Source organism: Acidobacteriota bacterium (assembly GCA_039683095.1).
Classification (GTDB): domain Bacteria; phylum Acidobacteriota; class Aminicenantia; order Aminicenantales; family Saccharicenantaceae; genus RBG-16-66-30.
Genome location: JBDKSB010000012.1, coordinates 397,603 through 511,541, shown reverse-complemented (window position 1 = coordinate 511,541; position 113,939 = coordinate 397,603). Strand labels below are relative to the sequence as shown.

At 66.8% G+C, this 113,939-nt stretch carries 95 protein-coding genes, 2 tRNA genes and 1 pseudogene (2 of these 98 only partly in view); 50 read left to right on the top strand and 48 right to left on the bottom strand.

The annotated features are described in order from the left end of the window. Positions 1–459, bottom strand: partial view of a nitroreductase family protein gene (locus ABFD52_10155; protein MEN6561124.1) — the 5' portion only. It extends 57 nt beyond the left edge of the window; only the first 459 of its 516 coding nucleotides appear in the window; its start codon is at positions 457–459; its stop codon lies beyond the left edge, outside the window. A gap of 208 nt (positions 460–667) precedes the next feature. Then, positions 668–3,361 carry a family 78 glycoside hydrolase catalytic domain gene (locus ABFD52_10150; protein ID MEN6561123.1) on the bottom strand — a complete coding sequence of 898 codons (2,694 nt, stop codon included), beginning with the start codon at positions 3,359–3,361 and terminating at the stop codon, positions 668–670. Between the two features lie 238 nt (positions 3,362–3,599). Between ABFD52_10150 and ABFD52_10145 the strand changes: the two genes are divergently transcribed. Then, on the top strand, positions 3,600–4,442 hold the full coding sequence (locus ABFD52_10145; protein ID MEN6561122.1) for a hypothetical protein: 843 nt from the start codon (positions 3,600–3,602) through the stop codon (positions 4,440–4,442). Here ABFD52_10145 and ABFD52_10140 read toward each other — a convergent pair. Further along, positions 4,439–5,428 carry a 6-bladed beta-propeller gene (locus tag ABFD52_10140; protein MEN6561121.1) on the bottom strand — a complete coding sequence of 330 codons (990 nt, stop codon included), beginning with the start codon at positions 5,426–5,428 and terminating at the stop codon, positions 4,439–4,441. The two genes, ABFD52_10145 and ABFD52_10140, sit on opposite strands and share 4 nt — an antisense overlap. Positions 5,429–5,580: 152 nt before the next feature. Between ABFD52_10140 and ABFD52_10135 the strand changes: the two genes are divergently transcribed. The 4 genes from ABFD52_10135 (at position 5,581) to ABFD52_10120 (ending at position 8,152) form a co-directional block, all read left to right on the top strand. Then, positions 5,581–5,656 (top strand) — tRNA-Ala (locus tag ABFD52_10135). Positions 5,657–6,058: 402 nt separating this feature from the next. Continuing rightward, on the top strand, positions 6,059–6,745 hold the full coding sequence (locus ABFD52_10130; protein MEN6561120.1) for a hypothetical protein: 687 nt from the start codon (positions 6,059–6,061) through the stop codon (positions 6,743–6,745). Between the two features lie 11 nt (positions 6,746–6,756). Then, complete coding sequence (locus ABFD52_10125; GenBank protein ID MEN6561119.1) at positions 6,757–7,368, top strand: hypothetical protein; 612 nt, start codon at positions 6,757–6,759, stop codon at positions 7,366–7,368. Continuing rightward, entirely contained in the window at positions 7,337–8,152 is an 816-nt protein-coding gene (locus ABFD52_10120; GenBank protein MEN6561118.1) for a hypothetical protein, read from the top strand. The genes ABFD52_10125 and ABFD52_10120 overlap by 32 nt, the downstream gene beginning before the upstream one ends. Positions 8,153–8,178: 26 nt before the next feature. On the opposite strand, the gene ABFD52_10115 is transcribed toward ABFD52_10120, so the two are convergent. From ABFD52_10115 to ABFD52_10105, 3 genes and pseudogenes are all read right to left on the bottom strand, one after another. Beyond that, a complete protein-coding gene (locus tag ABFD52_10115; protein ID MEN6561117.1) occupies positions 8,179–10,917 on the bottom strand; it encodes a DNA methyltransferase in 2,739 nt (912 codons plus the stop codon). Between the two features lie 138 nt (positions 10,918–11,055). Next, positions 11,056–12,114 (bottom strand): annotated as a pseudogene (locus tag ABFD52_10110) (IS3 family transposase). A gap of 263 nt (positions 12,115–12,377) precedes the next feature. After that, positions 12,378–12,854, bottom strand: a complete 477-nt coding sequence (locus tag ABFD52_10105) for a methylglyoxal synthase (GenBank protein ID MEN6561116.1) — start codon at positions 12,852–12,854, stop codon at positions 12,378–12,380. Between the two features lie 286 nt (positions 12,855–13,140). On the opposite strand from ABFD52_10105, the gene ABFD52_10100 reads away from it, so the two are divergent. After that, positions 13,141–13,521 carry an SHOCT domain-containing protein gene (locus tag ABFD52_10100; GenBank protein MEN6561115.1) on the top strand — a complete coding sequence of 127 codons (381 nt, stop codon included), beginning with the start codon at positions 13,141–13,143 and terminating at the stop codon, positions 13,519–13,521. An 11-nt stretch (positions 13,522–13,532) separates the two neighbouring features. Here ABFD52_10100 and ABFD52_10095 read toward each other — a convergent pair whose 3' ends face one another. Then, positions 13,533–13,793, bottom strand: a complete 261-nt coding sequence (locus ABFD52_10095) for a hypothetical protein (GenBank protein MEN6561114.1) — start codon at positions 13,791–13,793, stop codon at positions 13,533–13,535. Between the two features lie 271 nt (positions 13,794–14,064). Here ABFD52_10095 and ABFD52_10090 point away from each other — a divergent pair, with 271 nt between their 5' ends. The 5 genes from ABFD52_10090 to ABFD52_10070 are packed head-to-tail and all read left to right on the top strand — an operon-like array spanning position 14,065 to position 17,257. Next, positions 14,065–14,400: a Cys-Xaa-Xaa-Xaa repeat radical SAM target protein gene (locus tag ABFD52_10090; protein ID MEN6561113.1), complete on the top strand. Its 336-nt coding sequence runs from the start codon at positions 14,065–14,067 to the stop codon at positions 14,398–14,400. 5 nt (positions 14,401–14,405) lie between these two features. Then, positions 14,406–14,759, top strand: a complete 354-nt coding sequence (locus tag ABFD52_10085; GenBank protein ID MEN6561112.1) for a hypothetical protein — start codon at positions 14,406–14,408, stop codon at positions 14,757–14,759. Then, complete coding sequence (locus ABFD52_10080; protein MEN6561111.1) at positions 14,759–15,967, top strand: radical SAM peptide maturase, CXXX-repeat target family; 1,209 nt, start codon at positions 14,759–14,761, stop codon at positions 15,965–15,967. The genes ABFD52_10085 and ABFD52_10080 overlap by 1 nt, the downstream gene beginning before the upstream one ends. After that, positions 15,961–16,953, top strand: a complete 993-nt coding sequence (locus ABFD52_10075; GenBank protein MEN6561110.1) for a CXXX repeat peptide maturase — start codon at positions 15,961–15,963, stop codon at positions 16,951–16,953. The genes ABFD52_10080 and ABFD52_10075 overlap by 7 nt, the downstream gene beginning before the upstream one ends. Positions 16,954–16,969: 16 nt before the next feature. After that, a complete protein-coding gene (locus tag ABFD52_10070; GenBank protein MEN6561109.1) occupies positions 16,970–17,257 on the top strand; it encodes a CXXX repeat peptide modification system protein in 288 nt (95 codons plus the stop codon). 24 nt (positions 17,258–17,281) lie between these two features. Here ABFD52_10070 and ABFD52_10065 read toward each other — a convergent pair whose 3' ends face one another. Together ABFD52_10065 and ABFD52_10060 are read right to left on the bottom strand one after the other, a co-directional pair. Continuing rightward, complete coding sequence (locus ABFD52_10065; GenBank protein ID MEN6561108.1) at positions 17,282–17,887, bottom strand: hypothetical protein; 606 nt, start codon at positions 17,885–17,887, stop codon at positions 17,282–17,284. 73 nt (positions 17,888–17,960) lie between these two features. Then, positions 17,961–19,076, bottom strand: a complete 1,116-nt coding sequence (locus ABFD52_10060) for a hypothetical protein (protein ID MEN6561107.1) — start codon at positions 19,074–19,076, stop codon at positions 17,961–17,963. A 167-nt stretch (positions 19,077–19,243) separates the two neighbouring features. On the opposite strand from ABFD52_10060, the gene ABFD52_10055 reads away from it, so the two are divergent. The 3 genes from ABFD52_10055 (at position 19,244) to ABFD52_10045 (ending at position 22,936) form a co-directional block, all read left to right on the top strand. Further along, positions 19,244–21,160, top strand: coding sequence for a mucoidy inhibitor MuiA family protein (locus tag ABFD52_10055; GenBank protein MEN6561106.1), 1,917 nt, complete (start codon positions 19,244–19,246; stop codon positions 21,158–21,160). A 26-nt stretch (positions 21,161–21,186) separates the two neighbouring features. Next, the gene (locus ABFD52_10050; protein ID MEN6561105.1) at positions 21,187–22,404 is read left to right on the top strand and encodes a serpin family protein; all 1,218 of its coding nucleotides are present in this window, start codon (positions 21,187–21,189) and stop codon (positions 22,402–22,404) included. Between the two features lie 91 nt (positions 22,405–22,495). Further along, positions 22,496–22,936: a hypothetical protein gene (locus ABFD52_10045; protein MEN6561104.1), complete on the top strand. Its 441-nt coding sequence runs from the start codon at positions 22,496–22,498 to the stop codon at positions 22,934–22,936. A 160-nt stretch (positions 22,937–23,096) separates the two neighbouring features. On the opposite strand, the gene ABFD52_10040 is transcribed toward ABFD52_10045, so the two are convergent. Further along, on the bottom strand, positions 23,097–23,483 hold the full coding sequence (locus tag ABFD52_10040; protein MEN6561103.1) for a hypothetical protein: 387 nt from the start codon (positions 23,481–23,483) through the stop codon (positions 23,097–23,099). A gap of 72 nt (positions 23,484–23,555) precedes the next feature. Continuing rightward, positions 23,556–24,581, bottom strand: coding sequence for a class II fructose-bisphosphate aldolase (locus tag ABFD52_10035; protein ID MEN6561102.1), 1,026 nt, complete (start codon positions 24,579–24,581; stop codon positions 23,556–23,558). A gap of 150 nt (positions 24,582–24,731) precedes the next feature. Between ABFD52_10035 and ABFD52_10030 the strand changes: the two genes are divergently transcribed. The 3 genes from ABFD52_10030 to ABFD52_10020 all read left to right on the top strand — a co-directional run bounded on the left by ABFD52_10030 (position 24,732) and on the right by ABFD52_10020 (position 29,804). Further along, the gene (locus ABFD52_10030; GenBank protein ID MEN6561101.1) at positions 24,732–26,699 is read left to right on the top strand and encodes a hypothetical protein; all 1,968 of its coding nucleotides are present in this window, start codon (positions 24,732–24,734) and stop codon (positions 26,697–26,699) included. A gap of 49 nt (positions 26,700–26,748) precedes the next feature. Next, positions 26,749–28,017, top strand: coding sequence for a nickel-dependent lactate racemase (gene larA, locus ABFD52_10025; protein ID MEN6561100.1), 1,269 nt, complete (start codon positions 26,749–26,751; stop codon positions 28,015–28,017). Positions 28,018–28,127: 110 nt separating this feature from the next. Continuing rightward, positions 28,128–29,804 (top strand): L,D-transpeptidase family protein, encoded by a 1,677-nt coding sequence (locus ABFD52_10020; protein MEN6561099.1) that lies wholly within the window; start codon positions 28,128–28,130, stop codon positions 29,802–29,804. 6 nt (positions 29,805–29,810) lie between these two features. Here the strand turns inward: ABFD52_10020 and ABFD52_10015 are convergent, their stop codons facing one another. The 3 genes from ABFD52_10015 to ABFD52_10005 all read right to left on the bottom strand — a co-directional run bounded on the left by ABFD52_10015 (position 29,811) and on the right by ABFD52_10005 (position 32,399). Further along, on the bottom strand, positions 29,811–30,395 hold the full coding sequence (locus tag ABFD52_10015) for a DUF882 domain-containing protein (protein ID MEN6561098.1): 585 nt from the start codon (positions 30,393–30,395) through the stop codon (positions 29,811–29,813). Between the two features lie 80 nt (positions 30,396–30,475). Beyond that, positions 30,476–31,216, bottom strand: coding sequence for a hypothetical protein (locus tag ABFD52_10010; GenBank protein MEN6561097.1), 741 nt, complete (start codon positions 31,214–31,216; stop codon positions 30,476–30,478). 1 nt (position 31,217) lies between these two features. After that, positions 31,218–32,399 (bottom strand): Xaa-Pro peptidase family protein, encoded by a 1,182-nt coding sequence (locus tag ABFD52_10005; GenBank protein ID MEN6561096.1) that lies wholly within the window; start codon positions 32,397–32,399, stop codon positions 31,218–31,220. Between the two features lie 147 nt (positions 32,400–32,546). Here ABFD52_10005 and ABFD52_10000 point away from each other — a divergent pair, with 147 nt between their 5' ends. The 4 genes from ABFD52_10000 to asd all read left to right on the top strand — a co-directional run bounded on the left by ABFD52_10000 (position 32,547) and on the right by asd (position 37,725). Then, positions 32,547–34,394, top strand: a complete 1,848-nt coding sequence (locus ABFD52_10000) for a bifunctional homocysteine S-methyltransferase/methylenetetrahydrofolate reductase (GenBank protein ID MEN6561095.1) — start codon at positions 32,547–32,549, stop codon at positions 34,392–34,394. A 244-nt stretch (positions 34,395–34,638) separates the two neighbouring features. Then, positions 34,639–35,853, top strand: coding sequence for a cystathionine gamma-synthase (locus ABFD52_09995; GenBank protein ID MEN6561094.1), 1,215 nt, complete (start codon positions 34,639–34,641; stop codon positions 35,851–35,853). Between the two features lie 13 nt (positions 35,854–35,866). After that, positions 35,867–36,679: a hypothetical protein gene (locus ABFD52_09990; protein ID MEN6561093.1), complete on the top strand. Its 813-nt coding sequence runs from the start codon at positions 35,867–35,869 to the stop codon at positions 36,677–36,679. A gap of 14 nt (positions 36,680–36,693) precedes the next feature. Continuing rightward, positions 36,694–37,725: an aspartate-semialdehyde dehydrogenase gene (gene asd, locus ABFD52_09985; GenBank protein ID MEN6561092.1), complete on the top strand. Its 1,032-nt coding sequence runs from the start codon at positions 36,694–36,696 to the stop codon at positions 37,723–37,725. Between the two features lie 16 nt (positions 37,726–37,741). On the opposite strand, the gene ABFD52_09980 is transcribed toward asd, so the two are convergent. Then, on the bottom strand, positions 37,742–39,061 hold the full coding sequence (locus tag ABFD52_09980) for a peptide MFS transporter (protein MEN6561091.1): 1,320 nt from the start codon (positions 39,059–39,061) through the stop codon (positions 37,742–37,744). Between the two features lie 107 nt (positions 39,062–39,168). On the opposite strand from ABFD52_09980, the gene rhaT reads away from it, so the two are divergent. Together rhaT and ABFD52_09970 are read left to right on the top strand one after the other, a co-directional pair. Next, positions 39,169–40,278, top strand: a complete 1,110-nt coding sequence (gene rhaT / locus ABFD52_09975) for an L-rhamnose/proton symporter RhaT (protein MEN6561090.1) — start codon at positions 39,169–39,171, stop codon at positions 40,276–40,278. Further along, the gene (locus ABFD52_09970) at positions 40,262–41,800 is read left to right on the top strand and encodes an exo-alpha-sialidase (GenBank protein MEN6561089.1); all 1,539 of its coding nucleotides are present in this window, start codon (positions 40,262–40,264) and stop codon (positions 41,798–41,800) included. Before rhaT ends, ABFD52_09970 begins: the two co-directional genes overlap by 17 nt. A gap of 60 nt (positions 41,801–41,860) precedes the next feature. On the opposite strand, the gene ABFD52_09965 is transcribed toward ABFD52_09970, so the two are convergent. The 5 genes from ABFD52_09965 to ABFD52_09945 all read right to left on the bottom strand — a co-directional run bounded on the left by ABFD52_09965 (position 41,861) and on the right by ABFD52_09945 (position 48,253). Then, entirely contained in the window at positions 41,861–42,916 is a 1,056-nt protein-coding gene (locus tag ABFD52_09965) for a spermidine/putrescine ABC transporter substrate-binding protein (protein MEN6561088.1), read from the bottom strand. A 67-nt stretch (positions 42,917–42,983) separates the two neighbouring features. Then, on the bottom strand, positions 42,984–43,757 hold the full coding sequence (locus tag ABFD52_09960; GenBank protein ID MEN6561087.1) for an ABC transporter permease subunit: 774 nt from the start codon (positions 43,755–43,757) through the stop codon (positions 42,984–42,986). Then, positions 43,754–44,617 (bottom strand): ABC transporter permease, encoded by an 864-nt coding sequence (locus ABFD52_09955; protein MEN6561086.1) that lies wholly within the window; start codon positions 44,615–44,617, stop codon positions 43,754–43,756. The genes ABFD52_09960 and ABFD52_09955 overlap by 4 nt, the downstream gene beginning before the upstream one ends. A 4-nt stretch (positions 44,618–44,621) precedes the next feature. Further along, positions 44,622–45,770, bottom strand: a complete 1,149-nt coding sequence (locus tag ABFD52_09950) for an ABC transporter ATP-binding protein (protein MEN6561085.1) — start codon at positions 45,768–45,770, stop codon at positions 44,622–44,624. A gap of 317 nt (positions 45,771–46,087) precedes the next feature. Continuing rightward, positions 46,088–48,253 (bottom strand): VWA domain-containing protein, encoded by a 2,166-nt coding sequence (locus tag ABFD52_09945; protein ID MEN6561084.1) that lies wholly within the window; start codon positions 48,251–48,253, stop codon positions 46,088–46,090. A gap of 106 nt (positions 48,254–48,359) precedes the next feature. On the opposite strand from ABFD52_09945, the gene ABFD52_09940 reads away from it, so the two are divergent. The 6 genes from ABFD52_09940 (at position 48,360) to ABFD52_09915 (ending at position 56,612) form a co-directional block, all read left to right on the top strand. After that, a complete protein-coding gene (locus ABFD52_09940; GenBank protein MEN6561083.1) occupies positions 48,360–48,545 on the top strand; it encodes a hypothetical protein in 186 nt (61 codons plus the stop codon). Positions 48,546–48,605: 60 nt separating this feature from the next. Further along, positions 48,606–51,146: an accessory Sec system translocase SecA2 gene (secA2, locus tag ABFD52_09935; protein ID MEN6561082.1), complete on the top strand. Its 2,541-nt coding sequence runs from the start codon at positions 48,606–48,608 to the stop codon at positions 51,144–51,146. A gap of 97 nt (positions 51,147–51,243) precedes the next feature. Further along, positions 51,244–52,638, top strand: coding sequence for an amino acid permease (locus ABFD52_09930; protein MEN6561081.1), 1,395 nt, complete (start codon positions 51,244–51,246; stop codon positions 52,636–52,638). Positions 52,639–52,772: 134 nt separating this feature from the next. Then, entirely contained in the window at positions 52,773–53,744 is a 972-nt protein-coding gene (locus ABFD52_09925; protein ID MEN6561080.1) for a TRAP transporter TatT component family protein, read from the top strand. Next, positions 53,741–54,775, top strand: coding sequence for a TRAP transporter substrate-binding protein DctP (dctP, locus tag ABFD52_09920; GenBank protein ID MEN6561079.1), 1,035 nt, complete (start codon positions 53,741–53,743; stop codon positions 54,773–54,775). Before ABFD52_09925 ends, dctP begins: the two co-directional genes overlap by 4 nt. Beyond that, positions 54,765–56,612, top strand: coding sequence for a TRAP transporter large permease subunit (locus tag ABFD52_09915; GenBank protein ID MEN6561078.1), 1,848 nt, complete (start codon positions 54,765–54,767; stop codon positions 56,610–56,612). Before dctP ends, ABFD52_09915 begins: the two co-directional genes overlap by 11 nt. Before the next feature lie 14 nt (positions 56,613–56,626). Here ABFD52_09915 and ABFD52_09910 read toward each other — a convergent pair whose 3' ends face one another. After that, the gene (locus ABFD52_09910) at positions 56,627–56,980 is read right to left on the bottom strand and encodes a PAS domain-containing protein (GenBank protein MEN6561077.1); all 354 of its coding nucleotides are present in this window, start codon (positions 56,978–56,980) and stop codon (positions 56,627–56,629) included. 77 nt (positions 56,981–57,057) lie between these two features. Between ABFD52_09910 and ABFD52_09905 the strand changes: the two genes are divergently transcribed. The 3 genes from ABFD52_09905 to ABFD52_09895 all read left to right on the top strand — a co-directional run bounded on the left by ABFD52_09905 (position 57,058) and on the right by ABFD52_09895 (position 60,573). Next, on the top strand, positions 57,058–57,753 hold the full coding sequence (locus tag ABFD52_09905; protein MEN6561076.1) for a DUF2461 domain-containing protein: 696 nt from the start codon (positions 57,058–57,060) through the stop codon (positions 57,751–57,753). A gap of 13 nt (positions 57,754–57,766) precedes the next feature. Further along, positions 57,767–58,942 carry a sialidase family protein gene (locus ABFD52_09900; GenBank protein MEN6561075.1) on the top strand — a complete coding sequence of 392 codons (1,176 nt, stop codon included), beginning with the start codon at positions 57,767–57,769 and terminating at the stop codon, positions 58,940–58,942. A gap of 113 nt (positions 58,943–59,055) precedes the next feature. After that, the gene (locus tag ABFD52_09895) at positions 59,056–60,573 is read left to right on the top strand and encodes a hypothetical protein (GenBank protein ID MEN6561074.1); all 1,518 of its coding nucleotides are present in this window, start codon (positions 59,056–59,058) and stop codon (positions 60,571–60,573) included. Here the strand turns inward: ABFD52_09895 and ABFD52_09890 are convergent. Then, positions 60,560–63,778 (bottom strand): glycoside hydrolase domain-containing protein, encoded by a 3,219-nt coding sequence (locus ABFD52_09890; protein MEN6561073.1) that lies wholly within the window; start codon positions 63,776–63,778, stop codon positions 60,560–60,562. The genes ABFD52_09895 and ABFD52_09890 overlap by 14 nt on opposite strands. 182 nt (positions 63,779–63,960) lie before the next feature. Further along, on the bottom strand, positions 63,961–66,294 hold the full coding sequence (locus ABFD52_09885; protein MEN6561072.1) for a sodium-translocating pyrophosphatase: 2,334 nt from the start codon (positions 66,292–66,294) through the stop codon (positions 63,961–63,963). Positions 66,295–66,458: 164 nt separating this feature from the next. Between ABFD52_09885 and gatE the strand changes: the two genes are divergently transcribed. Further along, complete coding sequence (gene gatE, locus ABFD52_09880; GenBank protein MEN6561071.1) at positions 66,459–68,387, top strand: Glu-tRNA(Gln) amidotransferase subunit GatE; 1,929 nt, start codon at positions 66,459–66,461, stop codon at positions 68,385–68,387. Continuing rightward, positions 68,387–69,775, top strand: a complete 1,389-nt coding sequence (gatD, locus tag ABFD52_09875; GenBank protein ID MEN6561070.1) for a Glu-tRNA(Gln) amidotransferase subunit GatD — start codon at positions 68,387–68,389, stop codon at positions 69,773–69,775. Before gatE ends, gatD begins: the two co-directional genes overlap by 1 nt. 3 nt (positions 69,776–69,778) lie before the next feature. On the opposite strand, the gene ABFD52_09870 is transcribed toward gatD, so the two are convergent. From ABFD52_09870 to ABFD52_09840, 7 genes are all read right to left on the bottom strand, one after another. Next, entirely contained in the window at positions 69,779–72,982 is a 3,204-nt protein-coding gene (locus ABFD52_09870; GenBank protein MEN6561069.1) for a carboxypeptidase regulatory-like domain-containing protein, read from the bottom strand. A gap of 89 nt (positions 72,983–73,071) precedes the next feature. Continuing rightward, complete coding sequence (gene recO / locus ABFD52_09865) at positions 73,072–73,806, bottom strand: DNA repair protein RecO (GenBank protein MEN6561068.1); 735 nt, start codon at positions 73,804–73,806, stop codon at positions 73,072–73,074. 35 nt (positions 73,807–73,841) lie between these two features. Continuing rightward, positions 73,842–74,864 (bottom strand): RodZ domain-containing protein, encoded by a 1,023-nt coding sequence (locus ABFD52_09860; GenBank protein ID MEN6561067.1) that lies wholly within the window; start codon positions 74,862–74,864, stop codon positions 73,842–73,844. An 83-nt stretch (positions 74,865–74,947) separates the two neighbouring features. Beyond that, a complete protein-coding gene (locus ABFD52_09855; protein MEN6561066.1) occupies positions 74,948–75,844 on the bottom strand; it encodes a permease-like cell division protein FtsX in 897 nt (298 codons plus the stop codon). Continuing rightward, a complete protein-coding gene (gene ftsE, locus ABFD52_09850; GenBank protein MEN6561065.1) occupies positions 75,841–76,509 on the bottom strand; it encodes a cell division ATP-binding protein FtsE in 669 nt (222 codons plus the stop codon). Before ftsE ends, ABFD52_09855 begins: the two co-directional genes overlap by 4 nt. A 40-nt stretch (positions 76,510–76,549) precedes the next feature. Next, on the bottom strand, positions 76,550–76,732 hold the full coding sequence (locus ABFD52_09845) for a hypothetical protein (protein MEN6561064.1): 183 nt from the start codon (positions 76,730–76,732) through the stop codon (positions 76,550–76,552). After that, complete coding sequence (locus ABFD52_09840) at positions 76,729–77,097, bottom strand: DUF6677 family protein (GenBank protein MEN6561063.1); 369 nt, start codon at positions 77,095–77,097, stop codon at positions 76,729–76,731. The genes ABFD52_09845 and ABFD52_09840 overlap by 4 nt, the downstream gene beginning before the upstream one ends. Before the next feature lie 67 nt (positions 77,098–77,164). On the opposite strand from ABFD52_09840, the gene mutM reads away from it, so the two are divergent. Further along, on the top strand, positions 77,165–78,004 hold the full coding sequence (gene mutM / locus ABFD52_09835; protein ID MEN6561062.1) for a bifunctional DNA-formamidopyrimidine glycosylase/DNA-(apurinic or apyrimidinic site) lyase: 840 nt from the start codon (positions 77,165–77,167) through the stop codon (positions 78,002–78,004). Positions 78,005–78,119: 115 nt separating this feature from the next. Further along, a tRNA-Arg gene (locus ABFD52_09830) sits at positions 78,120–78,194 on the top strand. Between the two features lie 38 nt (positions 78,195–78,232). Here ABFD52_09830 and ABFD52_09825 read toward each other — a convergent pair. Both ABFD52_09825 and ABFD52_09820 read right to left on the bottom strand, forming a co-directional pair. Beyond that, on the bottom strand, positions 78,233–79,255 hold the full coding sequence (locus ABFD52_09825; GenBank protein MEN6561061.1) for an HD domain-containing phosphohydrolase: 1,023 nt from the start codon (positions 79,253–79,255) through the stop codon (positions 78,233–78,235). Positions 79,256–79,443: 188 nt separating this feature from the next. Next, entirely contained in the window at positions 79,444–81,204 is a 1,761-nt protein-coding gene (locus ABFD52_09820; protein MEN6561060.1) for a winged helix-turn-helix domain-containing protein, read from the bottom strand. 241 nt (positions 81,205–81,445) lie between these two features. On the opposite strand from ABFD52_09820, the gene ABFD52_09815 reads away from it, so the two are divergent. Both ABFD52_09815 and ABFD52_09810 read left to right on the top strand, forming a co-directional pair. Continuing rightward, positions 81,446–83,116: a bifunctional UDP-sugar hydrolase/5'-nucleotidase gene (locus ABFD52_09815; GenBank protein MEN6561059.1), complete on the top strand. Its 1,671-nt coding sequence runs from the start codon at positions 81,446–81,448 to the stop codon at positions 83,114–83,116. Positions 83,117–83,335: 219 nt separating this feature from the next. Beyond that, positions 83,336–86,170, top strand: a complete 2,835-nt coding sequence (locus tag ABFD52_09810; protein ID MEN6561058.1) for a TonB-dependent receptor — start codon at positions 83,336–83,338, stop codon at positions 86,168–86,170. Here ABFD52_09810 and ABFD52_09805 read toward each other — a convergent pair. After that, positions 86,148–86,360, bottom strand: a complete 213-nt coding sequence (locus ABFD52_09805) for a hypothetical protein (protein MEN6561057.1) — start codon at positions 86,358–86,360, stop codon at positions 86,148–86,150. The genes ABFD52_09810 and ABFD52_09805 overlap by 23 nt on opposite strands. A 141-nt stretch (positions 86,361–86,501) precedes the next feature. Between ABFD52_09805 and ABFD52_09800 the strand changes: the two genes are divergently transcribed. Then, complete coding sequence (locus tag ABFD52_09800; GenBank protein ID MEN6561056.1) at positions 86,502–87,434, top strand: phospholipase A; 933 nt, start codon at positions 86,502–86,504, stop codon at positions 87,432–87,434. 10 nt (positions 87,435–87,444) lie between these two features. Here the strand turns inward: ABFD52_09800 and ABFD52_09795 are convergent, their stop codons facing one another. Continuing rightward, positions 87,445–88,302 (bottom strand): patatin-like phospholipase family protein, encoded by an 858-nt coding sequence (locus ABFD52_09795; protein ID MEN6561055.1) that lies wholly within the window; start codon positions 88,300–88,302, stop codon positions 87,445–87,447. A 147-nt stretch (positions 88,303–88,449) separates the two neighbouring features. Here ABFD52_09795 and ABFD52_09790 point away from each other — a divergent pair, with 147 nt between their 5' ends. Beyond that, positions 88,450–88,812, top strand: coding sequence for a PilZ domain-containing protein (locus ABFD52_09790; GenBank protein MEN6561054.1), 363 nt, complete (start codon positions 88,450–88,452; stop codon positions 88,810–88,812). A 27-nt stretch (positions 88,813–88,839) separates the two neighbouring features. Here the strand turns inward: ABFD52_09790 and ABFD52_09785 are convergent, their stop codons facing one another. The 3 genes from ABFD52_09785 to ABFD52_09775 all read right to left on the bottom strand — a co-directional run bounded on the left by ABFD52_09785 (position 88,840) and on the right by ABFD52_09775 (position 94,626). Next, positions 88,840–89,955, bottom strand: a complete 1,116-nt coding sequence (locus ABFD52_09785; protein ID MEN6561053.1) for a serine hydrolase domain-containing protein — start codon at positions 89,953–89,955, stop codon at positions 88,840–88,842. A 58-nt stretch (positions 89,956–90,013) separates the two neighbouring features. After that, positions 90,014–92,380 carry a PAS domain S-box protein gene (locus tag ABFD52_09780; GenBank protein MEN6561052.1) on the bottom strand — a complete coding sequence of 789 codons (2,367 nt, stop codon included), beginning with the start codon at positions 92,378–92,380 and terminating at the stop codon, positions 90,014–90,016. 110 nt (positions 92,381–92,490) lie between these two features. Further along, the gene (locus ABFD52_09775; GenBank protein MEN6561051.1) at positions 92,491–94,626 is read right to left on the bottom strand and encodes a DUF5916 domain-containing protein; all 2,136 of its coding nucleotides are present in this window, start codon (positions 94,624–94,626) and stop codon (positions 92,491–92,493) included. A gap of 151 nt (positions 94,627–94,777) precedes the next feature. On the opposite strand from ABFD52_09775, the gene ABFD52_09770 reads away from it, so the two are divergent. From ABFD52_09770 to ABFD52_09745, 6 genes are all read left to right on the top strand, one after another. After that, a complete protein-coding gene (locus ABFD52_09770; GenBank protein MEN6561050.1) occupies positions 94,778–95,428 on the top strand; it encodes a hypothetical protein in 651 nt (216 codons plus the stop codon). An 86-nt stretch (positions 95,429–95,514) separates the two neighbouring features. Next, a complete protein-coding gene (locus tag ABFD52_09765) occupies positions 95,515–96,813 on the top strand; it encodes a hypothetical protein (GenBank protein ID MEN6561049.1) in 1,299 nt (432 codons plus the stop codon). 79 nt (positions 96,814–96,892) lie between these two features. Then, positions 96,893–97,549 (top strand): tetratricopeptide repeat protein, encoded by a 657-nt coding sequence (locus tag ABFD52_09760; GenBank protein ID MEN6561048.1) that lies wholly within the window; start codon positions 96,893–96,895, stop codon positions 97,547–97,549. A 67-nt stretch (positions 97,550–97,616) separates the two neighbouring features. Further along, complete coding sequence (locus tag ABFD52_09755) at positions 97,617–97,865, top strand: YfhL family 4Fe-4S dicluster ferredoxin (protein MEN6561047.1); 249 nt, start codon at positions 97,617–97,619, stop codon at positions 97,863–97,865. A 70-nt stretch (positions 97,866–97,935) separates the two neighbouring features. Continuing rightward, positions 97,936–98,874, top strand: a complete 939-nt coding sequence (locus ABFD52_09750) for a site-2 protease family protein (protein ID MEN6561046.1) — start codon at positions 97,936–97,938, stop codon at positions 98,872–98,874. 223 nt (positions 98,875–99,097) lie between these two features. Next, on the top strand, positions 99,098–99,781 hold the full coding sequence (locus tag ABFD52_09745; GenBank protein ID MEN6561045.1) for a zinc ribbon domain-containing protein: 684 nt from the start codon (positions 99,098–99,100) through the stop codon (positions 99,779–99,781). Here ABFD52_09745 and hypF read toward each other — a convergent pair. Genes hypF through ABFD52_09705 form a run of 8 tightly spaced genes read right to left on the bottom strand, consistent with a single transcriptional unit; the run spans position 99,762 to position 107,179 of the window. Continuing rightward, a complete protein-coding gene (gene hypF / locus ABFD52_09740) occupies positions 99,762–102,059 on the bottom strand; it encodes a carbamoyltransferase HypF (protein ID MEN6561044.1) in 2,298 nt (765 codons plus the stop codon). The genes ABFD52_09745 and hypF overlap by 20 nt on opposite strands. Next, on the bottom strand, positions 102,056–102,640 hold the full coding sequence (locus ABFD52_09735; GenBank protein MEN6561043.1) for an epoxyqueuosine reductase QueH: 585 nt from the start codon (positions 102,638–102,640) through the stop codon (positions 102,056–102,058). The genes hypF and ABFD52_09735 overlap by 4 nt, the downstream gene beginning before the upstream one ends. A gap of 10 nt (positions 102,641–102,650) precedes the next feature. Then, entirely contained in the window at positions 102,651–103,682 is a 1,032-nt protein-coding gene (locus ABFD52_09730) for a hypothetical protein (GenBank protein MEN6561042.1), read from the bottom strand. A 38-nt stretch (positions 103,683–103,720) separates the two neighbouring features. Next, entirely contained in the window at positions 103,721–104,230 is a 510-nt protein-coding gene (locus tag ABFD52_09725) for a TlpA disulfide reductase family protein (protein ID MEN6561041.1), read from the bottom strand. A gap of 40 nt (positions 104,231–104,270) precedes the next feature. After that, the gene (locus tag ABFD52_09720; GenBank protein ID MEN6561040.1) at positions 104,271–105,179 is read right to left on the bottom strand and encodes a 3-methyl-2-oxobutanoate dehydrogenase subunit beta; all 909 of its coding nucleotides are present in this window, start codon (positions 105,177–105,179) and stop codon (positions 104,271–104,273) included. Next, positions 105,176–106,330: a pyruvate ferredoxin oxidoreductase gene (gene porA / locus ABFD52_09715; GenBank protein MEN6561039.1), complete on the bottom strand. Its 1,155-nt coding sequence runs from the start codon at positions 106,328–106,330 to the stop codon at positions 105,176–105,178. The genes ABFD52_09720 and porA overlap by 4 nt, the downstream gene beginning before the upstream one ends. Continuing rightward, positions 106,327–106,623 (bottom strand): 4Fe-4S binding protein, encoded by a 297-nt coding sequence (locus tag ABFD52_09710; protein MEN6561038.1) that lies wholly within the window; start codon positions 106,621–106,623, stop codon positions 106,327–106,329. The genes porA and ABFD52_09710 overlap by 4 nt, the downstream gene beginning before the upstream one ends. A gap of 13 nt (positions 106,624–106,636) precedes the next feature. After that, a complete protein-coding gene (locus ABFD52_09705) occupies positions 106,637–107,179 on the bottom strand; it encodes a 2-oxoacid:acceptor oxidoreductase family protein (protein ID MEN6561037.1) in 543 nt (180 codons plus the stop codon). Between the two features lie 183 nt (positions 107,180–107,362). Between ABFD52_09705 and ABFD52_09700 the strand changes: the two genes are divergently transcribed. The 3 genes from ABFD52_09700 (at position 107,363) to ABFD52_09690 (ending at position 108,959) form a co-directional block, all read left to right on the top strand. Continuing rightward, positions 107,363–107,521: a hypothetical protein gene (locus ABFD52_09700; GenBank protein ID MEN6561036.1), complete on the top strand. Its 159-nt coding sequence runs from the start codon at positions 107,363–107,365 to the stop codon at positions 107,519–107,521. 104 nt (positions 107,522–107,625) lie between these two features. Next, positions 107,626–107,892: a PqqD family protein gene (locus ABFD52_09695; protein MEN6561035.1), complete on the top strand. Its 267-nt coding sequence runs from the start codon at positions 107,626–107,628 to the stop codon at positions 107,890–107,892. After that, complete coding sequence (locus ABFD52_09690; GenBank protein MEN6561034.1) at positions 107,889–108,959, top strand: radical SAM protein; 1,071 nt, start codon at positions 107,889–107,891, stop codon at positions 108,957–108,959. The genes ABFD52_09695 and ABFD52_09690 overlap by 4 nt, the downstream gene beginning before the upstream one ends. Here the strand turns inward: ABFD52_09690 and ABFD52_09685 are convergent. The 3 genes from ABFD52_09685 to thiC all read right to left on the bottom strand — a co-directional run bounded on the left by ABFD52_09685 (position 108,956) and on the right by thiC (position 113,109). Continuing rightward, positions 108,956–110,848 (bottom strand): PDZ domain-containing protein, encoded by a 1,893-nt coding sequence (locus ABFD52_09685; protein ID MEN6561033.1) that lies wholly within the window; start codon positions 110,846–110,848, stop codon positions 108,956–108,958. The genes ABFD52_09690 and ABFD52_09685 overlap by 4 nt on opposite strands. Before the next feature lie 121 nt (positions 110,849–110,969). Further along, positions 110,970–111,818 carry a TIM barrel protein gene (locus ABFD52_09680; protein ID MEN6561032.1) on the bottom strand — a complete coding sequence of 283 codons (849 nt, stop codon included), beginning with the start codon at positions 111,816–111,818 and terminating at the stop codon, positions 110,970–110,972. Beyond that, entirely contained in the window at positions 111,802–113,109 is a 1,308-nt protein-coding gene (gene thiC, locus ABFD52_09675; GenBank protein ID MEN6561031.1) for a phosphomethylpyrimidine synthase ThiC, read from the bottom strand. The genes ABFD52_09680 and thiC overlap by 17 nt, the downstream gene beginning before the upstream one ends. 366 nt (positions 113,110–113,475) lie before the next feature. Between thiC and ABFD52_09670 the strand changes: the two genes are divergently transcribed. Beyond that, positions 113,476–113,939: the beginning of a flippase gene (locus ABFD52_09670; GenBank protein ID MEN6561030.1), read on the top strand. The gene runs 1,072 nt beyond the window's last position; 464 of the gene's 1,536 nt are visible here — the first part of the coding sequence; its start codon is at positions 113,476–113,478; the stop codon falls past the right edge of the window.

Here is a 113,939-nt window from a genome sequence, read left to right as displayed (position 1 = left end):
GGGCGCGTCGGCCGCGTAGCCGAGCGGCGTGAAGGACAACGGGACGAGGTCCGGGGGAAGCCCGAGGACCTCGCGGGCCGCGGCCGGATCGAAGGCGGCGATCCAGCACGTGCCCAGGCCCTCATCGGCCGCGGCGAGGACGACGTGGGTCATGGCTATCGTGGCGTCGACCTCGGCGGCGTTCCAGCCGTCGGCCTTGCGGACCCAGGCCTCGGACGGCACGGCGCAGACGCAGAGGACGAGCGGCGCCTGGACGAACCAGTCGCGGCCGTAGATGCGCCGCAGGCCCTCCTTCTCGTCGGCGGTGCGGACGGCCACGATCCGGAAGGCCTGGCGGTTGGCGGCGGTCGGGGCGAGGCGGGCCGCCTCGAGCACCCGGGCCAGCTTATCCTCCTCGACCGGGTCCGGCCTGTAGGCCCGGACGCTGTACCGCGATCGGACCAGATCCTGGAAGCTCATCGCTCACCTCCCAACAAAAATGGGGGACACAATACCTATTTCCCTATTATCAGGATCATACCACCACCAGCGAATCCTCGCCCTCTTAGTTGGGGACACATGCGTATGGAAATCCAATTTTGCTCCCCAAGGCAAAAAGCGGAAATAGGTATCATGTCCCCATTTTTCTACAGGGGGGAAAATAGGAAATAGGTATTGTGTCCCCCATTTAATCTCCTTCGAGGACGAAGGCGTAGCGGCCGCCGCCGAGCTTGAAACGGATCGCGCCGTCCTTGTCCTCGGCCCCGTCGATCCCGGGCGTGCCGGCCACATACTGCCCGGCCGCCCAGACCGTCCGGCCGCCCTCGCTGACCTTGATGTTGCGGATGCCGAGCTTGGGGATGACGACCTCGGCCTCGGAACCGAACGGGATCGTCACCTCGACCCGGACGGTCCGCTCCGTCCGCGACCAGGCGCAGGCGATCGCGCCGCGGACGGTCATCGTCGAGCCCGAGGCGTGGGTCAGGTCCCGGACCATCTGCGGCTGGATGAGGACCTTGTCGAAGCCGGTCGTGCCCGGCGCCAGGTTGATCCCGGCCAGGGTCTTGTAGAACCAGGCCCCGACGCTGCCGAACATCGGGTGGTTGTGCGAGTTCATGGCCGAGCCCTCGCGGTTCTGCCACAGCTCCCAGAGGGTCGTCGCGCCGCTGGCGATCATGTAGCCCCAGCTCGGGAAATCGGTCTTGCAGGCGATGTCGTAGGCCAGGTCGGCGGCCCCGGTCCGGCTCAGGACCTCCATGACGTACTTCGTGCCGACGATGCCCGTGGTCAGGTGGGCGTTGCGCCCGTAGACGAGGTTGTCGAAGAGCCGGCCCCAGGTGCCCCACTGCTTCTCCGTCGGGATGTCGAGGAAGAGCGGCAGGGCGTTGGCCGTCTGCGTGCCCTCGGCGTAATCGCCGGTCTTCGGGTTGTAGTATTCCCGGTTGAAGGCCGCCCGGATCTCGGCCGCCAGCTTGTCGTAGAGCGCCGCGTCGGCCGTCTTCCCGAGGACGCGGGCGGCGTCGGCCATGATGCGGACGTCATAGAGATAATAGAAGGACGAGACGATCGCGTTGGAGCACTTCTCGATGGCCACCCAGTCGCCGTACGAGCTGAACTTGACCAGGCCGTTCTCGGCCTTGCTCCGGAGGAACTCGACGTACTTCTTCAGCGCGTCGTAGTGGTCCTCGAGGATGCGCGTGTCGCCGTAGTACTGGTACATGTACCAGCAGATCAGGGGATAGGCGGTGGCCCAGGCCGGGTCGGCGTTCTCCCCGCCCCAGATGTGGGGGATCGTGTCGGCTAGGCGCCCCTTGGCGTCCTGGACGTCGCGGATGTCGCGCATGAAGTTCGTGTAGAAGGCGGCCATGTCGAAGTTCATGATCGCTTCCTCGGCCGTGACCTGGGCGTCGCCCAGCCAGCCCATGCGCTCGTCGCGCTGGTCGCAGTCGGTCGGGATGCTGTGGAGATTGGTCTTCTGGCCCCAGGTGACGAGACGCTGGATGCCGTTGAGGACGTCCTTGGACGCGGCGAAGCTGCCGACGGGCTCGACCGCCGAATGGACGACCCGGCCGCGGATCGATTCGAGCGTGGGCGTCCCGGGGAACCCGGTGACCTCGACATAGCGGAAGCCGTGGTAGGTGAAGCGCGGCTCCCAGACCTCCTCGCCGTCGCCCCTGAGGATGTAGTGGTCCTCGGCCTGGGCCGTGCGCAGGTTGTCCTGGTTCAGCGTCCCGTCGTCGAAGAGGAGCTCGGCGAAGCGGAGCCGGACGTCGGTGCCGCGCGGCCCCCGGACGCGGAGGCGGGCCCAGCCGCTGAAGTTCTGGCCCATGTCGAAGATGTAGGCGCCGGGGAGGGGGCTGGTCATCTTGAAGGGCACGATCGTGTCGACGACCTGGATGGCAGGCATCAGCTGGGCCGAGAGGACGCCGGCCGGGCCCTTGACGGCCTCGGCCGCGGCCCAGCCCTTGTCGTCGAAGCCGGGCCTTTCCCAGCCCGGCGTCTCGCGGCGGGCGTCGTAGGATTCTCCGTTGTAGACGCTGTCCTCGAGGATCGGGCCGTCGGCGGCCTTCCAGGACGCGTCGCTGACGACGCTCACGGCGGTCCCGTCCTCGAGCTCGACGTTGAGCTGGAAGAGGAGGGCCCGCGACTTGTACCAGCCGTTGCCCAGCATGACGGCGACCGCGTTGGGGCCTTCGCGCAGGAAGCCCGTCACGTCGTAGGCGACGTAGAGGACGCGCTTGTCGTAGGTCGTCCAGGCCGGGTCGAGGACGTGGTTGCCGGCCTTGCGGCCGTTGAGACGAAGCTCGTAATAGCCGAGGCCGGCGATATAGGCCCGGGCCCTCTTGACCCGTCCCTTCAGGGTGAACTCCCTGCGGAACTGGCTCTTGGCGCCGATCCAGACGCCCTTCCAATCGCCCTTGTCGAGGAGCCCCATGTCGAAGCGGGCCGTCTCGCTCCAGGGGCTCTCGCGGCCGTCGCGGTCCCAGGCCCGGACCTTCCAGAAATAGGACTGCCCGCTGGCCAGGGGCTTGCCGGCGAAGGCGACCTGGGTGGACTTGGGCGACGCGACCTTGCCGCTGTCCCAGACGTCGCCGGCCGCGGCCTTGGGGTCCGTCGACACGATGACCTGGTAGGCCGACTGGGCCTGGCCGCGCTCGGCGTGATCGACGATCCAGAAGAAGCGCGGGTTAACCGTATCGACGCCCACGGGGTTGACGAGGTATTCGCAGCGGAGCGACGCCGGGGCCGACGGCCCGGCGGTTTCAGCGGCCGGCGCGGCGCCGGCGGCCGCGGGGACGGCGGCCGGCATGGCGAGAAGCACGATGGCCATGAGCGCGAGGCCCAGGCGTATTCTCGATCCAAAGCGACGGGACGGAGTCATGGGGTACCTCCTGAAGATTCGGCCCTTTCTAATTATCACAGCGGCCGCGGAAGGGTCAAACGGGCCGGCGCGGTAAACGATCGCCGGCGTCTTGACACCCTCTCGAGCCCGCGCCTATCATGAGTCCGCAGGCCGGGGCCGGCTCGACGGCGCCTTGCCGTAATGTCCGCCGGACGGAACGAGAGAAATGGATAGAAAGTCTCGGGATATGCCGGTTCGCCCGCGGCGGGTTCCCTTTGTGGGCGCGCTGCTGGTCCTCCTCGTCCTTCCCGCGCCCGCCGCCCGTCCGTCCCAAGCCGCCGCGGCAGGAAGCGAAGCCGGGACCTTGACCCGGGCCTTGGCGCAGGCCGGGGACTATTGCGCCCGGCTCGCCCGCGCGTCGATCGATTTCGTTTGCCTGGAAGAGGTCACGGAACGGATCCAGGAACGGAATCCCGTCTATCCCGCTTCCGCGTTCGGCCGGCCCGGCTGGCGGAATGACGTCGTCGAGCACCAATATCTTTATGATTATCAATTTGTTACCGAGGATGGGCAAAGAACGGAGAAGAGGCGCGTCCTCAAGATCGACGGGATCAAGCGGAAGGACGAGGCCGCCGACCTCGACACCCTGACCTTTTTGTACAAGAACGTCCTGTTCGGCGCGGTGGATCTTCTGGACGAGACAAGGCAAGGGTTCTACCGCTACGCTCTCAAGGGCCGGGAGATGATGGATGGGCAGCCGGCGCTGGTCATCGAGGCGACCGCCGCGCCCGGTCTGGCGGTGGACGTCCATCGGGGGACGGTTTGGCTGCGGGAGAGCGACGCCGCCATCCTGAAGATCGTCTGGAACGGCGCGTCACTGGAACGTAACGCGGCCATCCGGATGACGGCCAAGGAGTTCAAGGGCGCGCCGCAGATCCTCCAGGTCACGGAGTTCGGCCTGGAGAAGAACGGCGTCCGCTTCCCGACGCGCTTCGCCGTCGAGGAGGCCTACATCACCAAGAGGGGCCGGAAGGTCGTTCGTTCGACGATGGACGCCGTCTACCGGGACTACAAGTTCTTCACCGTCGAGGTCGCGACCACGGGGATCAAGGGACCCTAGGGGCGCAGCTCGTACCGGACGATCCTGGGGTTCGAGCCCTTCCCCTGCTCGTCCGCCTCGTCCCAGGCTTCCAGGTAGATCGCGTTCCCCCGGGCCAGGAGGATCCTGCGATCGCAGGGGATGCCGCTCGCGGCGAGGGTCCCATCGTTGTCGAAAATATCGAGGACGTTCTCCCTCTGGACGATGACGAGGCCGCTCGCCAGGCAGAAGGGGCCGTTCAGATCGAGCGGGGCCTCGCCGGCGGCCGCCGTTTGCCGGGCCTCGGGATTCCCGAAAGACTTGATGAGCTTCCCTTCGGGAGTGAACTCGCGGATTCGATAGACAAGGTGGTTCATCTCGTAGATCCGACCGCTCCTGCCGATGTCCATGCCGTCCGCCAGCCGGCTAAAGCGTGACTCGAGGGCGGCTTCGGGGATAGGGGCGAACGAAAAAAGGAGCTCTCCAGCTCGATCCAACGCCTTGACCGTATCGAACAAGCCCTGGGCCCTCGGCGGGACCATCCCGTCGTAGAGGTAGATCCGGCCCCCGTGTTCGACATGAAGGTAGTGGCCGCGGACCGGTCCGATCTCCCGCCGGTACCGGTATTCCCGGTCATAGACGATGATCTTCATCCGAAAATAGTCGTTGACGAGAATCTGGCCTTCGCCGTCGACGGCGACGCTTAACGGCGAAGAATATTCGCCAGGGCCTTGTCCGGACGCGCCCAGGATCCCCAGGAGCTTCCCCTCGGGAGAGAAAAGCCAAACGCGGTTCAAACGAACGCCATCAGCGACGATGAAATTCCCGCGGATGTCCACGGCCAAGTCGGTGATCTCTGCGAGGGCGCCATCGTCGGTCAATTCCAGCTGGACCTCGGACTTCGATCCGAAGACGTCGTCGAGCGTCTTCGCCACGGACAGGGCTCCCGCCGGTGTCGGGCCGCCGCGGCCGCAATTCCCTGAAGCCAGGACGATCAGGGACCAGATCACGAAAGACAGTCTCCTCATGGAGCCCTCCGCCGTCATATTGCGGCCAAGATATCATCCCGGTGGCGAGTTCTTCAAGCGCGGCCGGTTGATGCTCTCCCGGGCCCGGTCAGCTCCAGCGTGTCAACTTGACCCGGGGACCATCTTCCTGTAATATTATCGGGCTTCCCGGTGGGGCTGTAGCTCAGTTGGGAGAGCGCTTGAATGGCATTCAAGAGGTCGCCAGTTCGATCCTGGTCAGCTCCACCACCGAAAGAACCCCGTTTCCCCTGATTTTCCAGCGTCTTCCGTGATTTAGTTTTTTCTACTACAGTCCCGTAGTGTCAGCGGTTTTCTGCAGGTTTTGTCTTACTGCCGTCAAATGGGGAGTAGTCTGCCTTAGATATTCTCGGTGCCAAAATCACGGTTAAGCCCCCCCAAAAAACCGGAAACACCCGGAGACCCCTTGACGGGCTATCCCGGGAATAAGCGTTTTGACCGCTATGCCTGCAATATGGGTTCTATAGCTTTTGCTGAACGAGCATCGACTCTGCCATTTGTTCGGCCTCTTCGCTACATTCCTTAGATGGGGAAGCCCTCTGATCACGACTAAACATTGTATTTACCGGGGATTGCTAAATGTTATAAAATGTTAAAAAAGGATAAAGTCAAATGATATTCTCAGATTTTGCCCTCAATCGCACGGTACTCGAACTGAGATACGAAGAAGCGTTTATTTATTGGGATACGTGCGGGTCAATTAACTCTGCCATCAAGGCGGGATTTCCCAATTGGAAGTGGGAGAAAACGACCACCGAGTTATCTGCCTTTAGGGAAGTCCAAAAGAAGATGGAGCTAAACTTCAATATAAGTAGCATCAAGTTTGTTCAGGACCAAGTGGAGAGTCTTAATCAATTCAAGCTTGCCGCAAAAGAAATTACTCCCCAAATAATTGAAAAGCTAAAACTCACGAAATTTACGAGAGTAGGAAACCGTTTCATTTACGTTCTGGGACTTGAAAGCATCGACCAAGGCACAGAAATAATCAAGAAGAGCAAGCTTATCCAAGTTCCGGAAGACAAACTAGGTATTTTCGGGGACAGTCCATATAAATCTACCTATATCATTTACATTAAGAACGGCGACAATCAGTATCGCGTTGAACTTGCGGCGATTGAGCGAGTTGATGAGGTTGGTGCCGAAAGGATCGATGAAAAGTTCTTCCCAAAGTATGGCTTGAGAGTGGACGTCGATTTTTCGATAAATAAAAAGATGCAGATCGATGAGATATCGCTAGAAGACTATATTCAAGCCAATTTTAAGTTCCTAGAGAATAATCTGGTTCAATTAGTTAGGTAATTAAGAAATAAATGAGTACACAAACCACACCATTGGGGAATGGAAACGGTAAGGAGAGATATTCTTCCGGCTACAGCGAACTAACCGGAGGCATTACGCCGATTCGGACCAGCAGAGCGATACTTCAAGATACGGTAATCTATGGCGAGAATGAGCCTAAAGGCTTTTTTCAGTCAATTATCACTACGGGAGAAGCCCTTCCCGTTTTACCTTCTTCACAAACAGATACCATAAAGGAGATTGTCGGGAATTCTATCGAGGCCGTGGAGGATATTTTGGAATTGCTCGACATCGATAGAATCGAATGCCTTAACAGATTGACAATGTTTGAGGCCGATATGAGGTCGCTCTGGAACCGCAGGGAAGATGTTAACGAATATTTCCGGGAAATATTAGTTCATATGCTCTCTGCCGCAAGGGATTTTCGCTATAATCCGATTAATGCCGCGCAATGTTCGGCAATTAGGTCGGTTCTAAAAATCCTCTATAGCCTCAATATCGACCGATCTCAAGTGAAGACCGCACTAGCGCTATTAGTTGACAACAAAATCGATATCTTTTCGCCTATTAGAAATTGGGGCGAATATACAATTGAAATACGAAAACAAGAATCACCAAAGTGAAGACTTCTTTCTAGATACATCTGTTCAGATAGAAAGAAATCTATCGCATCCTGATAAAAGGGGCGAACTCGAAAGGTTCTTGGAAGCAGCTCATTCGCTTTGCACATCAACCTACGTGAAGATGGAATATAGAAGGAGCGTCATAGGGGACCTTGTTTACCTCTATAATGCGCTCATTGAAGCCGAGAGTTTTAAGGAAGTCCTCTACCGAATCAGCAATTTACCTGCTCAGAATCATCGCAGGGTAGCGAGGATGTTGGGCGGAATAGCAGGAATGTTCGAGGATGAGTCCAGCGAAGAAGTCAAAATAAGGAACATATCTGATTATGCCAAGCTATATTTCAAGTCCATCCTAGAAAACTGGGCAGAATTATTCGATAAGGACTTCGCCTTCATTTCCGATAAAACTGAATGCTTCTTGGCAAAGGGTGGGCCGACGTTAAGGGGAGATTTGTTTAATAGTGGAATGTCCCATTGCCAGCCGAGCACTACCAGATGCAATATTGTTAAGATCTTTCTAGACAACCTGGATGCTTTTAAGAATATTGTTGATTATCTGGAAGAAGCTCCCTTTCTTGATTCTGAACAGGAAAGACTAAAAGCGGTTCTTCTAAAGGCTATCGAGCACCCACGCAATCTAGGTAACAGGAAGGAATGCTATGCCTGTGGCGATGCTGTGATTGCTGTGGAATGTCCAGACGATTGCGTAATGATTTCGAAAAACGAGAAACACTTTAATCCGATTTGCGATAAGATTGGGAAGAAATTTTCAGCCATCTCATAGTCCAAATATGTCTCGAAAATGCGGGTTTACCTTTCGGCAACCCACGTTTCTACGGTTTTAACTTCGTCGTCAGTCAAACCGTATATTTTATAAATATGGGCGTTAATTGCCCGCTCAAATACTTCCGTATCGGCGTCTATCCTTTGTTGTCTCATTTGAAGGACTTTATCTACTAGCGAGATTATCTCTTTCTTTATGGATTCAGTGATTTGCGGTATTGGAATGTCATTGATCATTTTTTTTGTAAAAGTAGTGCCTTGATTGTAGCTAGATGCAGGATATTTTTCTTTCAAATATAAAAAAAGTAGATTGCTGTTAATTATAGCGAGAAGGAGTTTTAGCGTCTCGGGATTGTCCGAAGGAATAATCAATGTCGCTTTGCCGGGAATTATATCCCCGTTAATGTCTAGGCAAGCGTCCAACAGATTTAGCCCCTTCATTATTAGCTTGGGTTTAATAGATTTTTGACCATAGGAATTTGGGAATTCTCTCAGAAACCTTTCTCTTTGGACTACTGGCTTCAAGTATCTATTCCCAAGATATACCATCCTCTCTTGGCTCCATTTTGATACATATTTCCCAATGGTGCCTGTATTAATAATCTTCAGGCTGTCCCCTTTTCTTATACTTGAGGACTTCTCTTCTATGTAACTTTTTAGTTTATAGCAATCCGACGTTGCGCAAGCGTTTTCACAGACGCCAAGATCAGACAATCTTCCTGAACGAGCCTCCATTTTCTTGAACAAGTCGATAAAACCGGAAAATAGGCCGTCATAAGCATAGGGGGGATTCAATGATGCTTTCTTGATGGTACGTTTCAGGGTTATCTCTGTGCCCTCATAAGCATATAGCTTGATTGAATCTTGATATTGTTTTGAAAATGTCGTCACTATTGCATCGACTTTTGCTCTCTTAAATACGGCCCGGCCTGCGTTAAAAATGCTATAGATTGAGTTTATGGTGTCTATCCTTAACTTGTCTCCAAACGGCTTAGAGATCCACTTATCGGGAGTTATGAAGGAAAGGAATCCCCCTGATTTCAGTAAACCAAGGCCTCTTTCAAAAAAGGCAATATAGATATCCCAATTGCCCTTTGTCATTAGATATGTATCTTGGATAGCTCTCCGCAATAAGGGGTATTCCTTTGTCATTGTCTCCGAATCAATATAAGGAGGATTGCCGATCACACAATCAAATCCTTCCGGAAAATATTTCCTCCAATCAAAAGCACTCAGTTGCTTCATTTCCTCAGGGTCGGTAAATAATCTATCAAGAAAATACTCTGGTTCTATTAAGCTATTTCCGCATCTGATATTATTTTTCATATCGGGCAGAATAAGATCGCTCAATTTGATTTCGTGTTGAATATCAGGGCAATCCTCAAGCATCTTTAGATAAAGGCTCATCTGCGCTACTTCGCAAGCTTGGGGGTCAATATCCACTCCATAGATATGCCTTACCAATATGGTTTTACGGATTCTCTTGACCAACTTGCCGTCTAATAATGCTCCATCAGAAAGTGCCTTACGAGGATGCTTAATGTAATAATTTAGATACCAGCTCAGGAGGTAAGAATAGGCTCCAACTAAAAAACTTCCACTCCCGCAAGATATATCAACAATCTTGATATTAGAAACCTTCTCAAGCGCTCGTCTTTTATTAAATATCTTGGCAACAGTACTTTTAACCACATAATCGACAATGAAATCAGGCGTGTAATAAACACCCTTTGCCCTGGCTACTTCGGGTTTTTCGACAACCTGCACCAGACGCCTATGATTTTCCGGCCTGATCTTAAGAACCTTCCCAAGAAATCTCTCATAGATACTCCCCAATATCTCGATAGGAATATGTCCAAAATTATAAAAGGACTGATGATGAGGAGTGTCATATAACCTACTTAGTATTCGGTTTAGTACGTCATCACCAACGGAAAGTCCATCTACAGTATGAGGATTGTAAATCAGCCCGTTGTAAGCTCTGCCGACCGCTGAAAACCTCAAGACCATTTTGGGATAGATATCTTTTGTTTCAATTAAATCTCGCAATACTTTTTCTTCTATTCCGCGGTCCTCTAAGAACTTACTAAAGATGATTCTGTCCAATATTCTCTGAGTGAATTCTGTTAAAAGCTGCCCGTCGGCGCCGACGATTTTCTTGTTATTGAGATAAATATCGAGGGCAAGTTCCTTTCGCCAGTCTTCGAGTTCGGTTAAGAAGTCCTCGTCTATGGTAAAAAACTTTCGCCTCTTCTTTTCTTCTTCTAACAGATCCTCCAATGACGCATTAATCAGGACTGCTTCTTTAGAAAAGGTATCCCAAATCTGATCAAACCGGGAAAGGTAGTCTCTGTAGGTAAGGTCAAAAGTCTCGACGGTTGCGAGCTGTGGTTTGCTTTTTGTCGGCCTTATTGGTTTTATTAATTTGAAGGTTTCAAAATCTGTCAGAACACAAAAACGACTCTTATTGTAAGCATAGAAGTTTGCCTGCAAAACGTTATCAACTGAATCAGCATTACTAGCCTTTGCCTCCAAATAAAAGTGTCGGTTACCGAACACATAATCGACCCTTGATTGCTTTCCGCCGGATCTTTCATAACGTACATCTTGGTCTTTAGTGAAATCCCATCCTAAAATGCTGAAGAACGGTTGAATTAGCTTTTGCTTTGTATCCTCTTCCGTAAAATTGGCTTTGATATGGCGAGAATTTCTCTCGAAATAGCCAACCAGTACGCTAAGCCTTTCCTGTGCCTCTTGCTTTGTCATATCGCACTCTCCCTTCTGGCATTTCGATTAGAGGCTACCCTTCTTCGAAACATTAGTGACCTGACCCCCTCTCAGGGATCCAGCCCTTGTGCTAAGATTTTGCTGGATTGACCCGCACCCCGTTTCTCGCCCATTCTGTCAGCAACTTTTTGGATAAGCAAGTTCTTTTTTGTCCGCTTCGATGCCCAGCGCGGGCAGCTCGTTTTGAGGCTCGGCCCGAGCCGCGTATTGCTCGGGAGTCGCGTTGCCGAGAGCGCTGTGAGGCCGTTCCTCGTTGTAGTCCCTCCGCCAAGCTTCAACCTTGTCCTGGGCGTCATCCAAGCTCAGGAACCAGTGCTCATTAAGGCATTCCTGCCGGAACCGCCCGTTGAACGACTCGATATAAGCGTTGTCCGTCGGCTTCCCCGGACGGGAGAAGTCCAACGTGACATGGTTCCAGTAAGCCCAGAGATCGACGTCCTTAGAGATAAATTCCGGACCGTTGTCCACCCGTATCGACCGCGGCCGGCCGTGTTCCCTCATGACCCGTTCCAAGACCTCGACCACCTCGCAGCCGCGGATCCTCTGGCCCACATGGATGGCCAGGCTTTCACGGGTATGATTGTCCACTATCGTTAAGAGCCGGATCCGCCGGCCGTCAAAGAGCTCGTCGGACATGAAGTCCATGCTCCAGCACTCGTTCTTTTCCGCGGCCAGAGGCCGCAAGACCCTCTTCAGACAGGCCTTGCGCCGCCTGGGAGGTCTCCGCCTCATGGCCAAGCCTTCCTCACGGTACAAGCGATAAACCCGCTTGTGATTTACATGCCAGCCTTCACGCTCGATAAGGACTTGAAGCCGCCGATATCCGTAGCCGACCCGCGACATCGCGAGATCCCTCAGCCGCATCCGAAGCGCCGTCTGAGGGTCGGCTGTGCTCCCGCTCCTCGGCGGGCTTCAGAACTTTTTTGATAAGGCATCCTGGAGCATCTGCTTGTCGAGGGTCAGATCGGCCACCAGCCGCTTCAGCCGCCGGTTCTCATCCTCGAGCTGCTTCAGACGCCGAAGCTCCGCCACGCCCATCCCCGCGTACTTTTTCTTCCAGCGATAGAACGTGACTTCCGAGATCTCCATCTTCCGCACGATCTCCGCGGTCGGCGTCCCGCTCTCTGCCTGCCGCAGGGCAAAGACGATCTGCGCCTCCGTAAACTTCTTCTTCATCCCGAACTCCTTTCCGAATGCCCGATTTTATCAAAAAAGTTGCATCCGGAATGGACCAAGATCCGGGGTTCAGGTCAAGAGCGAGTCCTTGAGGCCTGACTTGATCCTGAGCAGTCCGTCGAGATAGGCGGGGAAAGAGAGGCTCTACGCCGGCTCGGACCTCCGCATGTCCGAGGAGGTCGCACAGGCCCTTCTGCGGATCGTCGAGCCCGGATCCAAGGCCGGAGGTCCGGATACTCCCGGGTGCGCCGGGCCGCCGCGCCTCAGCCAGGCAGCTTCCTCTCCAGATAATCGGAATAGTCCCTGACCTCCGGTTGATAGGGCTCGTTCATCAACGGCGAGGAGATCATGAAATCGGCGGTCGCTCGATTGCAGGCGGTGGGCACGTTGTAAAGAACGGCTATCCTCAGCAGGGCTTTGACGTCGACATCGTGAGGGAACGGCTCCATCGGGTCCCAGAAGAAGATGATGAGGTCGATCTTTCCGTCCGCGATCATCCCGCCCAGCTGCAGATCGCCGCCCAGCGGCCCGGACTTGAGCTTCTTTATCTTGATCTCGGCTTTCTGCCGGCCGTCCTTTTCGCATTTGTTCTTGATCGTGTCTTCGACCAGGCGCCCGGTCGTGCCCGTACAGATCAGACTGTGGCCGATGAGCGTCCGGTAATTGTACTCGACCCACTCCCTGAGGTCCCGCTTCCGATTGTCGTGGGCCACGAGGGCGATCTGCTTGACCTTTTCCATTTGAGAAACCTCCGGCTGCCGGACGAGCTCGATACTTTTGTCCCTGGCCAGGCCGCCTGCGGGACTCTGCGATTGTAGGCGTTTCGCCCAGCCTCTACAAGACGAAGGACGGATTATATTCAAAACCCTCTCGCCCGTGCTATATTACGCGCGACCGGACGGGACGGAGGAACTCCGTCAAGGCGACCGTCGCCTGGACCTGGTCCTTCGGCGATTCCCGAGCGCTATCGGGTCCGGACCGTCAAGGCCGCTAAAAAGCAGCCCGGAACGCGTTGAGGAGGCAATCTTGAAGAGCAAGGTAAGCATCAGGCCGACGAAACCGGTGACGGTCATGGCCCTGGTCGTCGCCGTGGCCATGGCCCTTTTAGGGATCTTCTTCCTCGGGCTCCTCATCAAGGAAGGCGCGGGGGTCGGCATCGTTTTCATGATCTTCTGGTTCATCGTTCTCGGCGTGATCATCACCTACTACATCTACAATCTCAAGAGCCGCAAGGGCATCGCCGAGATCGAGACCGAGACCGATAGCGAGAGCGCGCCACGGGCCGGCGAGTCCGCCCCGGACTTCGACGGGAAGTTGCGCAAGCTCGAGGCCCTGAAGAGGGACGGCCTCCTCACGGACGAGGAGTATCAGGCCAAGAGGGCCGAGATCATGAAGAAAGCGTGGTAATCGAGACCTGCCTATCCGACCTTGGTTTCCCGCTTCGCCCGCTTGCGGGCGCCGTAGTTCAGGACGTTATAGATCATCATGCCGACGCAGAACGTGAACCAGACGATCCCGAAGACGATCTTGAGGGCCTTCTGGCCGCCCGAGAGGTCTTCGCCGGCTCCCAGGCTCAGCACGCCGAACCCGGCGATCATTAAAAGAACGGCGACCACCAGCCAGACGATCGAATGGAACGGGGTTTTCCGGGCTGTCTTGACCTGCGGCGCGTCGCTCATTTGGACCCTCCTGGCTTGACTTTCGGCCGAATTTTTCATTGAATATAGCACGATTCGCGACCGATGACGAGAAGAACGCGCGACGGGCTCTTCGCCCGTCACCCTTTCATATCACCCCTGGGGGTGATTGACCGGCCGCCCGGTCCGCGCCAAGATGGTCACGGAGTCATGAATTCCGGTTGAGCGAAGGAGTACGCCAAGCATGTCCAAGCGCAATGATCGCCCCTCTCCGAAGGCCGAAGCAGACGCCCAGTCCGCCGGGGAAAAGACTATGAAGCGGCGCGATTTCGTCGGCGCCGTGGCCAAGGCGGCCATCCCGACGATCGCCGTCCTGGCCCTGACACGGCCGGGCCGCCTGGCGGCCAAGCCGGCCGCGAAAGCCGGGGACTTCGACAAAGGCTACTCCAAGGGACCGAACGACTGCATCGTCACCTGCGAGAACGGCTGCCGCGGCTGCGAAGGCGAGTGCCTGGGCACCTGCAAGGACGCCTGCTTCCTGACCTGCGAGGGCTCCTGCAAGTACACCTGCGAGGGCGGCTGCAACGGCACGTGCGAAGGGACCTGCAAGGGGAGCTGCGAGAAGGGCTGCTCCGGCGGGGCCTGGTGATCCCGATGGCGAACGACGCGAAGAACGGCAAGAAGATCGGCCGCCGGGCGTTCCTGCGGACCGTGACGGGCGCCGCGCTCCCGACGATCGCCGTCATCGGCCTGGGCCGGGCCTCCCGCCTTTCGGCCCAGGGCGCCGGTCCGCGCGCTTCCCGGGCGCCCCAGGATTGCGGCCAGACCTGCATCGGCAGCTGCCGCCGGGTCTGCGCCGACACCTGCGAGGCCGACTGCACGGGCGGCTGCAAGAACGCCTGCGCCAAGGGCTGCAACAGCAATTGCTCCGGCGGCTGCAAGAACGATTGCGCCACGACGTGCAACCATAATTGCGAGGGCTTCTGCAAAGGCCAGAACCAGTACTAGTGTCCAGCGTCAAGAACGATCCGGTCAAGATCGAGACGGACAGGTCCTGGGAGGCCAGCCGCTCCAAGAACGTCACCTTCGTCGTCACCGAGGACTGCCAGCTCCGCTGCCGCTACTGCTACATGGTCGGCAAGAACAAGGCCGGCCGGCTCAAGTTCGACGTCGCCCGGCGGGCCATCGACTACCTGCTCGGGGCCCGGGACCTCGTCACCGAACCCTCCGTCGTCTGGGACTTCATCGGCGGCGAGCCCTTCCTCGAGGTCGAGCTCATCGACCGCATCTGCGATTATTTCAAGGTCCGGGCCTACGAGCTCGATCACCCCTGGTTCGAGCGCTACCGGTTCAGCTTCTCGACCAACGGCCTCCTCTACAACGACGCGCGGGTCCAGCGCTACATCGCCAAGAACTCGTCCCACCTGAGCGTCCAGATCACCGTCGACGGCACGCGGGCCAAGCACGATCTCCAGCGGGTCTATCCCGACGGCCGGGGCTCCTACGACGACGTCGCCCGGAACATCCCCCGCTGGCTGGAGCAGTTCCCCAAGTCCTCGACCAAGGTCACCGTCTCGAGCGACGACATCCCCCGCATCAAGGAGAGCGTCCTGCACCTCTGGGGCTTGGGCATCAAGGAGGTCAATATCAACGTCGTCTTCGAGGACGTCTGGAAGCCCGGCGACGACGAGCGCTTCGAAGCGCAGCTTATGGCCCTGGCCGACGAGACGATCGACCGCCGGCTCTACGAGACCCGGTCCTGCTCTTTCTTCTCCAAGACCATCGGCGCCCCGTACGTCGACAACAACAACTGGTGCGGGGCCGGCCGCATGCTGGCCGTCGATCACCGGGGGAACTTCTATCCCTGCGTCCGCTTCCTCGGCTTCTCGCTCCAGAAGCGCCCGGCCCTGACGATCGGCAATTGCCTCGACGGCCTCGACCGCAACAGGCTCAGGCCCTTCCTGACCCTGGACATGGTCAGCCAGAGCCCGGAGGAGTGCCTCGACTGCGGCGTCGCCACCGGGTGCGCCTGGTGCCAGGGCGCCAACTACGACTTCGCCGACACTCGGACGATCTTCCAGAGGTCGGTCGCCATCTGCAGGATGCACAAGGCCCGGGTCCGGGCCAACAACTATTTCTGGAACAGGCTCGGCCGCAAGCTCGGCCGGGACCTGCGGGCCGAGCCCCGGGGCGGCGAGGGGGCGGGCCCATGCTGAAGTACCTCCTGGTCGTCCTGGCCCGGGACGCGACCTCGTTCTGCCACTACGAAGCAGGCGGCCGCCGGCGGGGCGGCGCGGACATGATCCCCCTGGACCGGCTCGAGGCGGCCGTCCTCTTCGCCCTGAAGAACAACCTCAAGGTCAACTTCCTCTATCCCGGCCGCAGGCTGGGGCGGGCCTACGACAAGCTCGTCGAGAGCGTCGATCACGTCAAGATCGTGCCTTTCGCGGCCCGGTCGGGCCATCCGGGGGCCATCCTGGTCGTCGAGTCCTCCGAGATCCCCGGCGCCGCCGATCTGGCCGGCCTCCGCGGCGAGAACTTCATCCTCCGGCTGCGGCGGGCCGACCTGCCGCTCCTGGCCGCGGCCCTCAAGCGGCTCCTGCCCCGGGCCAAGCGGATCAACGTGGTCCTGGCCGACGTCGCCGGCTGCGGCGAGGCCGAATACGCCGAATACCGGCGCCAGCTCGAGAAGATCCTGCCCGAGGTCCTGAAGCTCGCGGCCCGGCCGGACCCGCCGGAGCTGAACGTCCTGACCGACCGGCTGGCGCTTGGCCGGATGAACAACTGCGAGGCCGGCCTGGCCCACCTGACCGTGGGGCCGAACGGCCGGCTCTATCTCTGCCCGGCCTTCTATTACGCCGATCCGCACGAAAGCCTGGGCGAGATCCGCGGCGAGATCGGCATCGGCAACCGCCGCCTCCTCGAGCTCAAGTGCGCCCCGATCTGCCGGATCTGCGACGCCTATCAGTGCAAGCGGTGCGTTTTCCTGAACCGGGCCCTGACCCTTGAGCTCAACACGCCCTCGGCCGAGCAGTGCCGGCTGGCCCACGTCGAACGGGAGGCCTCCCGGCTCTATCTCGGCCGGCTCCGGGAGTCCGGCTCCGGGGAGGGCCTGGCCGACATCCCGGAGATCGCCTACCAGGATCCGTTCGACGTCGCCGTGGAAAAGAAGATGTCCATCGCCGATTTCAAGAAGCTCTGACGAGGAGGGAGTCCCGATGAAGAACCCGAAAGGCCGGCCCGTTGGCAAGGTCACCGAGGCGGAGCGGGACGAGATCAAGCGCCTGTTCGAGCGCAAGAACGGCCTCGCGGAGCTCTTCAAGAGCGTCCAGAGCCCGGAGCACCCGCTCTACGACCGTCTCGTCCAGGACATGGGCGAGACGGCGACGAGGTTCCAGAGGTGGTGGGACGAGACGAGCCGGCGGTACAAGTGGAAGGGCGAGGCCGGCGCCCATTGGGAGATCGATTTCGAGACCTGCGAGATCTTCCTGAAGAAGAGCAGCTAGGCCCGGTCCGGCGCGCCCTCTCTCCTATTTTTGCCCCGGCTTCAGGCTGGCCGCCACGTGCTCGAAGACGGGGAGATACGTCTCGTAAGCGGACGCGTCGGCCGAATATTCGAGGACGTAGAACGATCCGTCCTTGATCGGCACGACGTAGAGCAATTCCTTGAGGCTGGCGCTCTCGTCGGACTTCGATTCCGGGTGGAGGAAGACCATCCGGTCGCGGCGCAGCCGGAAGGCGGGGAGGCCGGCCAGAGTGACCTTCTCGACCGGGCCGTAGTTCTCCCGGCTGTTTTTCGTCTCGCCCAGGACGTTCCTGGAGTTGCGGTCGAGGAAGTTTTGATAGCCGGCGAAGTCCTCGTTGTCCTTGAGAAGATAGCGCACGTTGATGCTTGTCCGGGGCGCGGGCGCGTGGACGTAGAACTCGAAGATCCGGTACTCCTCGTCCTCCTCGGCGTTCCGCTCGAGGTCCCAGTCCGCCGGCACCTGGCACGAGAAGTAATCGTGGTCCATCAGGTAGGGCTTGTATTCGATCGCCTGGCCGGAGGCCGGCGCGACGGCCCGGGCCAGGGCAGCGGCCAGGAGCAGGATGACCGCGGCGAGTCCCGCCGCGCGACCGAGCGTTCGTTCTCTCACGACATTCTCCTTGGATCCGCGTCCCGGGCCGCGGGAGCCGGCGGCTCCTTCCGGCCGGGCGGCGCGTCGATCATCAATGATAGAGCAGGTCCTCCATGACGACCTTGTCCAGCGTCCAGCCCGAGGCGATTTTTTTCATGAGGATGAGGTATTGCGCCCGCATGGCGCCGGGCGAGGTGTGGGCGGCGCTGAGCAGGGCCAGGGCCCCAGTCCGGTCGAACCCGACCCGGCTCAGGGACACGATCCCGCCCCGCAGGGCGATGAGAGCCTCCCTCCTCTGGTCCGGCCCCTCCAGGGACGCCGACATGCGCGACTCGAACTCCTCGGGCGAGATGACCTCGAGGTCCTTGACCATGATCCGGTCCATGAGCGCCCAGGCCTTGGCGTTCTTCGTCCGGTAGTCCTCGACCAGGGCCGCGTCGGCGGGACCGAACCCCTCCACCGGCCAGACCGGTTCATCAGGCTTCTCGAGGGCGATCGTCGTCCCGTGGACGAGACGGCCGGCCGGGACGGCCTCGAAGAATTGGGGCGAGTTCAGTCCGCCCGGCGCCCTGGCCCGGAAGAGGGCCGCGTAGACCTCGTACTCCCCGGCCGGGATCGGGTCCGAAGGGATCGGCTGGCCCTTGTCGGCCGGGCTGAAGGAGGCGACCACGGCCTCGAAGACCGGCCGGTATTTCGCGGCGGCCTTCTCGGGCGTGTCGAACTTGAGGACGAAGAAGCCGCGGCCGCCCGGTACGACGACATGACGGACGAGGCTCGGGACGATCTCTTCGCTCAGCCCGGCGAGCGGCCGGCGCTCGATCTTCTCGTCGAAGACCCGCGCCGTCCGCCCGGACACGGTGATCTCCCCGGCGCCGTCGCCGGACCGTCCCCGCACGTCGAAGACATACTTCTCCGGCGTCATCTGGGCTTCGCCGTAATGGAGGACGGCGATGGTGACATAGGACGGCCACTTTTCCCCGGGCGCGGCGATCCCGAGCTCGGAGGGCGAGCGCCAGCCCTGGGACTTCGTGAATGTCGGGTTCCAGCCCTCCGGGATGCCGACGGTGTAGGACCCGTCGGAGACGGCCAGAGGCTGCAGGCGCGGGGCTTGCGACGCCGGCCGACCGGATGCCACGTTGCATACGGCAGCCAGGGTCAGGCATCCGAGCAGCGCCAGACCGGGACGGCCCCGATATTTCTTGAGCATATGATATCTCCTGGCTCTTGAGACCGCGGCGATGATAGTCCCCCCTCCGCGGACTGTCAAGGAACCTCAAGGTCCAGGCGCCCGGCGGGACTTCGCTTGCCATACGGGACCGCCGCTTTCTATAATGGAGCCATGCGGGCGGCATCGTCTGGAGGGAAGGAGCGCACATGAAAAAGACCCTGCTGATCGTGGGCTTGGGCCTGGCGTTGGCGGCCCCGGCGGCGTCCGGAGCCGGACAGGCGGCCGCGGACGTTTCCGGCGCCTCGACGATCGAGTCCGTGACGATCTATCAGAACAGGTGCATGATAACCCGCACCATGACCGGGGACGTCGTTCCCGGCCCCCATACCTGGGAGTTCCGGGACCTCCCGGCCCAGTTGCTGGAGGAATCGGTCCGTGTGTCCGGCCGCGGCACGGCCGGGGCCCGGATCCTCGACATCCGGATCCAGCAGGCGCTCGGTTCGGAGAGCTCCCAGGCCGCGCTCAAGGACCTGAAGAAGAAAAGGGACGACCTGGCGGCCCAGCTGCTTGAGATCGCCGACCGCCTGGACGTCCTGGCCAAAGAGGCCGATCTCGTCAAGGCCGTGAGCGTCCTGAAGCCCGGCGACGACAAGTCCGCAGCCGCCGCCGGCCAGGCCGGGAACACGACCGAATGGCAGCGGCGGCTGGATTTTATCGACGTCCAGCTGCCGAAGATCCTGGAGCAGACGCGCCGGCTGAACGCCGAAAAAGACGCGCTGGAGATGAAACGGGATGCGGCCCAGCACGACCTCGACCAGCAGGCCAGCCTGCTCGTCCGGCAGCGGAAGGCCGTCCTCGTCGACGTCGAAGTGACCAGGGCCGGTTCGGAGAAACTCTCGCTTTCCTATGTCGTTCCGGGCGTCACCTGGTCACCGTCCTACGATCTCAGGATAGACTCTCAGAAGGACGAAGCGACGCTGACCTACCAGGCCCTGGTCACGCAGGCGACGGGAGAGGACTGGAACAGCGTCCAGCTCTTCCTGTCCACGGCCGAGCCGGCTCTTCAGAGCCGGCCGCAGCGGCTGGAGGCCTGGCGGGTCGATACCGAGAGCGGCGAGACGGGGGCCATCTCCTGTTTCGTCGCCGATCCGGAGGGCACGCCGCTCTCCGGCGCGACCGTGACCGTGACTGGCGGAGCTTTCCGCAGGAGCCTGACAAGCGACGCGCGCGGCCGAGTCCTCTTCGTCAATCTCAAGCCGGGGACCTACAACCTCCGGGCGGAGCTCCAGGGCTTCAACTCGGTCCTGCGCGACGGCATCGAGGTCCGGCCCGGCCGTCGCGCCAGCCTCGATCTTGCCCTCCCGCTGGCCGCGCTCGAGGAGCAGATCTCCGTGGCCGCCAAGGTCAGCTACAATGATCTCGTCGCCGCCGAGGAGGCTCCGGTGCCCGAGGAGGAGGCGGCGATCGAGACGGCCGAAGCGGCCGACCGGACCATGGCCACGGTCTTCGAGATCAAGCAACGGCAAAACGTTCCGAGCTCCCGGGAGAAGAAGAAGGTGACCATCGCCGTGGAGACCCTGCCCGTGGAGAAGGAGTTCCTGACGGTACCCAAGCTGGCCGAGACGGTCTCCCTGAATGCCCGGATCACCAACGCCGCGGAATTCCTCCTCCTGCCCGGACGGGCGAGCCTGTTCTACGACAACGATTACATCTCCACGGCCGAGGTGCCGTTCGTCGCCCCCAACGACCGCTTCGCCCTGGCCGTCGGCGACGTGCCCGGCGTCAAGGTCCGTTGGCGGCAGGTGAGCAAGACGCGGACCGAGACGGGGCTCGTCGGCAAGAAGGTCCAGCTGACCTACGAGATCGCCATCACGCTGGAGAACCTGACGCGCGCGCCCCGGGCCTTGCTGGTCAAGGACCAGGTGCCCGTGACGACGAGCAAGGACGTGACCATCGACATCCTCCAGGCCGTCCCCGAGCCGGTGAAGACGGTCCTCGACGAGGACGAGGCCCGGACCGGCATCCTGGCCTGGCCGGTCACGCTCGGGCCCCAGGAGAAGAAGGAGATCACCCTGAAATTCCGGATCACCCACCCGAAGAACCGCCCGCTCATCGAAGGGTAGCGGGCGAAACCGAAAAGGAGCGACCTATGATGAAGAAGATCCCCGGAAGGGTCGCGGCCCTCGCGGCCGCGGTCCTCGTACTTGCGGCGGCTGTCCCGGCCCGGGCCCAGGCGCCGGATGACGTCCAGGCCGTCGCCAAGGCCTCGAACGCGTTCGCCGGCCGGCTTTACGGCGAGCTGGCCAAGGAGGAGGGGAACCTGTTCTTCTCCCCCTACAGCATCTCCTCGGCCCTGGCGATGACCTACGAAGGCGCCCGCGGCCGCACGGCCGGTCAGATGGCCGCCGTCCTCGGCTTCTCCCTGCCTCCGGACAGGCTCGACCCGGCCCTGGCGAAGCTCATGGCCGGCCTCAACGCCAAGAACAAGCCTTACGAGCTCTACGTCGCCAACGCCCTCTGGGGCCAGGCCCGCTACCCCTTCGCCCCCGCTTTTCTCGGGGCCCTCGACAAGTATTTCGGCGGCGGCTTCAGGGAAGTGGACTACACCGGAGAGGGGAGCCGGGAGAAGGCCCGGCAGGAGATCAACGCCTGGACCGAGGACCACACGGCGAAGAAGATCAGGGACCTGATCAAGCCGAACATCCTGACCCCCCTGACCCGCCTCGTCCTGACGAACGCCGTCTATTTCAAGGGGAATTGGGCCCGCCAGTTCAGGGCCGCGGACACCAGGCCCATGCCCTTCACCGTCTCGGCGACCCGCACGGTCGACGTCCCGATGATGCGCCAGAAAGCGGAGTTCGGCTACCTCGAGGACGACGGCGTAAAGGCGCTGGAGATGCGCTATGCCGGCGACGACCTGTCCATGGTCGTCCTGCTGCCGGATTCCCCCGCCGGGCTCGGCGAGCTCGAAGCGGCCCTGCCGCGGAAGCTCGACGATTGGCTGGCCGGCCTGTCCAAGGAGAAAGTCGAGGTTTTCCTGCCCCGCTTCAAGCTGGAGCGGGACTTCGTCCTGAACGAGCCTCTCGCCGCCCTGGGGATGGAGGACGCCTTCTCCGAGGCGGCCGACTTCTCGGGCATGAGGTCCGACTGCGCCAAGGACCTCTATATAACCAAGGTCGTCCACAAGGCCTTTGTCGACGTCAACGAGGAGGGGACCGAGGCGGCGGCGGCCACGGCCGTGGTCGTAGGGACAAAATCGATCATGATGAACCCCGTCTTCAAGGCCGACCATCCCTTCATCTTCCTGGTCCGGGACGTCCGCACCGGCACCGTCCTGTTCATGGGGAGGATGGCCGAGCCGAAATAGCGCGCAGCGCCGGCCAGCCGGCCTCACCGGGCCGGAAGATATTTCGGTCCCGCGCCGGGCCCGGTCCGACAAACCTCTATGGGAGGATGCCATGTTGACCAGAAAAGACGCCCGGCGCGACGAATGGGACGCGCGGAGCGCGCCCGCCCCGGCGCGGCGTTCCCGCGGGACCGGACGGAGCTTGGGACTTTCCCTGATGCTCCTGGGCATCGGCGTCCCGCTCGTCGCCTTCTTCATCCAGGTGGACGGCGCGATCCGCTTCTCGACCCGGGACAAGGTCTTCGAGCGGACCCTGACCTCGGCCGAGCAGCAGGAGATCCGGGCGGCCATCGTCGCCCAGCGGGCCAAGCTCGACACCGTCCAGAGGATCGTCGAGAAGATCAAGGAAACGTACCGAGGCGAAACCGGCGCCAGCTACGAGCGGGACGTCTGGATCGTCCACGTCAAGGAAGGCCTGGCCGTTCCCTATAAATATGTCCTGGCCGTCGGGGCGCTTCTCTTTCTCGTCGGGATCGGCAAGCTCATCATCTAGGCCCGCGGGGACGGCGTCGTGGTCGCGCCCCGGGCCCTGGCCCATGCGGCGGCCCGGCCCGCCACCAGGATCATGGGCGGCGACACGGGCGGCGCAAGATCCATAAAAAGGTCGGGCTGAAATCCGGCCCGTCGGATAAGAAACAGGCCGGCGGCCGCCGTTATTTCGCGGGCGCGTCCGGCGCCGGGGCCGGGCCCTGGAACAGCCTGACCGTCGCGGGATTGAACAGGATGATCAGCGAATAGACGCCGAGCGCCGTCCCGAAGGGGACATGAAACAGGTTGAGGAAGGAAACGACCAGCATCAGGATCCTGGCCCATTCCTTGTGATTGATCAGGCCCAGCCCGCCGACGATCTGGGGCAGGGCGATAACGGCCAGGAACGAGGTGGCGACCAGGCCGATCAGGCGCAGCAGCCCCGGCTCGATGTCCAGGTTGGGGATCTGGGCGACGCCGAAGAAGACCAGGAAGGCGAACAGGGCCAGGCAGAGATAGAAAACGCCGAAAACGATCCACAGGATGCCGATGATCTTGATGTGATCTCTCATGGAACACCTCCCGTCCTGCTTATTATACGCAAGACGGGGAGCCGGGGATATCCTGCGGCCGGGACAGGGCCCTCAGAACTCTTCGCCGTAGCGGCCGGCCGATCCGAGGACCTCGCGGTTCTTCTTCTTGTACATCTCGGCCAGGGCCGACCGGGCCGGGCCGAGGTACTTGCGCGGGTCGAACTCGCCGGGCTGCTCGGCGAAGACCTGGCGGATGGCGCCGGTCATGACCATCCGGCCGTCCGTGTCGATGTTGATCTTGCAGACGGCCGAGCGGGCGGCCTGCCGCAGCTGGTCCTCGGGCACGCCGATGGCGTCCTTCAGCCGGCCGCCGTACTTGTTGATGGTGGCCACGGCCTCCTGGATGACCGAGGAGGCGCCGTGGAGGACGATGGGGAAGCCGGGGATCTGCTTCTCGATCTCGGCCAGGATGTCGAACCGCAGCGGCGGCGGGACGAGGATGCCGCGGGCGTCGCGGGTGCACTGCTCGGGCTTGAACTTGTAGGCGCCGTGGGACGTGCCGATGGAGATGGCCAGCGAATCGACGGTCGTGCGCCTGACGAAGTCGACGACCTGCCCGGGATCGGTGTAACTCGAGTGATCGGCCCGGACCTCGTCCTCGATCCCGGCCAGGCGGCCGAGCTCGCCCTCGACCGAGACGTCGAGCGGCCGGGCGTAGTCGACGACCTGCCGCGTCAGGGCGATGTTCTCATCGTAGGGGAGGTGCGAGCCGTCGATCATGACCGACGAGAAGCCGTTCTCGATGCAGGACTTGGCCAGCTCGAAGGTGTCGCCGTGGTCGAGGTGCAGCGTGATGGGGACCGGCGTGGACACGCCCTTGGCCTTCTCCATCTCGCGGGCCATGCGGACCGCGCCCTCGGCCATGTAGCGGAGGAGGGTCTGGTTGGCGTACTTGCGGGCCCCGCTCGAGACCTGGAGGATGACCGGCGAGCGCGTCTCGACGCAGGCCGTGATGATGGCCTGGAGCTGCTCCATGTCGTTGAAATTGTAGGCCGGAACCGCGTACCGCCCGGCGAAGGCCCGCCGGAACATGTCGCGGGTGTTGGACAAACCCAGATCTTTGTAGGAAACGGGCATGGTCGAACCTCCTGGGAAACGCTCGGAACCTCCTTATCATAGCCCAAGGCCGGCCTCTTTTCAAAACCGGCGGCCTTGTCTTTTCGGCGGGCCTCTGTTATAACCCGGAACGACCGTGTGCCCGAAATTCCGGATCGAGGGAAGCCCCGCATGAACAAGCGTCCGGCCGTTCTCGCCGTCTGTCTCGTGATCGCCGTCGCTGCCGCCGCCGTTCCCGGCGCCGCCCAGCAGGCCCGCGTCGAGGTCCGCAGGGACGGAGCGTCCGTTTCGTTCGCCGCCGGAGGCCGGCCCGTCGCCCGGCTCGTGCCCTTCGCCGAGAAGGACTTCGCCGTCGAGGACGCGGTCCGCGAGCTCGGTCCCGGATTCTTCGAATGGACCCGGACCTTCCGCTACGACGGCCCGGATCACGTGCGGCCGGCGCGCCTGGCCATGGCGGTCGAGGCCCTGTACGCGTCGCGCTACAGCCTCATCCCGGCCGTGATGTACGACGGCAACGCCTGGGGCACCGGGCTCGAGCCCAAGGGCTTCGTCAAGGACGGGCAGCCCTGGACCTTCGCCTATCACCGGACATCCATCCCGGGCGCGACCTACTCGGAATCGGGGGACTGGTCGGTCGGCCTCTTCAGCGCGCCCGGCCAGATCCCCGGCGGCTTCTCCTGTTCGCTCGAGCCGCTCGCCGACAGGACCGTGCACAGGCTCCTCTGGCCGGAGGAGGAGACGCCCCGGCTCTACGCCATGCGCGACGCCTACCAGGACGCCTACCGCGGCGACCTGCGCGTCTCGCGCGGCCAGACGATCGCGCTCAAGGCCTGGATCGTCGTCGGCCCCGTGGCCACGCCCCGCCACGGCTGGCACGCCCTGGTCGACGCCGCCTGGGCCCTCAACGCCCGGCCGGCGAAACCGCGTTTCGAGCCCGAGGAGCTCTGGGAGATGGGCGTCCAGTACGCCCTGGACAGCCTCTGGGCCGAAGAGAAGGGCTTCAAGGGCTTCTCGATCGGCTTGACCTGGGACCCCCAGGAGCAGGGCTGGGTCCAGCGGCAGTCATGGAAGTACGAGATCGGCTGGGCCGGGCAGAACGTCTCCCTGGCCAACTCGATGCTGCGGGACTATGTCCTGTCGAACGAGCGCCGGTCGCTCGACCGCGGCATCCAGTGCCTGGACACCTGGCTCAGGAACGCCCGGCTGCCGAACGGCCTCTTCCGCTGCCACTATGACTATCTCATCGGTCTAGAGGACCCCAAGGGCGAGGTTCAGGACGCCTGCAATCTCGGTCAGGCGGCCCAGGGCTATTTCGAGGCTTTCGACCTGGCCGCCCGGTGCGGCCTGACAAAGCCGGAGTACCGGGCCGCGGCGCTCGGCGTCTGCGACTTCGCCCTAAAGGCCATGCGGGCGGACGGCCGCATCGGCAAGGCCTGGCGGAACGACGGCAAGGCCGTCGACCCCGACGGCACGATCGGCGCGTTCCTGATCGCGCCCCTGGTCACGGCCTTCCGGGCCACGCACAAGGCCGCCTACCTCGAGGGCGCGGAGAGGTCCTACGCCTTCTACTTCGGCGAGTTCGTCAAGAACGGCTTCACCACGGCCGGGGCCCTCGACACCCATTGCATCGACAAGGAATCCGCGACGCCGCTCCTCAAGGCGGCCCTCGAGCTCTACGACGTCACCGGCAAGGCCCAGTACCTGAAGGCCGCCGAGGACGTCTCGTATTACCTGGCGACCTGGCAGTGGCACTACACCGTGCCCTACGAGGAGGGCACGGTGCTGCGCGAGCTGGGCTACGACACCTACGGCGGGACGGCCGTTTCGACCCAGCACCACCACCAGGACCCGTACGCCCTGATCATCGTCAACGATTGGCTCAAGCTGGCCCGGCTCGCGGGCAAGCCGGTCTGGCGGGAGCGGGCCGTCGCGGCCTGGGCCAACGGGACGAACGGCATCTCGGGCGGCGACCTGGTCGTCATGGGCAGGAAGCGGCCCTACGGCAGCCAGGACGAGGGCTTCCTCCATACGCGCTGGCTCCGGCCGTTCGCCGTGAGCCAGTGGCTCGTCGCCTGGCCGACCGCGTTCCGCCTGGAGACGTTGCGCCAGAACCCCAACTGGACCGTCTTCAACAAATAAGATGGGCATCACGCCCCCCATTTTGATCTTTGGGTAAAATGGCGGCGCTATGCGCATCAAGCTGGCTTATGGAAAGACCGGGCTCCCGATCGAGCTCGACGATTCGCTCGACGTCACCGTTGTCGAGCCGGCGTTCGTTCCCGCCCTGCCCGACCCGGCCGCCGCGGTCCGGGCCGCCCTCGGGTCGCCCATCGGCTCGGCGCCGCTCCGCGATCTCGTCCGCCCCGGGATGCGGGTCGGGGTCGTTTTCAGCGACATCACCCGCCCCGCGCCGAGCCCGCTCCTTCTCGGGGCCATCCTGGAGGTCCTGGACGCCGTACCCGGCGTCGAGGTGACGCTGTTCAACGCCCTGGGCACCCACCGGCCCAACACGGAGGCCGAGCTGCGGACGATGCTGGGCGACGGTATCCTCGAGCGCCGCCGGATCGTCCAGAACGACGCCTTCGATCCGGCGACGCAGATCCGGGCCGGCGCGACCTCGAAAGGCCACGAGACCTGGCTCAACGCCGAGCTCATGCGCTGCGACCTGAAGGTCCTGACCGGCTTCATCGAGCCCCACCTCTTCGCCGGTTTCTCCGGCGGCGGCAAGGCGATCCTGCCGGGCATGGCCGGCCAGCGCACGGTCCTCGGCAACCACGACGCCGGCATGGTCGGCCACCCCAAGGCGATCTGGGGGACGACCCGCGGCAACCCCGTCTGGGAGGAGATCCGCGAGGTCGCCGGGCAGGCCGGGCGCCTGTTCCTGCTCAACGTGACCCTCAACCGCGACAAGGCCGTGACGGGCGTGTTCGCCGGCGACCTCGACCGGGCCCACGCCGAGGGCTGCGCCTTCGTCAAGGGCTCGGCCATGGTCGCCGTGCCGCGGCCGTTCGACATCGTCGTCACGACGAACTCCGGCTACCCGCTCGACATCAACCTCTATCAGTCGGTCAAGGGCATGCGCGCGGCCGACCAGGTGGTCAGGCCGGGCGGGGCCATCATCATGGCCGCGAGCTGCTGGGACGGCATCCCCGATCACGGGCTCTACGGGACGCTCCTGCGCCAGTCGCGCTCGCCCCGCGAGCTGCTCGACCGGATCACGGCGCCCGGCTTCCTCGAGCAGGACCAGTGGCAGGCCCACATCCAGGCGCTCATCCAGCGGAAGGCGGAGATCTACGTCCGCTCCGACGGCCTCACCGACGACCAGATCCGCGGCGCCCTGCTCGAACCCTGCCGCCGCGTCGAGGACACCGTCGAGGCGCTCGTCGGGCGCTACGGCCGCCGCGCCTCGATCTGCGTCCTGCCCGAAGGCCCGCAAACGATCCCGTACATCGCCTGAGGCCCGCCGCCGGCGCGGCCCCCGCCCCCAGCCGGCGATCACTGGAATTTCCGCGACGCCCCCGCTAGAATGGAGGCCCGGGGGAGCATGTGAGATCTTCAAGACCGCTGATGCGCGCCGCGCTTCTGGCGGCCCTCGCGGCCGCGTCAGGCTGCGGCCGTCCGCCGGCCGTCCCGCCGGTTGAGCTCGTTCGGACCGCCCTGCGGGCCCGGGTCGGGCCGCCGGGCACGGCGGGGCCGGTGTCCTGCCGGCGCGACATGATCTGCGGCTCCGAGGCCCTTCCCGATTTTTACCGGAAGCGCGGATTACGTCCGGCCTGGATCGACGAGGGCCTCGCTCTCGCCGACGCCCGCGCCTTCGTGGCCGCCCTGCGCCGCGTGGCCGAAGACGGCCTCGACCCGGCCAATTACCACCTGGCCGCCCTCGAGTCCCTGATCGCCGAGACCGACGCGGCGCGCAAGAAGGGCCTCCGAAGCGTCCGTCCCGAAACCCTGGCCGACCTGGAGATGCTCCTGACCGACGGCTTCCTCCTTTGCGGATCGCACCTCGCCGGCGGCCAGGTCGATCCCGAGACACTCCATTCCGAATGGTCGGTCAAAAGGGACGCGGCGGCCGACCTGGCCGCCGTCCTGGAAAAAGGCCTGGCGGCCGGCGATGTCCCCGCCGCCCTCGACTCGCTGCGGCCCGGAAACGTCATCTATCTGGGGATCAGGAAAGCCTACGCCATCTGCGGGGCTCTCGTCGCCGCCGGCGGCTGGCCGGCTTTTCCGCCCGGCCCGAAGCTTGCCAGGGGGGACCGGGACGCCCGCATCGCCGCGCTCAGGCGGTCGCTGGCGATCAGGGGGGACCTCGCCGGCGCGGGCGACGCCGGCGGAGGGGACCTCTTTGACGGCGCCCTCGAGGCCGGGCTCAAGGCGTTCCAGGCCCGGCACGGTCTCGAGCCCGACGGCGTCGTCGGCGCAGCCACGGCCACGGCCCTCGACGTCTCGGCGCCGGACCGGCTGAGGCAGATCCGGGCCAACCTCGAGCGCTGGCGCTGGATCAGCCGGGACCTCGGAGAGAGATACGTCCTCGTCAACGTCGCCGGTTACCGGCTCGGGGTCTTCGCCGGGGGGCGCCTGGAGCTGTCCATGCCGGCCATCGTCGGCCGGGCCTACCGGCAGACGCCCGACTTCAGCGGCCGGATCGCGACGGTCACCATCAATCCCGCCTGGAACGTGCCTCCGAAGCTGGCCCGGGAGGACATTCTGCCCAAGGTCCGGCAGGACCCCGGCTATCTCAGGAAGAAGGCCATCCGCGTCTTCGCCGGCTGGTCGGAGGGGGCGCGGGAGATCGACCCCGCGGCCGTCGACTGGACCAGCGTCACGCCCGAGTCGCTTTCCTACAAGTTCCGGCAGGACCCCGGCCCGCAGAACGCGCTCGGCCGGATCCTGTTCCTGTTCCCGAACAAGTTCGACGTGTATATCCACGACACGCCCGAGCGCTGGCTCTTCAGCCTGCCCGTCCGGGATTTCAGCTCGGGCTGCATCCGGATCGAGAAGCCCGTCGATCTTGCCGCGCACCTTCTGAGGGGAGACCCCGCCTGGACGAGGGACAGGATCGCGGCGGCGATCGCCGCGGGGGAGACCAAGGTCATCGCCCTCCGGCCGACCGTCCCCGTCCACGTCCTTTACTGGACGACCTGGCTCGACGCCGACGGCCGGGTACAGCTGCGCCCGGACATCTATCTCCGGGACGCGGCCCTGGTCAGGGCCCTGGAAGAGCGCGCCCCGCGGCCGGCCCGGTAGCCCGGCTCACCAGGTCCGGACGCGGCCGACGTCGACGTGGATGAAGTCCGAAGCCGGATAATAGCCCACCCCTCCGCCCCGCAGGCCGACGGCCGCGCGGTAGAGGTCCCGGAGCTTGACCCCGGGGACGCGGATGTCGATGGCCTTGCCGAGGAGGTGGAGGCTGTGGACGGCGACCCCGCCGCTGCCGTGCAGGCGCAGGTATTCGTTGGTGCTGGGGGAGCGATAGCCGGAAATGACGTGGAACGGCTCGCCGGCCCCGAGCGCCCGGGCCAGCTCGTTGAGAAGGTCGAGGAGGCCGAGGTCGATGTCCTTGATCTCCCCCGTGTACGTGTCGCGGAGGATGTAGTTGATCCTGGCCAGCGACGCGGGCAGGAGCTCGCCGCCGCGGCAATACTCGACGGCCTCCGATTCGGCCGAGTGGGTGTTGTAGAAAGCCAGGCCGCGGTCGGGCGGCAGAGGCGCCGCCGGAGAGGCGAAGGCGGCCAGGCGCGTCACGAAGGGCGCGGCCGCGGCGGCCGCGCCGAGGCCGAGGAAACGGCGCCGGCCCAGCGGCCGGGCGTTCCGGGGAGCGCGCTCGTGGTCTTTCATCTATCCTTTTAGTCGCCGCAGCCCATTATACCAGACGGCTTTTTCCCGTTCATCCCCGGTTCCGGGCACCTTCCCGCCCGTCAGGCGAAGATCAGGACCCCGAGGGCCATGACGGCCAGGGCGAGCGAGAGTTTCCGGGCCGCGCGCCACTCCGTGTTGGCCTGGCGCAGGACCTCGAACTCGGTGACGTAGACGACCTCGCAGGCGCCGTTGCCGCGGTCCGTCCGGACCGTGCTCGAGCGGCGGGCATAGGGCGCCCCCTTGGCGCCGTAGGAGACGAGCCAGCCCTTGAGATGGATCTGGTCGCCCGCGCGGGCCTTGAGCACGGCCTCGGCGACGATCCCGTCGGCGGGGAGCAGGTGGTTGTTCGACAGGCCGTTCTCGCTGAAGAGCTCGCCCGTCTCCCGGTCCGGAAATCGGTAGAAGCACGTGAAATCGCGGTTCCGGAAGGTCATCCGCTTATAGACGCCGGTCTCGACGTTCCGGCCCCAGATGACGCAGATGTCCTTGGTGTTGAGATAGTCGTTCCATTTCTTGTGGGAGAGGTCGATGAACGAGGCCGAGTGATGATACGAGACGACGAGGCCCCAGAGCTCGTAGCCGAAGAGGGGGGTCACCGTGTAGGCGAAGCCCTTGCGCTCGACCTCGAACGGCCCGGGAACGCCTTCACCGGACTGGACCGGGTTCCGGAGGAGCGGCTCGAGGATCAGGCTCTTGTCCGGGAGACGGCCCCCGAGCGCCAGCGAAGCGGCCAAGACCAGCGCCGCGGCGGGCAGGACGACCCGCGCCAGCCGTCGCAGCCCGGGCGCCCTTTCCCCCATGCTAGCGGGCCAGGACCAGGTCCCTCTGCGGCCGGCCCATCCATTCGGCCCCGCTCCCGGTGACGACGACCATCTCCTCGATGGTGACGACGCCGCGGCCGGGGACGGTCAGGCGCGGCTCGATGGTGAAGACCATGCCCTCCTCGAGCCGGCGGAAGGGCTTCTGCGCGTATTTCTCCCAGGCCGGGCCGAGCAGGGCGGTGCCGTCATGGGCGAAGCGGCCGACCTGATGGCCGAGGGCGTGGGGGAATTCGGCGTAGCCGGCGTCGACGACGATCGAGCGGGCGACCGCGTCCACGGCCCGGCCCTCGACGCCCGGCTTCATGGCCCGCTTCGATTCCTCGACCGCCCGGACGATCGTCCGGAAGCCCTTCACGACGTCCTCGGGCGCGCCCGTTTCGCCCGGCGCCGGGACATAGACCGTCCGCTGCATGTCCGAGCAGTAGCCCTCGATCTTGACGCCGAAGTCCATGTTCAGGACGTGGCCCGGCTCGACGGTCCGGCCCGTGGGCGCATAGTGGGCCTGGGCCGTGTCGGGGCCGGTGAAGACGGACGGGCAGGTCGCCCGGCCCCAGGCCGGGACCAGGCGGCGCCGCTCGACCTCGGCCAGGATGAAGTCGGCGATCTCTCTCTCGGTCCGGCCGGGGGCGATGAACCGGCCGGCGAGGTCGTAGATCTCCTCGGTCTCCCGGACGGCCTGCTTCATCCAGCCGATCTCGGCCGGGGACTTCCGCTCGCGCAGGGCCGAGACGATCCTCTCGGCCGGGACGAGGCGGCCGGCCAGGCCGATCTCGCCCAGGAAGGCGTGGAGCGTCAGGTACATGCCGTGGGTCAGGCCGTCGCAGATCTCGCTGGCCTCGGAATAGTTGACGGCGATCGTCCGCGGATCGAGCTTCTTCAGGCATTCGAGGAGCGGCTCCTTGATGCCGGTGACGTAGCCGACGACCTTGTCGTAGGCGCCCGTCTCCTCGACGCCCTTCTGGTCGTAGAGGCCGACGATCGCCCGCGCCCGCCCGTCGGCCGAGACGATGAAAGCCGAATGCCAGGTGACTGGGCCCGGGGCGAGGAAGACGAGGGTCGGGTCGCCGCAGATCTCGCTCTCGCGGGTGAAGGTGATCCAGCAGTCGACGCCGAACTCGCGGAGAAGGCCGGCGGCCTGTTTGACCTTTTCCTGGATGAGCATGTTCCCCTCCTCCGCCTCATATCATATTGAATCGACCGGGGAATTCAAGCCTCCGCGCCGGCCGCGCCCCCGCGGCGGCATCATTCTTCGGCCGTTTGGGCTATAATCGTCCGGCTGCGGGTCCGCGACGGATCTCAAAGGAGAAGCATGAAGAGCACTTTCCTCGACGCGCTGGCGGAGCGAATCCTGCTGGGCGACGGCGGCATGGGGACCATGCTGTACAACAAGGGGATCTATCTCAACGCCTGCTTCGACGAGCTCAACCTCTCGAATCCCGGTCTCGTCCGGGAGATCCACCGGGAATACGTCCGGAGCGGCGCGGATATAATCGAGACGAACACCTTCGGGGCCAACCGCGTCAAGCTCAAGAAGCACGGCCTCGACGACAAGGTCCAGGAGATCAACCGCGCCGGGGCGCGGATCGCGCGCGAGGAAGCCGGTCCCGGCGTCTTCCTGGCCGGCTCGATGGGGCCGCTCGGCGCCAAGGTCGAGCCCTGGGGGAGGCTGGCCGTCCGGGAGGCCGAGGGCGCTTTCGCCGAGCAGGCCCTGAGCCTGCGGGAGGGCGGGGTGGACCTGTTCATCCTGGAGACCTTCCTTGACCTCGGGGAGATCAAGCTGGCGGCGCGGAGCGTGCGGGAAGCCTGCCCCGACGTTCCCATAGTCGCCGAGATGGCCGTCGCCGAGGACGGCGCCGGCCTTTACGGCGCGACGCCGGACGCCTTCACCCGGGAGATGGAGGCCCTCGGCGTCCAGGCCGTCGGGATCAATTGCGGGGCCGGGCCCGCGCTCATGCTCCCGTGCCTCGAGCTTCTGGCCAGGGCGACCTCGCTGCCGCTCGCGGTCATGCCCAACGCCGGCATCCCCCGGAAGGTCGAAGGCCGCAACCTCTATCTCTGCTCCCCCGATTACATGGCCGAATACGCCCGGCGGTTCATCAAGGCCGGGGCGAGGATCATCGGCGGCTGCTGCGGCACGACGCCGGCCCACATCAGGGCCATGCGGGCGGCGATCAGGGCCCTGCCGGCGCCGGCCCGGGAGCGCCTCGCCTTCGCGCGGCCGGCCGAGACCGCCGGGGCGCCGGGGATCCCCGTCCGCGAGAGATCGCCGCTCGGCAGGAAGCTCGCCGACGGCGTCTTTGTGACGAGCGTCGAGGTCGTCCCTCCCCGCGGCTTCGATCCTTCGGCCGCCGTCGAGGCGGCCCGCAAGCTCGAGAAGCACGGCATCGACGGCATCAACATCCCCGACGGACCGAGGGCGAGCGCCCGCATGAGCCCCATGGCCCTGGCCTCCATCCTGACCGCCTCGACCGGGCTCGACATCATCCTTCATTACACCTGCCGCGACCGCAACCTGCTGGGCATCCAATCGGATTTCCTGGGCCTCCAGGCGAACGGCATCCGGAACGTCCTGGTCGTCACCGGCGACCCTCCGAAGCTCGGCGATTATCCCGAGGCCACGGCGGTTTTCGACGTCGACTCGATCGGCCTCGCGGGATTCGTCGCCGGCCTCAACCGGGGGATCGATATCGGCGGCAAGAAGATGGCCGGGCAGACGAGCTTCCTCGTCGGCGTGGGCGTCAATCCGGGCGCCGTCGACCTCGACAACGAAGTGAAGCGGTTCGAACGCAAGGTGGAAGCCGGGGCCGAATTCGCCGTCACCCAGCCGGTCTTCGACATCCGGCTCCTCGAGCGGTTCCTCGAGCGCGTCCGCTCGTGCCGGGTCCCCGTCCTGGCCGGCCTCTGGCCGCTCTGGAGCCTGAGGAACGCCGAATTCCTGGACAACGAGGTCCCCGGCATGGCCGTCCCGCCGGACGTCATGGAGCGGATGAGGCGGGCCCAGGATCGGAGCCCCGAGAGCGCGCGGCGCGAGGGGGTCGAGATCGCCCGCGAGACTCTGGCCCGGATCAAGGGCCTGGTCCAGGGCGTCCAGATCTCTCCGCCGCTCGGGAACTACGACGCGGTCTTCGACGTCCTGGGGATCCCGGGGCGAAGCTGATCGAAAATCCTTGACAGGCCGCCGGAGAAGCGTATAATCGCGCGCATGTTGCGCTTCGACGAGTTCGTGATCGCCGGTCACATGGCGATGCCTTGCCCGGGCACGGGGCCGAAGAATCCGTGCCGGGCGGCTCGTTGAGCTCATCCGCTTGACCTCCTCCCGATGATTCTTCGGGCTCCGGCCCGGGCTCCCTTCACTCCGATCCGATCAATCCCCCAATCCATCCGCATGAAAGGAGAGTCCCATGAATCATCGTTTCGATACTCTGGCCATCCACGCCGGTCAACCCAACGAGGAACGGACCGGCGCCGTCACGTTCCCGATCTTCCAGACCTCCACGTTCGGCCAGCTGGAGCCGGGCCTGACCAGGGGCTTCAGCTACGGCCGGACCGACAACCCCACGCGGCGCGCCCTCGAAGAGTGCGTGGCCTCGCTCGAGGGCGGAGGGCACGGCGTCGCCTTCGGCAGCGGCCTGGCCGCCGCCAGCGCCTGCCTCCAGCTCCTGCGGAGCGGCGATCACGTCATCGCCGGCCGCGACCTGTACGGCGGGGTCTATCGCCTGTTCACGAAGGTCTACGCGAAATTCGGGCTGGACTTCACCTTCGCCGACGTCACCGATCTCGACGCGCTCGAGAGAGCCTTCCGTCCGGAGACCCGGCTCCTGTGGCTCGAGACCCCGTCCAACCCCCTCCTCCGGATCACGGACATCGCCGGGGCCGCGGCCCTGGCCCGGAAAAGGGGAGTGACGGTCGTCGCGGACAACACCTTCGCCAGTCCTTGCCTCCAGCAGCCGCTCAGCCTCGGCGCGGACATCGTCCTCCATTCCACGACGAAGTACCTCAACGGCCATTCCGACGTCATCGGCGGCCTCCTCGTCGCCCGGAGCGCCGACCTGGCCGAGAAGCTGCGCTTCCTGCAGAACGCCGTGGGCGCCGTCCCCGGGCCCCAGGATTGTTTCCTGACCCTGCGGGGGATCAAGACGCTGGGCGTGCGCATGGAAAGGCACTGCCGGAACGCGGCCCGGATCGCCGGGTTCCTGGCGGCCCATCCGAAGGTCCGGCGCGTTCATTATCCCGGCCTGCCCGATCATCCCGGCCACGAGATCGCCCGGCGGCAGCAGCGCCTTTATGGCGCCATGTTGTCCATCGAGCTCCGGGCCGGCCTCGAGGAATCCAAGCGCTTCGCCACCCTGACCAGGCTTTTCACCCTGGCCGAATCGCTGGGCTCCGTGAAGTCGCTCCTCTGTCATCCGCCGACCATGACCCATGCCAGCGTCGAGCCCGAGGTAAGGAAACGGAACGGCATCCCGGACGGGCTCATCCGGTTGAGCGTCGGGATCGAGGATGTCGAGGATCTGGTCGCCGACCTGGACCAGGCCCTGGCGCAGGTCGTCGCCTCGGAAGAAGAGCGCGCCGGCGCGCGCGGCGGCCTGGCCGAAGCGGCCGCGCCGCGGGCATGACGGGCGGACCGTCATGCCCGGAGAGCGCGTTGTCATCAAGCTGGGCGGGTCCGTCCTTGATGGCGAACCCGCCTATGAGGCCGCCGCGGGCGTACTGGACGATTATCTCCGCCGCTCGCCGGCGATCGAGCGGCTCTACGTCGTCGTTTCGGCGCGAAAGGGCGGGACCGACCGGGCCATCGAGGCCCTCTCGCCGGATCCCGGCATCCGGCAGCGCCTCCGCGGATACCTGGCCGGCGAAACGCCGGACCCGGCGGACGCCGCGGCCTGGGACAGTCCCCGGAGCGCCCTGGCCCTGCTCTGGCCGGAGATCGAGTCGGCGTTCCGCCTCGCCGAATGCCTGCGGCGGCAGGGGCGTCGGGCTGACATCGCGACCCAGCTGGGCCTTTACCCGATAGCCGCCCGGGGCTCGTACCTCCGGGCGGACCTGGACCCGGCCCTGTCCCGACGGCGCTTCGCGCGCTTCGACCGCGCCCATCGCCGCTCCCGGATCGTCGTCCTGCCGGGCTTCGGCGCGGCGAACAGGGGCGGCGAGCCGGCGCTCTTCGGCCGGAACGCTTCGGATTACGTCGCGGCCGCCCTCTCCATGTTCGATCCGGCGGTCGGGCGGGTGGTCTTCGTCAAGGACGCCGGGGCGATCTACGAGTCCTTCGAGACCGCCGGCCGGCGGAGGATCGCCGTGACCGACGCGGCGCGGCTGCGGGCGGCCGAATTCGGCCGGGTCCTGGACCGCCGCGTCCTCGAGATCATTCGCTGCGAGTTCCACGTCGTCGGGCGGGACATCCGGCAGGTCGGCACCGTCGTCCTCCCGGCGCCGGCGGCCTGAGAGGGGAATATGCCATGAAGAAGATCAAGGCCGCAGTCCTGGGAGCGACGGGGATCGTGGGCCAGCGCCTCGTCGGGATCCTGGCCGCCCATCCCTGGTTCGAGATCGAGGCCCTGTGCGCGTCGGCCGAGAGCGCGGGCCTGCGCTACGCCGAAGCCGTCCGCGGGAGATGGCGGGCGCCCGGCGACATCCCGCCGGGAGCGGCCGGGATGGTCGTCCAGCCCTGCCTGCCGGACATCGGCGTCCGGCTCGCCTTCAGCGCCCTGGAAGCCGGGCCGGCGGGCCCCATCGAGGAATCCTTCGCCCGGGCGGGCTGCCTCGTCTGCACGAACGCCAGGGACCACAGGATGTCGGCGGACGTGCCGCTTCTCGTCCCCGAGGTCAACGCCGATCATATCGAATCGGTCCGGCGCCAGGGCTACGGCTCCGGCGGCATCATCGCCAACCCCAATTGCGCCACCGCCGGCCTGGTCCTGGCCCTGGCCCCGCTCCATAAGGCCTTCGGCGTGCGACGGGTCTTCGTCGCGACCATGCAGGCCCTGTCCGGGGCCGGCTATCCCGGCGTCCCGGCGCTCGACGCCGTCGGCAACATAATCCCCCTGATCCCCGGCGAGGAGGAGAAGATCGAAAGCGAGCCGCTGAAGATCCTGGGGGACGGGACGCGTCCGGCCGGCTTCCGCGTCAGCGCCTCGTGCCATCGCGCGGCCTCGCTGGAGGGACACCTGCTCTCGGCCGCGGTCGAATTCGAGCGGGGCGCGTCGTGCCAGGCCGTCGCCGCGGCGATGTCCTCCTTCGCCCCGCTCCGGGACCTCGGTCTGCCGGGCGCGCCGGCCTTCCCTCTCTTCGTTCATCCGGACGGCGACCGGCCCCAGCCGTGCCGTGATGCCGGCCGGGGCGACGGGATGACGGTCACCGTGGGCCGCATCAGGCCCGACCGGCTTTTCGACTGCCGGTTCACCGCCCTCGTCAACAACCTCGTCCGGGGCGCGGCCGGTGCGGCCGTGCTCAACGCCGAGCTGGCGGTCCGGCGCGGATACCTGTCCTGACCTCCGGGCGCCGGGCCTAGCTTGTCCAGCGCCGGAGCTTTTTCATGAAAGCCAGGACCAGGACGGCGGCCAAGGCCAGGAGGACGGCAAGGAAAAGGAAGTACTGGTGATGGGCCAAGGCGCTGTAGGACTTGCCGAGCAGGCCGCTGCCGTAGCTCCCGACGGCCGTGGCCGCGAACCAGCCGCCCATCATCAGCCCGGCGATGCGCGGCGGGGCAACCTTGGAGACGAAGGACTGGCCCATGGGCGAGATTAGGATCTCGGCCACCGTGACGAGGAAGTAGGTTCCGACGAGCCAGGCCGGGGACATGATGTTCTTGTCGAGGTTTCCCCCGGCGAGAGAGGCCCCGGCCATGACCATCATGGCCGCGCTCATGACGGCCATGCCGATGAGGATCTTGACCGGCGTCGAGGGCTCCCGTCCGCGGCGGTTCAGGCGTCCGAAAAGCGCCAGGAGCAGCGGCGTCAGGGTCAGGATGAAGAACGGCTCGAAGAACTGGTAGGTCTCGGGCCGGAGCCACTTGATGGCTACGGTCGAGCGCTCGGCGAAGAGGGTCAGGCCGAAGAAGTTCTGGTAGAAGGCGACCCAGAAGAAGATGACGATGAGGAAGAGGGTGACGAGCGAGGCGATGCGCTGGCGCTCCTCGCGCCTGTCGACCGAGGGGCAGGAGGGGGCCGGGGCCGGCCCTGCGGCGGCCGCCGCCGATGACGCGGCCGGGGACGGGGCGCCGCCGCCTCCGAGCTTGCAGTCGAATGGCCGGAGGCGGGATTCGCCGGCGCGGAAGATGATCAGGGCGAAGACCATGCCGGCCCCGGCGACGGCGAACGACAGGTTATAGCTGTGGAAGCGCACGCTGATGAAGGTCGCCAGTAGCGGGGCGACCATGGCCCCGAGGTTGACGCCCATGTAGAAGATGTTGTACCCGGCGTCCTTGAGCTCGGGCTTCCCGGCGTAGAGGTTGCCGACCAGGACGGCCATGTTGACCTTGAACAGGCCCGTCCCGAGGCCGATGAGGAAGAGCCCGAGATAGAAGGGGATTACGCGGCCGGGACCTGAGACGGCCAGCCCGACGTAGCCGAAGGCCATGAGGACCGCGCCGGCCCGGACCGTCCGGATCTGGCCGACGATCTTGTCCCCGAGCCAGCCGCCGAGGAGCGGCACGAAGTAGCAGAGGGCCAGGAAGAGCCCGTACGAGTCGCCCTTGCGGCCGTCGGACCAGCCCAGGACCTTGTCCATGTAGAGGACGAGGATGGCCATGAGCGTGTAGAAGCCGACCCGCTCCCACATCTCGGTGAAGAAGATAAAGGCCAGGGCGCGGGGGTGTTTCTTCAGCATCAGTCTCCGCCTTTCGCGGGTATGCTACCAGAAAAATGGGGGACATGATACCCGCGTTTGACTTCGCCGCCGGGGGGGCGATATAGTCCCACACTTATGGAGGCCCGATGAATCCGAATCCTTTCCTTGGCGTTTTCCTGCATGCCCTCGGCGGTTTCGCCGCCGGGAGCTTCTATATCCCCTACAAGAAGGTCCAAGGCTGGGCCTGGGAAGTATACTGGCTCGTGGGCGGCTTCTTCAGCTGGATCATAGTGCCGTGGATCGTCGGCTTCCTGACCTGCCCGGGCGTTGTGGGGGTTATTCGGTCCGCGTCGTCCCGAACCCTCCTGTGGACCTATCTCTTCGGCGTACTGTGGGGCATCGGCGGCCTGACCTTCGGCCTGAGCATGCGTTACCTCGGCCTGTCGCTGGGCATGGCCCTGTCGCTCGGCTTCTGCGCCGTGTTCGGGACGCTCGTGCCGCCCATTTTCGAAGGGCGCATCGCCGGGCTCGTCGCCTCGACGCCCGGCCGGATCGTCCTCCTTGGCATTGCCGTCTGCCTCACGGGCATCGCCATGTGCGGCCAGGCCGGCATGAAGAAAGAGAAGGAGCTCTCTGACGCCGAAAAGAAGGCCTCGATCGCCGAGTTCAGCTTTGTCAAGGGCGCCTGGGTGGCCGCGTTCTCGGGGGTCATGAGCTCGTGCATGGCCTTCGCCTTCGCCGCCGGCAAGCCCATAGCCGAGGCCGCCATCCGGAACGGGGCGCGGCCGCTCTTCCAGAACTTCCCGGTGATGATCGTGGCCCTGCTCGGCGGCTTCACGACGAACTTCATCTGGTGCGCCGCGCTCAGCGTCAAGAACAGGTCCGGGCGCGACTATCTCCGGGTCCGGCCGGCCGAACCGGCCACAGCCGCGGCTGCGGCCGCGGCCGATCCGGCGCCGGCCCGCCGCCCCTCGCTTCTCCTGAACTACATCTTCTCCGCACTGGCCGGCACGACCTGGTACTTCCAGTTCTTCTTCTACGGCATGGGCACGACGAAGATGGGCCGCTACGACTTCTCCAGCTGGACCATCCACATGGCCTTCATCATCACCTTCAGCAGCCTGTGGGGCATCTTCTTCCATGAATGGAAGGGGACCGGGAAGCTCACGCGCCGGCTGGTCGTGGCCGGGATCGCCGTCCTCATCTTTTCGACCGTAGTGGTCGGGGCGGGGAACTACGTTGCGACGCTCAAATAGGGCGTTTCCCGCCGGGACCCTGGCGGTCCTGGCGGCCGTCCTGTTCGCCGGCTGCCGGAACGCGTCGCGGTCACCCGCGGCGGTCGTCCTCCGCGAGGATATCTTCACCCGGGCGCCGTTCGCCCAGTGCCACGCCTCGACGATCGTCGAGACCGCGTCGGGGCTCGTGGCCGCCTGGTTCGGGGGAGCGGCCGAAGGGGATCCCGGCGTCGGCATCTGGCTGGCCCGCCGCGAGGCCGGGCGATGGTCGGCCCCGGTGGAAGTCGCGCGCGGCGCCGCGGCGGACGGCACGGCCGAGCCCTGCTGGAACCCGGTCCTGTTCCGCCCGGCGGCGGGACCCCTCCTTCTTTTCTATAAGGTCGGCCCCTCTCCTTCGCGCTGGCGGGGCATGCTGATCCGGTCCGCGGACGACGGCCGGACCTGGGGCGCGCCGGCCCCTCTTCCCGGGGGGATCGTCGGGCCGGTCAAGAACCATCCGCTCGAGCTCGGGGACGGCGCGATCCTCTGCGGCAGCTCCACCGAGGACGGCGGCTGGCGCGTCCATTTCGAGACGACGCGGGACGGCGGGGCGACGTGGGCGGCGGCGCCGCCGATCAACGGCGGGGCGAAGCCGGGGCTCATCCAGCCGGCGCTGCTGCGGACCGCCCGGGGCGGCCTTGTCGCCCTGATGAGGAGCGACGCGGGGCGGATCTACGAGAGCCGGAGCGCCGACGGCGGCGCCGCCTGGTCGCCTCCGGAGCCGACGGCCTTCCCGAACCCGAACTCCGGCATCGACGCCGTGACGCTCCGCGACGGCAGGCAGGTCCTGGCCTACAATCCCGTCACCGAGGGCCGGGGCGTCCTGGCCCTCGCGGTGTCGGACGACGGGCGGAACTGGACGAGGGCCCTGAGCCTCGAGGAGGAGAAAGGCGCTGAATTCTCCTACCCGGCGGTGATCGAGACGGCCGACGGCCTCATCCATGTGACCTACACCTGGAAGCGGCAGCGGATCCGTCACGCGGCCGTCGATCCCGCCGTCATCCGGGCCCGCTACGGCCATGACACGGAGCGCCGGGCCCCCCGCGTCTGCGTCATGGAGACCTCGCTCGGGACGATGGCTTTCGAGCTCTACGCGGAGGACGCGCCCAAGACCGCGGCCCGGTTCGAGGCCCTCGTCCGGAAGGGCTTTTACGACGGCAAGGACTTCTACCGGGTCGTCCGCGGCCATGTCATCCAGGCGGGCGGCGGCGGCGCGCCGACGCTCCCGCCCGAGTTCAACGCCCGGCCCCACCTCGTCGGCACGCTGGGGCTGGGACGGACGGGCGACGAGTGGAGCGGCGACTCGGAGATCTATGTCTGCGTCGCGCCGCGGCCCCATCTCGACGGGCGGTACACCGTCTTCGGCCGGATCATCGAGGGCTTCGACGTCCTCGAGCGCATCGCCGCGGTGCCGGTCGAGGAGCGCTGGGAAGGGCCGGACCGGAAGATGGCCATGCACAAACCGCTCGAGCCGGTCCTCATCCGTCGCGCCACCATAAAATAAAATTGGGGGACATGATGCCCGTTTTAGGAAAATAGGAAATGGGTATCATGTCCCCCTTTTTCAACGGGCGGACTTGAGGCGGTCCCAGACGGCGACGTAGAGGGCGTTGGCAGCGCCGACGTCGCCGATCATCTCGCTCCTGGCCCGGATCTTCGGGTCCATGAAGATCCCGGGATTGCCGCGGATCTCCGCCGGCAGGAGGGGATAGGAATCCTTGTTCGGGCAGAGGTAGAAGACGAAGGCCGTGTTCTCGGCCGCTACGGCCGGGTCGAGAAGGAAGTTGATGAAGGCGTGGGCCAGGCGGGCCTCCCGGGCCCCGGCCGGGATGACCAGGTCGTCGCAGGAGATGACCGTGCCTTCCTCGGGGATGACGAAGCGGACGTCCGGGTTCTCGCGCCGGACCTGGAAGATGTCGCCGCTCCAGGCGTGGACGAGCAGGAACTCGCCCGAGGCCAGGCCGAGCTTGTACTGCTCGTTGTCGAACTTGGCCAGGTTCTTCTTCCATTCGACGAGGACCGTCTCGGCCTCGGCCAGATCGGCCGGGTCCGTCGTGTTGATGCTGCGGCCCCGGAGCTTGAGCGCCGCGCCGATCGTCTCGCGCATGTCGTTGAACATCGTCATGCGGCCGGCCAGGTCGGCCCGGCCGAACATCCGCCACGACGGCTCGACGCCCGGGACCCGGCCCTCGAGGTAGGCGATGCCCGTGTTGGTGATCATGTAGGGCACGGAGTGGTCCATGGCCTTGTCGATGGCCATGGCCAGGTAGTCGGGGTCGATGTGGACCAGGTTGGGGAGCAGCGAATGGTCGAGCCGGGAGACGAGCCCCTGGGCGTGCATCAGGCTGACCATGTAGCTCGAGGGCATCAGCAGGTCGTAGCCCGAGGCCCCGGCCTTGAGCTTGGCGTACATGGCCTCGTTCGACTCGAACGTGTCGATGACGACCCGGCAGCCCTGTTCGCGCTCGAAGCGGCTGACGATCTCGGGCTTGACGAAATCGGACCAGGTGTAGACGCTCAGGACGGCGCGGGCCTTGCCGCAGGCGGTGGCGCCGCTACCGAGCACCGCGGCGAGAAGCAGCGCCGCGGCGGCCCGGATGGCTCGGTTCCCGTTCCTCATCGGCTTTTCTCGAAGGCCCGTTATAGTCCCTTTCGGGCGGCTTTTCAAGACTCGACGAGGGCGCCCTTCAGGAGCGGCGGGAGGCCAGGCGCTGGCTCAGGAGAACGGCCGTCAGCGTCACCGCCAGGAGCAGCGTCGACAGGGCGTTGATCATGGGCGGCGCGCCGTACTTGATCATGCTGTAGATGCGGAGCGGCAGTGTCGTCGAGCCCGGGCCGGCGACGAAAAAGGTGACGACGAAATCGTCGACCGACAGGGTGAAAGCCAGCAGCGCCCCGGAAACGATCCCCGGCATGAGCAGCGGCAGCAGGACCCGCCGCGCGGCCTGCCAGGGGCTGGCCCCGAGGTCGCGGGCGGCCTCGATGACCGAGAAATCGAAGTCCTGGAGCCGGCCGAGCACGGTCATGGCCACGTAGCTGACGCAAAAGGTGACATGGGCCAGGAAGATCGTGAACAGGCCCAGCGGCAGGCCGACGGCGACGAAGGCCATGAGCAGGCTGATGCCCATCAGGATCTCGGGCACGACCAGGGGCTGGTAGATCAGGGTGTAATGGAGGCGCTGCAGCCGGCTCGCGGCCCAGCGGTGGAGAGCGTAGGCGGCCATCGTCCCCAGCGTGACGGAGACCGCGGTGGCCGACACCGCGATGATCAGCGTGTTCCGCACCGCCTCCCAGATCTCGGGCGAGTGGAAGAGCCGGGCGTACCAGACGAGCGAGAAACCCTCCCAGCGGCTGGAGAAGCGGGCCGGGTTGAAGGAGTTGGCGACCAGGATGAGGATCGGCAGGTAGAGGAAGGCCAGGACGAGCGCCGTGACGGCGATCGGGAAGCGGCTTCGCTTCACGGCGCCTCCCCGATGACGATGTCGGACTTCTTGCCCTTGCGCTGGAGGGCGAGGATGGCCGCGAGCGGGGCCAGCACGGCCAGGACCAGGACGGCCGAGACGGCGCTGGCCAGGGGCAGGTTGCGGTCGCTGAAGACCCGCTGGGCGATCTTGTTGCCTATCATCTCGCTGGACGGGCCGCCGACGAGGTCGGGGATGATGTACGAGCCCAGGGCCGGGACGAAGACGACGAGCACTGCGGTCACGACGCCCCGCCGGATGCCCGGCAGGAAGACCTTGCGGAAGGCCTGAAACGGCCGGGCCCCGAGATCCCGGGCGGCCTCGACCAGCCGGAAATCGAACTTCTCCGCGGCGGCGTAGATCGGCAGGATGGTGAATGGCAGGAAGGTGTAGACCATGACCAGGACGACCGCCGCCGGATGGTAGAGCAGGGTCGCCTGCGGCCCGACGAGGCCGAGCGCCGCCAGGGCCCTCTTGACCGGCCCGTCGGGGTGGAGGAGCGACCGCCAGGCGAAGACGCGGACGAGGAAGCTCGTCCAGAAGGGTACGATGACGAGAAGCAGGAGGCGGTTCCGCCAGCGGGCCGGGGCCCGGGCGATGGTGTAGCCGGCCGGCAGGGCCAGGACGAGGGAGATCGCCGTCGTCAGCAGGCTCATCCAGAGCGTCCGCCAGGCAATGACAAGCGTGCCCGGCGCGGCCAGGGCCCGTACGGTCTCCAGCGTCCAGCCGCGGCCGATGCCCCCGTAGGGATTGGACGGCCGGAAGGCGATGACGAACACGAGCAGGGTGGGGATGACGACGAACAGGCCCAGCCAGGCGACCGTCGGCAGGCTGACCAGCCATTCCGTGCGCCGCTTCATCGTCTCAATCGCCGACGCGCTGCGGCGGCACGGCCAGCAGGCCCTCGTCGTCCTTGCGGAAGTGGTCGAGCATGAAGCCGTCGTCGGCGTGCCACCAGATCCAGCATTCGTCCTTCCAGCGGATGGGCTTCTCGTCCAGGAAATAGCGGTCGTGCTGCCGCAGGACCTGGATCCGGTAGCCGTTCGCCCTGACCCAGTACTTGGTGTTCGAGCCGAGGTAGATGACGTCCTCGACGACGGCCGGGACGAAGTTGCGCCGGGGCTTGTCCTCGGGCCGGTCATGGGAGATGTGGATCTTCTCCGGCCGGATGCTGAGGAAGATGGGCTGTCCCGGCTGGATGGCCTTGTCGTTGAACGAGACGATCTCCGGCAGGCCGGCGATGGCCAGGCGGCAGTACTCGCCGTCGAGGCACTCGCGGACCCGGCCCTCGAGGAAGTTCGTGTCGCCGATGAAGGCCGCGACGAAGCTCGTCCGGGGCGACTCGTAGATCTCGGCCGGGGCGCCGGTCTGCTCGATGCGGCCGCCGTTCATGACCGCGATCCGGTCGCTCAGGCTCATGGCCTCGGCCTGGTCGTGGGTGACGTAGAGGAAGGTGATGCCGACCTCGTCGTGGATGAGATCGAGCTCGATGAGCATCTTCTGCCGGAGCTTGAGGTCGAGCGCGGCCAGCGGCTCGTCGAGGAGCAGGACGTCGGGCTTGTTGACCAGGGCCCGGGCCACGGCCACCCGCTGTTTCTGCCCGCCGGAAAGCTGGGCCGGCTTCTTCTCGGCCTGGTCGGCCATGCGGATGAGCTCGAGCATCCGGTCGACCTCGGCCCGGATCTCCTTCTTCGGCCGCCTGGCGATGGCCAGGCCGAAGCCGATGTTGTCGCGGACGGTCAGGTGGGGGAACAGGGCGTAGCTCTGGAAGATGGTGTTGACCTTGCGCTTGTCCGGAGGCAGGCCGGTGATGTCACGGCCGTCGAGAAAGACGCGGCCAGCGTCCGGCTGCTCGAAGCCGGCCGCCAGGCGCAGCATGGTCGTCTTGCCGCAGCCGCTCGGGCCGAGGAGTGAGAAGAACTCGCCCTTCCGGATCTCGAGGGAGACGCCGTCGACAGCCTGGATGGCCCCGAAGCGCTTGGCGACCCCGCGGAACTCGAGGAACTCAGCCAACGCAGACAGGCTCCCCGGCCGGCGCGGCGATCATGGTGCTTCGGAGATGCGTGTTCAATGCCGCTCCATTATGGGAAAAACCGGAAGAGATTTCAATCGAAAGAAACGCCTCCTTCCAGAGGTTCTTTTGCCGGTTCCGGGGAGTCCCTCTCTTCGGCTTGGCTCAGGGTATCGCCTCTTGCTCCCCGGCCCCCCGGGAACCAGTCGTCCGGTTCCCCCCGCTCCGCGGGTCCCCTCTCCACGGACGGGGATCTTCGAGGCGATGCCCATCGCCGCCGCGAGAGGGATGCCTGGTGATGGGAGAAGAGCCTTTTGAGCTAGCGGAGGGAGAGCGCCGTGAACGCGTGCCCGAGCGAGCCGGAGGCCTTGTCTCCCGCGTACAGATGGAGATAGTACTCGCCGGGCGCGAGGCCGGCCGTCGCCAGGCCCAGCGTCAGGACCTCGAGGGGCCCTCGCGGGGCCCGGCCGGAGATGGTGACGGGGACGGGCGTCTGCCGTCCGTTAGAGGCGTCGATCAGGGTGGCCTTCACGGCCAAGTCGGCCGGCGTCCCGCCGCCCGGCCCGGCGCAAGGGACGACGACCGTCAGGCCGGCCGCGGCCGCCGGGGCCTCGCCCGCCAGCACCGGCGCGTAGATCGAGCTGTCGTAATCGTAGAGGTCGGCCCAGGGGAACGGATCCCGGCCTTTCCCGGCCGCGGCGCAGACGAGCGGGCAGCCGGCCCGGGCCTCGAGGACGAGCGGCGTCCCGAGCTCGAGCCCGGCCGGCTGCGGCCGGCCCAGCACGGCCTTGGCCGACGCCACCGCGCTCAGGCCCGATTCCATGTCCCGTATGACCAGCCGGCAGCCGTAGTCGCCGGGCGCGAGCGCCGATCCCGCGGCGAAGGCCATCTCCCGTCCCCGCATCGGCGCCAGGTCCCTCTCCTCCCGGACGATACCAGCGAGGTCGCCGGCGGCGTCGAAGAACAGGGCCACGAACTCGACACGGCGGCCTGCGAACCTGGCCGTGACCTCGCCCGGCAGCCGGGCCAGCAGGGCCAGGCGCGAGACGCCTTCCGCGGCCGAAGCCAGCGCCGTCATCGGCACGCTGACCGGCAGGCGCGAGAAGGACCTCTCGTTCAGGGCCAGGTCGAAGAGATGGATCTGCTTCTCGAGGTCGGAGTACTGGGCATAAGGCTTGGGATCGAAGTACCCGGTCTGGGCCCGGACCTCGCAGCCCTTGCGCCTGACCTCGACCTTGACCTCGTGGAACTGGCCGTTCCACTGCTCGTTGACTGAGTACCCGAGGACGTAATAGGTCCCGGTCAAGTCTCCGACCTGGCCGATATTCTTCTCGTACATGTTGATGTTCGAATAGAACTTCCCGCCGGTCAGGTCGCTGAAGCGCTTGAGCGAGTTGAGGCCGGTCGCCTTGTCGTCCTTGAAGATGAACGTGGGGTCGATGGCCGTGGTCATGGCCCGGCTGCCCATGGCGAAGGTCTCCTCGTCGTAGGTGAAGAGGGCGGCCTCCTTGGCCGACTCCCGCGTGTCGAAGGCGTAGAAGGAGCAGCCCGAGGCGCCGAACTCCCTGTACATGGCCTCGTTCTGCCGCCGCAGGGCGTCGTCCCCGGAGGCGCGGCCGACGTCGGACCGGTTGAAGACGTTCCCCGACGCGTAACCGTAGATCAACGAGTTCGGGATGCCGGTCGAGAACAGGATGAAGCTCTTCTCCCCGTCGACCAGCCGCAGGGCCCGGGCCAGGGCGGCCATCTTCTGCATGTACTGCAGGGCCATGCCCCGCGATTCCTGGCGGTTCGCCTCGGACTCGGCCTTGAAGCCGAGGGCGAACGACCCGCCGCTCTCCTGGACGAGCCGCCAGTAGGAGTCCTCGATCTCGGTCGCCCGGCCCTTGACGTCGGCATGGCCGATCTTCTCCACGACCCGGCGGACCTTGGCGTGGTCCGGGGTCAGGTATTCGTGGAAGGCCAGGCCGCCGACGGCCGAGTAGGTCAGGACGGCCACCTCGTCCTCGGCCCGGACGGCCGTGTCCAGGAAATGAAGGGCGGCGGTCCGGGCCTTCAGGATGCCGCGGACGTTGTTGTAGGCGAAATCGAAGAACAGGAAGAACTTCCGCGCGGCCGGGCGGACGGCCGGGGAGGAGGCCGGCGCGGGTTCGACCGCGGCCCCGGGCCCGGCGTCGCCGCCGCCTGCGGCCGCGGCGGGGGAGAGGGCGTGACGCTCGAATTCCGTGATGGTCACGGGCTGACCGTTGTCGGCGACCGTGAACTCCTCCCGGGTCAGGTCGAGGATCGGGTTCCCCTTCTTGTCGGTGACGTGGACGGGAACGAGCTTGAGCACGACGGCCAGCTCGTACCGGAGGGGTTTGGCCGGCGCCTGCCGGTCTTGGGGCGACACGGGCACGATATCCTGCGGCGCGGCGAGCCCGGCGACGGCGAGGACCAGGACCGCGGCCCGAACCGCGGCGGGAGCCCTTCGGGGGAGTTTCATCGCTCAAGCATGAGGTCGGGGAGGGCGGTTGTCAAGAGGGGACTTGCCGGTTGACGTACGGGCATGGGCAAGTTAAGATATCAAAAGATAAAGAAAGGGAGAAGCGTTGGCCGCGCGGTTCGCCGTACCGTTCCTGATCCTGGCAGTCCTCTTCCTGCCTCTGCCTTTCGTTGTCGCTTTCTTCGTCTTCGGCGCCCTCCTCGCGGCCCGGCCGCGCGGCGAGCCGTGCCGCGAGTCCGCCGCCCTCCGTCGGCCCGCCGGTCCCGCCCTCCTCCGAAGCCCGCCCCGCTGACCTCCTCGTCCGTCTCCGCGTCGCGTCGAGAGACCCCCTGAACTGTCGAGGAGGACCATCATGATCGAGACCAACACGGCCGGCCCGTCCGGGCGGCCGACACGACCCGGCCGCCGGCCGCACGCTTTTTCGGCCCGGCTCGCGGCGGCCTTCAACAGGTTCCGCGGCTGTCCGGTCGAAACGGATCTGGCCGGCTACGAGCGGACCGTCCTGAGGATGCGCGGCCTGGCCGATCGCCTAGGCCTGGCCGGCATCCCCGACGCCGAGATCGCCAGGCGGGCGGCCGCCCTCCGCCCGCTCCTCTCGGAGCCGTTGGCCGCGAGGGGAAGGCCGGCCCGGGAGGCTTTCGACGGGGCCGGCGTCGAAGCTTTCGCCCTGGCCGTCGAGGCCGCCCGCCGGGCCGTCGGCCTGGCCGCCCACGACGTCCAGGTCGTCGCCGCCCTGGCCATGGCCGACGGGAACGTCGCCCAGCTGCCGACGGGCGAGGGCAAGACCCTGGCCGCCGTGTTCGCCGCCGCCTTCTTCGCTCTCTCCGGCCGGCCCGTCCATGTCCTGACCTTCAACGATTACCTGGCCCGCCGCGACGCCGCCTGGATGGGTCCGGCCTACCGGCTCCTCGGCCTGTCGGTCGGGGCCGTCCAGGAAGGCCAGGACAAGCCGGCCAAGCGGACGGCCTACGCCTGCGATGTAGCCTACGCCACGGCCAAGGAGGCCGGGTTCGATTATCTGCGCGACCGTCTGGCGCTCGAGCCGGACGAACTCGTTCATCGCCCCTTCGCGGCCGCCATCCTCGACGAGGCCGACTCCATCCTCATCGACGAGGCGCGCATCCCGCTGGTCATCTCCGGGACCGCGGCGGCGGCCGCGGCGGACGCGTCCCGGCTGGCCTCGATCGTGCGCGGCCTCGAGCGGGGCCGGGACTTCGAGACCGACGCCGCGAACGCCAGCGTCTTTCCGACGGACGCGGGACTCCGCCGGGTCGAATCCCTCCTCGGCCGCGGCGACCTGTTCGCCGCCGGGAACGAGACGCTCCTGGCCGCCGTCCATTGCGCGCTTCACGCCCAGGTCCTGCTCGAGCGCGACGTCGACTACGTCGTCCGCGGCGGCCGCGTCGAGATCGTCGACGAGTTCACCGGCCGGGTCATGGACAAGCGCCATTGGCCCGACGGCCTGCAGGCCGCGGTCGAGGCCAAGGAAGGCGTGGACCGCGGCGCCGGGAGCCGCATCCTCGGGTCGATCACCCTGCAGCACTTCTTCCGGCTCTACCCGACGCTATGCGGCATGACGGCCACGGCCGCGCCGTCGGCGCGCGAGCTCAGGGAATTCTACGGAATGGGCGTCGTCGTCGTCCCGCCCCACAGGCCGTGCGTGCGCCGCGACCTGGCCGACGTCGTTTTCAGCCACAAGGCCGCCAAGGTCGCCGCCCTCGTCCGCGAGATCGCCGGGGCCCGCGCCTCCGGCCGGCCCGTCCTGGTCGGCACGGCCAGCGTCAGGGAGTCCGAGGAGCTGGCCGCCGCCCTCGCCGCCGCCGGGCTCGCGTGCAACGTCCTCAACGCCAAGAACGACGAGGCCGAGGCGGAGATCGTCGCCCGGGCCGGCGCCCCCGGGGCCCTGACCATCTCGACCAACATGGCCGGCCGCGGCACGGACATCAGGCTCGGCGGCCCCGACGAGCGCGAACGCGACCGGGTGGCGGCCCTGGGCGGCCTCTACGTCATCGGCACGAACCGCCACGAGAGCCGGCGCATCGACGACCAGCTCCGAGGCCGGGCCGGGCGCCAGGGCGATCCCGGCTCGTCCCGGTTCTTTATCAGCCTCGAGGACGACGTCTTCGAGCGCTACGGCCTCGCCGGCCGGCTCTTCGCCCGCCACGGGCTCGAGCGGCAGAACGCGCCGGTCGAGAGCGGCCTCCTGCGCCGGGACATCCTCCACGGCCAGAGGGTCATCGAAGGCCGCAACCTGGACATCCGCCGCGCGCTCTGGGATTATTCGACGCTGGCCGAAACGCAGCGGCGCATCGTCGCCGGCTGGCGGGACGCCGCCTTCGGGCCGGCGGGGGAGGACCCGGAGGGCGCCCCCTTCCCGACGTCGCCGGAGCTCCGCGAGGCCGGGGCGGCCAGGCTGGGCGCTGAGGCGTTCGACAGGGCGGCGCGGCGGGCGGCGCTCGTCCAGATCGACGCGGTCTGGGCCGATCACCTGGCCTGGCTGGCCGATCTCCGCGAGGGCATCCATCTCGTCTCCATCGGCCGGCTGGAGCCGCTCCTGGAGTACCAGAAGGCGGCGACGGACGCCTTCCTGGGGCTCGAAGGCCGGATCCGGGACGCGATCGAAACGACGCTCCGGCCTATCATTGCCCGCGGGGGGCCCGTCGATCTCGAAGCGGCGGGCCTGAAGGGGCCGTCGTCGACCTGGACCTACCTCGTCGACGACGACCAGCTCGGCTGGGGCGTCCAGCTGCTCAGGGGCGGCAACGTCGGCTTCGCCTCGGTCGCCGCGGCGTTCTACGGGCCCTTGTTCGTCCTGGCCCTGATCGCCAGCCGGTTCGGCAGGAAACGGCGGCGGACCTCCGGCGGGAACGCGGACGGCGGCCCGGGCGCTTAGAAGAAAAGAAGGGACCTTGTCCACCTCCTATCCTCAGGTTTGACAGGGACAGGCGCCCCGGATAAAGTAAAGGCTCCGCGTCCAGAGAGGCAAAAAAGTGAACAGCGCTCCGACCCAGGCCTGCGATGCCGTGTCCGTCCCCTCCGCCAACGGCCTGGAGCGCAAGCTCGGCCTCTTCCCCCTGACCAACATCGTCATCGCCAACATGATCGGGGCCGGCATCTTCACGACCTCGGGCCTGTTGATGGGCGACCTCCACAACTCCGTCGTCATGCTGGCCCTCTGGCTCGTCGGCGGCCTGGTCGCGCTCTGCGGCGCCCTGAGCTACGGCGAGCTCGGAGCGGCCATCCCTCACGCCGGCGGCGAGTATGTCTTCCTGGCCCGCCTATATCATCCCGTCCTCGGCTTCATGGCCGGCTGGGTCTCGTTCTTCGTCGGCTTCTCCGCGCCCATCGCCGCCTCGGCCATCGGCTTCTCGGAGTATCTGACCCGGGCCTTTCCCGGCCTGCTCACGCCAGGTCTCTTTCCGGGAGCGGGCGAAGCGATGATCATGAAGAAGCTCTATGCCATCATGATCATCGCCGTTTTCACCTTCATCCACACCCGCGGCCTCGAAGCCGGGGCCCGGGTCCAGAACGGGCTGACCGGGCTGAAGATACTGCTCATCGTCGGCCTTGTCGGCGCCGGCTTCGCCTTCGGCCGGGGAAGCTTGGCCCACCTCGCCGCCGCGGCGCCCTTCCGCTTCGATTTCGCCGGGATAAAGACGCTGGGCCTGTCGCTGATGTGGATCATGTTCGCCTACAGCGGCTGGAACGCCTCGGCCTACGTCGGATCGGAGGTCCGCGACCCGTCGCGCAACCTGCCCCGCTCGCTCATCCTGGGGACGGCCGTGGTCATGGTCCTCTACGCCGCTCTCAATCTCTTTTACGTCTACGCCATCCCGCCGGCCCAGATGGAGGGCGTCATCTCGGTGGCCGGCCTGGCCGCCGGGAACCTTTTCGGCCAGTCGGCCGGGACCGTCCTCTCGCTCCTGATCTCGTTCGCCCTCTTCTCTTCGCTCAGCGCCTACCTCATCCTCGGGCCGCGCGTCTACTTCTCGATGGCCCGGGACGGCATCTTCTTCAAGTCCATCGCCTTGGTCGACCCGAAGTCCGGCGTCCCGACCCGGTCGATCCTCCTCCAGGGCGGGATCGCCGCCGTCATGGTCCTCTTCGGCACGTTCCAGCAGCTCCTGACCTACATGGGCTTTTCGCTCGGCATCTTCCCGCTGCTGGCCGTGCTCGGCGTCTTCAAGCTCAGGCGCACCGGCCGGAGCGTCGTCAAGCTGCCGGGCTATCCCGTCGCCCCGGCCGTCTATCTCGTTGTCGGCGCGGCCGTCCTCGTCTTGTCGTTCCTGCGCCAGCCGGCCGAGTCCCTGGTGGCCATCGCCACGGCCCTGGCCGGCATCCCGATCTATTGCCTGTTCCGCCGGGCCTCGCGTCCGAAGGCCTGAGCCCCGTTCCCCTTCCCAGGGCGGCGCCCGGTCCTCCGCCCCGCCCCCATTTGACTAACGACCGCCGCGGGCCTATCCTTATTTCGTTGGGAACGGGGTTGTTCCAGGAAGCATAACGGTTTCAGGAGCCGTCCATGCGAACGGGCGAGCCGGGGGCTTCGAACGCGGGGGAGCGGCCGGCGCCAGCGGCCGCCGCCGTGGCCCTGGCCCTGACCGTCCTCCTCGGCGCCTGCTCCATCGAGAAGCTGGCCCTGAGGAAAGTGGCCGGCATGCTCTCCGGCCCGTCCTCGTCCGATGTCTTCAGCTCGGACAACGATCCCGACCTCGTCGGCCAGGCCCTGCCCTTCGCCATCAAGCTCTACGAGTCGCTCCTGGCGTCCCTGCCGAACCACGCCGGGCTGCGCCTCCGCACCGGCAGCCTGTACATCATGTACGCCAGCGCCTTCGTCGAGACGCCGGCCGACACGACGCCCCGCAGCGAGATGGAGACGAAGGAATATCTCCTGGCCAGGGCCAAGAACCTCTACCTCCGCGGCCGCGACATCCTTTTCGTCTCCCTGGAGAAGAAGAACCCGGCCCTGCGGGCCCAGCTCAAGGAACGGAAATACGGGGAAGCCATGGCCCGCTTCAGCCGGGAGGACGCGACGCTCCTCTACTGGACGGCGCTCGGCTGGCTGGCCGCGTTCTCGGTTGACCCCTTCGACATGACCCTCGGCCAGACCGTGCCCCAGACGCGGGCCATGATCGAGCGGGTCGCCGAGCTCGAACCGGACTACGGCCACGGCTCCCTCGATTCCTTCTATATCAGCTATTACGGCTCTCTCCCCGATTACCTCGGCGGCGACCCGGCCAAGGCCCGCGAGCACTTCGCCAGGGCCCAGGCCCTGGCCGGCAAGACCGACACCTCGTCCCTCCTGGCCCTGGCCACGACGGTCTGCGTCAAGGAGCAGAATGCCGCCGAATTCAAGGACCTGGTCGGCCGGGTCCTGGCCTTCGACCCCGAGAGCGACCCGGCCCACCGCCTGTCCAACACGCTCAACCGGCGCAAGGCCCGCTGGCTCCTGGCCCACATCGACGATTTCTTCATCGAAATGGAGCGGCCATGATCAGGCCGATCTCAGCCGCGCTGGCGTTGGCGGCGCTGGCCCTGTCCGGAGCGCCGGCCGCCCCGGCGCCGCCCGGCTCCGCCGCTTCGGGGGCTATCGTCCTCAAGATCGCCAGCATCGCCCCCAGCCGTTCGCCGTGGGACAAGGCCCTGCAGCAGGTGGCCAACGACTGGGAGGCGCTCTCGGGCGGCGCCGTCCAGGTCAAGATCTATCCCGGCAGCATCGCCGGGAGCGAGCAGGACATGATCCGAAAGATGCGCCTGGGCGTCATCCAGGGCGGCATCTTTTCGTCGATGGGACTGGCCAAGATCGACCACTCCCTGACCGTCCTCTGCATCCCCTTCCTCTTCCACAGCCGGGAGGAGTTCAACGCCGTTTTCGACCGCCTGAAGCCGTCCTTCGAGGAAACCCTCGAGCGGGACGGCTTCAAGGTGATGCTCTGGACCCTGGCCGGCTGGGTCAACTTCTTCTCCAAGACGCCGGTCCTCGAGCCCGACGACCTGAAGAGGCTCAAGATCAACGTGACGGCCGACTTCCCGGAGATCGAGCAGGTCTGGAAAAAGATGGGTTACGAGGCCGTGGCCAGCGATAACACCGACCTCATGGTCGAGCTCCAGAGCGGCGCCGTGACGGCCCTCTACCTTCCGGCGCTCCTCGCCGGCTCCGGCCAGTTCTTCGCCCTGGCTCCGCATATGCTCTCCCCCTCCCTGGCCCCCCTCGTCGGCGGGCTGATCCTCAGCGCCAAGGCCTGGGCGTCCGTGCCGGCCGGGCTGCGCGAGCCGTTCCTGGCCGCCGTCGGCCGGGCGGCGCAGGGCCTCTACGACGAAACGATGCGGCTCGAGGCCGACGCCGTCAAGATGATGAAGGACAACGGCCTGGTCGTCCACGAGCCCTCGCCCGAGGCCATGGCCAAATGGCGGACGGCCGCCGACCGGGCGGTCCAGGGACTCGTCGGCCCGGTCTTCTCCAAAGATGCCTACGACCAGGTTGTCGGCTGCGTCAGGGACTATCGCAAGACCCATGGCCAATAGGCTCGCCCGCGCCGCCGAGGACTCGCTCGCCGTCCTGGCCGTCTTCGCCCTGGCCGGCATGCTGATCGCCGAGGCCGTGGCCCGCAAGGCCTTCAACACCGGGATCAAGAACTCCGGCGCCTATATCGAGCATCTCGTGCTCGTGGCCGCCTTCGTCGCCGCGGCCATTACCTCGCGGGAGAAGAAGCACCTGGCCCTGGCCACGGGGATGTTCCTGCCGGAGCGGGTCCGGGCGCTCGCCGACGCGGTCACCGCCGCCCTGGCCTCGGCGCTGAGCCTGGCCTTCGGACTGAGCGCCCTGTCGTTCGCCCGGAACGCCTTCACTGCGGCGGACCGGGTCGGCCTTCTGCCGAAGCGCCTGGTCGTCCTGGTCATGGCCGCCGGCTTCCTGGCCATGAGCGTCCGGTTCATCGCCGCGATCGGGAAGAAAAGCGTCCGTCCGGCCGCGGCGGCCGCGGCCGCCGTCCTGGGGCTCCTTCTCGGCTTCGAGCCGCTCGTCCAGCTGCTGACGGCCGGCGGGGCGAAGGCCGTGCCGGCGCTCGCGGCGGCGGCCGCGTTCCTGCGGCCCGCGGCAACGGGGGTCGCCGGTCCCCTGATCCTTGTCCTCATCGCCGCGGCGTTCTTCGGGCTGCCCATCTTCGTCGTCCTCGGCGGCATCGGCTTCCTCCTTTTCGTCAAGGGCGGTTCGCCGCTCGAGATCGTCCCCAACCAGGCCTACGCCGTCCTGACCGGGAGCGCCATCCCGGCCATCCCGCTTTTCGCCGCGGTCGGCTTCTTCCTGTCCGAGAGCAAGGCGGGGGAGAGGATGGTCCGGTTCTTCCAGGCCGCGTTCGGCTGGTTCCCGGGCGGGCTGACCGTCATGGCCGTCATCGTCTGCGCTTTTTTCACGACTTTCACCGGCGCTTCGGGCGTGACCATCCTGGCCCTGGGCGGCCTCCTGGCCGTCATCCTCGAGAAGGCCGGCTATCCCAAGCGCTTCACGGTCGGCCTGCTGACGGCTTCCGGCAGCATCGGTCTGCTCTTCCCGCCCAGCCTGCCTGTCATCATCTACGGCGTGATCGCCGGGACGAGCATCAAGGACATGTTCGTGGGGGGCTTTCTGCCGGGCGCGTTCCTGGTCGTGTCCGTCATCGCCGTCGGCATCTTCTATTCCTGTAAGCACGGCCTGCCGCGGCACCCGCTGAAGCTCCGGGAGGCCGCGGCGGCCCTCCGCGAGTCCTTCTGGGAGCTCCTGTTGCCGCTTCTCGTCTTCGGCCTCTATTTCGGGGGGATCGTCAGCCTGCAGGAAAGCGCCGCGGCCACGCTGCTCTATGTCTGGATCGTGGAGACGTTCATCAAGAAGGACCTGAGGATCAGGGACATGCCCCGGATCTTCCTGCGCGCCGTGCCGATCATCGGCGGCGTGCTCATCATCATGGCCCTGGCCAACGGCCTGTCCTACTACATCATCGACGCCCAGATCCCCCAGCGGCTGAGCGACTGGGTCGCGGCCACGACCTCATCGCCGATCGTCTTCCTGCTGCTGCTCAACCTGGCCCTGCTCGTCGTCGGCTGCTTCATGGACATCTACTCGGCCATCCTCGTCGTCGTGCCGCTCATCATCCCGCTGGGCAACCTCTTCCACATCCACCCGGTCCACCTGGGCATCATCTTCCTGGCCAACCTGGAGCTGGGCTACCTGACCCCGCCCGTAGGCCTGAACCTCTACCTCGCGTCCTACAGGTTCGAGGAGCCGATATCGCGCGTCTACCGGGACGTCCTGGTCTATCTGGCGATCGAGCTGGCGGCCGTCCTGCTGATAACCTACGTCCCCTTCCTGACCACCGCGCTGCTCTGAAGGACGGATCGAGCCTAAGATCGGCTCCTGTCCCGGTCGAAGTGGGGCATGTCCCAGGGGATCTCGAGCGACAGCTCGACGAATCCGGCGTAGGCGCCGTCCTTATACCAGGGCGCCTGGTAGATCAGCTTCTTCAGGCCGTTCTTCCGGATGGTGTAGGCGTTGGCCTTCCGGTCGGCCATCATCCCGGCCAGCTTCGACCGGCTGGGCTCGGGGTGGCAGTCGAGGACGTTCGCCCCGATGAGCTTCTCCCCGCCGTCGGCGGCGAAGACCTCGCGCGACCGGCCGTTCATCTCGATGATCCGTCCCTCGGCGTCGCAGACCGTGACCGCGACGGGAAATTCCCCGACCCATTCGTTCAGGCTCATGACGGCTCCTTCCCCGCTTCTATACCACAGCGGCTTCGCCCCTCGCAATCTGGTAAAATAGCCGCCTGGAGGCCGGCATGAGCGAAGAGGCCGTGTTCACGGGATTCACCCGGGAGACCGTGCGGTTCTATGCGGAGCTCCGGGAGAACAACAACAGGGCCTGGTTCGAGGAGAACCGGGCGACCTACGAGGCCCACGTCCTGGCCCCGGCCAGGCTCTTCGTCCCGGCCATGGGGGAAAGGCTGAAGGCGATCGTCCCGGGGATCGTGGCCGTCCCCGCGGTCAACAAGTCGATCTTCCGCATCAACCGCGACACGCGCTTCAGCCTGGATCCGAGGCCTTACAAGACGAACCTCGGCATCTACTTCTGGGACCGGGCCCGCTCCCGGATGGAGTCGGCGGGCTACTACGTCGGTCTCGAACCGCCCGACCTCACGCTCGGCGGCGGGATGTACATGATCCCCGACGCCCTGCTCGGCCGCTACCGGAAGGCCGTGGCCGACCCGCGGCGCGGGGCGGAGATCGCCAGGATCGTGAACGCGCTCCGGGCCATCCCGGGCTGCGCGGTCGAAGGGTCGCACTACAAGCGCGTCCCGGCCGGCCTCGACCCGGGCCACCGCAACGCCGAGCTGCTCAAGCACAAAGGGCTGTACGCGAGCTTCGAGGCCAGGGTGCCGCCGGAGTTCTTCGGGGAGGAATTCGTCGATTACTGCTTCGCGCGCTTCGCGCCGGTCGCGCCGCTCCATCGCTGGCTGATGAAGCTCTTCGATTGAGAGGAGGATGACGGTGAAGGCAAGCATGTGGAAAGTCGTCGCTCTCGCCGCCGCGGGGTTCGTCCTGGTCGCGGGTTTGCCGGCCAGCTCCGGGAAGGAGAAGCCGCGCGTCTCCGTGTCCCGCGGCTATTCCATCCCGCTCATCGATCTGGCCGGGCAGGCCGAACGGCAGGTTGTGGTCGACCGCGAGCCGGGCCAGTACCTTGGCCACCCGACGACCGTCCTGCTCGAGGACGGCAAGACCATCATTACCGTCTATCCCAAGGGCCACGGCCGGGGCGCCATCGTCATGAAGCGGAGCGCCGACGGCGGCCTGACCTGGAGCACCCGTCTGCCGGTGCCTGAGAATTGGGCCACCTCGCTCGAGACGCCGACCATCCACCGCGTCGTCGGTCCGGACGGCAAGAAGAGGCTCATCGTCTGGTCCGGCCTCTACCCGGCGCGCCTGGCGGTCTCGGAGGACGACGGCGCGACCTGGACGCCGCTCGCCCCGGCCGGGGATTGGGGCGGGGTCGTGGTCATGTCGTCCCTGGTCGAGCGGAAGCCGTTCGGCCGCGGCCGCTACATGGCCATGTTCCATGATGACGGACGGTTCTTCGCCACGGAGTCCCATCAGAAGGACCCGGTCGTCTTCACGCTCTACGCGACGTTCTCGGAGGACGGCGGGCTGACCTGGTCCTTCCCCAAGGCGGTCTGCGCGTCGTCCGAGGTCCAGCTCTGCGAGCCGGGGGTCATCCGTTCTCCCGACGGCCGGACCCTGGCCGTCCTCCTGCGCGAGGAAAGCCGCAAGCGCAATTCGTACGTCATCTTCTCGAAGGACGAGGGCGCGACCTGGAGCGCGCCGCGCGAGCTGCCCGGCGCCCTGACCGGCGACCGCCACACCGGGAAGTACGCCCCGGACGGGCGGTTGCTCGTTTCCTTCCGCGACATGACCCACGAGAGCCCGACGAGAGGCGATTGGGTGGCCTGGGTCGGCACGTTCGACGACATCGTCAAGGGCCGCGAAGGCCAGTACCGCGTCCGGCTCATGGACAACACCGAGGGCGCCGACTGCTCTTATCCCGGCGTCGAGGTCCTGCCGGACGGCACCTTCGTCGTCACGACGTACGGGCACTGGACGGCCGGCGAGCCGCCCTACATCATGAGCGTCCGGCTGAAGCTCGAGGAGCTCGACCGCCTGTCCCATTAAAAAAAATGGGGGACACAATACCTATTTCCGCTTTTTCGAGCCCGGCCGCCCGTTGCCCCGGATTGGACGCCATGGAGCGCCTGATCTAGAATGAGAGCGCCGAAAGGACCGGGATGTCGCACCCGAAGCGTCTTTCCGCTGTAGCGGCCCTCCTCGCCGCTGCTGCCTCGGCCCTGATCCCGCCTCCCGCCCGCGGCCAAGCGTCCTCCGCGGGCCGGTTCGTCGCGAAAATCGACTGCCTGGCCGATCCCGCCCGCAGCTACGCGCTCTATCTGCCGTCCTCGTTCGATCCCCGCAAGACCTGGCCCGTCCTCGTCCTCTTCGATCCCGGCGCCCGGGGCGCGGCGGCGATCGAGGCCTTCCGGGACGCCGCCGAGCGGTACGGCTGGATTTTGGCCGCGTCCAACGATTCGAGGAACGGCCCCATGGAAGCGAGCGTCCGCGCCGCCCTGGCCCTCTGGACCGATGTGCGGCAAAGGGTGCCCATCGACGAAAAGCGCGTCTACGCCTCCGGATTCTCCGGCGGGGCCCGCGTCGCGTCGGTCTTTCCCGCCGTCGTCGGCCGCCCCATCGCCGGGATCATAGGCTGCGGGGCCGGGCTCTCCGCGGGGATCGAGCCCGGGAAGCTCGGAGCCGCCGCCTATTTCGGCCTGGCGGGCCTGCGGGACTTCAACTACGGCGAGATGAAGGGGCTTGACCGGGCGCTCGACCCGTCCGGCATCCCGCACCGGTTCCATTATTTCGACGGTCCCCACGTTTGGCCGGACCCGGCGTCCTGCGCCCTGGCCGTCGGCTGGATGGAGATCACGGCGATGAAGCGGGGACTCCGGCCGCCGAACCGGGAGCGCGCGGCCGCCTTCATCCGCGGCGATCTCGAGGAAGCCGGGACGCTCGAGGCGGCGCGGCGGGTCTTCTGGGCCGCCGACAGGCTGGAGGCCGCCATGCGCCTGGCCGCGGGGATGGGCTTGGACATCGCCGGTCTCGCGGAACTCCCCGCCCGCCTCGAGAGGCTCAAGGCGAGCAGGGACTACGGGCTGTTCCTAGAGGCCGAGAGGAAGCGCGACCGGAAGGACGCCGAATTCCGGAAGGAATTCAGCCGCGCCGTCGGAGCCATCGAGGACGCCGAGACGGGCGGCCCGTCGGCCGTGCCGGAGGTGCTGCTGGAGACGGGCGTTCGCTTCTTGAAGAAAGCCGCGAAAGGGAAGGGCGCGATCGAGGACCGCGCCTCGGCTTCCCGGCGCCTTTACGATCTCTGCTCCGCCGCCCGGACCCGGGCCCTGGAGCTCTACGGCAAGGGCGACATGATCCGGTCCGGCGCCTATCTCGACCTGGCCATCGCCGCCTGCGAAGAGGGGCTGTCCATGGAGAGCGGCCTCTATTACGACCGTTCGTGCGTGGCCGCGCGGGCGGGCGATAAGGCGCTGGCCTTGCGGCACCTGGCCGCGGCGGTGGACAAGGGGTTCGCCAACCTCGGGGTCCTCGAGACCGATAAGGATCTGGATCCGATCCGGCCCACGGCCGCGTTCCAGGCGCTCCTGGAGCGGGTCCGGAGATCCCGCGGCCTTTCGGCCGGGGCCGGGGACGACCTTCTCGTCGTCAGGCTCTTCCCGGCGGCGGCTAGCGGAGGATGAGGAGCAGGCCCTTGCCGGGCTCGACGCGGATCGGGTCGCCGGGCCTGAACGCCGCTACCCCCTGGAACTTGTCGATGGCCGGGGCGATGAGCCTGGCCTTCTTCGGGTCGAGGCCGAGCGCCTTCCAGTCGATCGAGAGACGCGCGTCGACGGGCTCCTTGGCCCAGGATGCCAGAGCGACCATCGTCGCGCTCCTGGCCGGGACGGCCGTCGTCCTTGCCTGGCCGCGCCTGACGAAGCACGTCGCCAGGACGTCCTTCGTCCCGGTCTTCACAGGGCTCCCCGCGACCCACCAGCCGATCATCTCGCTCCCGGCGATCCCGAACTCGTCCCAGGCCTTCCAGAGCGGCCGCGGGTCGCCCGCCCAGGGCAGCCGCGCCGTCATGCCGAAGACCATGCCGCGCCAGGGGTTGCCGCCGTCCTGGAGCATCTCGCCCATCAGCCCGAAGGGGATGCCCGACATCTCGACCAGCCAGTAATCGGGGCCGCTGCCGTTGTAGTCGAAATACTCGCCGAACCAGAGCCGGTCGAGGAAGGGGAAGTGCTCGAGGTAGAGGTTGGCGCTCGAGGCGAAGCCGTCGCGGACGTTGTACTGGTTGGCGCTGTGGAGGTCGATGAGCGCCCCGGGCCTGTTCCGGTCGAGGACCTTGCGGACGCGCTTCATCGTCGTCCGGTCGAAGGCGACGTCGTCCAGGTAGAGCCCGTCGATGCCGACGTTGCGGGCCAGCCAGTCGAGGCCCTCGATGTAGTAGTTGTGCCAGCGCGACATGCCGCTGTTGATGACCGCCGCGTCCTTGAGCTGGGGCACGAACCAGGCGGCGATGTAGTCGCAGCCGAGGTGCTCCTGGAGCCAGGAGTAGCCGCCGCCCGGCCCCGCCGTGAAGATCTCGCGCCCCAGGCTGCGCAGGGCGAAGATCTCCGGCGCCCGGTTCGACAGCTCGCGCACGGTGTCGTAGATCTTGACCTTGAAGCCGCGCCGGTGGGCGTCGTCGATGTAGGCTTTCATCTCGGGCGCGCGGAGGAACGGGTAGTTGATGTAGGGGTTGATGTCGTTGGCGTGGTGGACGTTGACGACGTTGGCCCCGGCCGCGGCGACCTTGTCGAGCGGCTCGAAGGCGTGGAAGTAGCGCTCGCGGAAGTGCGCGGCCGGCGTGATCGGCTTGAACGGGGTGATGAGCAGGGTGAAGTCGAAGTGGAGCGTCTCGCCGACGCGGAGCCGGCGCGGCCCGGACGCGGCGGCCATGACGACCGTCCCCGGGGCGGCGCCGTCCCGGCCCCCGCTCCGGACCGTGACCGCGCCGCGGCCCTCGTTCCACCACGACGGCGGCATGTTCAGGGGCTTGGACAGGTAGAAATTCGTGTTGAGGGGCCGCGAGTAGTTCTCGGCCCGCAACCCGACCTGCATCCCGGCGTTGACCGTTCCGATCCAGAGGGCGTCCTGGTTCTTCTTCTGGTCCCAGGCCCAGTCGTAGCTCGCGGGACGAAGGCCGCCCTTGAAGCCGAGCCCCATCATGTGGGTCGCGCTCGCCTCCCGCCACGGCACCTCGAGCCGGATGTCCGACACGGCCATGTCGCGCCGGGCCGTGACCGAGACCTTGTAGTCGACGAAGCCGTCGAACTCCATCCGGGCCTGGACCTTCAGGAGAAAGTCGCCGTTGCAGTTGTCGGCTTCCCAGACTACGGCCCCGGGGCCGCGCCGGGCCAGCCGCGGGCCGATGACGCTCGGCTTCCAGTTGTGCTCCCGGCCGTCCTCGTCGAGGACGCGGAGCCGGATCGGGCCGGCCGTCACGTCGACGGGCTTCGCCTGGAGGCGGGTCATCTCCGGCGCGAAGTAGCTCCGGATCCGGGACGGGAGGCCGTCGCGGCCGATGGCCACGGCGCGCCCGAGGCAGCCGACCGTGAGGCGATCGATCGTCATGGCCGTGTAGGGCGGAACGATGCCGTCGTCCTGGGCCAGGGTCGAGTCGAGCCAGCGGAGGCGGGTCAGGCGGGAAGGATCGCCGTCGCCGCTGTCGGCGAGGGTCTCGTCCGTGACCGTCAGCTCTAAGGCCAGGACGGTCTCCGGCAGGCCGGACGGCGCGACCGTCACTGCGCCCTTGAAGACGCCCGGCCGGATCCCGGGCGGCACGGGAACGCCGCACCAGAGGGCCTGGACCCGGCCCTTGGCGACCGGCACGGCTTTCGTGAACGGAGCGCCGTCCCAGCCGGCGCCGCCCTTGTTGATGCAGGTCATGCCTTTTCCGGGAATGACGGAGGGCGCGACGGGCGAGCCGTCGGCGGCCGTGGCCGGCGTCCGGACGAGGTCCGAGAAGCGGACGTCTAGATCGGCGATGGGCTCGCGCGCGGCCCAGGCGCCGATCTGGAAGGTGAAATATTCGCCGCGGGCGGCCCGTCCCCGGATCACGCCGGCGGGACCGGACGCGGCCCAGCGCCCGGGGAGATCGCCGGTCATGCGGATCGAGAGCGACCGGTCCTCCGGGAAGAGGAGATAGGGCGCGGCGGGATGAGCGGCCAGGAGCGCCCGCGTCTCCTCGGCCGTGGCGATCCTTTCCATCGGCGTGAAGGCGCTGAACGCGTCGGCCGACTGGATCTCGACGGTCTCGGCCGGGAGCAGGCCCTCGGCGGCCGCCTCCCCGGCCGGGGGGGCGCCGCTCGCGCGCAGGGCGGCCGCCCGCGCCGCCAGGGCCGGGTCCGCGGACCAGTCGGGAGGATCATACCTGACGTTGGGATAGTTCTTGCGGCCTTCGGACTTGTAGGGCAGGAAGTAGAAATAATAATCGCCTGGCACGGTCCGGGGCTCGAAGAGGAGGTCCGCCGCCTCGCGGCCGATCCTGACCGGCAGGACCTTGACGACGCGCTCGCCGGTCGAGGCGTCGATGACGATGACGTTCTTTTTCTCCGGCTCGAGGTCGGGCCGCCGCCAGGGGATGACGACGCGGGCCAGGGCCGGCCTGGCCGGGGCGACCGCAGCCGGCGGCCGTCCGGCGCCCTTCGCCCCGGGCACGGCCGCGGGGGCGGCGACATGGATCACGGCCCGGTGATTCCCCAGCCCCGATTCGGGGTCCCATGTCCCGACGCCGTATCGCGGTTCCCCGGTCTGGCCGGCGGCGGCCAGGGCCACCGGGACAAGCGCGACGAACCCTAAGGCGATCTCCGCGGCGATCTTGGACAAGCTGAACGAAAAAAGGATCTGTCGGATCGGCATCTTCTTTCACCTCGGGTCGTCGTCCAGGGGACGATACCGGGGCGAACGGAAGTTGTCAAGCGATCCGTGCCGGCGCGGATCGAAGGAATGGGAAACGGGAACGAGACAGAAAAATGGGGGACATGATACCCTTTTTCCTGCCCTGTTGAAAATAGGAAACGGGTATCATGTCCCCCTTTTATTCACTTCTTGGCGGTCTTGGGCTGATCCTCGACGAAGAGCGAGGGGGCTTCGCGCTTGCTGCGGCCGACGGCCCAGATCGTCGCGGCGATGAGCACGGCGACGACCACGGCCAGCCCGGGCGTCATCTTGCTGTACTTGACGATGATCGGCGCGGCCAGCAGGCTGACCATGTTGGTCACCTTGATCATCGGGTTGAGCGACGGCCCGGCCGTGTCCTTGAGCGGGTCGCCGACCGTGTCGCCGACGACGCCCGCCTTGTGGCGCTCCGAGCCCTTGCCGGTGCAGGCCGCGAGGTCCCGGGGCTCGTCCTCGATGCACTTCTTGGCGTTGTCCCAGGCGCCGCCGGCGTTGGACATGAACACGGCCAGGAGCTGACCGCTCAGGATGATGCCGGCCAGGAACCCGCCCAGGGCCTCGACCTGCAGGGTCAGGCCGATGATCAGCGGCATCAAGACCGAGATCAGGGCCAGCGGCACGAGCTCCTTCTGCGCCGCGGCCGTCGAGATGCCGACGACCCGGGCGTAGTCCGGCTTGACCTTGCCCTCCATCAGGCCGGGGATCTTGAACTGGCGCCGGACCTCCTCGACGATGAGCCCGGCCGCCCGGGTGACGGCCCGGATCGACAGCGAGCTGAAGAGCCAGGGCAGGGCGCCGCCGAGCAGCAGCCCGATGAAGACCTTGGTGTCGGACACGCGGATGGCGGTCATGATGTGCTGGACGCCGATCTGCAGCTGGACCTTCCCGACATCGGTGATGTAGGAGGCGAACAGGCTGATCGCCGCGATGACCGCCGAGGCGATGGCCACGCCCTTGGTGATGGCCTTGGTCGTGTTGCCCACGGCGTCGAGGTCGGCCATGATCTGGCGGGCCTTGACCGTCTCGGCGTCGGTCTGGTCGTGCCAGGACATCTCGGCGATGCCGTTGGCGTTGTCCGAGATCGGCCCGTAGGAGTCCATGGCCACGTTGTTGCCGGTGTGGCTGAGCATGCCGATGCCGATCATGGCCACGCCGTAGAGGACATAGAGAGGACCGGCCGGGCTGTAGAGGACGAGGGCGACCATGAAGCTGATGGCGATGATGAAGACGGCCCAGACGCTCGATTCCATGCCGACGCTCAGGCCGGACAGGATGGTCGTCGCCGGCCCGGTCTTGGTCGCCCGGACGATCTCCTGGACCGGGGGCTTGCGGGTGGCCGTGAAGTACGAGGTCAGGGGGTTGAAGCTCACGGCCAGGCCGACGCCGACCGAGGTCAGCACGGCCAGCCGCCAGTCGCCGGCGTAGAAGATGGCCACGATGAACGACCACACGATGGTGTTGACGCTCGAGACCTCGTAGGACCGGAACATGGCCTCTTCGGCGTCCTTGGCCCGCAGGAACTTGAGCGGGAAGCGCTCCCAGATCGGGACCGTGAACGTGCCCAGGATCGAGGAGATGACGCCGATGGCCCGGATGATCAGGGGATAGACGATCCACTTCAGGGCGTGGCTCGGGTCGAGGGCCATCAGGGCCAGCCCCAGGATCAGCCCGGAGACGATGGTCACCTCGTAGGACTCGAAGATATCGGCGGCCATGCCGGCGCAGTCGCCGACGTTGTCGCCGACGAGGTCGGCCACGACGGCCGCGTTCCGGGGGTCGTCCTCGGGGATGTCCTTCTCGACCTTGCCGACGAGGTCGGCGCCGACGTCGGCGGCCTTGGTGTAGATGCCGCCGCCGACCCGCATGAACAGGGCCAGCAGCGTGCCGCCGAAGCCGAAGCCGAGCAGGGCGTCGGGCGCGGCCTTGCCGAAGACCATGAAGATCAGCGTGCCGCCGAACAGCCCCAGGCCGTCCGTCAGCATGCCCGTGATCGTCCCGGCGTAGTAGGCGATCGACAGGGCCTCGTTGAAGCCCCGCCGGGCCGCCGAGGCCGCCCGCACGTTGGCCTGGATGGCCATGCGCATGCCCAGCTGGCCGACCAGCAGGGAGAAGGACGCGCCCATGATGAAGGCGATCGTCCGCCCGATGGCGATGATGATCTTGGCCTTGCCGGCGCCGAACTCGGCGATCGCCTCGGCGCTCGCGGGCACGACGTAGACGCTGAGGAACAGGGCCACGGTCAGGATCCCGATGATCGGCAGGATCTTGCGCAGCTGCGTCTTCAGGTAGCTCTCGGCGCCGATGCGGATGGCGTTCCAGACCTCCTGCATCTTATCCGTGCCCTTGTCCTTCTTGATGACGGTCTTGCGCAGCATCCAGGCATACCAGAGGCTGATGAAGGCCGTCAGCATGACGCCGCAGATGGCGATCTGTTCGAACGAGTTCAGCCCGTGGCGGGCGAGCCCCAAGAGATTCATCCTCGTCTCCTCTTGATAACGAGATGGAAAGGCGCCCGGAGGGCCCGTCGGAACGGCTCCCTGGCGCCCCGGAAAACGGTAATTTGGCACAAGTCCGGGCAAAAATCAACCCTGCGTTTGTGGTATAATGCCGCTTCTGACCCGCAACGGATCGGACCGGACTCATGAGCGATTATCGATACCAGTTCAAGCCCTTCGCCGAGATGTCCGAAGCCGACTACGCCGAAATCGGCTTCCGCTCCGGCCTCGAGATCCACCAGCAGCTCCTGACGGCCAAGAAGCTGTTCTGCCGCTGCCCGGCCGGCCGCTACAGCGACCGATACGACGCCGAGATCCTGCGCCACATGCGGCCGACCCTGTCCGAGCTCGGCGAGTACGACGGCACGGCCCTGATGGAGTTCAAGACCAGGAAGGAGATCATCTACCGGATCAACCGGGAGACCGTCTGCACCTACGAGATGGACGACACGCCGCCGTTCATGATCGACGAGCAGGCCCTCGACATCGCCCTCGGCGTCGCCATGCTCTACAGCCTGAACCTGGTCGACGAGCTCCATATCGCCCGCAAGCAGTACCTCGACGGCAGCATCCCGACCGGCTTCCAGCGGACGACCATCGTCGGCGTCAACGGATGGATCCCTTACCGGGACCGCCGCATCTCCATCGTCCAGCTCGGCCTCGAGGAGGATGCCTGCCGCGAGGTCAGCGACGTCGGCCACCGCCGCGTCTACCTGACCGACCGCCTGGGCATGCCCCTCATCGAGACCGTGACCGGCCCCGACATGCGCACGCCGCAGGAGGCGGCCGAGGTAGCCCAGATCCTGCGCCGGCTCGTCCGCAGCACCGGCCAGGTCCGGACCGGCATGGGCGCCGCCCGCGAGGACGTCAACGTCAGCGTCCGGGGCGGGACCCGCATCGAGATCAAGGGCGTGCCGCGCATCCCGCGCATCCCGCTCCTGACCTATCAGGAGGCCATGCGCCAGTGGAACCTCCTCCGCCTGCGCGAGGAGCTCCGCGGCCGCGGCATCACCTCCGAGACGTTCCAGTCCGGGTCGGAGGACGTCACCCGGGTCCTGCAGAAGACGAGCTACCAGCCCATCCGCGACGCCATCGACGGCGGCGCCGCGGCCTCGGCGGTCGTCCTGCGCGGCTTCCGCGAGCTGCTCAGCTGGCAGACCCAGACGAACACCCGCTTCTCCCGCGAGATCTCCGACCGTGTCCGCGTCGTCGCCTGCCTGACCAAGCTGCCCAACATCATCCATTCCGACAGCCTCTCGGAAACGCTCTCCAGCTCCCGCTGGGAGGCCGTGCGCAAGGCCGTTCGCGCGACCGGGGACGACACCGTGGTCGTCGTCTGGGGCCCGGCCGGGGACGTCAAGACCGCGGTCCAGGAGATCGTCATCCGGGCCCGCGAGGCCGTGATCGGCGTCCCCTCCGAGACGCGCCAGGCCCTACGGGACGGCACCAACGGCTTCGAGCGCATCCTGCCCGGCCCGGACCGGATGTACCCGGACACCGACCTGCCGCCCAAGCAGGTCACGGAAGACCGCCTGGCGCGCATCCGCCGGGGCCTGCCCGTTCCCATCTGGACCCGCGAGGCCTGGTACCGGGAGCTCGGCCTGCCCGCCGACGTCGTCGAGCCCCTGGCCGTCTCCCGCGAGGCCGGCCTGTTCGAGGTCCTGGTCAGGGACTGGGGTCTCGACCCGACCGCCGCCGCGGTGGCCCTGGTCCAGTTCCCCAAGCGCCTCAGGTCGAACGGGCGCAACACGGCCCTGCTCACCGAGGACGCGCTGCGCCGGATCCTGGCCCTGTTCCGGGACCGGAGGATCTCGCGCGACGGCGTCTTCGCCCTGATGGAGCGGGTCGCCGCCGGCGGGGCCCTGCCGGAGACAGGCGAGGTCCGGCCGGCGACCGAAGAGGAGATCTACGCCCAGGTCGCGGACTCCAACGCCGTCCTGCGGTCGATGAAGGTCCACAACCCCGAAAGAAAGGCCCACATCCTCATGGGCCTGGTCATGACCGCGCTGCGCGGCCGCGTCGAAGGCGCGGCCGTCCTCGAGCGGGTCACCGACGCCGCCGAAGGGACATGCTGATGGCCGCGAACGACGACTACAAAGGCTACCGGGGCGAGGCCCTGTCCACGCTCCGGAACTTCGGGGCCCTGGTCTGGAGCGATGTCGAGATCAGGACCTCCCGCGGCACATACACCGGCATCATCCTGCCCCGCTCGGAGACGGCCGACCCGAACCACATCGTCATCAAGCTCCGCTCGGGCTACAACATCGGCCTGGCGGCCCGCTCGGTCGAGGCCATCACGATCAGCGGCCGCAAGGAGGCCCACTACAAGATCCCCGAGAAGGACTTCCCCTTCGATCCGGCCAAGCCCAGGGTCAAGCTCCTCGGCACCGGCGGCACGATCGCCAGCCGGCTCGACTACCGGACCGGCGCCGTCATCCCGGCCTTCTCGCCGGGCGAGCTCTACGGCTCGGTGCCCGAGCTGGCCGACATCTGCAACCTCGAGACCGAGAAGCTGTTCGGCGTCTTCAGCGAGAACATGGGCCCCGAGCAGTACATCGCCACGGCCCGGGCCATCGGCCGCGAGATCGAGAAGGGCGTCCAGGGCATCGTCATCGGCCACGGCACGGACACCATGCACCACACCGCGGCCATCCTGTCGTTCATGGTCCAGGATCCGCCGGTGCCCATCGTCATGGTCGGGTCCCAGCGCTCCTCGGACCGGCCCTCGTCCGACGCCGCGCTCAACCTGATGCACAGCGTCAAGACGGCGGCCGAGAGCGACATCGCCGAGGTCATGGTCTGCATGTTCGGGCCGACCTCGGACATGTACGGGCTCCTCCACCGCGGAACGCGAGTCCGCAAGATGCACTCGAGCTACCGCTCGACCTTCCGGACGATCGGCGACATCCCCATCGCCATGGTCAGCCGCGAGAAGATCACGCCCCTGCGCCACGACTACAAGCGCCGCCGGGCCGACCGGAACGTCAGGATCGACACCTCGTTCGACGATCGGGTCTCCATCGTTTATTACTACCCGAACATGAAGCCGGACATCATCGACTCGCTCGTCGACAACGGCTACCGCGGCATCGTCATCGCCGGGACCGGCCTCGGCCACGTCAACAAGCCGCTCTACCCCGCCCTCAAGCGGGCCCGGGACAAGGGCGTGGCCGTCTTCATGACCGTCCAGACGCTCTGGGGCTACGTCCAGATGTACGTCTACGACACGGGCCGCGACATGATGGAGCTCGGGGTCATCCCGGCGGCCAACATGCTGCCCGAGGTCGCCTATGTCAAGCTGGCCTGGGCCCTGGGGAAGGCGACGGACCTAGAGGAGGTCCGCAGGATCATGCTGACGCCGATCGCCGGGGAGATCACGGAGCGCGAGCCGGAGAACGGCTACCTCATCTTCCAGGGCGGCATCCCGGAGGTCGAGGAATTCATCTCGACCATCAAGAAATAGGGCTCAGAACTCGAACCGCAGGCCGAGCCGGATCGTCCGCGGGTTGAGGATCTCGTTGTAGACGCGGTTGTACGGGCTGGCCGCGTAGGTCTGCGTGTCGACGTAATAGACCCCGAAGTTCGCGTCCGTGGCCCGGTTGACCGTGGCCCGGTTGAGCAGGTTGAAGACGTCGGCCATGATCCACATCCGGCTGGAGCCGACGGCGAAGCTCTTCTCGAGGCGGAAGCTGAGCTCGACCATGGCCGGCAGGCTGTCCTTGGTCGCCGCCTGCAGGTAGATCGTGTTGGCCCGGTAGAGCCCCGGCCAGTTCTCGCTGTTCTCGTAGGCGAAGGTGATGTAGTGGGGGATCTTCCAGCCCTCCCGGGCGTAGAGCGTCGCCGAGGCGTCGATGCCCAGGGGCAGCTGGTAAAGGGCGCTGATCTTGGCGATCCAGCGGGCGAACATCTGCGCGGAGATCTTGCCGTTGTAGGAGTCGGACCAGTTGCCGTAAGGCTTGCCGTCGAGGGCCCACTGGTTGGTCGGGTCGAGGTACGATTTGCCCCAATGGACGCGCTGGTCCTGCAGGGTCAGGGACGAGTCCAGGAACCAGCGGTTGGACAGGCGCTTGGTCAGCGTCAGGTCGAGGCCGATGTAGTCCCGGTAGCTCGTGCTCTTGTCGACCATCCGGTAGGGCGTGCTGCCGGGGAACGAGGCGATCGGCAGGTACCAGGTCCGGCCGGCCGCGTCGCCCATGTCGATCGTTTCGTCGCCGGCCGTGATCGTGGCCGGGATGGTGCCGGCGGCCGCGTACCAGGTCCCCGTGTTGTCGACGACCAGGTCCGGGGTCCCGGGGTAGATGTCGGCCGGGTAGTAGAGCTTGGCCCAGTCGTAGTTGTCGTAGCGCCTGTAAGTAGCCGTGACCGAGGCGGCCAGGTTCGGGCGGAGCTCCTTCTCGAGGCCGAGCATGACCTCGCGCGTCCGGGGCGAGGTCTTGACGCTCTTGACGTTGGGATCGATGTCGCTGCGGTAGAAGGTCGTCAGGTTGTCGTAGTTGACGGCCTCCTTGTCGGACCAGTCGTAGCCCCAGTAGTTGCCGGCGAGATAGGCGTCGCTCGCGAACCCGCCCTCGAGCGCGGCCACGGCCGCGGGGGTCAGGACGCCGTTCGAGTCGAACAGGGCATAGAGCTGGTTCGGGGTCTCGGCATAGGTCGAGGAGTACTGCCAGTAAGCCTCGTCCGGATCGGCCAGCCCGTCCGCGTCCGTGTCCTTCCACCAGAAGCCCAGCCCGCCGGTCAGGCCCAGGGGCCGGGGGACGTTGGCGCCCGGGGTCAGGAGGTCGCCGTACTGGGCCAGGGATAGCCTGAGGATGGTCTTTCCGTCGCCCTTGAGGTCCCAGCTCAGCCCGAGCCGGGGCGACCAATTGCTCCACTCGTACTTCGGGTCGATGGCCTTGACCGTGAGGGACGGCAGGTAGTTGGTCAGGCCGGTGATCAGGTCCTGGTCGAAGATGTTCGTATAGCTCGAGACGACGGAGGCGATGCCGGTCGCGCCCAGGGACGGGTTCTGGTGGTCGTAGCGCAGGCCCAGCCGCAGGGTGAACCGCCCCTTGGTGACGGTGTCCTGCAGATAGACCGCGGCCTGCCCGAGCAGATCGATCTCGCGGTTCTCGCGATTGAAGACGAAGCGCTGCCAGGCCGCGGGCGGCACGACCAGGCCTTCGCCGAGGTCGATGAGCGGCTCGTTGAAGTTCCGGAAGATCTCGTAATGCTGGGGATAGCCAGAGACGCTGGTGGTCTTCTTGTCGGTAAACGCGAAGCCGGCCTTGAACTCGTGGCTCAGGCCGAGGAAGCTGTCCCTGTAGAGCCGGACGTCGAGCTGGGTGTCTTTCCGGGACCGCGTCGAAACGGCGTAGTCCCAGGACCGGCCGTATTCCGAGGAGAAGGGGACGTAGAGACCGTTGGTGACGTCCCAGACGACGGGGTTGGTCATGTCCTCGTCGATCATCGGCCTGGTCGTCGTGCCCGTGTTGGCCCAGGTGAACTTGGCGGACAGGTAGAGGTCCTGGCCGAGGACCTGCTCGTCCTGCAGCTTGAAGATGGGGTTGCCCAGGCTGTAGCGGCCCCTCCGGTGGTCGCCTTCGGGCTTGGCGGCGTCGGCGTTGATGCCGAACCGTTCTTCCTGGCTCGTGGTGAGCAGGGCCTCGAACCGGTTGCCGGTGAGGATCTCGGCGTTGAGCTTGAAGCTGTAGTCGTGGAACTGGACCCGATCCTGGGTGTTGTAGATCGTATAGGCGAACAGGTCCTGGACCCCGAAGCCGGCCCAGAGCCAGAGCCGGTTCTTGACGACGGGCCCTCCCACGCTGGCGCCGTAGTCGCGGAACTGCTGGATCTTGTTGATGTTGGAGACGCCCGCCGACTTGAGCGAGGTCGTCAGGTTGCTCGACTGGAAAGCGTCGCCGGTCAGGAAGAAGCGGACCGTGCCGGCGAGCCTGTTGCCGGGGCGGCGGCTCAGGATGTTGACGGCGACCCCGGCCGTCTGCTGGGTGACGTCGGCCGCGCCTCCGGTCGTGACCTGGATCGTGTCGATGGCGTCGAAGTCGTAGTGGATGGAAGACGCGCCCCTGTCGACGGGGTCCGTGACGTCGATGCCGTCGATCGTCCAGGTGTCGGCCCCGCCGTTCTTGTAGTCGCCCTTGGCCAGGACGCGGGCCTGCAGGCCCGATTCGCTGCCGGCGACATTCTCCCGGTCGAGGAGGGTGCCGGGGGCGAGCTTGACGACGTCCCAGGGGTCGCGGGTCGTGGGCAGGGCTTGGAGGATCTCGGGGCCGAAGGATTCGCCCCGGGCGAAACGGGCCGGATCGACGGCCGGGACGGGGGCGGTCACGTTGACCGTTTCCCCGGGCTTGCCCGGCTGGAGGACGAGATCCAAGGACAGACGGCCGCCGGCCTCGATGATGATCCCGGAGCGGACGAGGGTCTTAAAATCGTTCAGCTCGGCCTTGAGGGTGTAGTCCGAAGCGGGAAAGACCGCTGGGAAGCGGAACGCGCCCGCGGCCCCGGTGGTTAAGGTCGAGTCGGCGGCCAGGGGCCGCGAGAGGGTGACCTTGACCCCGGCCAGCGGCTTGCCGTCCTTACCGACGGTCCGGCCCTGGAGAACGCCCGTCCGGCCCTGTGCCGACAGGGAGAGCGCGAGCATGAATACAGCAAGGACTACCGCGGCTTTTTTCAATGACGCCTCCTCAGTCGCTCCGGTACCGCACTCATGAAAAACCCGATATTCGTCATTTTGGTTCCACCCATTATAACAAAACGGGTTCCCTACGTCTTGAGGAAATGCAGGCTCCGCGGCTCGCGCTCCATGTGATAGACGATCAGGGCCTGGAGGGCCCGGCGGACGGCCGCGATCCGGTCGGGCTGGAAGGGCGGAGCGCCTCCGCCCGGCGGCGGGTTCCTGCGGACCCATTGGAGGAACTCCTGGATGCCGGCCGGGACCGGGTCCTTCTGGAGCGGAGCGCAGCCGGGGCAGTACGCGCCGTCCTTCTTCGGGCCCAGCCAGCCGCCCGCGGCCAGGGCCTTGCGGCACCGCCGGCACGAGGCGAGATCGGGCAGGAGGCCGTTGGCCTGGAGGAACCAGGCTTCGAAGTAGGCCCCGGCGAAGTCGCGGTCGGCGCCCGCCTTGAGGCCGCGGAGGACGGACAGGAGCAGCCGGAAGAGAACATCCTCGCGGGCCCGGGCGGGAGCGAACTCCTCGACGAGCTCGGCGAAATAGGTCAGGAGGAAGGCCGTCGCGGGCTCGGCCTGGATCTCGAAGAAGGATTCGAGGAGGTCGCAGCCGGAGACCGTGACCAGGTCGCGGCGCTCCTTCTCGTAATAGAAGACGCGGACGGTGGACATCGGCTCGAGGCTGCTGCCGAATCGGTTGCCGAACTTGCGGGCCCCCTTGGCCACGCCGCGGAGGATGCCCTTCTCGCGGCAGAAGAAAACGACGAGTTTGTCCTGATCGCCGATGTTGGTGGTCCGCAGGACGATCGCTTCCGCCTGGTCGGTGGGCATGGCTTCAGGAGCTCGAGGGCATCGGGGCGGAGGCCTCAGCCCGCCGTCGAGCCGGGGGAGGGGGCCTCGAGGAAATCCTTGATGTTTTCCGGCGTGATCTTGACGTCCGTCAGGACCTGGCCGGAGCGGCCGAGGCGCCTGGCCGGCCGGCCGTTCAGGCGGAACGTGAATCCCCCGGCGTTGCCCGTATGGATAAGGAGGACGCGGTCGGCCCGCGCCGTGGCCGTGGCCCCGGCCGGGAAGATGCCGTCGATCTTGGGCTCGCCGTCGGTCTGGACGTGGATCCAGGTCTCGGCCTCGAAGGTGATCTCGACCGTCACGCCCTTCCAGGCGTCTTCGGAGACCGGCGGGGCCGCGGGCTTGGCCGACGGCTCCGCGGCGGGCTGGGCGGAGGGGACGGGCACGGCGGCGTTGGAACCCGGCGCGGCGACGCCGGGAGCGGCTTGGGGACCGGCCTGCGCGCCGGCCGTTTCGGCGGCGGGCGCCGGCCCGGACGTCTGCGGCGGGGGCAGGATGATCTGGGCCGGGAGGCTGGCGGACGGGGACTCGGGCCGGCGGGGGGTCCGGTTCGACCAGAGGACGATGAGGACGGCCACGGCGGCCAGGATCGCCGCCAGCCGCCAGGCGACGGCGAAGATCCGTTTGCGCGCGGCGGGCGAGAGACGGCGCCTGCGGGCGGCCTCGATGACAAGCGGCGACCCGGCCTCTTCGGCGCCCGGCAGGGAGGGCTCGGCCGGGAACAGGTCGAGCGTGGCCGGGGCGTTCCCCGGCTCGGGCCTGCCCGCCCGGCGGAGGAGCGAGGTCCGGACGTGCTCGGGCTCGGAGAGCAGTCCGGCCGCCCGGTAGCGGGCCAGGACCTCTTCCGGATCGAGCCCGACGGCCTTGGCATAGCTGCGGATGATGCCCTTGATGAAGAAGCCGCCGGGCATGGCCTTCAAGCGGTCGGCCTCGAGGGCTTCGAGGTAGCGGGGGACGATCTTGGTGGACGCGGCGATCTCCTCGAGGGAGATATTGCGCGCCTCGCGCTGTTCTCTGAGGGCCTGACCCAGCGAAATCATTTGCCCTGATTCTAAGACAAAATTCAGAGGGGGTCAAACCTGCTCTTTGCGCATTTTTGGGCAAAAAGCAGGTTTGACCCCTCCTAAACCTTCAGGAATTTCGAGACCGAGGTGGCGCTGCCGATGAAACCCGTGGCCGCGCCGCCGGCCAGAAGGGCGAGCGCCTGGGTCAGGTCGGGATAGCGGAACTGGAGCAGCTGCTGCAGGGCGCCGAGGGAGGCGCCGAGGTAGACGGGGAAGAGGCGGATGACGACGAAGAGCAGCGCCAGGGACAGCAGGCTGCCCAGCAGCCCCAGGGTGATGCCCTCGAGCCAGAACGGGACGCGGATGAACAGGTTCGTCCCGCCGACGAGCCGCAGGATCTCGATCTCGTTCTTGCGGGCGAAGACGTTAAGCTTGACCACGTTGGAGATGATGAAGAACGAGGTCAGGATGAGGATGCCGCCGAGGAAGGCGCCGATGGCCCCGGCCAGCCGGCTGAAGCCCTGCATCTTCTCGACCCAGTCCTGGTTGAAGAGAACGTCCGTGACGCCCGGCCGCTTCTTCATGCCCTCGACGAAGGCCACGACCTCCCTGGAAGCGGTCGCCTTGGCGTTGACCCGCAGCTCGAGCGACGGCGGGAAGGGGTTGCCCCTGAGCCCGGCCACGACGTCGGCCAGGTCGGGGAAGTTCGTCCGGAACCGCTCCAGGGCCTGTTCGGGCGAGACCAGGCCGACGCTTTCGACGAAGGCCGGCCTCGAGATCTCCTGGCGGATGGCTTCCACGGCCTCCGGCGCCAGGGCCCTGTCGAGATAGAAGACGACGCTCATGTTGCTCGACAGCTCGCGGGCGGTGGCCCGGAGGTTGTTGGTCAGCGACAGGAAGATGCCGACCGTGAGAAAGGACAGGCAGATGATGGTCACCGAGAAGAGGTTGCGCGTTCGGAACTGCCACAGGTTGTTGCCCGTGACGTTCAGGAAGAACTTCAGCTTCTCGATCACGCGTGGGCTTCCTTGCCGACGATCTTGCCCTTCTGCAGGAAGAGGATGTTGTTGCCGAAGTGGCGGATGAGCTCGCGGTCATGGCTGCCGATGATGACCGTCGCGCCCTGCAGGTTGATCTGCTTGAACAGGGTGACGATCTCGAAGGCCAGCTCGGGATCGAGGTTCCCGGTAGGCTCGTCGGCCAGGATGATCTCGGGATTGTTGACGATGGCCCGGGCGATGGCCACGCGTTGCTGCTCGCCGTAGGACAGGCGGCCCGGCAGCTCCCACATCTTCTGGTGCAGGTTGACCTTCTGGAGCGTGGCGAAGACGCGCCGCCGGATCTCCTTGCGCGGCACGCCGACGACCTGGAGCGGCACGGCGACGTTGTCGAAGACGCTCCGGTGGAACATCAGCCTGAAGTCCTGGAAGACGATGCCCATGGTCCGGCGCAGCGTGTAGATCCGGCTGTCGGGGACCTTGAGGATGTTGACGCCGTTGATGAGGATCTGGCCCTCCGTCGGCAGGGTCTCCCGGAAGATCGTCTTGAGGAGCGTCGTCTTGCCCGAACCGCTCGGCCCGGTGATGAAATAGAAGTCGCCGTCGTTGATCTGGAGGGTGACGTCCGAGAGGGCCCAGTACGGCTTCTGGTACTGCTTCCAGATGTGAAAGAGCTCGATCATGGTCGTGGCGTCCCCGCCGGCGGCGCCGCGGGGCGGCCGTCTATTTCTTGATGAACAGGAACATCAGCCAGCCGAAGGCCAGGGCGCCCACGGTCATCACGGCGAACATGAGCAGGCCGTAGCGGAGGCGGCTCTTGAGGTCCGGCCGGCGGATGAGGGCCAGGACGAGGGCGACGAAGAACGCGTAGACGACCATCGACAGGAGGAGGCTCTCGAAGATCATGACTTCTTCCCCGCTCCGATGTCGTAGGCGTCGATGGCGACCAGGAAGTTGAGCAGCCCCGCCCCGGCGATGTAGGCGGTCCCGAACTCGAACGTGGCCCGGGCCATGTCACCGCCGCCCCAGCCGAAGACGCGGGCCAGGATGTAGAAGAGCCCGTTGCCGATATCGGCGAAGAAGGCCAGGATGGTCAGGGGATTGTCGGTCTGGAAGGGATAGACGCGGCCGCCCATGGCCAGGCCGAGACCGGTCATGGCGAAGATCGAGACGAAGAACAGGACGGCCCGCCAGTACTTCTTCCGGAGGGCGTGGCCCAAGCCGGGAACGGCCCAGCCCAGGATCATGGCGAGGATGGCCTTGAGCTTCATAAGAGGGCATATTAATGAAATCCATCCGTCAAATCAAGTTTGCGGATGGATTTGGTAGAATAGGAACATGCCCGAGCTCCCTGAAGTCGAAACCATCGCCCGCTCCCTCCGGCCCCGGATCGCCGGCCGGACGATCGCCGGCCTCGATCTCCTCGATAAACGGTTGCTCAGGACCGGCGGGCTGAACGGGCTCGGCGCCCTGCGCGGCCGCCGCGTCCTCGGCGTCCGCCGCCGCGGCAAGATGCTCCTCATCGAGATCGAAGGCGGGCGGACGCTCGTCTTTCACCTGAAGATGACCGGCCAGTTCCTGTTCGCCGGCGCGGCCGAGCCCCGCGACAAGCACACCCGCCTGGCCGTCCGCTTCGCCGACGGCCGGAACGAGCTCCGTTTCCGCGACGTCCGCAAGTTCGGGTTCATGCTCTGCCTCGACGGCCCCCCCGAGTCCGTCTGCGGCGAGCTGGCCTGCCTCGGGCCCGAGCCGCTGGCCGTCAGCCTCCCGGAATTCGCCTCGATCCTCAAGGGGCGGAAAGGCCGGGTCAAGAGCGTCCTGCTCGACCAGAGGCGGATCGCCGGCATCGGCAACATCTACGCCGACGAGGCGCTCTTCGCCGCCCGCATCCATCCCGAGAAGCCCGCGTCCTCGCTGCGGCCCGACGCGGTCGAACGGCTCTATCGGTCGATGAAGAAGATCCTCGGGGCGGCCATCGCGGCCGGCGGCTCGACCGTCCGCGACTATCGCGACGCCGAAGGGAACGCGGGCGGCTTCCAATTGGCGCATAAGGTCTACGGCCGGACGGGGGAGCCCTGCGTCGCCTGCGGCGCGGCCATCCGCATGAAGCGCGTCGGCGGCCGCTCGAGCCATTTCTGCCCGAGGTGCCAGCGACGGCCCGGAAGCCGAACTCGCTGAAATATCAGTCCCTTATCGGAAAACCCGGCAGCCCGGATGGGTCCAGTCGCGCATCCCGGGCCTCATTGAAAAGGCGCGGCGATTCGGCTATAGTAAGGGCGCTTTGTCCGAGGATGCCCCTGTAGCTCAGTATGGATAGAGCAGCAGATTCCTAATCTGTTTGTCGCCTGTTCGAGTCAGGCCAGGGGCACTTTTCCTTCCTCACGGCTCCTTCCGCCTGGGCGGCGGTCAGGGCGTTTCTTTGACGAAATCCGGTCCCGGCGCGGGGGTCCCCTCCAATCGGAAATCGAAGCTGTTCTGCTGGAGCACCTTGATGCAGGCCTCCACGACGTCCTTGTCGTAGAGGACGCCGCTCTTCTGCGAGATCTCCTCGAGGGCCTTGGCGATCCCCAGGGCCGGCCGATAGGGCCTGTGGGAGGACATGGCTTCGATGACGTCCGCGACGCCCAGGATCTTCGCCTCGGGCAGGATCTCGTTGCCCGATATGCCCATGGGATAGCCGGATCCGTCCAGCCGCTCGTGATGCTGAAGGACCGTCATGGCGACGGGCCAGGGCATGTCGATCGACTTGATTAGATCGTAGCCGACCCGGGGATGGGCCTTGATCAGCAAGAGCTCGACGTCGGACAGCCGGGTCGGCTTCGTCAGGATCTCCGCCGGGATGGCGATCTTCCCGATGTCGTGGATGAGCCCGGCCAGGCGGAGCCCGTCGATCCTGTCCACCGAGAATCCCATCTCCCGCGCGATCGCCCGGGCCAGATCGGCGACGCGCTGCTGATGATTGACCGTATAAGGGTCCCTGATCTCGAGCATCCTCTCGATGACCTGGATCATGGTGCCTGTCGTCTTGCGCAGGGCCCTGAGGGTGTTGTTCAGCTTGTTCTCGAGCAGGCGCCGCTCCGAGACGTCCCAAAAATACACTTGCGTGCCCACGATGCCGTCGTTGTCCCTGAGCGGGACGGCCGCGACCTCGAGGAAGATGACGGACCCGTCCTTCTTGACACCCCTGATCTCGTACCGGGGAGGCGCGTAGTTGCCGGAGACCCGGGCCTCGTGGTACTTCCGGACCGTTTCCGTGTCGTCCGGGTGGACGAGCGCTTGCAGGGACGGCTCCGTCATTTCGCCCGGGGCGTAGCCGAACATCGCGGCGTATTTCCTGTTGAAATAGCGGGTCTTTCCTTCCTGATCGTCGATGGCGATGGCGATGCCGGCGTCCTCGACCAGGCCTTTGTAGAGTTCTGCGTTCTTCATTCGGCGCTCTCCTTCAGGCGGACTGTGAACTGGACTGCTAAGCGCGTTCTAATGGTCCTGTCCTTGGAATAAAGACACGAATCGGGGCCTTTTCTTCGCATCCGGGACAAAAAAATCCGCTGCGCATCATGATTTAGTCGGCGGAACAGGCCGAAAGACCGCCGGCCCGCGAAGAGAATGGAGGCTCGTCAGGGCTCGAGGTTCATCCTGCGCAGAAGGGCCTGGAAGCGCGGATCGGCGCGCAGCGGATCGAAGAAAGCGTAGGTTTTGATGGGGATGATGAAGGAGTCGCGGTCGTCGATCGCCCGCTCGATCCAGGCCAGCGCGTCGTCGAATTCCCCCAGCCCGGCGTGAACCCAGGCGAAACTCGTGGGCGGGACATAGGTCTTGGCCGCGATCGTCCGGAGCCGCTCGAGCACCGCGCGCGCCCCGGCCGCGTCCCCGCCCCGGGCCAGGTTCATCCCCAGCCAGCCCAGCATCTGCGGCGAGCCGCCGGACATCTCGACGGCCCGGCGCTGAAGGACCAGGGCGTCCCCGGCGTTCCCGCTCTCCCGGGCGATGCACGCCATCAGGTACGGGGGCATGAAGTTCCCCGGTTGGAGGGCCTGGGAGAAGCGCGCCTCCCGCATCGCCAGGTCGTAATCGCGGGCCAGCCATAGGAACACCGAAAGCCACGTCCGCAGTTCCCAGGAGAGCGGATCGAACTCCAGGCCGCGCTCGACCTGGGCGACGGCCTCTTCGAGCCGGCCGTGGGGCAGCAGGTCGCTGACCGCGTATCGCATCCGGACCAGCGGCGACGAGGGGCTCAGCTCCAGCGCCAGGTCCATCTCGCGCCGCACCTCCGGCCAGTTGTAGTCGAGCTTCTGGCGGAACTGACCGAGGAGGCTGTGGCTCTCGCCCAGCGTCGGGTCGATCTCGAGCGCCCTGAGCACGGCCCCGAGCCCGGCGAAGCCGGCTTGCCTCGGCGGCAGGAAGCCGTAGAAGGCGGTCCACCAATAGATCTCGCCGAGGGCGTCGTATGCCAGGGCGAACCGCGGGTCGTGGGCGATCGCCTCGTCCAGGCAAGCTTTGGCCTTGGCCAGGTCGAGTGGGTTCAGCTTATATATCAGGTGCCGGCCCTGGAGGTAGAGCTCGTACGCCGCCGGGTCTTCGGTCGGCTTCTTCCGGACACGGGTCCCGGCCGATTCGCCCGAAGCGGCCGGGATGTGCTTCACGAGGTCCCCGGCGACGCGCGTCTGGAGGTCGAACAGCCCGTCCATCCCGGCGTCGTACTTCCCGGCGTAGACATGGGTCTGGTCGGCGGCCTGGATCAGCTGGACGTTCACGGCCATCCGATCCGACGAGCGGCGGACGGCGCCTTCCACGACGTAATCCGCCCCGATCTCCCGCCCTACCTGGGCGATGTCCAGACGGCTGTTCTTGTAATGCATGGACGTCGTGCGGGCGATCACGGCCAGCCGCTCGGGCGCGACTTGGCAGAGGGCTGTGATGATCCCCTCCGTCATCGTATCGCCGACGTATTCGTCGGGGCTGCCGCCCGCGTCCGCGAACGGCAGCACGATGAGCCGGAGCCGCCTGAGCGGGACCGGCACGGACGCGGCGGTCCGGACGACCGGCGCGATGAACCGATAGCCCCGCTTCGGCAGGGTTTCGATGTAGCGGGGGGTCTCGGCCGAATCGCCCAGCGCCTCCCGGAGGCGGGCGATCAGCGTGTTGAGGTTGATCTCGAAATCCACGACGACGTCCCCCGGCCAGAGCCGCTTCTGGAGCTCCTCCCGGGTGACGACCTCTCCGGCGTGCTCCAGCAGGACTGACAGGATCGTGAACAACTGCCGGCGCAGCCGGACCTCGCGGCCCTGCCTGGAAAGGCAACCCGCCTCCGGATCGGCCTCGAATTCGCCGAACCGAAGGACAGTTCCTGAGGAAAGCGGTTCCGTCCTGGACGTCACCTTGTCCTCCGAGCCGCCCCGCACGGGCGCGCGGCAAACCTCCATACCTCAGGAATTCAGAATCCCCATTTGGCCAAACGTTATGACAAAAGCAATGAAAAATCAATATTTATGCCATGGACTCCCGGTCCCGCCGGGCCATATTAGTTGGCCGTGGGGTGGCTCGGAGCGTCGGCAAACCCAAAGTCGGGGCGAAAACCGGGGCAATGACCCGTTTTCGGAATCCATCAAGGAGGAACCGATGTCCATTGGCGGAGGGAATAGGCGAAGGGTGCGGGGCCTGGCCCGGCTGATCCCGATCGCGCTAGCCGTCGCCGCCCTGTTCCTGGCGGCGGCTCCGGGGGCGTCCGCTCAGCCGGCGCAGATCACCCTGCTGCATGTCAACGACACCCACTCGCATCTCGAGGCCTGGGGGCCCAAGGATCCGGCTTTAAGCGGGACCCTGGGCGGTCTGGCCAAGGCGGCGACCCTGGTGACCGAGGCCAGAGCCCTGGATCCGAACGCGATCTTCGTCCTCGCGGGAGATTTCATGGAGGGCGACCTTTTTTTCAGTGAATACCTCGGCGTGCCCGAGCTCCAGATGCTGAAATCGCTGGGGCTCGACGCCATCGTCCTCGGCAACCATGATCTCCGGTTCGGGCCGGGCTCCCTGGCGACCGTCCTCCAGAACGCCTGGCCGGGCGGGGGCGTGCCCGTCCTCGGGACCAATTTCGAGATCCCGGCGGACAATCCGCTCTTGCCCTGGGTCAGCTCCACCCTGGTCAAGGAGGTCAACGGCGTGAAGGTGGGGTTGTTCGGCCTGACGGTGCCGGACGGCGCGCTGGCGAATCCCGCCCCCGTCGTGATCCTTTCGGACCTCCCGGCCATCGCCCAGGCGGCCGTCGACGAGCTCAGGGGAGAGGGCGTCCAGGTCGTGATCTGCGTCTCCCATTTCGGTATGGATGCCGCGCGCGAGCTGGCCGGGAGCGTCCCGGGCATCGACGTCATCGTCAACGGCCACGACAACGCGGTGCTGAAACAGCCGGAGCCCGTCCTGCGCCCGGACGGCGGGACCACGCTCATCGTTTCGGCTGGCAGTTATTATCGCTGGGTCGGGCGCCTGCGGCTGTCGGTCGCCGGCGGCCAGGTCGACCTGGTCGACTACGACCTCCTCAGCGCGGACGCGAAGACGCCGCCGTCCCCCGCGTTCCAGGCCCCGATCGAGAACTTAAAGGCGGGGATCGTCGCCCTCTATGGCGACGTCTATCATCAGACGCTGGCCTGGGCGCAGCATGATATCGGAATGGATTGGAACCTCCGCTGCGCCCAGCGAGACACGCCTCTCGGCGACCTGTTCACCGACGCGTACCGGGCCTGGACGGGCACCGACATCGCCATCGAGCCGTTCGCCTATATGGGCGATCCGCTGCCCAAGGGCTGGGTCGTCGGGGCCGACGTCTTCCGGGCGATGAGCTACGGCAACCTCAGGACCAGGCCGTCCGGTCAGCCTTATGTCCGGCCCTGGCGGCTGGTCACGTTCCGCGCGACCGGAAGCGAGATCCTGGGCGCGCTCGAGAAGACCATCTATAAAGGCGGCGATTTCTTTCCCCAGGTCTCCGGCATGCGCTTCTGCTACGACTCGACCGCGCCGCCGCTGCATAAGATCCTCCTTGATACCGTGCATGTGGGCAAGCCCATGATCATCCCGGACCAGCTCTACAGCGTGACCGTCACGGAGCAGATCTACCTGGCCCTGGTCTATGTGCTGGGGATGACGGTGCAGGACGTCCGGACGCTGCCCGACTTCGCGTTCAGCGCCGCGTGCTCCTTCGTCGCCCAGCGGGGGAAGCTGGCCGGGTGGGGGTCGAATCGCATCCTTGACGTCGCGGCGATCCCCACGGTCAGGAAGGCCGAAGCCCGCGAACGCCGCTGATCCGCCGGCCGGGGCCGGGGGGCGGGCCCGCCGCTCCCGGCCCCGGACCGATCCGATGACCGGTTCCGGACTCCGTCGCGGGGACGATTGTCCCTCTCCCGGTCGGGGACCTGCCTTTTGACTTTGTCCTCCGTTTCGCGCTATCTTCCCGGTCACAAGCTGATAGGGGACCGCGGACCGCGTGCCGTCCCATTGTCTTCACGGCGATGGAGGTCCGGAATGAAGAAGTCGACGAGGATCCTTATCTCTTTCCTTTCCCTCTTTCTGCTCTTCGGGACCTTGTCCGCCCAGCAGACGGGCGAGATCCGGGGGAAGGTCACCGACGAGGCGGGGGAGGCCTTGCCCGGCGTCTCGATCACGGCCAGGAGCCCGAACCTTCAGGGCGCACGGACCGCCCTGTCCGATAAGGGCGGAGGCTTCCGGATGCCGCTGCTGCCGGTGGGCGCCTACGCCCTGACGTTCGAGCTGGCCGGATTCCGGCGGCTGGTCCTGACCGGCAACGACGTCCGGCTGGGATGGGCGCGGACCGTGTCGATCGTCCTCAAGCCCGCCGCCGTCAGGGAGGAGGTCACGGTTGTCGCCTCGAATCCGCTCGTCGACGCGGCCAGGGCCGATACGAGCTATCGATTGAGCGGCGCCGACCTGGCCCTCGCGCCGACCCAGGCCCGGACGATCGCGGAGATCGTCGACCTGACCCCGGGCGTCACCGGAGTGAGGGTGAACACCATCACCGGCGGGGCCGACCAGAACTGGATCACGGGCCTGACGACGGAGTCCGGCCTGCCCGGCTTCCGGGGCGCGGGCAACGGCGCGAACAACTGGTTCGTGGACGGCCTTTCCATGAAAGGGGTGGCCTACGGCGACCCGGGCCTCCGCCTCAACTACGACGCCTGGGAAGAGGTCCAGATCGTTTCCGACGGGTTCTCGCCCGCGTGGGGGCAGGGCGTCGGCGGCTTCGTCAATATCGTGACGAGATCGGGCGGCAACTCCTTTCACGGCGAGCTGGGCGGGCTCATCCAGGGGGCGGGCCTGCGGGCCGGCAGAAAGGAGCAGATGTCGGCCATCTCCGTCCCGGAGACGTCGCTGGGGCAGTGTTTCGGCAACCTGGGCGGCCCGGTCTTCAAGGACCGGATCTGGTTCTTCGCGTCCGACGACTTCTTCGCCAACACCGACAGGACCGGCGAGCGGACCCTCATCTGGCTGACGGTCCCGGCGGGGGAACGGCGCGTCACCACGAACAATCTCCTCGGAAAGATCACCCTGACGCCTCTTAAGGACCAGACGCTGTCCCTGAGCGGGACGCTGGACAAGCTCCTGCGCCAGTCGGGAGGGGTCGGAGTTCCGGAGACCTATACCCGGTCGGACTATACCCGCCGTTCGTACCGCCTCAATTACAGGGGGATCCTGTCGCCGAACTCGTTCCTGACGGCGGCCTGGGGCCAGAACAGGCACTCGTTCGGGATCCAGCCTCTCGGCGGCGACTTCGGGCCTCCCCCCTTTTCCTGGCAGGATATCGGCCAACAGACGAACAACGCCAGCTTCGGCCAAAGCAGCCGGCTGAAGCGGACGGACCTGGCCGTCGGTCTCATCCGGTATTTCAGCCTCGGACCGTGGGGGGACCACGAGCTCAAGGCGGGCGCGAGCCGCTACAGCGCCAGCGACGTCGAGTCCTATCATTGGACGGGCCTCGACGCCGACCTGTGGCCCGGCGACGGTTTCGACAACGGCACCGGCCTTTCCTGGACGAGCCCGGGCCATCCCAACTCATTGTGGGAAAGCGCCCCAGGCGAGGCGAGGAACACGACGCGCGGGTTCGGGTTCTATGCCGAAGACAACGTCATCCTGGGCCGCGTCTCCGTCATGATCGGATTGCGGACCGACACCCAGCAGGTCTTCAACGACGCCGGGGCCAGGGCCTGGAACTGGGGCGTCGGGGACTTCCTGCAGCCCAGGGCCTCCGTGGCCTGGGACCTGGCGGGCAACGGCCGGAACGTCCTGAAATTCGGCTACGGCCTCTATGCCATGCCCGTTTCGACGGACTTCCTGCCGTTCGCCAACACCGCTCCTCTCTTCGCCCGGCGCGTCTTCAAATGGGTCGGCCCAGCGGACCCGACGCAGGCCCAGCTGGCGGACCGCGCCAACTGGGGGCTGACTCTGGAACAAACGGCCCCCCGGGAGGTCGATCCCGGGCTGAAGCCCGACAAGACGAACAGGTTCCTGTTGGAGTTCGACCGCCAGATCGGGGCGAACTGGGCCTTCAATGTCCGGGGGATCCATTCGAGCTCCCATGACCTGATCAACCCCGTTTCCCTGTACGACCCGGCCGCGCCCATGGCCATGAAGAGGCTCCTGACGAATTTCGAGCTGAAAAGGAGGAACTACCGGGGCCTGGAAGTCGAGCTGAACGGAAGGGTCCCGGGCCGCCTCATGCTGAACGCCTCCTGGACCTGGTCGCGGGCCAAGGGGACGACCTCGGGTGACATATTCGAGGCCGTGAGCTGGGACCTTTATTTCGGGGGATATTACGACTCCAGCCTGATCGGCTACCATCCGCTGACGCCGGAGGATTCGCCCTTCCATCCGATCTACGAATGGCTCTTCGGGGGAATGGGAGGACGGCGGATCGGGGACGAGGGATGGTACGGGGTCCTGCCTTACAGCGTGGACCACGTGATCAAGGTCTTCGCGACCTGGCTCGCGCCGCGCGGCGTCAACATCGCGGCCAATGTCCAGTACCTCTCCGGCTACCATTGGGAGAAAAAGGGCTGGTCCCCCGCCGTGACTTTCTGCGCGACCTTCCCGGAGGGGCGCGGCGCGCGGACGACCCCGGCCCACGCCTACGTGGACCTGGTGGCCGAGAAGGATTTCCGGTTCCGGACTGGCCCGACGCTCGGCCTGGGGGTCAACGTCTATAACCTGCTGAACAGCCAGCGGCCCGTGTCCTTCTTCAAGAACGGCGAGAACGCGGATGGGAGCCCCAACCCTCTCTTCGGCCAGGTCTGGGCCCGGCAGCTGCCGCGCTGGGTCCAGCTCAAATTTTCGCTGAAGTTCTGAAGGGCCGCGGCCCGGCCAGCATGACCGGGGAGATGAGGACCTTTTCCCGCTTCTCGAGCATCTCGCCGTAAAGGGCCTCGACGGGCAAACCCATCGCCGCCTCGAGCCTCTGGCAGGTCCTGACGGTGCGCTTCAGGTAAGCGGCGATCTCCTTCCAGGACGAAAGGAGTTCCTCCTGCCCGTCCGGCATTCCGTCCCCTTTCTGTGATTTCAGCGTAACCCGGGCCCAGGCTGATGTCAACAGAGCGGCGGCGACGGCCGCTTGACATCCCTCGCCGCCGGGCTCTATAAAATCCCTAATACCCGGTTTCGGGCGGAAAGGCGGTGTCCCATGTTCCTGTCCCTCCGATCGTTGTCTCGATCCGTCGCCGCCCTGGCCGGGCTCGCGGCGGTCCTGGCCCAGGTTTTGGTCGCGGCGCCCCGGGATCAGGCCGGTCCGGCCGCAGCCGCGGGCGCCGGGAAGGAGAAGCCGTCCTACTTCACGTCGCTCTGGCAGCTCGACCCGGCCAGGCGCGCCGACCAGCCCGGCATCACCTTCCACCGGTCGAACTACGCCCTTGTGTTCTCCTACAACACCTGGCCCAATCCGGCGCCCCTTCAGGAAGTCAACCCGGCCAAGACCCTAGTCAAGCCCGAGATCGCGTTCCAGCTGAGCTTCAAGGCCAAGCTTTGGCAGGACGTCCTCGGAGGGCCGGTCGACCTGTGGGTCGGCTACACCCAGCGCTCGTTCTGGCAGTTCTATAACTTCTCCGACAGCTCGCCCTTCCGGGAGACGAACTACGAGCCGGAGGTCCTGTTCAACGTCCGCACCCGCTTCGACATCCTCGGCCTGAAGGGCCGTTTCGTCCAGTTCGGCTTCAACCACCAGTCGAACGGCCAGTCGGAGCCGCTGTCCCGGAGCTGGAACCGGATCGTGGTCAACCTCGGGCTCGAGCGCGGCCCCCTGTCGCTCCTGCTGAAAGGCTGGGCCCGGCTGGGGGAGAAGGCCGTGGACGACGACAATCCCGGGATCACCAAGTACCTGGGGCACGGCGAGATCTGGGCCTATTATTTCCTGAAAAAGCACCGCTTCGCGGTCATGCTCCGCGACAACCTGGATCTCCACGGGAACCGGGGGGCCGTCCAGCTCGAATGGAGCTTCCCGATGTTCGCCATGGTCGCCGGATACGTCCAGTATTTCCTGGGCTACGGCGAGAGCATGCTCGACTATGATCACCGCGTCCAGAGGATCGGCGTCGGGTTCCTCTTCCGGGACTGGGATTGACGGCCCTGCGTCAGCCGGCGCCGAGGGCCTTCTTCAGGGCGTCCAGCTGGGCCAGAGCGGTGCGCTCGCCCTTGGCGACGATCGCCTTCGGCCTCGAGAACTGAAGGACGCCCTGATCGATCGGGATGCGGATGACGAAATCCGCGTGGCGGGCCCGTTCCGAGAAGGAAGCGGCCGTGGCCACTTCGACCGTTCTCTGGATGAGATGGAAGGTGTTCTGCAGCTTCTCCCGGGGCATCCGCTTCAACGGCCTGTGGATATCGACCAGGACGGCGACCTCGGCCCCGGCCTCCCGGGCCGCCTCGACCGGAGCGCTGCTGAGGACGCCGCCGTCCACCAGGATCATCCGGCCCATGCGCACGGGCTCGAAGACGACCGGAAGGGACATCGTCGCCCGCAGGGCCCGGTAGAGCTTGCCCCTGGTGAACAGGATCTCGCGGCCGGAGGCCAGGTCGACGGCGTTGCAGAGGAACGGGACCGGCAGGTCCTCGATGCGGACGTTCCCGACGCACTTTTTCAGATAGGCCTCGATCGCGTCCTCCTTCTCGAGGCCGAACTTGGTGAAAAGCCGGTTCTTGGTGTCCGAGAGGAACATGGACTCGAACAGGTTCGGCGCCCGTTTGAGAAGCGGGTGCCGGCCCGTTTCGCCGGCGCCGCCGTCGAGGTCCAGGCCGCTGATCATCTCCGTCAGCCGGGCCGCGGAGAAGCCAGCCGCGTAGAGCCCGCCGACCAGCCCGCCCATGGACGTGCCGGCGACGATGTCCGGGACGAGGCCGACCTGTTCGAGGACGCGGATGACGCCGACGTGGGCCAGCCCCCTGGCGCCGCCGCCCATGAAAACGAGGGCCCAGGTCTTTAAGGCTTTCATGGCGGGTCAGCCCAGGATAGCACCGCGGCCGGGGAGCGTCAACGGGCGCGCCCGGGGGTGAGAAATCACCGGCCGAATCACCCTCCGGGGGGATTGTCCCCGGCGCCCGGGCCACCGACAATGGGGCCGGGCAGCAGGAGCCGGAACATGTTCGAACGACGCAAGAGACTCCGCTTCGTCGAGCGGAACGAGGTCCTCCTCCGGACCGCCGTGGACAAGTACCAGGGCGCGGGCATCGCCGCCCACACCTACGACCTGTCCACGGGCGGGGCGCGGATAGTCACCTCGAAGGCCTATCCCGCGGGAACGACCCTCAGGATCCGCCTCAGCCTGAGCGGCACGGACCAGCTCGTCGTCCTGGAAGGGGACGTCCGCTGGATAAGGCCAGAGAAGGGCGAGGGCTTGTTCGAGATCGGGGTGGAGTTCCAGAAGCTGACTTCCCAGGCGGTGCTAGCCCTGATCCGTCACCTCTACGGCCGAAACGAGGGCATTCCCTCGACCATCGTTTAGGCGGCGGCCTCCCGGCCGCGTCCCGCCCTATTCGCCCTTCAGGAACAATCCCGCGATGTCGAGGGCCAGCCCCGTGGCGTCGACGTCCGCGCGGTTGGCCAGGACGATCACCGTCAAGCCGTCGACGGTGAAGCGCTGGATGGAGGTCCGGAACCCGGACGTTTCGCCGTAGTGCCACATCCGCGGATGGCCCTCCCAGCCGTTGAGGAACCAGCCGAAGCCGTAGTCGGCGGGCCGGCCGTCGGGCCCGACGGGCCCCTTGCCCTTGACCCGCACTGGGGTCAGGGCGGGCCTCATCTCGTCTTCGCTGAGCAGGAGATGGCGCCGGAGCCCTTCGTCCCAGAGCGTGAGATCGTAGAGCGAGGAATAAACGCCGCCGTCGCCGAGGGTGGCCGAGGTCGGGCTCTGGTCGGCGTAGCGCCAGCGGCCGTCCTCCTTGGCATAGCCGAAGGCGCGGTCGGGCACGGCGTTCCGGCCGCGGACGAAGGCCACCGTGTTGTCCATCTTGAGCGGGGCGAAGATGCGCTCGCGCAGGAACGTCGGGAAGGACCGGCCCGAGACCTTCTCGACGATGAGGCCCAGCAGGACGTAACCCGAGTTGCTGTAGCGCCAGAGCGCCCCCGGCACGAACCAGCCCGCCGACTGCTTCTTCAGCAGGTCGAGGACGCCGGCGTCGCTGATCTGGGCCTGCTCGACCGGGACCGCGGGGTCGGCGGGCGGCATCAGGTCCTCGTAATCGGGGAGGCCCGAGGTGTGCTGGAGCAGGTGGCGGACGGTGATGCCCCGGCCGTATTCGGGGAAGCCGGGAAGAAGGCCGGTCAGGGTGTCCTCGTAGCGGAGCTTGGCGTCGCGCACGAGCAGCATGACGGCCATGGCCGTGAACTGCTTCGTGACCGAGGCCAGGCGGAAGGCCGTCCGGCCGTCGATGGGCCGCATGCCCTGCATGTCCGCGACCCCGCGGGCGCCGATATAGACGATCCGGCCGTTCCGGAGGACGATGACCCCGGCCCCGGGCTCTCGCGGCGTCCCGAGGCGGGCCAGGAGGGCGTCGGCAAGCTGGTTCGGCTTCGGCGCGGGCGAGCCGCCGCGGCCGGCCAGGCCGAGCGGCAGGGCGAAGAGCAGGGAGAAGATCGCCGTTCTCATGAGGGCTCCGGCAGGCTTGTCCATCTCCCGGGCATCGTATCCCATCGGCGCGGCCCGGTCAATCGAACTTGAAGCCCTTCTCCCGGAAGAGGCGGAGGCAGGCGTCGACGACCTCCCGGTCGAAGAGGATGCCCTTCTTCTGGGTGATCTCGTCGAGGGCCAGGGAGATGCCCAGGGCCGGGCGGTAGGGACGGTGCGAGGACATGGCCTCGACGACGTCGGCGACGCAGAGGATGCGGGCCTCGACCAGGATGTCCTTGCCCGAGAGCCCCTGCGGATAGCCGGAGCCGTTGACGAACTCGTGGTGCTGGTGGACGATCTGGGCGATCGGCCAGGGAAAGTCGATCTTGCTCAGGATCGTGTAGCCGGCCTGGGCGTGCATCTTGATCAGGCCGTATTCGAGATCGGTCAGCTTGGTCGGCTTGCTCAGGATCTCGGCCGGGACGTAGAGCTTGCCGATGTCGTGGATGATGCCGGCGATCTCGATCCCTTCGACCCGCTCCTCGTCCAGGCCCATCTCGACGGCGATGGCCCGGGCCAGCCGGGTCGTCCGCTCCTGGTGGCCGGCCGTGTACGGGTCGCGCATCTCGATGGCCGAGGCCAGCGAATCGATGGCCGCCTTCAGGGTCGTCCTGAGCTTGATCAGGCCCCGGTGCAGATCCTCCTCGGCCTGCATGCGCTGGGTGATGTCCCGGCAGAGATAGACGACGCTGTACGGGGTCCCGTCGGGGTTGCGGAGGATGGCGCCGTCGACCTCGAACTTGATGGCCGGCTTGCCGTCGAAGACCAGGCCGATCTCCTGGGGCTTCCCCCGCTCCCGGTAGAAGTTCCGGGCGCCGGACCTGGCCTTCTCGAGGTCCTCGGGCGCGATGAACGAGAAGATGTTGCGGCCGACGAGGCCGCCGGCGCCTGACGTTCCGCTCAGCCGCACGGCCAGCTCGTTGGCGTAGAGGATGTTCCCCTCGAGATCGGTCCGGACGATCAGGTCCGGGATGGCGGCCACGAGCCGGCGGTAGAGCTCCTCGCTGTCGCGCAGGGCGCGCTCCGTCCGCTGGCGCTTCGTGATGTCCTGGGCCAGGGAGGCCACGCCGATGACCCGGCCTTCGCTGTCGACCAGGGAGGTGTTGTACCATTCGCAGATGATGATCCGGCCGTCCTTGGTGACGTTCTCGCTTGCTTTTTGCTCGCCGCCCGCGTTGTGCGTGAGGTCCCACCAGTTCCGGTCGACCTCGGCCAGGGCGCTTTCGGAGAGGATGAACGAAGCGTGCTGGCCGATTGCTTCCGCGGCCGTGTATCCGAAGATCTGCTCGGCCGAGGCGTTCCACTGGAGGACCCGGGAATCGGTGTCCCATTCGATCACGGCCAGCGGAGTTTTCTGGATGTGCAGGGACAGCCGCTGCTCGCTGCGGCGCAGGGCCTCCTCGGCCGCCTTGCGCTCGATCGACCGGGCCACCTGGGAGGAGACGAACTCGAGCATGCGCTGCTCGGCCGGGCCGTAGGCGTTCGGGTTGCCGTAATGTTGGACGACCATGGCCCCGGTCGTCTTGCCGTCGACGATGAGCGGGACGCCGAGCCAGATCGTGGACGGCGCGCCGATGATCTCGACCTCGCCGCGGTTGCGCAGGATCAGGTCCGTCTCCTCGTCGCAGAGGAGCGAGCGGCCGGTCCGGATGACGTACTCGGTCAGGCCCTTGCCGGGCTTGACCGGGGCCGGCGGCGGGTCGATCTCGTCCACGAAATAGGGGAAGCGGATGAGGCCCCGGGCCTCGTCGTAGAGGGCGATGTAAAAGTTGCCCGCCGGCATGGCGGTGCCGATGATGCGGTGGACCGACCGGTAGAGGTCGTCCAGCCCGGCGGACGTGTCGGCGGCCTGGGCGATCTTGTAGACAGCGCTCTGGAGGAGCTCGGCCTGCTTCCTGTCGTGGATGTCGTGGATCATGCCGATCATCCGCCGCAGGTCCCGGTCATCCTCGATCAGGAAGAAGCCGCGGTCGTGGACCCAGCGGTAGCCGCCGTTCTTGTGGCGGAAGCGGTATTCGACCTCGAAGACTTCCCGGTTCTTTTCGCCCGCGTCGAGCAGGCGGAGGACCTGGTCGCGGTCCTCCGGATGGATGCGCTCCGCCCACTCCTCGAACCCGCCGATGTCCCCGGCGTCGTAGCCCAAGACCCGCTCGTAGCTGCCGCTCCAGTTGATCTCCCCGGTCTCCAGGTCGTAATCGTAGACGGCCTGGTCCGAGGCGGCGATGAGGATGTCGTATTTCTTGCGCTCGGAGATATAGGGGATGCGGCGCTGACGGCGATCCGGCGCCGCCCCGGCGCCCTCGGACGGCAGGCCCGCGGCTTCGGCCAGGAAGCCGGGGCGGGCCGGCGGCGACGGCGCGGTTGTTTCCGCCGACATCCGGGACGCGCGACTGAAGATGCCCATGTGTTCCTCAGGGGGCATTGTGACCGGACCGGTCCGGGAGGGCCATCACCTCGAGGAAGGGAACGGGGGGTGATATTCGGCCCGTCCCCCGTCATCGCCGGAGGTGAGGCTCAGATCCGGAGGAGGTATGAGACTTTCAAGGTCACGGAGTAGCCGCCGACCCGGCCGAGGAGCTCGTTGCGCTCGCTTTTCTTGAGCGCCAGCTGGACGACGTTGCCGGCCCCGAAATAGTAGCCGACAAGGAAGTCGAGGCTGTACTGGTTCTCCCGGGTCTCGCCGAAGAAACGGCTGTTGAGGAACAGGCTACGCGTCAGCTGGTAGTGGAGCGCCGTCGCGTAGGTCAGGCCGTTGAAGACCTCGCCGCCGGTCGCGTCCGCGGTCTGGCGGATCCAGCCGCCTTCGGCCGACCACTCCAGGTTGGAGCGCGGCCGGAGGATGACCTGGCCCTGGACCTCTGTCTCGGTTCCGGGGACGACGGCCGTGAAGTCCTCGCTGTAGACGCCCTTCTTGTCCCAGCCGCCCTCGAGCGAGATCTCCTTCAGGAAACCGCCCCGCTCCCAGCCGATATCGAGGTTCAGGCCGTTAGTCCGGATATAGTCCGGAGTCCAGGCCAGGCGGTCGTCGCCGCCGAGGACCTGGTACCTGCTCCGGCCGACGCTGAAGCCGCCGTGGAAATCCACGCGGTTGAAGAGCTCGGACCAGAAGAAGAACTCGCCTTCCTGGCCGGCCGGGTTGCCGTAGGAATCCTGGCGGACGGCGCCGCTGAAGTCGAAGCTGATGCGCTTGAACAGCCCCTTGTTGAAGCGCCAGGCCTGGCCGATCATGGCGTCGAAAGACTGGATGTCCTTCTGGTCGATATAGCCCGTGCTGATGCTGACGTTGTCCTCGATCCGGAGGAAACCGGCCGAGAGCTGCAGGCCGGCGTCCGGCTCGCGGTTGAAATTCAGCTGGTAGACGCCGTTGCGGGACCGGGGCAGCCCCTTGTTGTAGGTCAGGGCGCCCAGGCCCCGGATGTAATAGAAATCGGCGAAGTTGAAGTTGAAATCGACGGCGACGTTCTGGTTGCCGGCGTCCCCCTCGCGCACGCCGGCGTAATAGACGCCGACCTGGGAATTCTTGAAGATGTCCTTCTGGACCCGGAAGACGCCGAAATAGGAATCGCGCGGGTCCTCTTCCAGGCCGACGTCCACCTTGTTGATCGCCCCGAGGATGCCGAAGCCGAGGCCGCCCGTCTTGCCGGAGAGCTTGACCGCGCCGCGGGGGTTCCGGATGCGCCGGGAATAGAACAGGCTGACGCCGCCGTGGTGATACTCGTCGTTCTCGCCCAGGGTGAAGTACTGGCTGCCCTCGGTGAAGAAGGGCCGGTGCTCCTGGAGATAGGTCTCGTAGGGGGAGAGCTGATAGATGAACGGGTCCGACTCGACCTCGCTGAAATCCGGGCTGGCCGTGACGTCGAGGTAAAGATTGGGCTTGATGCCCCACTTGGCGTCGAGGCCGGCCGCGGCCTTGGTGTCGTGCTCGCCCTCCCACTCGGACGTTCGGACGCCGGCGTAGGGAAAGAACTCGAGGTTGCCGCCCGGCCTGAGCCCGGTCAGGCCGCGGAGCTCGCCTGCCTGCTGGAGCTCGGGCAGGTCCCGCTTGACGTCCGTCCAGAAATCCGTCTCGTTGAGGCGGTTGATGTAGCGCTCGAAGTTGACGCCCCAGACGTCGAGCTTAGCGGACGAGAAGCGCAGCGACTTGAAAGGGATGGCCATCTCGGCGCTCCAGCCGTCCGGCCTCATGACGGCCTCGGACTTCCAGATCGTCTCGACGGAGTTCTTCTGGACGCCCTTCGGATTGACCTCGAATTCGAGGCTCGTCCGCCTGTCGTTGTAGGCGTCGAGGATGAGCTTGATCGAGTCGTTGTTCTCGAACTCGTTGCGCGGGGTCAGCTCGGCCCAGATCCGGCGCGGCTGGGAATCCTTCATCAGGAAGGCGAAGTAGAGATAATCCTGGTCGAAGGCGGCCCAGACGAGGGTCGCCTCGGAAGCCCTGGCCCCGTTGATCGGATCGTGCTGATAGAAATCGCCGACCGCCCGGACTTCCTTCCAGCAGGGATCGTCGATGAGGCCGTCGATCCTCGGCGGCCCGGCGACGACCGGCCTCACGTCGAGGATCTTGAGCGGCATCTGCGCGGCCAGGGACGGCGCCAGGACGGCGGCGAGGACCGGCAGGGCCATAAGACGGAGGGGGTGTCGGTAAGGCATCCGGCATTCTCCAAGGGCGGCTCGTGAAGTCTGAAGGACGCTTGTTAAGACGGATTGGCCAGGGATTTCTTCCCTGGGGTTTGGGGCCCTTTTTTTCCAGGCGTTGCCGGGCCGCGCGACTAACATTAGTATAAGACGAGAGGTGATCATCATGAGACATCACGCATGGGCAGCAGCCGCCGCGGCCGTGCTCGCGGCCCTGGCGCTCGCCCTGCCGGTCCGGGCCGGGCAGGTCGATCTCGGCATCTCGATCAGCGACGGCCGGCTCCGGGACTTCTATCTCGCGGTGGGCGACCATTATCGGGTGGCCCCGCGCCTGGTCGTGGACTGCCGGACCCGCTACCGGCTCGGCGACGAGGAGCTGCCCGTCGTCTTCTTCCTGGCGGCGAAGGCCCAGGTCGGGCCCCAGGCCGTCATCGACCTGCGGCTGAAGCGGCAGTCCTGGTTCCAAATCGCCCTGCACTTCGGGCTGTCGCCGGAGATCTTCTTCGTCCCCGTCGGCCCCGAGCGGATCGGCCCGCCGTACGGGAACGCCTACGGCTATTACCTGAAGCGCGGCCGGGCCGGCGACTGGCGGCAGCTCACCCTGCAGGACCGGGAGGTCGTCGACCTGGTCAATCTGCGCTTCATGTCCGAGTACCACGGCTTGGCTCCGGACGAGATCATGGCCCGGCGCGGCCGCGGCCAGGGCTTCGTGGCCATGAACGGCGAGATCGGGAAAGGCAGGGCGAAGCCCGCGGGCCCGGCGAAGGACCGGGGGGAGAAGCCGGGCAAAGGCGGGAGGAGAGGCAAGAGCCGATAATCCTCCCGGGGTTCACCCGAAGGGGTGATTGACGGGGAGAACGGCTAGCCGGATGATGGGCGGGAGTTGACGCAAGGAGTCGGCCCATGGCCAAGATAACGCTTGTCGATTTCAACCCCGCGGACCGGGATCGCCTGGCCGCCGAGAAATACGACGTCGAGCTCAGGGCGACGGAAGGGGACGAGCCGTTCAGCCTGCCGGCCGACAGCGAGATCGTGTTCTTCCAGATCGAGGGCGAGGCCGGTGAGCCCGGCGATCGCGGCCGGATCCCCGAGACGCTACCGGGCCGCGTCCGCGAGGGCGTCCGGGTCGTCTGCTTCGTCGGCGGAGGCGATGTCTCCCGGCTGGCGGGCATCATCGGCCCGGTGGAGGGCCTCCAGGTCCAGGCCGCCCGGTCCGAGGCCGTGGTCTTCAATCCCCGGGCCCTGTTCCATGTCCCCTTCGAACGCTACAGGCCCCATATCGCCGGGACCTTCCGGCTGCTGGCCGAGACCTTCGGCGACGGCGTCTGGGAGAAGGACATCCCGTCGGACGGCAAGCTCGAGTTCCTGGCCAAGACGGGCGACGGCGCCCCCGCGGCCATGATCGTCCGGCGGGGCAAGGGCTATTTCATGGTCCTGCCCTCGTTCGGCCCGAAGAACGTCGAGGTTGCCGATTACCTGCTCAAAGACCGGCTGCCGTTCGCCGCCGAGGCCCCCGCCGAGGCCGGAACTGATTGGCTCGAGAGCGACGATTATGTTTTCCCCGAGCTCCGGGCCCTGGTGGCCAGGCGCGACGAGGAGAAGCGGAGGTTCGAAGAGTCCCTGGCCGACTATGACCGCCAGATCAGGGATTTGCGGAACGGCGGCCAGGAGGAGTTCCACCGGCTGCTCGACGGGGAAGGGGAGGCCCTGAAGAAGGCCGTCGTGGCCGCTTTCCGCTACCTCGGCTGGGGCCGGGTCGTGGACGTCGACCAGTACTGGAAGAACACCATCCGGGACAAGGAAGAGGACGTCTGGATCATCGAGCCCGCCGACACGGCCGTCGAGGCCGGGCTGCGCAAGGGCGACCTGATGCTCGTCCTCGTCCGCGGCGGCCGGAACTGGGCCACGGACGACGAGTGCGCCCTGCTCCAGAAGTTCAAGGGCCGCCGGATGCAGGAGTTCGACAACACCAGGATGAAGGCCGTCCTGGTCGGGAACTATTACTCGGGCGCCGATCCCAGGAGCCGGCCGAATCCTTTCTCGGCCCCCCAGATCGAGGAGGCCCAGAAGGACGGCAACGGCCTCCTGACCTCGTACGAGCTCTTCCGGGCCATCAAGGCCGAGAAGGAGAACCGCGTCACCAAGGACGTCCTCCGGGACCAGATCAGGCTCAAGACCGGCCTCGTCACCTTCGATGTCTGATCCGGCCTCTTCTTGAGGTTTGACCCCGCCTTTCTTATATGCTACAAAAGAGGTTCGATTCGGTCCGCGGGAGAGAACTATGAAGAGAACGGAGAGGCATCACCTCAAGGAAGACGAAGTGGCGGAGGGCGTCAGCTGGCTGGTTGACTTCTTCCAGAGCTACCGGCGCGAGATCTTCATCGTCGCCGGGGCGGTCGCCGTCGCGGCCCTCGTCTTCGTCGGGTTGCTCGCCGTCCGCTCCCACGCCCGGAACGCCCGGAGCGAAGCCATCGGCCGGGTCAACGCCGTCGCGGCCGAGGCCGAGACCGATCCGGCCAAGCTGGCCGACCTGGAGAAGCTGGCCGCCAGGGGCCGGACGGCCCGCCTGGCCACCCTGGAGCTGGCCAAGCACTGGGCCGAGAGGAGCGATTGGGCCAAGGCCGAGTCCTATCTGGCCAAGATGCCGGCCGGGCCGAAGGACCTGCTCTATTACCAGGCCGAGGACCTCAAGGGCCAGGTCGCGGTCGGCCGCAAGGATTACGACAAGGCCATCGCCATCTATAAGAAGACGGTCGACGAGAAGCCCAAGGTCTACCCGATGGATGCCGCCCTGTTCCGCCTGGCCGAGACCCACGAGCTCAAGGGCGAGATCGCCGCGGCCCTCGACCTCTACAAGAAGCTCCAGACGGACTTTCCCCAGTCCTACTTCGGATATGAAGCCTCCCTCAAGGCCGGCAAGCTCGAGGTCCGGAGATAGCGGGGACGGCGTTGCCATTTTTCCCTAATGGGATATAATATTCCTTAAACCATCAAGGAGGAGCCCCATGGCGTTCATCATCACCGAAGAGTGCATCAACTGCGGCGCCTGCGAGCCGGAGTGCCCCAACCAGGCCATCAGCGCCGGCGACGAGCGCTACGTCATCAATCCCGACAAGTGCACCGAGTGCGTCGGCCATTTCGACACGCAGCAGTGCGCCTCCGTCTGCCCGGTCGACGCCTGCGTCGCCGACCCGAACCGCAAGGAAACCAAGGAAGAGCTGACGGCCAAGTTCCACAAGCTCTCCGGCAAATAACCCCGCGACGATCGGACGGATCTCGAAGGAGGAGTGAAGCGCTTTCACTCCTCTTTTTTTTCGCATACCCATGAGCGATTCCGCGAGCGGACGTCCCAGGACCTGGCTGCACGCCCTGCTTTTCGGCCTGACCGGGCTGACGGCCTGGTTCGCCGGCCTGATCTTTGCGTCGTCGTTCCTGGCGTCGGCCGGCGGGCCCGGCCCCGGCCTTTTCGATCCGCGGGTCGTCGGGACGGGCTTCCTTTACGCCCTGGCCCTCCTGATCATCCTGGTCGGCCATGAGCTCGGCCACTACCTGACCTGCCGCCGCTACGGCGTTCCGGCCACGCTGCCCTATTTCCTGCCCGGCCCGCCGTTCCTGGGCACGTTCGGGGCCTTCATCCGCATCAAGGCGCCCGTCCTCTTCAAGCGCCAGATCTTCGACGTCGGGGCCAACGGCCCCCTGGCCGGGTTCGTCCTCGCCGTTCCGGCGCTGGCCGTCGGCCTGGCTTTCTCGAAGGTCGGGGTTGTTCCCGCGACGCCGGACACGATCGCCTTCGGCGAGCCGCTCCTGTTCAGGCTCCTGAGCGGGCTCATCTTCGGCAGGCTGCCCGAGGGCGCCTCGATCATCCTTCACCCCGTCGGCTTCGCCGGCTGGGTCGGGCTCCTGGTCACGGCCCTCAACCTGATCCCGATCGGCCAGCTCGACGGCGGGCACGTCGCCTATGCGCTCCTGGGCCGGCGGGCCAGGGTCCTGTCCCGGATCATGGTCGCGTTCCTCGCCGTCATGGGCGTTTTCTTCCACCTGACCTGGCTCATCCTGGCCGCGCTGATCCTCGTTTTCGAGTTCCGGTCGAAGATGCGTCTCCGCCACCCGCCCGTCCTCGACGAGGACGCGCCGCTCGGCCGCAAAAGGACCATCCTGGCCGTCATTTTGGCCCTGGTTTTCATCCTGTCCTTCGTTCCCGACCCGGTCCGGGGGGCGGGACTGCTCGATCTCCTCAAGGGCGCGCCCGGGGTGACGGGATGAGCGGCGAAAGCCGTTTTGCGGCCGGGGTTTTTTCACAGGTTCTGTTGAAAACCTGTGGAAAATGGCCGCTTCCGTTGCGGCAAGAACCGTTCCTGCATGCACATAGCACGGATTGCACAAAAACTCGTCGCGGCCGCAATAGTTGTCTTATCAGCGAGTTATTAACTCATTGAAAAGACATACGTTGTGGCGTTAAGATAACGGGAGGACGAAGGAGGCGTTCATGCCCGACCAATTCCGCGACGCCGAAGCGACGTTCGCCCAGCTGCGCGAGCGATTCGAGGCCCAGGAGATCACGTCCCAGGAATTCGCCGATTCCCTGCGCCAGCTGCGCATCAAGGACAACGACGGGCGGTTTTGGGTCATCGGCGCCGAGAGCGGCAAGTGGTACGCCTACGAGAACGGCGAATGGATCGAGCGCCGGCCCCCGTCCCTCGCGGAAAAGAAGGCCATCTGCATCGCCTGCGGCTTCGAGAACGACCTGGAGGCCGAATTCTGCGCCCGCTGCGGCCGCCGTCCCGACGACTCGGCCCCCGACGGCCCGGACCGGCCGGACGCTCCCGGCCCCGAGGCGGAGGCCGCGGCCGTCACCGCGCCGGCCGGCGCGCTGGTCTCCATCCGGTCGGTCGATGTCCTGTCCTTCGTCTGGTTCTTCGGCGTCTTGGGGCTCTTCTCCGGCATCCTGCTGGGGCTTCTGGCCGGCGTGACGGGCCTCTTCGCCGGCTTCGTCGGTCGCCTCCCCGCCTTCTTCGTCGAGCACCGGGGCGACCTGCTCGGCGGCCTCGCCTGCTCGTTCTTCGGCGGCCTCTTCGGCTTCGTCCTCGGCGCCGCCGGCGGGGCGCTCGCGGCCCTCGTCTCGAACGGGATCCTGTCGCTCGTCGGCGGCGTCAGATTCCGCCGCTCCTGATCACGGCCAGCCCCCGGGCGATCTGTCCCAGCGAGATGGATTCGTCGTTCGGGGAGTAGGCCAGCGGCCGGAAGACCCGGAATCCCCGGGCCTCAAGACCCTTTTCGGCGGCCGCGAGGAGCCGCCTGTTCAGGAAGACCCCCCCGGCGAGCGAAACCTCCTCCGTCCCGCGGGCCTCCCGCGCCGCCTCGGCGACGCGGACGATCAGGCCAGCCAGCGAATCGTGGAACCTGGCCGACACGGCGGACGCGGGCTCGCCGCGCCCGATATCCCGCACGATGCCGCGGAAAAGGCCGCCGAACCCGATCTCGAGCGGCCGGCCGGCGCCCCCGTCCCGGAGATCGATCGGGTAGCGGCCGCGGACCGCGCCGCGGCCGGCGGCGGCCTCCAGGCGCATGGCGGCTTCGGCCTCGAACTCCAGGCGCTCGGGCGCTGTCCCGGCGATGAACGAGACGGCATCGAACAGCCGGCCGCAGCTCGAGGCGAGCGGGCTGCGCAGGCCGCCGCGGATCATGGCCAGGACGGCCTGCCGGCGGCGGCGCTCGACGCGGCGGAGCGCCGCGACATCGGGGATATCCCCGTCGAAGGCCCGGTCGAGCCAGGCCAGGGCCATCCGCCAGGGCTGGCGCGCGGCCAGGTCGCCGCCGGGCAGGGGCGCGGCCTCGAACGCGGCGAAGCGCTCGCAGCCGTCGTAATCGGCCAGCAGGAACTCGCCGCCCCAGGCCGTCCCGTCCTCGCCGTAGCCGTAGCCGTCGAGGGCCACGCCGAGGACGCGCCGCCGGGCCTCGTGGCCGTGCTCGAGGAGCGGGGCCAGGACGTGGGCGAAGTGGTGCTGGACCCGGACGTGCGGCAGGCCCAGGCGGGCCGCGTAGCGCGTCGTCCGGAAATCCGGGTGCAGGTCGGAGACGACGGCCGCGGGCCGGGCGTCGAAGAGACGCAGGAGATGGGCCAGGGTCTCCTCGAAATAGCCGAAGTTACGGTAGTCGTCGAGGTCGCCGAGGAACTGGCTGGTCACGACGTAGCCGTTCTTGTAGAGGGAGATCGTGTCCTTGAGCTCGCCGCCGAGGGCGACGAGGACGCGGTCGGACCGGAGGGCCGCGGGCACCGGCTGGGGGGCGGGAACGTAGCCCCGGGCCCGGCGGGCGAAAAGGGGCCGGCCGCGGACGATCTTGACGACGGAGTCGTCGGCCCGCATGGCGATGGGCCGGTTGTGGGTCAGGACGGTCTGGCAGAGGCCGCGGACGCCCTCCGTCTCGTCCTTGGCGATCGGGGCGTCCTTGGCGTTGGAGCTCGTGGCCACGATGAGGTCGAGATGCTCGAGCAGGAGGTGGTGGAGGGGCGTGTAGGGCAGCATGAAGCCGATCTCGTCGAGGCCGGGGGCGATGAGCGGGATGTCGGCCTTCTTCCCGAGGAGGACGATGGGCCGGCGCGGCGAGAGCAGCAGCTCCCGCTCGGCCGCCGAGACGACGGCGTAGCGGCGGACGACGGCCAGGTCCCGGGCCATCAGGGCCAGGGGCTTGGTCCGCCGGGCCTTGGTCCGGCGCAGGCGGGCGACGGCGGCGCGGTTAAACGGATCGCAGACGAGATGGAAGCCGCCGAGGCCCTTGACGGCCAGGACCCGGCCGGCGCGGATGAGGGCCGCGGCCTCCGGGATGCCGCCCGCGAGCCGGCGCCCCGTGCGGGCGTCGATCAGGGCCAGGCGCGGCCCGCAGGCCGGGCAGGCGATCGGCTGGGCATGGTGGCGGCGGTCGAGCGGGTCCTCGTACTCGCGGCGGCAGTCCGGGCACATGGGGAAGCCGGCCATGGTCGTGCGCGGCCGGTCGTAGGGCAGGCCGCGGACGATGGTGTAGCGCGGCCCGCAGTTGGTGCAGTTGGTGAAGGCGTAATGGAAGCGCCGGGCGCCGGGCGTCCCGATCTCCTCGAGGCAGTCCGGGCAGGTGGCGATGTCGGGGGAGATGAAAACGAACCCGGCGGCGTCGCGGGTCTCGCGGATCGCGAAGCCGCTGAGGCCTTCGGGTCTCGCCGGGCGCGAGTCGAGGCGCTCGATGCGGGCCAGGGGCGGCAGGCCCGACCTGAGCGCGCCGGGGAAATCGCGGACGGCGGCGGCCGGCCCCTCGACGTGGATCTCCACGCCCGTGCCGGCGTTCTGGACCCAGCCGTCGAGGCCCAGGCGGAGGGCCAGGCGATAGACGGAGGGGCGGAAGCCGACGCCCTGGACGACGCCGAAGACGGTCAGGCGCGCGGCGGCGCGCCGGCCGCGGGGCCGGGGAGAGGTCATGCGCCCTCCCGGGTGGCCCGCCGGGCCGCGTCCCTGGCCCGGGCCGCGTCCCGGCTGTAGACGCAGCCGCAGTAATCCTGGCGGTAGAGGCCGGCGGCCCGGCTGAGCTCGCAGCTCTTCTTGAAGCCGTCCTTCTTCTTGAAGTCCGCTTCGAGGAAGGCTAGGCCGTAGCGGGCGGCGAACTGGCGGCCCATGCGGTTCAGGACGCCGGCCTTCTTCCAGGGGCTGAGGCTCATGACCGTGGTGAAGGCATCGAAGCCGTCGCGGGCGGCCCGGGCCGCGGTGCGGGACAGGCGCACGGCGTAGCAGACGTCGCAGCGGCGGCCCTTCTCCGGCTCGTCCTTGAACTTGGCGGTCAGGGCGGTCCAGCCGCCGGGGTCGTAGTCGTCCTCGAGGAGCGGGACGCCGGCCCGGCGCGCGACGCGGCGGGCCTCGTCGAGCCGGAGCTCGTACTCCCCGCGGGGCTGGATGTTCGAGTTCGAGAAGAACCCGGTCACGTCGTAGGCGTCCGCGAGCTGGCCGAAGACGTAGAGGGCGTCGGGGGCGCAGCAGACGTGGACGAGCAGGCGCGGCTTGGGCATGGGCGCGGGGCTACTTCAGGTTCTCCAGGCGCGCCTCGAGCTCGGCGCTGTTCTTGTCGATGCCGTCGATCTGGAAATACAGGACGGCCAGGTCCTCCTTGTCGAGCCGGGCGTCGTCGAGGATGCGGCCGACGCTCTCGAACAGGGGCTCCATGAGCCGCTTGATGTCGACGATCTTGTCCTGGATGCGCTCCTTGGCCTTCTGCCACTCCCGGATCTCCTTCTCGCGGGCCTGGAGCCGGTTCCGGTATTCCTCGTCGATGCGCTGGATGGCGGCGTTGAAGGCGCGCACCCGGGCCTCCACCTCCTCGAGGCGGCGGTCCAGGCGACAGCGCTCTTCCTGAATAAGCGGGGTCTTCCGCCGCAGCTCGCCGATGAGGGAGGCCAGGCCGGCGGCCTTGTTCCGGGCCTTGTCGAGGCGGGCCCCGCGCTCGTCGGGCGAGAGCCGGGGATGCTCCTCGATCTGGCGGATGTCCTTGCCGGCCGCGGCCAGCTGGGCCTCGGCCGCCTCGGTTTCGCCCCGGGACGCTTCGAGGGCCTCGAGGACGGCCTGCTTCGTCCGGGCCAGGGCCAGCATCTCTTCCTGGTGCGGGCGGCGGGCCGCTTCCTGCTCGGCGACGAGCTCGCGGAACCGCTTGACCGCGGCGTCGTGCTCCCGGCCGAGGACTTCGATCCTCGAATAGACGTCGTGCCAGGTCTTCTGGTGGCGGCCGATCTCCTCGTCGAGGACGGCCAGCTTGCGGTATTCCTCGTCGATGCAGGAGGCCTGGATGTCCTCGTCCCAGGCTTTCTTGCCCAGCTCGCGCCAAAGGGCGGCCTTCCTTTCCCTGTCCCGGTTCAGCTTGGCCTGGATCCGGAGCCGGGTCATGTGGCGGCGGGCGCCGGAGAGGAACACGCTGATGCGGCGGCGCAGGTCCTTGTCGCGGAGGAAGATGAAAGCGACGAGCAGCAGGATGACGCAGAGGAGCAGCCAGAGCAGCCAGAAGGGAAGGCCTTCGGATGCGCCGGCGGCCGGAGCCTGGGTCTGGAGCATCCCGTCCATGGCCCGATTATGGCACAGCGGCGCCGCCGCCGACAACCCTATTCGAACTTCTCGAAGAGCTTGACCAGGGTCGCCTTGTCCATGAGCTCCGACCGGCGGAAGCGGATGACGCCCCTGCGGTCGACGATGATCGTGGACGGGATGTAATCGCCGGGCTCGTAGGCCGCGACGATCTCGGGCGTGGCCAGGGCAACGGGATAGTTGACGCCCTTCTCGCGGATCCAATCGAGCAGGTCGGGCCCGGTCGTGTCATCGACCGACAGGCCGAGGATCTCGAGGCCCCGGCCCTTGAGCTCCGCGTAGGCCTCGATGAAGTCGGGGATCTCCCGGCGGCAGGGCGGGCACCAGGTCGCCCAGAAGTTGATGACCAGGACTTTGCCCTTGTAGTCCGCGAGACTCAGGGTGCGGCCCTGGAGGTCCTGGACCTTGAAGGCCGGAGCGGGAACGGCCGGGGCCTGGCCGCTCTCGCGCGGAGCGCAGGCCGCCGGGCCCGCCAGGACCGCCAGGGCGACGATAAGCATCGGAAGGCACTTTGCGCGCTGGCCCATTCTCTTCTCCCGGCGGCGGCTCCGTGTGAACGCGATATCGTCAGACCGTGCAGCCCCTGAGCAGGTGCTCCCAGCGGGTGTCGATCTGGGCCTGGATGGCCGCGACCTGTTCCGGCTGCAGGTGCCGGAACCGGCCCTGGAGGCGCAGATACTCGTCGACCGGCTTCCGCTGCTTGATCATCATGTTCAGGGTCGTCTTCTCGCCGTTCTCGATCTCGATGAGCGGGAAATAGCCGATCTGGACGGCCATGCGGGCCAGCTTGATCGTGTCGTCGGGCCGGCTCTTCCAGCCCGTCGGGCAGGGCGCATAGACGTGGAAGAAGCGCGTCCCCTTGATCTCCTTGGCCTTCTTCATCTTCCTGACGAAATCCTCGGGATAGGCGACGCTGGCCGTGGCGACGTAGGGGATCTTGTGGGCGGCCATGATGGCCACGATGTCCTTCTTCGGCCTGTTTTTGAAGTGCTTGACGGGCGTCGTCGTGGTCCAGGCGCCGAAGGGCGTCGCGGACGAGCGCTGGATGCCCGTGTTCATGTAGGCTTCGTTGTCGTAGCAGACGTAGATGATGTCCTCGTTCCGCTCGGCCGCGCCGGACAGGGCCTGGATGCCGATGTCGAAGGTGCCGCCGTCGCCGGCCCAGGCCACGACCGTCGTCCCGGTGTCGCCGGTCATCTCCAGGCCGGCCTTGACGCCCGTCGCGGTCGAGGCGGCCGTCTCGAAGGCGCAGTGGTAGATCGGCACGTCCATGGACGAGTAGGGATAGGGCCCGTCGATGACCGCCCAGCAGCAGGCCGGGATGCAGAGGATGGCCTTCTGCCCGACGGCCTTGAGCATGTAGCGCATGGCCAGCGTGGCGCCGCAGCCCTGGCAGGCCAGGTGGCCGCAGGCCATCAGCTCGTCGGCCGGCAGGGTCATCGTGAACTTTTTATCTTTCTTGGCTTCTTGGGTCATTTCTTGACTCCGATCCAGACGATCTCCTCGTCGGCCCGGTCCCGGGCCGCCGCGTGGGCCGCGATCTCCTTGAACGAGTCGGTCGTGATGTCGCGCCCGCCGAGCCCGGTGACGTAGCCGAGGATCGGGGGCATGCCCGGCCAGCCGTAGACCGCCGACTTGACCTCCTGGTAAAAGATGCCGCCGGCGCCGTACGAGCAGTTGCGGTCGACGACGGCCGCCTTCTTGACCTTGGCCAGCACCTCGCGGACCGCCTGGAAGGGGAAGGGGCGGAAGAGCTTCATGCGCAGGTTCCCCGCCTTGACCCCCGAGGCCCGGAGCTCGTCGACGGCCACCCGGGCCGTGTAGCCGGCCGTGCCCGAGGTGACGAAGACGAAGTCGGCGTCCTCGCACCGGTAGGGGTCGATGAGGCCGAGGCGTCGGCCGAAGAGCTTCTCGTATTCGCGGCCCGTCTCCTCGATCAGGGCCGGGGCCTTCTCCATGTCCTTCTCGAGCTTGTAGCGGAGCTCCATGTAGTGCTCGGACCCGGTCAGGCCGCCGAAGGCCCGCGGGTCCGCCGGGTCCAGCTTGATGGCCGGCTTGAACGGCGGCAGGAACTTGTCGACCAGGGCCTGGTCCGGGACATCGACGACCTCGTAGGTGTGGGACAGGGCGAACGCGTCGAGGATGACCATGGCCGGGAGCATCAGCGTCTCGGCGACCTTGAACGCCTGGATGACCGTGTCCAGGACCTCCTGGTTGGAGGCGCAGTAGAACTGCATCCAGCCCGTGTCCCGCTGGGACAGGCTGTCGTTCTGGTCGGCCCAGATCGACCAGCCAGGGGCCATGGACCGGTTGACCTCGCCCATGACGATGGGATGGCGCCCGCCGCCGGCCCAGTGGAGCATCTCGTGCATCAGGGCCAGCCCCTGGGACGAGGTCGCGGTGAAGGCCCGCGCCCCGGCGGCCGAGGCGCCGATGCAGGAGGCCATGGCCGAGTGCTCGGACTCGACCTTGATGAACTGGGCGTTGAGCGTGCCGTCGGCGCACATCTCCGAGAGGAGCTCGACGACCTGGGTCTGGGGCGTGATCGGGTAGGCCGAGATGACCTGGGCCCGGGACAGCATCGCGCCGTACGACAGCGCGTGGTTGCCCATGATGACTTTTTTCATCGGCGCTCCTCCACCATGGCGATGCACTTGGCCGGGCATTCCTCGGCGCAGATGCCGCAGCCCTTGCAGTAGTCGTAATCCACGACCGGCCACTCGCCGACGACCTCGATCGCGGGCTCGGGGCAGAACTTCCAGCACATGCCGCACTTGATGCACTTGGTCCGGTCCATTTCCGGCCGGATGTTCCGCCAGGCCCCGGTCAGGTTGTGGGTCTGGGAGCCGACCGAGCAGATCATGGTGGGCATGTCCTCGGCCGAGTTGAAAACGATCTTCTTGGCTTTCTTCGGTCTCATCGCGTTCCTCTCGTCAGGCCTTATCGTAGGCTTCCTGGGCCGCCGCGACGTTGTCCTCGGGCTTGACGGCGATCCCTTCCCGGATGGCCGCGGCCAGGAACTCGGGCTTGGTCAGGCCGAGGATCTTGATGACCGCCCCGGCGACGGCCGTGTTGACGATCGGCGTGGCCATATTGCCGAGCTTGTGGGCGACGGCGATCTTGGTGGCGTCGATCGTCCGGACGTTGAACTTGCCGGAGAAGGGGAAGTCCCCGGGCCGGCGGTCGCTGTTGACGATGATCGTGCCGCCGGGCTTGAGGCCCACGGTGACGTCGATGGCCTCGACCAGGGTCGGGTCGACGACGACGACGTCATCGGGCGTGTAGATGCGGCTCTTGTCATAGATGGGCTTGTCGTCGATCCTGAGGAAGGCGACGACGGGCGAACCCCGTCTCTCCACCCCGAATTCGGGGTAGGCCTGGACCCACTTGCCCTCCTTGGCGATGGCGTCGGCCAGGATCTTGGAGGCGACGACGGTCCCCTGACCGCCCCGGCCGTGGAAACGGATTTCGACCATGAGCCTCTCTCCTTGACAGTTGACGGTCTCGGTTGAAGGTCTATTATAGGTCGCCCGGTGAGTCGGGTCAATCAGGTTGCCCCGGGAGAGGGCATCTTCATGGCGCGCGTCTTGACAAGCGTCCCGCCGGACGCTTATAGTCGGACCATACATTTCGCGATCCTTGGGGAATTGGAGGGTTCTATGGAAGATCGGGACCTCATCAAGAGCCGCGACGCGGACGAGGAGCGCCGGGAAGCCTACGAGCCGCCGGAAGCGACCGTCGTCCCCGTCGATCTCCAGCCGAAGCTGGGCGGCTGCAACTTCTCCACCATCCAGGTCTGCGGGCTGACCGAGGTGTAGGCCGGGACCGTTCCACGGATCCTGCCGCCGGGAACGGAGGACGCGGGGAGAGGACCGCCCTGCCCGGCGTCCAGGCGGCGGCCGGGGGGCAAGGCGCAGCGCGCATGAAGCGGAGCAGTGATTTCCGGCTGCAGCGCGTCGGGGGCCGGGACCTGCTCGTGCCGCTCGGCGCGAAGGTCCTGGAGATGAACGCCCTGGTCGTCCTCAACGCCGCCGGCCGCTGCGTCTGGGAACTCTTGGCGGAGGACCGCTCTCCGGAAGAGATCGCGGCGGGGGTCGCCGCGAGGTTCGCCGTCGACCCGGAGCGGGCTCGCGCCGACGTCCGGGCCTTCCTCGACGAGCTCGGCCGCAAGGGGCTGCTCGAGCCGTGACCGCCCCGGCCCGGGACTATGGATCGCTCGTCCGGGCCCTGCTGCGGCGGGCGGCCGCCGACCGCCAGCCGGCCCACGGCACGTTCGAGCTGACGGCCCGCTGCAACCTGGACTGCCGCATGTGCTATGTCCGCCGGCCCCCCGGCGGCGCGGGGCGGGAGGCGGACGCTGACATCCCGGGCCAGGCCTGGCTCGAGCTGGCCCGGCAGGCGGTCGACGCGGGCATGGTTTTCCTGCTCGTCACCGGCGGCGAGGCCCTGGCCCGCCGCGACTTCTTCGGGATCTACGAGCCTCTGACGCGGCTGGGCCTGGTCCTGGCCCTCTACACCAACGGCACCCTGATCACCCGGGACGTGGCCGCCCGCCTGGCCCAGGCGCCGCCCAGCCGGATCGAGATCACCCTCTACGGCGCCACTGCGCCCACGGCCGAGGCGGTCACGGGCGTCCCGGGCAGCCACGCCGCTTGCCTGAAGGGCATCGAGGCCCTGCTCGAGCGCGGCCTGCCGCTCGGGCTCAAGACCACCCTGACCCGCCGCAACGCCGGCGAGCTCGAGGAGATGCGCCGGACGGCCCGAAACTGGGGCGTGCCGTTCTCCGCGAGCTGGCTCCTTTCCCGCCGACCCGACGGGGCGCCCTCGGCGGCGGACGACTGCCGTCTGCCGGCGGAGGAGGGGGTCGGGCTCGAGGCCGCGGACCGGGCCTCGGCCGACGAATGGATCGAGCTCGCTCTCAAGGGCGCCGCCGCCCCGGCCCACGGGAATTTCTATTGCCGGGCCGGCCGGGCGGCCTTCGTCGTCGACGCGGCCGGGCGGATGAACGCCTGCTCGCTCCTGCCCCGGCCGGCGGCCCGGCCGCTCGAGATCGGCTTTCGCGCGGCCTGGCGGAGCGTCTGCGCCTTCGTCGACGCCGCGCCGCCGGCCTCGCCGGTGTGCGGAGACTGCGAGGCGCGGGCTTTCTGCGGCCGATGCCCGGCCTGGTCGCTACTTGAGACCGGCACGCTGACGGAGCCCGTGCCTTATCTTTGCGGCATCGCCCGGGCCCGGCGGGAGCGTTTCGGGACGCGCTAGGGCTTGAGTTCGGCGATCCGGCGCTCGATCCGGTCGAGCCGGTCCTCGAGGCCCGAGCGGTCGGACTCTCGCAGCCGGGCCACGTAGATCGCCTTGCCGGCCTCGACGCCCAGGACCCGCAGGCCCCGCTCGAGCGGCGTCGTGTAGCCCCGGCCGTTCCGGCGGGCGCCGAGGGCCAGCACGCCGCTGAGCTCGGCGCCTGGGGTCCTGGCGGCGACGAGCGGCACGAGGAACGAGAACGCCGAACCGTCGGGCGGCGCCACGACCCCTCCCTGGCGGAGCCGGCCCCGGGCCTCGTCCCCAAGCGCGAGCTCGTGCGGCGACCCGGCGCCGCTGGGCGTTTCCCTGGCCAGGACGAGCCGTCCGTCCCCGCCTTCGGGAACGTAGGCCGCGGCCGCGGCCAGGTCCAGCTGCCCGGCCACGCTGCCGACCAGCGTGCCCATCAGCTCGCCCGGGCCAAGCCAGGCCTGGAGCTCGAGGCCGAGGAGATCGCTCGTCTCGTCAAAGGTGACGTCCTCGGGCTTCATGCGCCGGTCGACGAAGCGCTGGACGCGGGCCCGCAGGGGATTGAAGGCCAGGATGGGGAAGGCGGCGGTGATGAGCACGGCCAGCGCCGGCGAGACCTTGCCGGCCAGCCGGCCGATCAGCCGGCTCACGAGGGGCAGAAGGACGGCGCTCAGGACGGCCAGGAGCGTGGTCACGGAGCTGTAGACGAGCGACCGGTTGATGACGACGTCGATGTCCCAGAGCCGGTGCTTCAGCAGGGCCCGGCCGATGGCCACGGCCAGCAGGGCGTAGGGGACCTGGTAGCCGAGCGTGCTGATCTGCCAGAGGACGAAGACGGCCACGCCCGGGACGCCGGCCGGGCGCCGGGCCAGCTCGCCGATGGCCAGGGCCGCGGCCTGGGAGACGGCGTATCCGACGACGACCGAGGCCAGCGCCGCGACGAACCACTTGATCTGCTCGCGCTCCGCGGGCGTGGCCGCCCGCCGGTAGCGGCGGACCTGGGCGGCGAACATGGCCACGATCATCGCCAGGTAGACGGCCAGCGCGGGAACGGACCCCCAGTTGCCCGGACGCGCCGCGGGCCAGAACCATTGGGCGAACGTCCAGGCCCAGACGACGGCGGCCATGACCCGGCCGCCGCGAGGCACCCAGCGGCCGTTCGGGTAGAGGAATCCCATGAAGGTGAAGGCCGCGGCGAATCCCGTCGGCACGAGCGCGGCCGCCAGCCGGCCCCAGCCGCTGGGTTCGTAAGCCAGGACCTGGACGCTCGTGGTGGCCGCGGCGCCGAACGTGGCCAGCGCGACGGAGCCGAAATAGGTCAGCGGGGTGCCGCGGCGGTGCAGGATCAGCACGACCGAAACGCCGAGGTAGACCAGGAGGACGACGATGTCCAGGAAGATCAGGTAGCCGATGATGACGTTCGTCCCGATGCCGATGGAGCCCAATCGCTCGGCGATGCTGCCGGGCTCGGGGGACCTCATGACGGAGACGGTGCGGGGTGGGGAGTCGCCGGTGCGGACGGTCAGGCTCACGGCCGTTCCCGCCCGGCCGTCGAGCCGGCCGAGGATCCGGGCCGGGGCCGGGCTGCCTTTCAGGGCCTGGCCATCGACGGCGACGAGGATGTCGCCTTGGGCGATCCCGGCCTTGGCCGAGGGGGTGCCGGGCGCGACGCGGGTGAAGACGACTTCGCCGGAAGCGTTCACCTGGCCCTCGACGCCGCCGAGGGAGACGGTGCGCTGCCGCTTCAGGTTGGCGGGGATGGCGACGATGATGACGACGACCGTCAGGATGAGGACGGCCAGGGAGGCGGGCCGGAGAAGCGCCGTCCGCGCCCGCGGGCGGGCCGCGGCGGGCGGCGCTTCCGGAAGGCGGCTGCCGGTCATGGATCGATCCCCGGCCGGAGTGTAAGTCAGGCCCCGCGGCTTGTCAATCAGAAGGGGTCAAACCCACTTTTTGCGCATTTTTGAGCAAAAAGTGGGTTTAGCCCCTTCTTAAGATCTGGCTTTATCGCGAGGCCTGGGCGTCGTAGAGCTTCTTCAGCATGACCGCGTCGGCCTCGAGGTTGGGGCTCTCGCAGATGACCAGGCCCTCGACGCCGAGGTCGCGCAGGGCCTGGAGCCATTCGTCGTACCGGAAATCCGTCTCCCCGAGGTTGAGGTGCTTGATCTCGCCCTTGTCCCCGAAGTGGATGCCGGCGATGTGGATATGGGCGTTGCGCAGGGACCGCGGACCGAGCTTGCGGGCCACCTTGGTCAGGACCCGCTCGAATTCGCCGTACGAATTGACTTTGCCTTCGCGGGCGTAGAGGTGCGAAAAATCGAGGCACGGCTGGAGGCCGTCGACGTCCCGGCAGAGCGACAGGACCTCGTCGAGCGTCCCGAGCTGGCTCCTTTTCCCCATGGTCTCGACCCGGAGCGCGACGGGCAGCCGCTCGGTCCGGACGACGGACTGGACGGCGGCCAGCTCCCGCCGCACGGCGTCGTAGGCCTTCTCGGCCTGGTCCTGGCCGTAGAAGGCGGCGTGGAAGACGACGCTCGTCGCGCCGCAGGCCGCGGCGACGCGGGCCGTCTTGAGCAGGCGGTCGCGGCTCTGCAGCCTGATGCCGGGGTTCTCGGAGTTGAAGTTGATGTGGTAGGGGGCGTGGACGCTCAGCCGGACGCCCAGCCGGCCGGCCGTCTCCCTGACCTTGGCGGCCGTGTCGAGGCCCATCTTGACGCCGTTGACGAACTCGATCTCCAGGGCGTCGAGCCCGAGGGCCCTGATCCGCTCGATCCCGGCGAGGCTGGAGTCGTCGGCCGCGGAGAAGGGAACGCCGGCCGTGCCAAAGCGCAGGCCACTAGGCGCATTCGCCATCGGCGGTCCCCTTGGCGCCGAGGAATTCGCCGACGATGCGCATGGCGCAGAACTCTCCGCACATCGAGCAGGCCCGGCTCTTCGACCGGCGCCTCTTGCGCACGGCCGCGAACTTGACCGGGTCGATGGCCAGGCGCCGCTGGGTCTCCCAGTCGAGCCGCTTGCGGGCCCGGGCCAGCTCGCGGTCGCGGAGGAGCGCCCCGGGAACGCCCTTGACGATATCGGCCGCATGGGCGGCGATCTTCGAAGCGATCAGCCCCTCGCGGACGTCGTCGTCCGTGGGCAGGCCGAGATGCTCGGCCGGGGTGACGTAGCACAGGAAATCGGCGCCCGCTGCCGCGGCCACGGCCCCGCCGATGGCCGAGACGATGTGGTCGTAGCCCGGGGCGATGTCGGTGACCAGGGGCCCGAGGACGTAGAACGGCGCGCCGTGGCAGACCCGCTTCTCCAGGCGCATGTTCATCTCGACCTGGTCGAGCGGGACATGGCCCGGCCCCTCGACCATGACCTGGACGCCGGCCGCCCGGGCCCGATCGACGAGCTCGCCGAGCGTCAGCAGCTCCTCGATCTGGGGCCGGTCGGTCGCGTCGACGACCGAGCCGGGACGCAGCCCGTCTCCCAGGCTGAGCGTGACGTCGTGGCGCCGGGCGATCGCGAGCAGGCGGTCGAAGCGGGCGTAGAAGGGATTCTCCCTGCCGTTGTGGAGCATCCAGGCCAGCAGGAAGGCCCCGCCGCGCGAGACGACGTCCGCGACGCGGCCCTGCTTCTTCAGGCGGTCGATGGCCTTCAGTGTCAGGCCGCTGTGGACGGTCATGAAGTCGACGCCCTCGCGGGCCTGGGCCTCGACGGCCTCGAACAGGTCCTCTTCCGTCATTTCGACGATGGACTTGCGGCGCTCGAGGATCCTGACCGCGGCCTGGTAGATAGGAACGGTTCCCAGCGGGATGGGCGTCCGGGCCAGGATGGCCTTGCGGATCCGGACGAGGTCGCCGCCCGTGCTCAGGTCCATCAGGGCGTCGGCCCCGTAGGCCAGGCTGATCCGGACCTTGCGCAGCTCGTCGGCCAAGAGCGGGAAGTCGCGGGAGGTGCCCAGGTTGACGTTGACCTTGGTCCTCAGGCCGCGGCCGATCCCCGCCGGCCGGGCCGGGGCGTGGGCCGGGTTGAAGGGGATGACGACCTGGCCGGCGGCGACGAGCTCGGCCAGCTTCTCCGGGGCGACGGACTCGTCCCCGGCGACCTTCTTCAGGGCCGGGCTGAGGATGCCTTTCCTGGCTTTTTCGAATTGCGTCATGTTGGTCCGGAAATCTCGGACGGAGCGAAAGAAAAGTATAGAGTAGGGCCCTTGGACTGTCAAGGAACCTGGCGGCCGGGGACCGGATTAGCCGCGGGGTGAACGGCCTCACCCCGAAAGGTCATCTCCGGGGGTGGTTTTTCACCCCGGGATTCATCCGGGCCGACGATTGCCGGCCAGGGGAGGCCCCCTTATCATGGGCCCGCTATGGAACGGACCGCCCGCGCTCTTTCTCCGGCCGAAGGTTCGGCTATAATGGGGCGATCCCTTCACGCGCAATAGCCGATAAGACGCCCGAACTTCCTGCCGCGAGGTGCGGCGTTTTGTCCAACGGCGGTAGCCTGCCTCGAAAAGTCTGTCATTCCCATGGACGTCCCTCATAAGCTCATCGTCAGGAACACGGTCCTGAACTTCTTCGGGCTGGCCGTTCCCCTGGCCGTCGGCTTTTTCACCATCCCCCTGGTCGTCCGGGCCCTGGGAACGGAGCGCTTCGGCATCCTGGCCCTGGTCTGGGTCGTCTTCGGCTACTTCGGCCTGTTCGACCTGGGCCTGGGACGGACGACGACGCGCTGCGTCGCCGACTGCCTGGGGCGCGACGAGACCGGGAAGCTCCCGGCCTATCTCTGGACGACCGTCCTGCTCCAGACGGCCATAGGGGCCGCGGCCGCCGTCCTGCTGCAGGTCTCGGCGCCGCTCATCGTCAGGCGCTTCCTCAACATCCCGGCCGGCTTCGAGGCGGAAACGATCCTGACGCTGCGCCTCGTCGGCTGGTCCCTGCCGGTCATGTTCATCAGCTCGTCCTTTCGCGGCGCCCTCGAGGCGGCCCAGCG

Excerpts from the sequence above, each read along its gene's own strand:
- ABFD52_10035 (MEN6561102.1), bottom strand. The coding sequence starts at position 24,581 with ATGCCCGTTTCCTACAAAGATCTGGGTTTGTCCAACACCCGCGACATG.
- ABFD52_10085 (MEN6561112.1), top strand. The coding sequence starts at position 14,406 with ATGGCGAACGACGCGAAGAACGGCAAGAAGATCGGCCGCCGGGCGTTC.
- ABFD52_09710 (MEN6561038.1), bottom strand. The coding sequence starts at position 106,623 with ATGAGACCGAAGAAAGCCAAGAAGATCGTTTTCAACTCGGCCGAGGAC.
- ABFD52_09825 (MEN6561061.1), bottom strand. The coding sequence starts at position 79,255 with ATGAAGAACGCAGAACTCTACAAAGGCCTGGTCGAGGACGCCGGCATC.
- ABFD52_09720 (MEN6561040.1), bottom strand. The coding sequence starts at position 105,179 with ATGACCCAAGAAGCCAAGAAAGATAAAAAGTTCACGATGACCCTGCCG.
- porA (MEN6561039.1), bottom strand. The coding sequence starts at position 106,330 with ATGAAAAAAGTCATCATGGGCAACCACGCGCTGTCGTACGGCGCGATG.
- ABFD52_09780 (MEN6561052.1), bottom strand. The coding sequence starts at position 92,380 with ATGGGCATCTTCAGTCGCGCGTCCCGGATGTCGGCGGAAACAACCGCG.
- ABFD52_10015 (MEN6561098.1), bottom strand. The coding sequence starts at position 30,395 with ATGAAAGACCACGAGCGCGCTCCCCGGAACGCCCGGCCGCTGGGCCGG.
- ABFD52_10130 (MEN6561120.1), top strand. The coding sequence starts at position 6,059 with ATGATATTCTCAGATTTTGCCCTCAATCGCACGGTACTCGAACTGAGA.
- ABFD52_09890 (MEN6561073.1), bottom strand. The coding sequence starts at position 63,778 with ATGCCGATCCGACAGATCCTTTTTTCGTTCAGCTTGTCCAAGATCGCC.
- ABFD52_09885 (MEN6561072.1), bottom strand. The coding sequence starts at position 66,294 with ATGAATCTCTTGGGGCTCGCCCGCCACGGGCTGAACTCGTTCGAACAG.
- ABFD52_10050 (MEN6561105.1), top strand. The coding sequence starts at position 21,187 with ATGATGAAGAAGATCCCCGGAAGGGTCGCGGCCCTCGCGGCCGCGGTC.
- ABFD52_09770 (MEN6561050.1), top strand. The coding sequence starts at position 94,778 with ATGAGACATCACGCATGGGCAGCAGCCGCCGCGGCCGTGCTCGCGGCC.
- ABFD52_09685 (MEN6561033.1), bottom strand. The coding sequence starts at position 110,848 with ATGACCGGCAGCCGCCTTCCGGAAGCGCCGCCCGCCGCGGCCCGCCCG.
- ABFD52_09915 (MEN6561078.1), top strand. The coding sequence starts at position 54,765 with ATGGCCAATAGGCTCGCCCGCGCCGCCGAGGACTCGCTCGCCGTCCTG.
- ABFD52_09705 (MEN6561037.1), bottom strand. The coding sequence starts at position 107,179 with ATGGTCGAAATCCGTTTCCACGGCCGGGGCGGTCAGGGGACCGTCGTC.
- ABFD52_10045 (MEN6561104.1), top strand. The coding sequence starts at position 22,496 with ATGTTGACCAGAAAAGACGCCCGGCGCGACGAATGGGACGCGCGGAGC.
- dctP (MEN6561079.1), top strand. The coding sequence starts at position 53,741 with ATGATCAGGCCGATCTCAGCCGCGCTGGCGTTGGCGGCGCTGGCCCTG.
- ABFD52_09750 (MEN6561046.1), top strand. The coding sequence starts at position 97,936 with ATGAGCGATTCCGCGAGCGGACGTCCCAGGACCTGGCTGCACGCCCTG.
- ABFD52_10075 (MEN6561110.1), top strand. The coding sequence starts at position 15,961 with ATGCTGAAGTACCTCCTGGTCGTCCTGGCCCGGGACGCGACCTCGTTC.
- ABFD52_09815 (MEN6561059.1), top strand. The coding sequence starts at position 81,446 with ATGTCCATTGGCGGAGGGAATAGGCGAAGGGTGCGGGGCCTGGCCCGG.
- ABFD52_10105 (MEN6561116.1), bottom strand. The coding sequence starts at position 12,854 with ATGGAAAAGGTCAAGCAGATCGCCCTCGTGGCCCACGACAATCGGAAG.
- ABFD52_10090 (MEN6561113.1), top strand. The coding sequence starts at position 14,065 with ATGAAGCGGCGCGATTTCGTCGGCGCCGTGGCCAAGGCGGCCATCCCG.
- secA2 (MEN6561082.1), top strand. The coding sequence starts at position 48,606 with ATGATCGAGACCAACACGGCCGGCCCGTCCGGGCGGCCGACACGACCC.
- ABFD52_10150 (MEN6561123.1), bottom strand. The coding sequence starts at position 3,361 with ATGACTCCGTCCCGTCGCTTTGGATCGAGAATACGCCTGGGCCTCGCG.
- ABFD52_09955 (MEN6561086.1), bottom strand. The coding sequence starts at position 44,617 with ATGAAGCGGCGCACGGAATGGCTGGTCAGCCTGCCGACGGTCGCCTGG.
- recO (MEN6561068.1), bottom strand. The coding sequence starts at position 73,806 with ATGCCCACCGACCAGGCGGAAGCGATCGTCCTGCGGACCACCAACATC.
- ABFD52_09840 (MEN6561063.1), bottom strand. The coding sequence starts at position 77,097 with ATGAAGCTCAAGGCCATCCTCGCCATGATCCTGGGCTGGGCCGTTCCC.
- ABFD52_09965 (MEN6561088.1), bottom strand. The coding sequence starts at position 42,916 with ATGAGGAACGGGAACCGAGCCATCCGGGCCGCCGCGGCGCTGCTTCTC.
- ABFD52_09775 (MEN6561051.1), bottom strand. The coding sequence starts at position 94,626 with ATGCCTTACCGACACCCCCTCCGTCTTATGGCCCTGCCGGTCCTCGCC.
- ABFD52_09745 (MEN6561045.1), top strand. The coding sequence starts at position 99,098 with ATGCCCGACCAATTCCGCGACGCCGAAGCGACGTTCGCCCAGCTGCGC.
- ABFD52_09790 (MEN6561054.1), top strand. The coding sequence starts at position 88,450 with ATGTTCGAACGACGCAAGAGACTCCGCTTCGTCGAGCGGAACGAGGTC.
- ABFD52_09730 (MEN6561042.1), bottom strand. The coding sequence starts at position 103,682 with ATGGACGGGATGCTCCAGACCCAGGCTCCGGCCGCCGGCGCATCCGAA.
- ABFD52_10020 (MEN6561099.1), top strand. The coding sequence starts at position 28,128 with ATGCGCGCCGCGCTTCTGGCGGCCCTCGCGGCCGCGTCAGGCTGCGGC.
- ABFD52_10010 (MEN6561097.1), bottom strand. The coding sequence starts at position 31,216 with ATGGGGGAAAGGGCGCCCGGGCTGCGACGGCTGGCGCGGGTCGTCCTG.
- ABFD52_09695 (MEN6561035.1), top strand. The coding sequence starts at position 107,626 with ATGAAGCGGAGCAGTGATTTCCGGCTGCAGCGCGTCGGGGGCCGGGAC.
- asd (MEN6561092.1), top strand. The coding sequence starts at position 36,694 with ATGAAGAAGATCAAGGCCGCAGTCCTGGGAGCGACGGGGATCGTGGGC.
- gatD (MEN6561070.1), top strand. The coding sequence starts at position 68,387 with ATGGCCGCGAACGACGACTACAAAGGCTACCGGGGCGAGGCCCTGTCC.
- ABFD52_09805 (MEN6561057.1), bottom strand. The coding sequence starts at position 86,360 with ATGCCGGACGGGCAGGAGGAACTCCTTTCGTCCTGGAAGGAGATCGCC.
- ABFD52_09895 (MEN6561074.1), top strand. The coding sequence starts at position 59,056 with ATGTCGCACCCGAAGCGTCTTTCCGCTGTAGCGGCCCTCCTCGCCGCT.
- ABFD52_10140 (MEN6561121.1), bottom strand. The coding sequence starts at position 5,428 with ATGAGGAGACTGTCTTTCGTGATCTGGTCCCTGATCGTCCTGGCTTCA.
- ABFD52_10115 (MEN6561117.1), bottom strand. The coding sequence starts at position 10,917 with ATGACAAAGCAAGAGGCACAGGAAAGGCTTAGCGTACTGGTTGGCTAT.
- ABFD52_09905 (MEN6561076.1), top strand. The coding sequence starts at position 57,058 with ATGAGCGAAGAGGCCGTGTTCACGGGATTCACCCGGGAGACCGTGCGG.
- ABFD52_09990 (MEN6561093.1), top strand. The coding sequence starts at position 35,867 with ATGCCCGGAGAGCGCGTTGTCATCAAGCTGGGCGGGTCCGTCCTTGAT.
- ABFD52_10005 (MEN6561096.1), bottom strand. The coding sequence starts at position 32,399 with ATGCTCATCCAGGAAAAGGTCAAACAGGCCGCCGGCCTTCTCCGCGAG.
- ABFD52_10060 (MEN6561107.1), bottom strand. The coding sequence starts at position 19,076 with ATGCTCAAGAAATATCGGGGCCGTCCCGGTCTGGCGCTGCTCGGATGC.
- ABFD52_09925 (MEN6561080.1), top strand. The coding sequence starts at position 52,773 with ATGCGAACGGGCGAGCCGGGGGCTTCGAACGCGGGGGAGCGGCCGGCG.
- ABFD52_09860 (MEN6561067.1), bottom strand. The coding sequence starts at position 74,864 with ATGATTTCGCTGGGTCAGGCCCTCAGAGAACAGCGCGAGGCGCGCAAT.
- ABFD52_09810 (MEN6561058.1), top strand. The coding sequence starts at position 83,336 with ATGAAGAAGTCGACGAGGATCCTTATCTCTTTCCTTTCCCTCTTTCTG.
- ABFD52_09725 (MEN6561041.1), bottom strand. The coding sequence starts at position 104,230 with ATGGGCCAGCGCGCAAAGTGCCTTCCGATGCTTATCGTCGCCCTGGCG.
- ABFD52_09980 (MEN6561091.1), bottom strand. The coding sequence starts at position 39,061 with ATGCTGAAGAAACACCCCCGCGCCCTGGCCTTTATCTTCTTCACCGAG.
- ABFD52_10040 (MEN6561103.1), bottom strand. The coding sequence starts at position 23,483 with ATGAGAGATCACATCAAGATCATCGGCATCCTGTGGATCGTTTTCGGC.
- ABFD52_10070 (MEN6561109.1), top strand. The coding sequence starts at position 16,970 with ATGAAGAACCCGAAAGGCCGGCCCGTTGGCAAGGTCACCGAGGCGGAG.
- ABFD52_09995 (MEN6561094.1), top strand. The coding sequence starts at position 34,639 with ATGAATCATCGTTTCGATACTCTGGCCATCCACGCCGGTCAACCCAAC.
- gatE (MEN6561071.1), top strand. The coding sequence starts at position 66,459 with ATGAGCGATTATCGATACCAGTTCAAGCCCTTCGCCGAGATGTCCGAA.
- ABFD52_09700 (MEN6561036.1), top strand. The coding sequence starts at position 107,363 with ATGGAAGATCGGGACCTCATCAAGAGCCGCGACGCGGACGAGGAGCGC.
- ABFD52_09760 (MEN6561048.1), top strand. The coding sequence starts at position 96,893 with ATGAAGAGAACGGAGAGGCATCACCTCAAGGAAGACGAAGTGGCGGAG.
- ABFD52_09845 (MEN6561064.1), bottom strand. The coding sequence starts at position 76,732 with ATGATCTTCGAGAGCCTCCTCCTGTCGATGGTCGTCTACGCGTTCTTC.
- ABFD52_09945 (MEN6561084.1), bottom strand. The coding sequence starts at position 48,253 with ATGAAACTCCCCCGAAGGGCTCCCGCCGCGGTTCGGGCCGCGGTCCTG.
- ABFD52_09795 (MEN6561055.1), bottom strand. The coding sequence starts at position 88,302 with ATGAAAGCCTTAAAGACCTGGGCCCTCGTTTTCATGGGCGGCGGCGCC.
- thiC (MEN6561031.1), bottom strand. The coding sequence starts at position 113,109 with ATGACGCAATTCGAAAAAGCCAGGAAAGGCATCCTCAGCCCGGCCCTG.
- larA (MEN6561100.1), top strand. The coding sequence starts at position 26,749 with ATGCGCATCAAGCTGGCTTATGGAAAGACCGGGCTCCCGATCGAGCTC.
- hypF (MEN6561044.1), bottom strand. The coding sequence starts at position 102,059 with ATGACCTCTCCCCGGCCCCGCGGCCGGCGCGCCGCCGCGCGCCTGACC.
- ABFD52_10125 (MEN6561119.1), top strand. The coding sequence starts at position 6,757 with ATGAGTACACAAACCACACCATTGGGGAATGGAAACGGTAAGGAGAGA.
- ABFD52_09680 (MEN6561032.1), bottom strand. The coding sequence starts at position 111,818 with ATGGCGAATGCGCCTAGTGGCCTGCGCTTTGGCACGGCCGGCGTTCCC.
- ABFD52_09735 (MEN6561043.1), bottom strand. The coding sequence starts at position 102,640 with ATGCCCAAGCCGCGCCTGCTCGTCCACGTCTGCTGCGCCCCCGACGCC.
- mutM (MEN6561062.1), top strand. The coding sequence starts at position 77,165 with ATGCCCGAGCTCCCTGAAGTCGAAACCATCGCCCGCTCCCTCCGGCCC.
- rhaT (MEN6561090.1), top strand. The coding sequence starts at position 39,169 with ATGAATCCGAATCCTTTCCTTGGCGTTTTCCTGCATGCCCTCGGCGGT.
- ABFD52_10095 (MEN6561114.1), bottom strand. The coding sequence starts at position 13,793 with ATGAGCGACGCGCCGCAGGTCAAGACAGCCCGGAAAACCCCGTTCCAT.
- ABFD52_09785 (MEN6561053.1), bottom strand. The coding sequence starts at position 89,955 with ATGAGAACGGCGATCTTCTCCCTGCTCTTCGCCCTGCCGCTCGGCCTG.
- ABFD52_09765 (MEN6561049.1), top strand. The coding sequence starts at position 95,515 with ATGGCCAAGATAACGCTTGTCGATTTCAACCCCGCGGACCGGGATCGC.
- ABFD52_10030 (MEN6561101.1), top strand. The coding sequence starts at position 24,732 with ATGAACAAGCGTCCGGCCGTTCTCGCCGTCTGTCTCGTGATCGCCGTC.
- ABFD52_10055 (MEN6561106.1), top strand. The coding sequence starts at position 19,244 with ATGAAAAAGACCCTGCTGATCGTGGGCTTGGGCCTGGCGTTGGCGGCC.
- ABFD52_09910 (MEN6561077.1), bottom strand. The coding sequence starts at position 56,980 with ATGAGCCTGAACGAATGGGTCGGGGAATTTCCCGTCGCGGTCACGGTC.
- ABFD52_09755 (MEN6561047.1), top strand. The coding sequence starts at position 97,617 with ATGGCGTTCATCATCACCGAAGAGTGCATCAACTGCGGCGCCTGCGAG.
- ftsE (MEN6561065.1), bottom strand. The coding sequence starts at position 76,509 with ATGATCGAGCTCTTTCACATCTGGAAGCAGTACCAGAAGCCGTACTGG.
- ABFD52_10000 (MEN6561095.1), top strand. The coding sequence starts at position 32,547 with ATGAAGAGCACTTTCCTCGACGCGCTGGCGGAGCGAATCCTGCTGGGC.
- ABFD52_09800 (MEN6561056.1), top strand. The coding sequence starts at position 86,502 with ATGTTCCTGTCCCTCCGATCGTTGTCTCGATCCGTCGCCGCCCTGGCC.